The sequence below is a fragment of the Phyllobacterium sp. YR620 genome, from assembly GCF_900104165.1.
GTDB classification, from domain to species: Bacteria; Pseudomonadota; Alphaproteobacteria; order Rhizobiales; family Rhizobiaceae; genus Phyllobacterium; species Phyllobacterium pellucidum.
The window spans coordinates 1,255,226-1,367,667 of record NZ_FNJP01000001.1 but is presented as its reverse complement, the minus strand read 5'-3'; the positions used below and the strand labels follow the sequence as shown (position 1 = coordinate 1,367,667).

Annotated in this window: 116 protein-coding genes and 1 tRNA gene (1 of these 117 cut by a window edge); 36 read left to right on the top strand and 81 right to left on the bottom strand. The window is 58.4% G+C overall.

Translation table 11 applies throughout. The features are described from left to right. Window positions 1–1,377, top strand: partial view of an AMP-binding protein gene (locus BLR72_RS06485; RefSeq protein ID WP_091946199.1) — the 3' portion only. Its footprint begins 336 nt before the window's first position; only the last 1,377 of its 1,713 coding nucleotides appear in the window; its start codon lies off the left edge, out of view; its stop codon occupies window positions 1,375–1,377. On the opposite strand, the gene BLR72_RS06480 is transcribed toward BLR72_RS06485, so the two are convergent. The 3 genes from BLR72_RS06480 to BLR72_RS06470 all read right to left on the bottom strand — a co-directional run bounded on the left by BLR72_RS06480 (window position 1,378) and on the right by BLR72_RS06470 (window position 5,558). After that, the gene (locus tag BLR72_RS06480; protein ID WP_091946196.1) at window positions 1,378–2,223 is read right to left on the bottom strand and encodes an alpha/beta fold hydrolase; all 846 of its coding nucleotides are present in this window, start codon (window positions 2,221–2,223) and stop codon (window positions 1,378–1,380) included. It lies immediately after the preceding gene. A 133-nt stretch (window positions 2,224–2,356) separates the two neighbouring features. After that, on the bottom strand, window positions 2,357–2,728 hold the full coding sequence (locus BLR72_RS06475) for a COG4315 family predicted lipoprotein (protein WP_091946191.1): 372 nt from the start codon (window positions 2,726–2,728) through the stop codon (window positions 2,357–2,359). A gap of 259 nt (window positions 2,729–2,987) precedes the next feature. After that, a complete protein-coding gene (locus BLR72_RS06470) occupies window positions 2,988–5,558 on the bottom strand; it encodes an autotransporter family protein (protein ID WP_091946187.1) in 2,571 nt (856 codons plus the stop codon). A gap of 268 nt (window positions 5,559–5,826) precedes the next feature. On the opposite strand from BLR72_RS06470, the gene BLR72_RS06465 reads away from it, so the two are divergent. Then, window positions 5,827–6,072: a hypothetical protein gene (locus BLR72_RS06465; RefSeq protein WP_027233266.1), complete on the top strand. Its 246-nt coding sequence runs from the start codon at window positions 5,827–5,829 to the stop codon at window positions 6,070–6,072. Between the two features lie 6 nt (window positions 6,073–6,078). Here BLR72_RS06465 and BLR72_RS06460 read toward each other — a convergent pair whose 3' ends face one another. Next, window positions 6,079–6,546 (bottom strand): flavin reductase family protein, encoded by a 468-nt coding sequence (locus BLR72_RS06460; RefSeq protein ID WP_244506648.1) that lies wholly within the window; start codon window positions 6,544–6,546, stop codon window positions 6,079–6,081. Between the two features lie 431 nt (window positions 6,547–6,977). On the opposite strand from BLR72_RS06460, the gene BLR72_RS22400 reads away from it, so the two are divergent. The 3 genes from BLR72_RS22400 (at window position 6,978) to BLR72_RS22395 (ending at window position 8,587) form a co-directional block, all read left to right on the top strand. Then, the gene (locus BLR72_RS22400) at window positions 6,978–7,121 is read left to right on the top strand and encodes a hypothetical protein (protein ID WP_175492282.1); all 144 of its coding nucleotides are present in this window, start codon (window positions 6,978–6,980) and stop codon (window positions 7,119–7,121) included. Window positions 7,122–7,170: 49 nt separating this feature from the next. Beyond that, a complete protein-coding gene (locus BLR72_RS06455) occupies window positions 7,171–8,259 on the top strand; it encodes an alkene reductase (protein WP_091946184.1) in 1,089 nt (362 codons plus the stop codon). A gap of 169 nt (window positions 8,260–8,428) precedes the next feature. Further along, window positions 8,429–8,587 (top strand): hypothetical protein, encoded by a 159-nt coding sequence (locus BLR72_RS22395; protein ID WP_153667455.1) that lies wholly within the window; start codon window positions 8,429–8,431, stop codon window positions 8,585–8,587. Between the two features lie 260 nt (window positions 8,588–8,847). Here BLR72_RS22395 and BLR72_RS06450 read toward each other — a convergent pair whose 3' ends face one another. Then, on the bottom strand, window positions 8,848–9,324 hold the full coding sequence (locus tag BLR72_RS06450) for a host attachment family protein (RefSeq protein ID WP_244506626.1): 477 nt from the start codon (window positions 9,322–9,324) through the stop codon (window positions 8,848–8,850). A gap of 192 nt (window positions 9,325–9,516) precedes the next feature. Between BLR72_RS06450 and BLR72_RS06445 the strand changes: the two genes are divergently transcribed. The 7 genes from BLR72_RS06445 (at window position 9,517) to bfr (ending at window position 13,021) form a co-directional block, all read left to right on the top strand. Further along, a complete protein-coding gene (locus tag BLR72_RS06445; protein ID WP_091922863.1) occupies window positions 9,517–9,696 on the top strand; it encodes a hypothetical protein in 180 nt (59 codons plus the stop codon). A 100-nt stretch (window positions 9,697–9,796) separates the two neighbouring features. Next, a complete protein-coding gene (locus BLR72_RS06440; protein ID WP_091946694.1) occupies window positions 9,797–10,159 on the top strand; it encodes a putative quinol monooxygenase in 363 nt (120 codons plus the stop codon). A gap of 114 nt (window positions 10,160–10,273) precedes the next feature. After that, complete coding sequence (locus BLR72_RS06435) at window positions 10,274–10,504, top strand: hypothetical protein (protein ID WP_036815271.1); 231 nt, start codon at window positions 10,274–10,276, stop codon at window positions 10,502–10,504. Between the two features lie 298 nt (window positions 10,505–10,802). Beyond that, window positions 10,803–11,048, top strand: coding sequence for a hypothetical protein (locus BLR72_RS06430; protein ID WP_027233260.1), 246 nt, complete (start codon window positions 10,803–10,805; stop codon window positions 11,046–11,048). Between the two features lie 188 nt (window positions 11,049–11,236). Beyond that, window positions 11,237–11,698: an iron-responsive transcriptional regulator RirA gene (gene rirA / locus BLR72_RS06425; RefSeq protein WP_091946180.1), complete on the top strand. Its 462-nt coding sequence runs from the start codon at window positions 11,237–11,239 to the stop codon at window positions 11,696–11,698. 560 nt (window positions 11,699–12,258) lie between these two features. Continuing rightward, complete coding sequence (locus BLR72_RS06420; RefSeq protein ID WP_091946177.1) at window positions 12,259–12,570, top strand: (2Fe-2S)-binding protein; 312 nt, start codon at window positions 12,259–12,261, stop codon at window positions 12,568–12,570. Continuing rightward, entirely contained in the window at window positions 12,536–13,021 is a 486-nt protein-coding gene (gene bfr / locus BLR72_RS06415; protein ID WP_027233257.1) for a bacterioferritin, read from the top strand. Before BLR72_RS06420 ends, bfr begins: the two co-directional genes overlap by 35 nt. Before the next feature lie 63 nt (window positions 13,022–13,084). On the opposite strand, the gene BLR72_RS06410 is transcribed toward bfr, so the two are convergent. The 6 genes from BLR72_RS06410 to pcsA form a co-directional block, all read right to left on the bottom strand. Further along, window positions 13,085–14,149: a BMP family ABC transporter substrate-binding protein gene (locus BLR72_RS06410; RefSeq protein ID WP_091946175.1), complete on the bottom strand. Its 1,065-nt coding sequence runs from the start codon at window positions 14,147–14,149 to the stop codon at window positions 13,085–13,087. Between the two features lie 52 nt (window positions 14,150–14,201). Continuing rightward, on the bottom strand, window positions 14,202–15,122 hold the full coding sequence (locus BLR72_RS06405; RefSeq protein ID WP_175492281.1) for an ABC transporter permease: 921 nt from the start codon (window positions 15,120–15,122) through the stop codon (window positions 14,202–14,204). A 1-nt stretch (window position 15,123) separates the two neighbouring features. Then, window positions 15,124–16,215 carry an ABC transporter permease gene (locus BLR72_RS06400; RefSeq protein WP_091946688.1) on the bottom strand — a complete coding sequence of 364 codons (1,092 nt, stop codon included), beginning with the start codon at window positions 16,213–16,215 and terminating at the stop codon, window positions 15,124–15,126. Next, on the bottom strand, window positions 16,215–17,798 hold the full coding sequence (locus BLR72_RS06395) for an ABC transporter ATP-binding protein (RefSeq protein ID WP_091946172.1): 1,584 nt from the start codon (window positions 17,796–17,798) through the stop codon (window positions 16,215–16,217). The genes BLR72_RS06400 and BLR72_RS06395 overlap by 1 nt, the downstream gene beginning before the upstream one ends. Window positions 17,799–17,914: 116 nt before the next feature. Continuing rightward, the gene (locus BLR72_RS06390) at window positions 17,915–18,892 is read right to left on the bottom strand and encodes a quinone oxidoreductase family protein (RefSeq protein ID WP_091946169.1); all 978 of its coding nucleotides are present in this window, start codon (window positions 18,890–18,892) and stop codon (window positions 17,915–17,917) included. Further along, a complete protein-coding gene (pcsA, locus tag BLR72_RS06385; protein ID WP_036815269.1) occupies window positions 18,892–19,629 on the bottom strand; it encodes a phosphatidylcholine synthase in 738 nt (245 codons plus the stop codon). The genes BLR72_RS06390 and pcsA overlap by 1 nt, the downstream gene beginning before the upstream one ends. 180 nt (window positions 19,630–19,809) lie before the next feature. Here pcsA and BLR72_RS06380 point away from each other — a divergent pair, with 180 nt between their 5' ends. Continuing rightward, entirely contained in the window at window positions 19,810–21,012 is a 1,203-nt protein-coding gene (locus tag BLR72_RS06380) for a UbiH/UbiF family hydroxylase (RefSeq protein WP_091946167.1), read from the top strand. Here the strand turns inward: BLR72_RS06380 and BLR72_RS06375 are convergent. Both BLR72_RS06375 and BLR72_RS06370 read right to left on the bottom strand, forming a co-directional pair. Beyond that, the gene (locus BLR72_RS06375) at window positions 21,009–22,355 is read right to left on the bottom strand and encodes an Nramp family divalent metal transporter (protein ID WP_091946164.1); all 1,347 of its coding nucleotides are present in this window, start codon (window positions 22,353–22,355) and stop codon (window positions 21,009–21,011) included. The two genes, BLR72_RS06380 and BLR72_RS06375, sit on opposite strands and share 4 nt — an antisense overlap. 163 nt (window positions 22,356–22,518) lie before the next feature. After that, a complete protein-coding gene (locus BLR72_RS06370; protein ID WP_091946161.1) occupies window positions 22,519–23,463 on the bottom strand; it encodes an AEC family transporter in 945 nt (314 codons plus the stop codon). Between the two features lie 94 nt (window positions 23,464–23,557). Between BLR72_RS06370 and hspQ the strand changes: the two genes are divergently transcribed. Beyond that, entirely contained in the window at window positions 23,558–23,893 is a 336-nt protein-coding gene (gene hspQ / locus BLR72_RS06365) for a heat shock protein HspQ (RefSeq protein WP_091946685.1), read from the top strand. Window positions 23,894–23,964: 71 nt separating this feature from the next. On the opposite strand, the gene BLR72_RS06360 is transcribed toward hspQ, so the two are convergent. Further along, window positions 23,965–24,585: an invasion associated locus B family protein gene (locus BLR72_RS06360; RefSeq protein ID WP_027233247.1), complete on the bottom strand. Its 621-nt coding sequence runs from the start codon at window positions 24,583–24,585 to the stop codon at window positions 23,965–23,967. Window positions 24,586–24,954: 369 nt separating this feature from the next. Here BLR72_RS06360 and BLR72_RS06355 point away from each other — a divergent pair, with 369 nt between their 5' ends. Together BLR72_RS06355 and BLR72_RS06350 are read left to right on the top strand one after the other, a co-directional pair. Beyond that, window positions 24,955–26,679, top strand: a complete 1,725-nt coding sequence (locus BLR72_RS06355; protein WP_244506625.1) for an extracellular solute-binding protein — start codon at window positions 24,955–24,957, stop codon at window positions 26,677–26,679. Window positions 26,680–26,688: 9 nt separating this feature from the next. Then, the gene (locus BLR72_RS06350) at window positions 26,689–27,360 is read left to right on the top strand and encodes a DsbA family oxidoreductase (protein WP_091946156.1); all 672 of its coding nucleotides are present in this window, start codon (window positions 26,689–26,691) and stop codon (window positions 27,358–27,360) included. Here the strand turns inward: BLR72_RS06350 and mfd are convergent. The 3 genes from mfd to BLR72_RS06335 all read right to left on the bottom strand — a co-directional run bounded on the left by mfd (window position 27,357) and on the right by BLR72_RS06335 (window position 32,325). Next, a complete protein-coding gene (gene mfd, locus BLR72_RS06345) occupies window positions 27,357–30,857 on the bottom strand; it encodes a transcription-repair coupling factor (RefSeq protein ID WP_091946153.1) in 3,501 nt (1,166 codons plus the stop codon). The two genes, BLR72_RS06350 and mfd, sit on opposite strands and share 4 nt — an antisense overlap. Before the next feature lie 7 nt (window positions 30,858–30,864). Then, complete coding sequence (locus tag BLR72_RS06340; protein WP_091946682.1) at window positions 30,865–31,152, bottom strand: FAD assembly factor SdhE; 288 nt, start codon at window positions 31,150–31,152, stop codon at window positions 30,865–30,867. Window positions 31,153–31,653: 501 nt separating this feature from the next. Next, window positions 31,654–32,325: a hypothetical protein gene (locus tag BLR72_RS06335; RefSeq protein WP_139202504.1), complete on the bottom strand. Its 672-nt coding sequence runs from the start codon at window positions 32,323–32,325 to the stop codon at window positions 31,654–31,656. 163 nt (window positions 32,326–32,488) lie between these two features. On the opposite strand from BLR72_RS06335, the gene recG reads away from it, so the two are divergent. Then, a complete protein-coding gene (recG, locus tag BLR72_RS06330; RefSeq protein WP_091946147.1) occupies window positions 32,489–34,588 on the top strand; it encodes an ATP-dependent DNA helicase RecG in 2,100 nt (699 codons plus the stop codon). Here recG and glmS read toward each other — a convergent pair whose 3' ends face one another. The 3 genes from glmS to BLR72_RS06315 all read right to left on the bottom strand — a co-directional run bounded on the left by glmS (window position 34,589) and on the right by BLR72_RS06315 (window position 38,721). Next, a complete protein-coding gene (glmS, locus tag BLR72_RS06325) occupies window positions 34,589–36,412 on the bottom strand; it encodes a glutamine--fructose-6-phosphate transaminase (isomerizing) (RefSeq protein ID WP_091946144.1) in 1,824 nt (607 codons plus the stop codon). A gap of 109 nt (window positions 36,413–36,521) precedes the next feature. Continuing rightward, window positions 36,522–37,883, bottom strand: a complete 1,362-nt coding sequence (gene glmU, locus BLR72_RS06320; RefSeq protein WP_091946679.1) for a bifunctional UDP-N-acetylglucosamine diphosphorylase/glucosamine-1-phosphate N-acetyltransferase GlmU — start codon at window positions 37,881–37,883, stop codon at window positions 36,522–36,524. Between the two features lie 91 nt (window positions 37,884–37,974). Then, window positions 37,975–38,721, bottom strand: a complete 747-nt coding sequence (locus tag BLR72_RS06315) for a cytochrome c biogenesis CcdA family protein (RefSeq protein ID WP_091946676.1) — start codon at window positions 38,719–38,721, stop codon at window positions 37,975–37,977. A 272-nt stretch (window positions 38,722–38,993) separates the two neighbouring features. Here BLR72_RS06315 and BLR72_RS06310 point away from each other — a divergent pair. The 4 genes from BLR72_RS06310 to BLR72_RS06295 all read left to right on the top strand — a co-directional run bounded on the left by BLR72_RS06310 (window position 38,994) and on the right by BLR72_RS06295 (window position 41,452). Then, window positions 38,994–39,069 (top strand) — tRNA-Lys (locus BLR72_RS06310). 51 nt (window positions 39,070–39,120) lie between these two features. After that, the gene (locus BLR72_RS06305) at window positions 39,121–39,360 is read left to right on the top strand and encodes a hypothetical protein (RefSeq protein ID WP_139202503.1); all 240 of its coding nucleotides are present in this window, start codon (window positions 39,121–39,123) and stop codon (window positions 39,358–39,360) included. Window positions 39,361–39,463: 103 nt separating this feature from the next. Continuing rightward, window positions 39,464–41,035, top strand: a complete 1,572-nt coding sequence (locus BLR72_RS06300) for a S10 family peptidase (RefSeq protein WP_244506624.1) — start codon at window positions 39,464–39,466, stop codon at window positions 41,033–41,035. Between the two features lie 156 nt (window positions 41,036–41,191). Continuing rightward, window positions 41,192–41,452, top strand: a complete 261-nt coding sequence (locus BLR72_RS06295) for a hypothetical protein (RefSeq protein ID WP_036815265.1) — start codon at window positions 41,192–41,194, stop codon at window positions 41,450–41,452. 18 nt (window positions 41,453–41,470) lie between these two features. Here the strand turns inward: BLR72_RS06295 and BLR72_RS06290 are convergent, their stop codons facing one another. Together BLR72_RS06290 and BLR72_RS06285 are read right to left on the bottom strand one after the other, a co-directional pair. Then, on the bottom strand, window positions 41,471–42,880 hold the full coding sequence (locus tag BLR72_RS06290) for a sensor histidine kinase (protein WP_091946135.1): 1,410 nt from the start codon (window positions 42,878–42,880) through the stop codon (window positions 41,471–41,473). Beyond that, window positions 42,877–43,593, bottom strand: coding sequence for a response regulator (locus tag BLR72_RS06285; protein WP_091946132.1), 717 nt, complete (start codon window positions 43,591–43,593; stop codon window positions 42,877–42,879). Before BLR72_RS06285 ends, BLR72_RS06290 begins: the two co-directional genes overlap by 4 nt. Before the next feature lie 210 nt (window positions 43,594–43,803). On the opposite strand from BLR72_RS06285, the gene BLR72_RS06280 reads away from it, so the two are divergent. The 3 genes from BLR72_RS06280 (at window position 43,804) to BLR72_RS06270 (ending at window position 44,827) form a co-directional block, all read left to right on the top strand. Then, window positions 43,804–44,106, top strand: coding sequence for a hypothetical protein (locus BLR72_RS06280; RefSeq protein WP_051615372.1), 303 nt, complete (start codon window positions 43,804–43,806; stop codon window positions 44,104–44,106). A 39-nt stretch (window positions 44,107–44,145) separates the two neighbouring features. After that, window positions 44,146–44,358, top strand: a complete 213-nt coding sequence (locus BLR72_RS06275; RefSeq protein ID WP_027233234.1) for a hypothetical protein — start codon at window positions 44,146–44,148, stop codon at window positions 44,356–44,358. A gap of 214 nt (window positions 44,359–44,572) precedes the next feature. Then, window positions 44,573–44,827, top strand: coding sequence for a GlsB/YeaQ/YmgE family stress response membrane protein (locus BLR72_RS06270; protein ID WP_027233233.1), 255 nt, complete (start codon window positions 44,573–44,575; stop codon window positions 44,825–44,827). Window positions 44,828–44,898: 71 nt separating this feature from the next. Here the strand turns inward: BLR72_RS06270 and BLR72_RS06265 are convergent, their stop codons facing one another. Both BLR72_RS06265 and BLR72_RS06260 read right to left on the bottom strand, forming a co-directional pair. After that, entirely contained in the window at window positions 44,899–47,976 is a 3,078-nt protein-coding gene (locus BLR72_RS06265; RefSeq protein ID WP_027233232.1) for an efflux RND transporter permease subunit, read from the bottom strand. Continuing rightward, the gene (locus tag BLR72_RS06260; protein WP_091946129.1) at window positions 47,973–49,187 is read right to left on the bottom strand and encodes an efflux RND transporter periplasmic adaptor subunit; all 1,215 of its coding nucleotides are present in this window, start codon (window positions 49,185–49,187) and stop codon (window positions 47,973–47,975) included. The genes BLR72_RS06265 and BLR72_RS06260 overlap by 4 nt, the downstream gene beginning before the upstream one ends. A 164-nt stretch (window positions 49,188–49,351) precedes the next feature. On the opposite strand from BLR72_RS06260, the gene BLR72_RS06255 reads away from it, so the two are divergent. Further along, window positions 49,352–49,930, top strand: a complete 579-nt coding sequence (locus tag BLR72_RS06255; protein ID WP_027233230.1) for a TetR/AcrR family transcriptional regulator — start codon at window positions 49,352–49,354, stop codon at window positions 49,928–49,930. A gap of 6 nt (window positions 49,931–49,936) precedes the next feature. Here the strand turns inward: BLR72_RS06255 and tgt are convergent, their stop codons facing one another. Genes tgt through coaD form a run of 5 tightly spaced genes read right to left on the bottom strand, consistent with a single transcriptional unit; the run spans window position 49,937 to window position 53,807 of the window. Continuing rightward, the gene (gene tgt / locus BLR72_RS06250) at window positions 49,937–51,073 is read right to left on the bottom strand and encodes a tRNA guanosine(34) transglycosylase Tgt (RefSeq protein ID WP_027233229.1); all 1,137 of its coding nucleotides are present in this window, start codon (window positions 51,071–51,073) and stop codon (window positions 49,937–49,939) included. Then, window positions 51,070–52,146: a tRNA preQ1(34) S-adenosylmethionine ribosyltransferase-isomerase QueA gene (gene queA, locus BLR72_RS06245; protein ID WP_091946126.1), complete on the bottom strand. Its 1,077-nt coding sequence runs from the start codon at window positions 52,144–52,146 to the stop codon at window positions 51,070–51,072. The genes tgt and queA overlap by 4 nt, the downstream gene beginning before the upstream one ends. A 17-nt stretch (window positions 52,147–52,163) precedes the next feature. Further along, a complete protein-coding gene (locus BLR72_RS06240) occupies window positions 52,164–52,673 on the bottom strand; it encodes a peptidylprolyl isomerase (protein ID WP_091922911.1) in 510 nt (169 codons plus the stop codon). Between the two features lie 25 nt (window positions 52,674–52,698). Then, window positions 52,699–53,283, bottom strand: coding sequence for a peptidylprolyl isomerase (locus tag BLR72_RS06235; protein WP_091946123.1), 585 nt, complete (start codon window positions 53,281–53,283; stop codon window positions 52,699–52,701). A 29-nt stretch (window positions 53,284–53,312) separates the two neighbouring features. After that, complete coding sequence (gene coaD / locus BLR72_RS06230; protein WP_091946121.1) at window positions 53,313–53,807, bottom strand: pantetheine-phosphate adenylyltransferase; 495 nt, start codon at window positions 53,805–53,807, stop codon at window positions 53,313–53,315. A 185-nt stretch (window positions 53,808–53,992) separates the two neighbouring features. On the opposite strand from coaD, the gene BLR72_RS22390 reads away from it, so the two are divergent. Next, window positions 53,993–54,133, top strand: coding sequence for a hypothetical protein (locus BLR72_RS22390; RefSeq protein ID WP_175492279.1), 141 nt, complete (start codon window positions 53,993–53,995; stop codon window positions 54,131–54,133). 19 nt (window positions 54,134–54,152) lie between these two features. Here BLR72_RS22390 and gyrA read toward each other — a convergent pair whose 3' ends face one another. After that, complete coding sequence (gyrA, locus tag BLR72_RS06225; RefSeq protein WP_091946118.1) at window positions 54,153–56,957, bottom strand: DNA gyrase subunit A; 2,805 nt, start codon at window positions 56,955–56,957, stop codon at window positions 54,153–54,155. A 230-nt stretch (window positions 56,958–57,187) separates the two neighbouring features. On the opposite strand from gyrA, the gene BLR72_RS06220 reads away from it, so the two are divergent. Further along, complete coding sequence (locus tag BLR72_RS06220; protein WP_027233224.1) at window positions 57,188–57,817, top strand: MarC family protein; 630 nt, start codon at window positions 57,188–57,190, stop codon at window positions 57,815–57,817. 12 nt (window positions 57,818–57,829) lie between these two features. On the opposite strand, the gene BLR72_RS06215 is transcribed toward BLR72_RS06220, so the two are convergent. Continuing rightward, a complete protein-coding gene (locus tag BLR72_RS06215; RefSeq protein WP_091946115.1) occupies window positions 57,830–59,119 on the bottom strand; it encodes an NAD(P)/FAD-dependent oxidoreductase in 1,290 nt (429 codons plus the stop codon). Between the two features lie 58 nt (window positions 59,120–59,177). After that, a complete protein-coding gene (locus BLR72_RS06210; RefSeq protein WP_091946112.1) occupies window positions 59,178–60,041 on the bottom strand; it encodes an AraC family transcriptional regulator in 864 nt (287 codons plus the stop codon). A 35-nt stretch (window positions 60,042–60,076) separates the two neighbouring features. Here BLR72_RS06210 and BLR72_RS06205 point away from each other — a divergent pair, with 35 nt between their 5' ends. Further along, window positions 60,077–60,484: a DUF2000 family protein gene (locus BLR72_RS06205; RefSeq protein WP_091946109.1), complete on the top strand. Its 408-nt coding sequence runs from the start codon at window positions 60,077–60,079 to the stop codon at window positions 60,482–60,484. A gap of 19 nt (window positions 60,485–60,503) precedes the next feature. Here the strand turns inward: BLR72_RS06205 and BLR72_RS06200 are convergent, their stop codons facing one another. The 5 genes from BLR72_RS06200 to BLR72_RS06180 all read right to left on the bottom strand — a co-directional run bounded on the left by BLR72_RS06200 (window position 60,504) and on the right by BLR72_RS06180 (window position 64,994). Continuing rightward, entirely contained in the window at window positions 60,504–60,944 is a 441-nt protein-coding gene (locus tag BLR72_RS06200) for a YqaA family protein (RefSeq protein WP_091946107.1), read from the bottom strand. 113 nt (window positions 60,945–61,057) lie between these two features. Next, window positions 61,058–62,290 carry an HlyD family secretion protein gene (locus BLR72_RS06195; RefSeq protein WP_091922927.1) on the bottom strand — a complete coding sequence of 411 codons (1,233 nt, stop codon included), beginning with the start codon at window positions 62,288–62,290 and terminating at the stop codon, window positions 61,058–61,060. A 3-nt stretch (window positions 62,291–62,293) separates the two neighbouring features. After that, a complete protein-coding gene (locus tag BLR72_RS06190; RefSeq protein ID WP_091946104.1) occupies window positions 62,294–62,713 on the bottom strand; it encodes a hypothetical protein in 420 nt (139 codons plus the stop codon). 123 nt (window positions 62,714–62,836) lie between these two features. Beyond that, on the bottom strand, window positions 62,837–63,934 hold the full coding sequence (locus tag BLR72_RS06185) for a porin (protein WP_091946101.1): 1,098 nt from the start codon (window positions 63,932–63,934) through the stop codon (window positions 62,837–62,839). Window positions 63,935–64,478: 544 nt separating this feature from the next. Next, window positions 64,479–64,994, bottom strand: a complete 516-nt coding sequence (locus BLR72_RS06180; RefSeq protein ID WP_091922962.1) for a single-stranded DNA-binding protein — start codon at window positions 64,992–64,994, stop codon at window positions 64,479–64,481. Between the two features lie 416 nt (window positions 64,995–65,410). Here BLR72_RS06180 and uvrA point away from each other — a divergent pair, with 416 nt between their 5' ends. The 4 genes from uvrA to glnA all read left to right on the top strand — a co-directional run bounded on the left by uvrA (window position 65,411) and on the right by glnA (window position 71,260). After that, window positions 65,411–68,332: an excinuclease ABC subunit UvrA gene (gene uvrA / locus BLR72_RS06175; protein ID WP_091946099.1), complete on the top strand. Its 2,922-nt coding sequence runs from the start codon at window positions 65,411–65,413 to the stop codon at window positions 68,330–68,332. Between the two features lie 59 nt (window positions 68,333–68,391). After that, window positions 68,392–69,198: a DUF72 domain-containing protein gene (locus BLR72_RS06170; RefSeq protein ID WP_091946096.1), complete on the top strand. Its 807-nt coding sequence runs from the start codon at window positions 68,392–68,394 to the stop codon at window positions 69,196–69,198. Between the two features lie 242 nt (window positions 69,199–69,440). Then, window positions 69,441–69,779, top strand: coding sequence for a P-II family nitrogen regulator (locus BLR72_RS06165; RefSeq protein WP_027233194.1), 339 nt, complete (start codon window positions 69,441–69,443; stop codon window positions 69,777–69,779). 71 nt (window positions 69,780–69,850) lie between these two features. Further along, window positions 69,851–71,260 carry a type I glutamate--ammonia ligase gene (glnA, locus tag BLR72_RS06160; RefSeq protein ID WP_027233193.1) on the top strand — a complete coding sequence of 470 codons (1,410 nt, stop codon included), beginning with the start codon at window positions 69,851–69,853 and terminating at the stop codon, window positions 71,258–71,260. Between the two features lie 69 nt (window positions 71,261–71,329). On the opposite strand, the gene BLR72_RS06155 is transcribed toward glnA, so the two are convergent. Both BLR72_RS06155 and BLR72_RS06150 read right to left on the bottom strand, forming a co-directional pair. Next, window positions 71,330–72,121 carry an ATP12 family chaperone protein gene (locus tag BLR72_RS06155; protein WP_091946094.1) on the bottom strand — a complete coding sequence of 264 codons (792 nt, stop codon included), beginning with the start codon at window positions 72,119–72,121 and terminating at the stop codon, window positions 71,330–71,332. Between the two features lie 68 nt (window positions 72,122–72,189). After that, entirely contained in the window at window positions 72,190–73,176 is a 987-nt protein-coding gene (locus tag BLR72_RS06150; protein ID WP_027233191.1) for an RluA family pseudouridine synthase, read from the bottom strand. A 330-nt stretch (window positions 73,177–73,506) separates the two neighbouring features. Between BLR72_RS06150 and BLR72_RS06145 the strand changes: the two genes are divergently transcribed. After that, window positions 73,507–75,282 (top strand): glucan ABC transporter ATP-binding protein/ permease, encoded by a 1,776-nt coding sequence (locus BLR72_RS06145; RefSeq protein WP_091946091.1) that lies wholly within the window; start codon window positions 73,507–73,509, stop codon window positions 75,280–75,282. Window positions 75,283–75,334: 52 nt separating this feature from the next. Here BLR72_RS06145 and BLR72_RS06140 read toward each other — a convergent pair whose 3' ends face one another. Together BLR72_RS06140 and BLR72_RS06135 are read right to left on the bottom strand one after the other, a co-directional pair. Continuing rightward, a complete protein-coding gene (locus tag BLR72_RS06140; RefSeq protein ID WP_027233189.1) occupies window positions 75,335–76,648 on the bottom strand; it encodes a replication-associated recombination protein A in 1,314 nt (437 codons plus the stop codon). A 16-nt stretch (window positions 76,649–76,664) separates the two neighbouring features. Then, window positions 76,665–78,089, bottom strand: coding sequence for a DegQ family serine endoprotease (locus BLR72_RS06135; protein WP_091946088.1), 1,425 nt, complete (start codon window positions 78,087–78,089; stop codon window positions 76,665–76,667). 193 nt (window positions 78,090–78,282) lie between these two features. On the opposite strand from BLR72_RS06135, the gene BLR72_RS06130 reads away from it, so the two are divergent. Beyond that, the gene (locus BLR72_RS06130; RefSeq protein WP_091946085.1) at window positions 78,283–79,089 is read left to right on the top strand and encodes an AraC family transcriptional regulator; all 807 of its coding nucleotides are present in this window, start codon (window positions 78,283–78,285) and stop codon (window positions 79,087–79,089) included. 72 nt (window positions 79,090–79,161) lie between these two features. Continuing rightward, the gene (locus BLR72_RS06125) at window positions 79,162–79,773 is read left to right on the top strand and encodes a LysE family translocator (RefSeq protein ID WP_091946082.1); all 612 of its coding nucleotides are present in this window, start codon (window positions 79,162–79,164) and stop codon (window positions 79,771–79,773) included. Here BLR72_RS06125 and BLR72_RS06120 read toward each other — a convergent pair. From BLR72_RS06120 to rpsL, 33 genes are all read right to left on the bottom strand, one after another. Continuing rightward, a complete protein-coding gene (locus BLR72_RS06120; protein WP_175492278.1) occupies window positions 79,770–80,315 on the bottom strand; it encodes a hypothetical protein in 546 nt (181 codons plus the stop codon). The two genes, BLR72_RS06125 and BLR72_RS06120, sit on opposite strands and share 4 nt — an antisense overlap. A gap of 141 nt (window positions 80,316–80,456) precedes the next feature. Beyond that, a complete protein-coding gene (locus tag BLR72_RS22670) occupies window positions 80,457–80,864 on the bottom strand; it encodes a type II toxin-antitoxin system VapC family toxin (RefSeq protein ID WP_091946079.1) in 408 nt (135 codons plus the stop codon). Window positions 80,865–81,108: 244 nt separating this feature from the next. Then, the gene (gene rplQ, locus BLR72_RS06110) at window positions 81,109–81,537 is read right to left on the bottom strand and encodes a 50S ribosomal protein L17 (RefSeq protein WP_027233184.1); all 429 of its coding nucleotides are present in this window, start codon (window positions 81,535–81,537) and stop codon (window positions 81,109–81,111) included. A gap of 73 nt (window positions 81,538–81,610) precedes the next feature. Next, window positions 81,611–82,624 carry a DNA-directed RNA polymerase subunit alpha gene (locus BLR72_RS06105; RefSeq protein ID WP_027233183.1) on the bottom strand — a complete coding sequence of 338 codons (1,014 nt, stop codon included), beginning with the start codon at window positions 82,622–82,624 and terminating at the stop codon, window positions 81,611–81,613. Window positions 82,625–82,735: 111 nt separating this feature from the next. Next, complete coding sequence (gene rpsK, locus BLR72_RS06100; RefSeq protein ID WP_008124952.1) at window positions 82,736–83,125, bottom strand: 30S ribosomal protein S11; 390 nt, start codon at window positions 83,123–83,125, stop codon at window positions 82,736–82,738. A gap of 130 nt (window positions 83,126–83,255) precedes the next feature. Next, window positions 83,256–83,624: a 30S ribosomal protein S13 gene (gene rpsM / locus BLR72_RS06095; RefSeq protein ID WP_027233182.1), complete on the bottom strand. Its 369-nt coding sequence runs from the start codon at window positions 83,622–83,624 to the stop codon at window positions 83,256–83,258. 210 nt (window positions 83,625–83,834) lie between these two features. Beyond that, complete coding sequence (locus BLR72_RS06090; protein WP_091922980.1) at window positions 83,835–84,485, bottom strand: adenylate kinase; 651 nt, start codon at window positions 84,483–84,485, stop codon at window positions 83,835–83,837. Then, window positions 84,482–85,822: a preprotein translocase subunit SecY gene (secY, locus tag BLR72_RS06085; RefSeq protein WP_027233180.1), complete on the bottom strand. Its 1,341-nt coding sequence runs from the start codon at window positions 85,820–85,822 to the stop codon at window positions 84,482–84,484. Before secY ends, BLR72_RS06090 begins: the two co-directional genes overlap by 4 nt. A 129-nt stretch (window positions 85,823–85,951) precedes the next feature. Beyond that, window positions 85,952–86,428 carry a 50S ribosomal protein L15 gene (gene rplO / locus BLR72_RS06080; RefSeq protein ID WP_027233179.1) on the bottom strand — a complete coding sequence of 159 codons (477 nt, stop codon included), beginning with the start codon at window positions 86,426–86,428 and terminating at the stop codon, window positions 85,952–85,954. Between the two features lie 16 nt (window positions 86,429–86,444). Beyond that, a complete protein-coding gene (gene rpmD, locus BLR72_RS06075) occupies window positions 86,445–86,645 on the bottom strand; it encodes a 50S ribosomal protein L30 (protein ID WP_027233178.1) in 201 nt (66 codons plus the stop codon). A 65-nt stretch (window positions 86,646–86,710) separates the two neighbouring features. Continuing rightward, on the bottom strand, window positions 86,711–87,274 hold the full coding sequence (gene rpsE, locus BLR72_RS06070; protein ID WP_091922984.1) for a 30S ribosomal protein S5: 564 nt from the start codon (window positions 87,272–87,274) through the stop codon (window positions 86,711–86,713). A gap of 55 nt (window positions 87,275–87,329) precedes the next feature. After that, complete coding sequence (gene rplR, locus BLR72_RS06065) at window positions 87,330–87,692, bottom strand: 50S ribosomal protein L18 (protein ID WP_027233176.1); 363 nt, start codon at window positions 87,690–87,692, stop codon at window positions 87,330–87,332. Between the two features lie 12 nt (window positions 87,693–87,704). Then, the gene (gene rplF, locus BLR72_RS06060) at window positions 87,705–88,238 is read right to left on the bottom strand and encodes a 50S ribosomal protein L6 (RefSeq protein ID WP_027233175.1); all 534 of its coding nucleotides are present in this window, start codon (window positions 88,236–88,238) and stop codon (window positions 87,705–87,707) included. A 40-nt stretch (window positions 88,239–88,278) separates the two neighbouring features. Beyond that, complete coding sequence (rpsH, locus tag BLR72_RS06055; protein ID WP_027233174.1) at window positions 88,279–88,677, bottom strand: 30S ribosomal protein S8; 399 nt, start codon at window positions 88,675–88,677, stop codon at window positions 88,279–88,281. Window positions 88,678–88,689: 12 nt separating this feature from the next. Next, entirely contained in the window at window positions 88,690–88,995 is a 306-nt protein-coding gene (gene rpsN, locus BLR72_RS06050; RefSeq protein WP_027233173.1) for a 30S ribosomal protein S14, read from the bottom strand. A 25-nt stretch (window positions 88,996–89,020) separates the two neighbouring features. Next, window positions 89,021–89,578: a 50S ribosomal protein L5 gene (gene rplE / locus BLR72_RS06045; protein WP_027233172.1), complete on the bottom strand. Its 558-nt coding sequence runs from the start codon at window positions 89,576–89,578 to the stop codon at window positions 89,021–89,023. Further along, window positions 89,571–89,885, bottom strand: a complete 315-nt coding sequence (gene rplX / locus BLR72_RS06040; RefSeq protein ID WP_027233171.1) for a 50S ribosomal protein L24 — start codon at window positions 89,883–89,885, stop codon at window positions 89,571–89,573. The genes rplE and rplX overlap by 8 nt, the downstream gene beginning before the upstream one ends. A 10-nt stretch (window positions 89,886–89,895) precedes the next feature. After that, window positions 89,896–90,264 carry a 50S ribosomal protein L14 gene (gene rplN, locus BLR72_RS06035; RefSeq protein WP_027233170.1) on the bottom strand — a complete coding sequence of 123 codons (369 nt, stop codon included), beginning with the start codon at window positions 90,262–90,264 and terminating at the stop codon, window positions 89,896–89,898. A gap of 79 nt (window positions 90,265–90,343) precedes the next feature. Continuing rightward, window positions 90,344–90,586, bottom strand: coding sequence for a 30S ribosomal protein S17 (rpsQ, locus tag BLR72_RS06030; protein ID WP_027233169.1), 243 nt, complete (start codon window positions 90,584–90,586; stop codon window positions 90,344–90,346). An 11-nt stretch (window positions 90,587–90,597) separates the two neighbouring features. Then, on the bottom strand, window positions 90,598–90,798 hold the full coding sequence (gene rpmC, locus BLR72_RS06025) for a 50S ribosomal protein L29 (RefSeq protein ID WP_027233168.1): 201 nt from the start codon (window positions 90,796–90,798) through the stop codon (window positions 90,598–90,600). Window positions 90,799–90,810: 12 nt separating this feature from the next. Beyond that, window positions 90,811–91,224 (bottom strand): 50S ribosomal protein L16, encoded by a 414-nt coding sequence (rplP, locus tag BLR72_RS06020; RefSeq protein ID WP_027233167.1) that lies wholly within the window; start codon window positions 91,222–91,224, stop codon window positions 90,811–90,813. 40 nt (window positions 91,225–91,264) lie between these two features. Then, window positions 91,265–91,972 (bottom strand): 30S ribosomal protein S3, encoded by a 708-nt coding sequence (gene rpsC, locus BLR72_RS06015; protein WP_027233166.1) that lies wholly within the window; start codon window positions 91,970–91,972, stop codon window positions 91,265–91,267. Continuing rightward, the gene (rplV, locus tag BLR72_RS06010) at window positions 91,972–92,361 is read right to left on the bottom strand and encodes a 50S ribosomal protein L22 (RefSeq protein WP_027233165.1); all 390 of its coding nucleotides are present in this window, start codon (window positions 92,359–92,361) and stop codon (window positions 91,972–91,974) included. The genes rpsC and rplV overlap by 1 nt, the downstream gene beginning before the upstream one ends. A gap of 2 nt (window positions 92,362–92,363) precedes the next feature. Continuing rightward, window positions 92,364–92,642: a 30S ribosomal protein S19 gene (rpsS, locus tag BLR72_RS06005; protein ID WP_008124912.1), complete on the bottom strand. Its 279-nt coding sequence runs from the start codon at window positions 92,640–92,642 to the stop codon at window positions 92,364–92,366. A gap of 15 nt (window positions 92,643–92,657) precedes the next feature. After that, window positions 92,658–93,491, bottom strand: coding sequence for a 50S ribosomal protein L2 (rplB, locus tag BLR72_RS06000; RefSeq protein ID WP_027233164.1), 834 nt, complete (start codon window positions 93,489–93,491; stop codon window positions 92,658–92,660). A gap of 20 nt (window positions 93,492–93,511) precedes the next feature. Continuing rightward, window positions 93,512–93,805 carry a 50S ribosomal protein L23 gene (locus BLR72_RS05995; protein WP_027233163.1) on the bottom strand — a complete coding sequence of 98 codons (294 nt, stop codon included), beginning with the start codon at window positions 93,803–93,805 and terminating at the stop codon, window positions 93,512–93,514. Further along, window positions 93,802–94,422 carry a 50S ribosomal protein L4 gene (rplD, locus tag BLR72_RS05990; RefSeq protein WP_027233162.1) on the bottom strand — a complete coding sequence of 207 codons (621 nt, stop codon included), beginning with the start codon at window positions 94,420–94,422 and terminating at the stop codon, window positions 93,802–93,804. The genes BLR72_RS05995 and rplD overlap by 4 nt, the downstream gene beginning before the upstream one ends. Beyond that, window positions 94,422–95,159 carry a 50S ribosomal protein L3 gene (gene rplC / locus BLR72_RS05985; protein WP_027233161.1) on the bottom strand — a complete coding sequence of 246 codons (738 nt, stop codon included), beginning with the start codon at window positions 95,157–95,159 and terminating at the stop codon, window positions 94,422–94,424. The genes rplD and rplC overlap by 1 nt, the downstream gene beginning before the upstream one ends. Window positions 95,160–95,184: 25 nt before the next feature. Then, window positions 95,185–95,493 (bottom strand): 30S ribosomal protein S10, encoded by a 309-nt coding sequence (gene rpsJ, locus BLR72_RS05980; RefSeq protein WP_008124902.1) that lies wholly within the window; start codon window positions 95,491–95,493, stop codon window positions 95,185–95,187. Between the two features lie 63 nt (window positions 95,494–95,556). Then, complete coding sequence (gene tuf, locus BLR72_RS05975; protein WP_027231390.1) at window positions 95,557–96,732, bottom strand: elongation factor Tu; 1,176 nt, start codon at window positions 96,730–96,732, stop codon at window positions 95,557–95,559. Between the two features lie 62 nt (window positions 96,733–96,794). After that, the gene (gene fusA, locus BLR72_RS05970; protein WP_027229716.1) at window positions 96,795–98,882 is read right to left on the bottom strand and encodes an elongation factor G; all 2,088 of its coding nucleotides are present in this window, start codon (window positions 98,880–98,882) and stop codon (window positions 96,795–96,797) included. Window positions 98,883–98,915: 33 nt separating this feature from the next. Then, the gene (gene rpsG, locus BLR72_RS05965) at window positions 98,916–99,386 is read right to left on the bottom strand and encodes a 30S ribosomal protein S7 (RefSeq protein ID WP_027229717.1); all 471 of its coding nucleotides are present in this window, start codon (window positions 99,384–99,386) and stop codon (window positions 98,916–98,918) included. Window positions 99,387–99,444: 58 nt separating this feature from the next. After that, window positions 99,445–99,816 (bottom strand): 30S ribosomal protein S12, encoded by a 372-nt coding sequence (gene rpsL, locus BLR72_RS05960; RefSeq protein ID WP_027229718.1) that lies wholly within the window; start codon window positions 99,814–99,816, stop codon window positions 99,445–99,447. Window positions 99,817–100,277: 461 nt separating this feature from the next. On the opposite strand from rpsL, the gene BLR72_RS05955 reads away from it, so the two are divergent. Beyond that, a complete protein-coding gene (locus BLR72_RS05955) occupies window positions 100,278–100,553 on the top strand; it encodes a hypothetical protein (RefSeq protein ID WP_091925815.1) in 276 nt (91 codons plus the stop codon). 78 nt (window positions 100,554–100,631) lie between these two features. Here BLR72_RS05955 and rpoC read toward each other — a convergent pair whose 3' ends face one another. From rpoC to nusG, 7 genes are all read right to left on the bottom strand, one after another. Beyond that, on the bottom strand, window positions 100,632–104,843 hold the full coding sequence (gene rpoC / locus BLR72_RS05950) for a DNA-directed RNA polymerase subunit beta' (RefSeq protein ID WP_027229720.1): 4,212 nt from the start codon (window positions 104,841–104,843) through the stop codon (window positions 100,632–100,634). A gap of 141 nt (window positions 104,844–104,984) precedes the next feature. Further along, the gene (rpoB, locus tag BLR72_RS05945) at window positions 104,985–109,121 is read right to left on the bottom strand and encodes a DNA-directed RNA polymerase subunit beta (RefSeq protein WP_027229721.1); all 4,137 of its coding nucleotides are present in this window, start codon (window positions 109,119–109,121) and stop codon (window positions 104,985–104,987) included. 212 nt (window positions 109,122–109,333) lie between these two features. After that, window positions 109,334–109,711, bottom strand: a complete 378-nt coding sequence (gene rplL, locus BLR72_RS05940) for a 50S ribosomal protein L7/L12 (RefSeq protein WP_027229722.1) — start codon at window positions 109,709–109,711, stop codon at window positions 109,334–109,336. Window positions 109,712–109,757: 46 nt separating this feature from the next. After that, window positions 109,758–110,276 carry a 50S ribosomal protein L10 gene (gene rplJ / locus BLR72_RS05935; RefSeq protein WP_027229723.1) on the bottom strand — a complete coding sequence of 173 codons (519 nt, stop codon included), beginning with the start codon at window positions 110,274–110,276 and terminating at the stop codon, window positions 109,758–109,760. A 343-nt stretch (window positions 110,277–110,619) separates the two neighbouring features. Beyond that, a complete protein-coding gene (gene rplA, locus BLR72_RS05930) occupies window positions 110,620–111,318 on the bottom strand; it encodes a 50S ribosomal protein L1 (protein WP_091925812.1) in 699 nt (232 codons plus the stop codon). A 4-nt stretch (window positions 111,319–111,322) separates the two neighbouring features. Next, window positions 111,323–111,751, bottom strand: coding sequence for a 50S ribosomal protein L11 (rplK, locus tag BLR72_RS05925; protein ID WP_027229725.1), 429 nt, complete (start codon window positions 111,749–111,751; stop codon window positions 111,323–111,325). A 138-nt stretch (window positions 111,752–111,889) separates the two neighbouring features. Continuing rightward, window positions 111,890–112,420, bottom strand: a complete 531-nt coding sequence (nusG, locus tag BLR72_RS05920) for a transcription termination/antitermination protein NusG (protein ID WP_027229726.1) — start codon at window positions 112,418–112,420, stop codon at window positions 111,890–111,892. Between the last annotated feature and the right edge of the window lie 22 nt (window positions 112,421–112,442).

Genomic DNA, 112,442 nt, shown 5'->3' with positions numbered 1-112,442 from the left:
GCCTACCGCCTGTCGGAACTCGAATTCACGCTGAACAAGGTCGGCGTCAAGGCGCTTGTTGCTCCCGAGCGTTTCAAGACCAGCGAATATGCGGAAATGGTGGAAACGCTGGCACCGGAAATTCTTGCGGGACATACGATCGTTTCAAAGAAATTGCCGCATCTGCGGCACGTGATCAGGATCGGTGAAGGAAAGCGGCCGGGTTGGCTTGCCTTCGACGCCGTGCCCGCATTTGCAGAAAGAGAACACCACGTCGAACTGGAGCGTCGGCACAGGGCCATCAGTCCGAAGGACGCCGTCAATATCCAGTTCACCAGTGGAACCACAGGTCTGCCAAAGGGAGCGACGCTATCGCACCGCAATATTCTCAACAACGGGTTCTTTGTCGGCCGCAGCGTCGGTCTTCGCCCGGGCGACCGCCTCTGCATACCGGTGCCGCTTTATCACTGCTTCGGCATGGTCATGGCCAATCTTGGCTGCGTCGCTCATGGCGCAACCATGGTCTACCCTTCCGAGGGGTTCGATGCGCTCGCCGTGCTGCAGGCGGTTGAGACGGAGCGTTGCACCGCGCTTTACGGCGTGCCGACGATGTTCATCGCCGAACTCGGCCACCCGGAATTCGACAAATTCGACCTCTCCTCCTTGCGCACCGGTTGCATGGCAGGTTCGCCCTGCCCGATCGAGATCATGAAGCAAGTAATCGAGCGCATGCACATGAGCGACGTCACGATCGCCTACGGCATGACCGAAACGAGCCCGGTCAGCTTTCAGAGTTCGGCCGAAGACCCGGTGTCGCGCCGCGTTTCAACCATCGGGCGTGTCCAGCCGCATCTTGAATGCAAGGTAATCGATACGGAAGGCAACACCGTGCCGCGCGGCACCCCTGGCGAGCTCTGCACCCGGGGCTATTCGGTGATGATCGGTTATTGGGACGATGCGGAGAAAACCGCTGAAGCCATTGATGCGGATGGCTGGATGCACACCGGCGATCTCGCGACCATCGATGAAGAAGGCTACGGCAACATAGTCGGCCGCCAGAAGGACATGGTGGTCCGTGGCGGCGAGAACATCTATCCGCGCGAGGTCGAGGAATTCCTCTTCCGCCACGTAAAAGTGAAGGACGTGACCGTCGTCGGTGTTCCCGACCTGAAGTATGGCGAGGAACTATGTGCCTGGATTATCCTGAAAACCGGCGAGACAGGAACCGAGGAGGAAATCCGCATGTTCTGTCAAGGACAGATCGCGCATTACAAGGTGCCGCGCTATGTCCGTTTCGTTGAAGCGTTTCCGCTAACGGTGACCGGCAAGATCCAGAAATTCCTCATCCGCCGACAAATGGCGGATGAGCTTGGGGTCGAAGAACAGAAGACCGCTTGATCAATTGTCGATGAAATCACGGACTGCCTTGTTGTAGCCTTCCGGATCCTGGACCATGGCGAAGTGGCTGGCATTGTCGAGAATGATCAGCTTCGCGCCGGGTATGGTCTTGGCCATGTAGTCCGTATGCTCGCGGGTGATCGCCTCGTCGTGATCGCCAAGCACGATGGCAATAGGCGTTTTGATCTTTTTCAGATCGTCGTCGGTCCAGTTTGGCTGGCTTGCCCACATGCCGCTGATCTGCTCGACAAAGGCGTCGTACTGGTCCGGCGTCGGCGAAATCTTCTTATAGACCTGCCCCGCGTGATCTATGTAGCCGGCAAACGTTTTGTTCTGCATGACGTCCGGTTTCACACCGTCGACCTTCGTATTTGCCGCCTGGGCAAAGACCTTCGTCAGCTTCTCGGGATGCTTCATGGCGATATCGATACCGATGATACCGCCGTCGCTCCAGCCGACGATCGCCGCCTTGTCGACCTTGAGATAATCAAGAAGGGCGACGTAGTCGGAAGCCATGAGGTCGTAACTATAGGGATCGGCGGTGCGCGTCGAGCGTCCATGCCCGCGGCTTTCAGCAACGATAACCATATGGTCCTTGGAAAGATCGGCCACTTGCGCACCCCAGATATCGGCATAGCCGAGGCCACCATGGATGAGCAGGACCGGCGGTCCCTTGCCGTAAACGGCATAATACATCTCAATACCGTTTACGGGGGCTGTGCCGCTCTTGTCTGCCTTCGGCATAGGTTGCGGCTCGGGAAGCTGTTCCCACCGTTCCGCGGCGAAAACACCGGTGGCGAGAGCGAAAAGAACTGCAAGAGAGTAGATCAACGACTTGAAGTGCATGATTGTCCTCCTGATTGTCGTAACAATACTCCAGGTTGAAGATCAGCATGTTTACCATGCACTTGCAATCACAGCATGAAAAGCAAAAGGCGGCCCGTCAGAGCCGCCTTTCTCATTTGCAAAGAATTTGATCTTACTTTGCGACGTGCCAAACGCCACCGACGCCTTCGCCGCTCATATCGCCGGCTTTCTTGTCCTTGGCAAACATGTAGAGCGGCTTGCCATCATAGGCCCACATTTCCTTGCCGTCGGCGTCCTTGACGAGCGACCACTCGCCTTCCGCCTTTGCGCCGCTATCGGCATGGAAAGCCGGCCAGTTTTTCAGGCATTTCGCATCACAGTTGGATTTGCCCTTTGCATCCTTGTCGAACGTATAAAGCGTCATGCCCCTGGGGGTTGTCATTACCTTCCCCATCTTTGTATCCATCATCTTCACCGGTTCTGCAGCGAAGACAGACAGGCTCGTGGCTGCAAGTATTCCCATTGCTACGAGTATAGTCCGCATTTTATGTACTCCCTCTTCAGGGTTGCCGGCAGAATGTCGGCAGAGCCCGTTTTCTTGGCGAACCAAGCCGCTCGCCTCTGTTCAAACAATGCGCCAAATTCTGATCGGAATTGAGGCAGTTGACGCGCGGGATGGGTCACCTGCTATAACGCCTTGCGGCGGTCGGCCGTTCCTCCCACATGTCTTTGAACACGCGAGCCGGCGCTATTATTCAGAGGGCCTCGCGAAATAGCAGTACCCTAGACGAGCCGGAAATGGCTTACCACTTAACCCGCAGGCCGATATTGCCCTCGACGACCTCTTGATGTGGGCCATCGACGTCGAAAGTGTAATCGGCCACGGCGAAGGCGCTGACATTCTTGGTGAAATCGTGGGTTACGCCAGCGCCAAGTTCAAAAGACGTTGATTCGAGCTCGGTATTGATCGCGTCCGTGCCGAAAAGAACAGAATCTGTCCCGCTGAAATTGTGCCATAGATTGGCCTTCAGATAGGGCTGGAACAGGCCGGAGGCGGTCTCGTATTTGCCCTGCAGTCGGAACCCGACACGGCCGATATACCCATCGTCGGTGTCGAACGATACATCGGAAAAGGCATCGGACTGGTCGTCGAGCGACAAATGCTGCCAGATCAGTTGCGCTTCCGGCTCGAAATTCCAGTTCTGCGTGAGCGCGAATGGATAGCCGCCCTCGAGCGAGGCCGTGATGCCCGTTCCGTCGATATCGACTCCAATATCGCGCGACGACGTAGAATCCCCATTGAACCACGAGCCCATCAACACGGCATCGACATACCATCCAGACGGGCCAATATGGGTCCAATAGCCGCCAAAGCTGGTGGTATCGACATTCATCGAGCCGACCTGGAGATTTTTCCAGCCGACGGCTTCGCCCTTTATGTCGGCATCGAAGTTGGAATAGCCGAAGAACAGTCCGGCCATGTCATAATGCCCGCCATTGCTTTCATGGCCGAGAATATCGAGGCCGGCTTGAATACCGTAAAGATGTCCGTCAACAGATGGATTGACAGTGCCGTTCCAGCTTTGATCGGTCGATTGGCCAAAAGCCCTGCCCCAACCTGCGGAAAAATTCGAATTCGACGTAGCGATACTCTGTTCGCCGCGCCGTTCGTGGAAAGTTCCGAGCGTGGCGAGCGCGGTTTCTCGCACTGCCGGCGGGACGACCGAATAGGCCGGAACCTCGATGCGATAGAGCGGGATGGCCTCGGTTGGATCGTCGGCAACGATGGGCGTCGCGCCGGGCGTGGGCGGTTCAACTCCCGGCGCCGGCGGCAGGATAATTTCCTCTCCCGGTTCTTCGACGGCGGGATCGGGATCGATGGGCGGCGCCGGTGGTTCCGATCCGGGAATGAGCGCCGAGCGCAGGTACCAGTTTTCATCCGAACCTGCCGAAACGCCACCCTTAAAGAGCGCATACTCAAAGGCGCCGGCAGCCACCGCATTGCTTAGGCCGAACGCCGTGCCGGCCGTGGTCGCACCGTTGATCGCCTGCACGACCAGGATACCATCCTGCCGGGTTGCCGCACCCGGACCGTCGAGGTTGGTGACGGCGAGCCCTGTCGTCCCGCTTGCTGCGCCGCCCGAAATGACAAGTTTGTCTGCAGGCGAAGCGTCGTCCCCGAGGACCGTCTGCAGGCGAATGGCGCCGCCGCTGCCGGTATAATTGCCGATAACAGTGAAGGTATCCGTCGCTCCGCTGGTGCCATTGGTGAGATCGATGACGCCGGCATTGGTGAGCGAAACCCACCGGATACCATCGAAGGGCGCGATCGCTGCATTGACGCCGTTACCGGCAAGGAGCGTGCTGCTGTCATCTATCGAGAAACTGCCGGTGCCCGTGCCGCTATCGCCAAGAATGAACGTGCTGTCGAGCGTGAATACCGAGCCCGCAGTTAGAGCCACGTTTTCCCAGTTTACATAGCGTGCGGATGTGGTCGCGGTCGTGTTGGCGAATGTGAGGGTGTCGGTGCCAGCACCGCCGTTCAGCAACGGCGTTGAGGAAAGCACAGCGTCAGTCAGGTTTTGCAGGGTTCCAGTGTCATTGCCGCCGCCGAGGCTTATGGCACCGCCGATCGTGCCTGCTGTGGTCCAGGTGAACTGGTCGTTTCCCGTCCCGGTCGTCAACGTGCTGCCGATCGATCCACCCGAGACAAAGACGCGATTATCACCAATGCCGAGGTCTACGAAGGTACCAATCGAACCGCCTGACAATATCAAAAGGTCGCGCCCTTGCGCGGCGATCACAAACCGGTCGATCGTGCCTCCCGACATGCGCATTTCATTGTTGGCCTGTTCGAGATTGACCTCCCCGATCTGACCTCCGGTCATCGTAAAAAAGTCACCGGCAAAAAACTGCCCGATGATTCGTCCGCCAGAGACGACTGCCGTATCGAGTTCGCTGCCTTGCTCGACGCGCTGGACTGTGCCCCCGGTCATTTTGAACGTATCGACGCCGGCGCCCTGGGTTATCGTTCCGTTGACGAAGCCTCCCCTCAATTCGACGGTATCATTGCCTGCACCGGTGTCGAGGTTGCCCTGTATGGTGCCGGATTCGATGAAGACCGAGTCCGCGCCCGCGCCGAATACGACCGGACCGTTGATAAACCCCGTTCCGCGAGCCGGCATGATGAGGGTGTTGTTGCCGCCCGTATCGATCAGCGGTCCGCCGACACCGCTGTCGCACGTATAAGTATTGTTGCCGGGATTTGGGACGAGGACACAAGCCGCTTGGGCCGATTGGCCCGATAACAGAATGGTGGGAAGTGAAATGATGGAGGGCCAGAGAAGTCGTGCGCGTACACCATGAAACTTCATGCTTCCCCTCACCTGACAATAGTAGCTGGCATAGCTCGATTGCTATGCTGGCTCCTTGGAAGAACGCTCCAGACGCAACCTATATTTCACCAGCATGCTCTACAACCGCAGGTTTCAGTTCGCGCCGCGCTGTGACAAATATGGCGCAATTGTGCAACGCCAAAGCATATGGGTCACGTTTTGGCCTCCATCGATTGATTTGACTGACACACCATGTTTCGTTGTAATTGGAATGATCAGAATGCCGTTGAATGCTGGAGTACCGAAGATGGACCGCTACGAAACCTTCGCAACCTGGATCTTTATCGTCTTCGGGGCGTTGATCGTAGCCGGCCTGATGGCGTTCGCAATTGCGACCGGCGATAAGCCGGCCTTCCTGTTCGCACTGGCTTCGGGCTGCTCCGCCTTCTTCCTTGGCTTTGCGGTAATCTTCGACCAGCCACGCCTTTACGGGCTTATTCTTTTTGTCTCGGTCGCGCTCATCGGCTGTTCGATAACCGCAATCGTTACTTGACGCCTCTCATTTCCGGGACTGCGGCGCGATCTGACGATAGGCGCCATGCCAGTAGAGCAGCGGCTCGGCATTTGCGCGCAGTGTAACTGCTCTCACCCTGCCGATCAAAATGCCGTGCGAATGCCGTTCGATCGCGTCATCGAGTTCGCAATCGAGCACAGTCAGGGCATGAGCGAGCGCCAAGGTGCCCGTCGAAAGTTCCAGCCACTCGGCATCCTTGTAGCGGTCGATCCCCTTTCGCCCGCCGCGCCCGGAGAAACTCTCGGCCACGTGGCGTTGATCGTGGGCGAGAACGTTCACGCAAAACGTGCCGTGGCGCTGCAGCACCGGCCAGGAGGACGAATCGCGATTGAGACTGACGATCACGGAAGCGGGATCGACCGCCAGCGATGAAACCGATGTTGCGGTAAATCCGGTTCGGTCGTCGCCGCGACCGACGGTAACGACGCTCACGGCACCGGCGAGATGCCGCATGGAATCCTTGAACAGGTCTGGTTCAACGGAAAGCTCGCGGCGGGCCGCGCCCGCTCCCGAATAAAATACGGACATACTTTCCTCATCATAGTTTGGTCGCGGATCGCGAATGAAGGTCGTGCCGCAATTGCACCACACCAGGCACCCGGGCAGCCAGCTTTTCCTTTGCGCCCGATACAACCATTTGGCGATTTTGTTTTGCCTATCCCGACAGTTTGGAGAAATCCAATCTAGTGAGACGCTTTAGACGACTGTCGTTGTAGAGATATCCGCTTTTAGCTTGGAGGGTTCAGACGAAATTTAATCCTACTGAACACGGCCGGGGCGCAAAACCCTACCGGAGGACAGCCGCAAATCGTAATCTCTATCGTATTAATCGTGTAATCAATGCGTCAAGATAGGCACACGACCAAACGGAGAATCGGTTCCTCATGGCCTCCATCGACTTCGCCCAGCGCACAACCCTGGCCCGGCCCGCTCACCGATTTGTCCGGGAACGAGCGCCCGGTATCCTGCTTTTTGCAACAGCAGTCGCTTTCCACCTGGCGATCCTGTTCAACCTGCTGCCAGCCTGAGCATCCGCTCGAATTTTCCTTGCCTCTTTAATTCATTCCTGATGTGACAATGTCTGCTCCATGCCTGCTTGCGCCGATGACGTTCGGCGACCTTTCCCTCTCGAACCGCATCGTCATGGCTCCGATGACGCGCCGCCGTGCGCTGCACGGCAAGATCCCCAGCGAACTCAACGCCCTTTATTATCGCCAGCGTGCCGGCGCCGGACTGATCATTTCGGAATCGATCGAAGTCGATCCGTTCAGCACAATCGATGTTCCGACGAGGCCCGGGCTCACCAATTCAGCCCAGGAATCCGGCTGGCGCCTGGTGACTGATGCCGTTCACGGCGCCGGCGGAAAGATCTTCGCCCAATTGTCGCATATGGGACGCACGGCCCATCCTTCGCAATTGCTTGACGGCAGGCAACCGGTGGGACCATCGGCACTCGCCGCATCCGGGACTATCTACACGTCGACAGGTCCCGAGCCTTACGCCACACCGCGCGCGCTCGAAATCCCGGAAATAGGCACGATCGTCGCCGAGTTTGCGGCCGCCGCAAGACGGGCGCGATCAGCGGGTTTCGATGGTATCGAGATCCATGGCGCCAATGGCTATCTGATCGATCAGTTCTTGCGCGACGGCAGCAATATCCGGACCGATCGTTATGGCGGCTCGGTCAGTAACCGGACTCGCCTCCTCATCGAGATCATCGCTGCAACCCAGATGCATTGGCCGGCCGCCCGCGTTGGCGTCCGTCTATCCCCGACAAATACCTATCAGGGGATGAGCGACAGCGATCCTGTGGGCAATTTCGCCGGGATTGCCGCGTTGCTCGATCCGCTCGGACTGGCCTACCTTCACATCGTCGAGCCGATAGTGCAGTCGATTGGCCAGCCGCGGACATTGAAAGGCATTCGCGATGCATTCGGCGGAACGCTCATTGTTGCCGGTGGCTATGGGCGCGCTGACGCAGAAAACGTGCTGGCGTCGGGCGCTGCTGATCTCGTTGCCGTGGGCGAGGCCTTCATTGCCAACCCCGATCTGCCGGAACGGTGGCGACTGAGCGCGGGTCTTAGTGCAGCAGACAAATCCACCTTCTATACGTCCGGTGAACGAGGCTACACCGACTACCCGCCCCTGAGCGCAGTAACCGATTAGAAGATTTTTTAGAAAATTCCGGAACCAAGTTCGCGATCTCGCGTTTTAAATGTACTGGTTCCCCCAAACCAGCCCTTGGCTAACCCACAAGCCAATATGGCCCAATCCTCATGCCCCTTGAGGATTGGGCTTTCTGCATGTACCGTCCCCGGCTCAAGTGGAGGTAGAGATGTCGATTGAAAATGCCAGACATGCGATCGAAGCCGCGATCCATAGCGGTGATTTCAAAGGCATGGGCGTTGCTGTCTTTAAGGCAATCAATGCCTTGGAAGAACGAATTAAACATCTGGAAGAAGAAGTAGAGCGTCTAAAACGTTCATCGAAATAACGTTATCAGCATCTATTTCTTGAAATTTGCGATACTTGTGGTAACATTTACGCAAGTTGAGTGTAGCGGTGCCTTGAGCCTGAGCCGCACTGAAACGATGCGCGATATTTTTATCCAGAATCCAGTTTGCTAGAGCCAAATCAAGCCTCAACCCGCGAAACCCCTACCGTCAAGGCAGGGGTTTTGCTTGTGTAGGAAGAGCTGGATTGAAGGCGCATAAACCTTGCTTCCACTGCCGCTCTCCCCCCACGACAAGATACTTAATTCTCTTCTACGATGGCCTGAATATCTGTCGTCGAATGGTTCGTCAGGGTCTTGGGGATTTCGGCCACCACCCGGTCCGACACTTCCTTGTGGAACTCCTGACGCATCTCTCCCAGCATAAGCGGAGGCGCGACGATGACGAGTTTCTCAAACTCACCCTTGTGAGCGTGGGCATAGAGTGTGTCAGCGATTTCTTTGGCAAAGCGTTTTTTCGCCATTTCATGCCAATCGGTGTCGTCGACCGCCGCACGGCCAAGGCCGGGTCCGCTGGAAAATCGCCCGGGCTTGTCGGTGCCCTGCTCGCGTGTAGCCGGATTGGCCTGGCTCAACTGGTGAATGATGCCAAGCTGAACATTGTTCATATCGTTCTTGTTGCGCAGAAAAAGTGCCTTTTCTCCGTCGGCAACCAGGACCCAGGTCTGGCGGTTCAAAATGACCTTCACCATCGCGGACTCCGACTGATATGTTGTCATCTGGAATTCCTTTTTACTGGAGTTTCGTGTGGTTGGAAATGTGCACAATGACCAAGCGAGTTCTTTAGCTGATGCCTGGTGGTGGTGCGGCGAGGACGTTGGTCAACGGGTTGCGGCAGCGGAAAGTTCCTGCTTTTTTTCCGAAGTCGTTCTACTTGGCACCCCTAAGCATTTGAAAAGGAATGTAACGCAATGAAGATCGCCCTTTCGATCGTTTCGGTTCTCCTTGTGATCATGGGAGGTATCTGGGCGCTGCAGGGACTGAGCATCCTCGGCGGGAGCTTCATGGTGGGGCAGACGCGCTGGCTCTATATCGGTCTGTTGACCATGATCTTCGGAGGCGTCCTGTTTTTCGTCACGAGAAGACGCTGACGTCAGAAAAGCCGTTGGTTAATGCGGCTCCATTGGCCTTGCGTCTGGATTTGTTGAATAACGGCTGTTAGCCTCGAAATGCATGGGAGAGATCAATTTTATGACTGCACTTACTATTATCGTCGAATTCGAAACCAATGACGGCTGCGAAGAGGAATTTACTGCGATTATTCGTGAACATGCCCGCAGGACCCTCGAAGAGGAAGCGGGTTGCTTGCGATTTGAAGTGGTCAAGCCGATCGAACGCGACGGAACGCCGATCCCGAACAGGGTGATCGTCAACGAACTTTACGCAAACGAGGCGGCGGTTACGGCGCACGAGAACAATCCGCGCATGCCCAAGCTGCAGGCAATGAACGCACCGCTTCTCAAATCGCGCCGTTTGATACTGGCACAATCCCTCACTGCGCGGGCTGCCGAGGGGTTGAGGCCGCAAGAACTCAACGCCAGCAATGATGATTGAGTGGAAGCGCGCTCATTACCCGAAGGTCCAATTTCAGCCGCGTTCAAATTATGCGATGAGGGCGCGGATATTCTCGATTGCACGCGCTCTGACAACGCGTCGAAAGTACGAAACATGAAGAAACTGAGCCTGGCCCTCCTTTTGCCCTGCGCATTCGCGGTAACCAATTGCGGCGCCATGCGCTGGATGAGCCAGCCGCCCGCGCACAATTCGAGTTGCGCCGGCTGGAACAAGATCCGCCTCAAGCCTGAAACCGCGGTCTATCTTGCCAAGAACGACTTTGCTGCCGGGATTGATATCGATTCTCACAATCTCAACGGCCAGAACAATGGCTGCTGGAAATAAGCGGGCTGGCTTGCCCTTGTATATTGGCATTCGCTTACCTATCTAACTTCCAGAAATTCGCTTCTGCTTTTGACCACGGATGTACTGGCACTGGTATCGAGGCGAATTCGGAAAGGTCGGGAATTCCCGGCCTTTTTTGTTGCCTATCGCACACATGTTCACTGCAATCCGCGTCCGTCAGCGTATCCGATTGCCTTCGAGGGTGCGAACGGTCTATGAAGGTCTGGCTATCGGCCCGGCCGTCCGGTTTTGACGCCAGCGGGCCGTCTCGAGCTTGTATTGAGAGTGGGTTCCTTGAATGGACAATTTTGAGAAGTACGCTCTGGCCATCATGGTTGTGTTTGGCGCCTTGATTATCGGTGGCCTCATGGCTGTTCATATTGCCTGGGCCCACAAGGCAGGTTTTCTTTATGCCTTAGGCGCTGCGGTGGTGGCATGGTCCGCCGGCTTTGCGGTCCTGTTCGACAAGCCCCGTCTTTACGGATTGTTGCTGCTCGTCACGACCGCACTGATCACGGCCTCGGTCGTCGTACTCGTACGGTAACGCGCCCGATTCTCGGTTCGCGCATAATATGAAACCGGGCTTCATATTATCGTTTACTTTATCAAGAATAATTCTAAACTGCGGCTCAGATTCAAAGTGCATGCCTGAATCCGTGACGCTGCCAGCTGTCGGTTTTATGCGATAGTTCAGCACCGGTCCCTGGCTCAGGTTGAAAGAGAAGTAATCCGATGCGCCTGACAAGACAGACGAATTATGCAATCCGCATTCTCATGTATTGTGCTGCCAACGAGGGCAATCTGAGCCGGATCGGCGAGATCGCACAAGCATACACAGTCTCAGAACTCTTTCTTTTCAAGATCCTCCAGCCGCTGGTCGAGAACGGTTTCATCGAAACCGTACGCGGCCGCAATGGCGGCGTGAAGCTCGGCAAACCCGCGAAGGACATCACCCTCTTCGACGTGGTTCGGGTGACCGAAGAGAATTTCTCTATGGCGGAATGCTTCGACAATGATGCCGCAGACTGCCCATTGATCGACAGCTGTGGCCTTAATTCCGCGCTGCGCAAGGCGCTCAACGCGTTCTTCGAAGTCCTCGCTCAATATACGATCGAAGATATCGTGGACAAGCGCGACGTGCGCGCCCTCCTCGGTATCGACATCATCGAGAAGCGGCTGGCGGCGGCAAGCTAGCCGTACGGCTTTCTATCCAGCATTGCGTCTTTATGCGGGAGCGCACCGGTCGTGCGCCCGATCGACCAATTCTGCGTGAGCCCGACCCGGATTTTGGTTTCGCGGGGCATGCTGTGACGGACCTCCGACAGAGAAGAAGCCTATCATTAAGGCGCGTGAGACGTTTTGACACATAACCGGATTTCGAGGGGAATTTGCGGTGTAAATGACCACTGGTGGTTTAACCTGATTGAATTGGTTAGGTTATTTGTCTAGTTTAGAACTATTCTAACTGCTTGAAAACATGACATAATCTCACCACATAGATTTGACACTTATCGCGATAGCCGGTTTTATGTACCAAGCGTTACGGTGACGCATGACCTTTGATGTTTGGGCCTTGAACCCTTGCGATTGGAGGAACCATTGTCTGGTTCGATAGTATCCCCCGTTTTCGGGACAGTATTTTCAGGTCTCTGCGTACAAAACGCTTTTATTTCAATAGCTTATTTAAGCTTTGATACCAATTTGGTGTCGAAGGCCGGGGCCCTTTCTTCTCAAGAATACGGCGTCGACCCGAAATGCTAGTTTGCCATTGCAATATCATTACCGAGAAGGAAGTCGAGAATACTATCATTGAACTTCTCGACGCTGATCCGTGGCAACTCGTTGTTCCTGCAAAGGTTTACCATGCCATGAAGAAGCGGGGACGCTGCTGTGGCTGCTTCCCAAATGTCGTTGAAACCATCATAAAGGTGACGGAAGAATATCACCTCCGCCATGGTTCGGATGATTCTGTTGCAGTTTCATTCATCGACCGTGTTCGGGAATTGCGTCACCACTACGGGAGTTCACGACATGAAGGGCGACATAAAGGTCATCGAGCGGCTTAACGAAGCTTTGTTCCTCGAACTGGGGGCCGTGAATCAATATTGGCTTCACTATCGCCTGCTTGACGATTGGGGTTACACCAAGCTGGCCAAGAAAGAGCGTGAAGAATCCATCGAGGAAATGCATCACGCTGACAAGATCATCCAGCGCATCATTTTCCTCGAAGGCCATCCCAATCTGCAGTCTATCGGCGCCCTGCGCATTGGCCAGAACATCAAGGAAGTGCTCGAAGCCGATCTTGCCGGCGAATATGATGCGGTCAAATCCTACAAGAAATCGCGCGAAATCTGCGATCAGCTCGGCGACTATGTCTCCAAGGAGCTATTTGACGAACTCCTGAAGGATGAGGAAGGGCATGTCGACTTCCTCGAGACGCAGATCGATCTGTTGAACGCTATCGGCGTCGAGCGTTACGGCCAGCTCAACGCTGCTTCGGCCAACGACGTCGATTGAACCAGAATTTACCGGACACAAAAAAGGGCGCCAGCGGCGCCCTTTTCTTTTTTCGTTTAAGGCTCATTTCGGAAGCTGGTCATCAACGCCGGCAACGTAGAAATTCATGCTGAGGATGGACTTGTCGTCGGCGGTTTCACCTGCCTTCAGCCATTCGCTGCCGTCCTGCTTCTTGATCGGGCCAGTGAATGGCTTCAGTTCACCGGATGTGATCTTCGCCTGGGTTTCCTCGGCCAGCTTCTTCACGTCGTCAGGCATATTGGTGTAGGGCGCCATGACGACGAGGCCCTCATGCATGCCTTCGAAAACGTTGTGCGACTTCCAGGTGCCGTCGAGGACTGCCTTGGCGCGCTCGATGTAATATGGGCCCCAATTATCGACGATCGACGTGAGCTGTGTTTCCGGACCGAACTTTATCATGTCCGATGCCTGGCCAAACGCCTTGATCTTGCGCTCCGACGCAACCTGCATTGGCGCGGTCGAGTCCGTGTGCTGGGTAATGATATCGACGCCCTGATCGACCAGCGCCTTGGCGGCATCAGCCTCCTTGGCCGGATCGAACCAGGAATTGGCCCAGATCACCTTGATCTTGAAGTTCGGATTGACCGACTGTGCGCCAAGCATGAACGAATTGATGCCCTGCACGACTTCCGGAATTGGGAACGAGCCGATATAGCCGGCAACGCCCGTCTTCGACATCTTCGCGGCGATCACGCCTTGCACATATCGTCCCTCATAGAAGCGAGAATTGTAAACAGCGACGTTCTCGGCGGTCTTGTAGCCGGTTGCGTGCTCGAATTTCACCTTGGGGAATTTCTGCGCGACCTTGTTCGTTGCATCCATGTAGCCGAACGATGTCGTGAAGATAAGCTGATTGCCGGCGCGTGCGAGGCGCTCGATGGCACGCTCGGCATCCGCACCTTCCGGTACGTTTTCGAGGAAGGTCGTCTCGACCTTGTCGCCGAGTTCCTTTTCGAGTTGCTTGCGGCCCTGGTCGTGCTGGTAGGTCCATCCGAAATCACCGGGGGGTCCGATATAGATGAAACCGACTTTCAGTTTATCCTCGGCGTGCGCCGCACCCGCCAATGCAAAGCTGGCGACAGTCAGCGCCATCATCAATTTTTTCATTTAGGTTCACCTCTCTGTTAATGCGATATCGCGTTTCGTTTCCAGCGCCGCCCTAGCGGTCCGGTACGAAGGGTTTGCCGAGCGAAGTCGGGGTATTCATCAGCGTCAGCCGCTTGTTTCTGGAGATCAGCACGAGCACGAGGATTGTCGCAAGGTAAGGCAGCGACGACATGAACTGGGAGGGTATGCCGATACCCAGCGCCTGCGCATGCAACTGGCCGATGCTCACCGCGCCAAAAAGATAGGCGCCCGCCAGAATCCGCCATGGCCGCCACGACGCAAAGACAACGAGTGCAAGCGCGATCCAGCCCCGTCCCGCCGTCATGTTCTCCACCCATTGCGGCACATAAACCAGCGACAGCTGGCCGCCGGCGAGCCCCGCACAGGCGCCGCCAAAGAGAACCGCCAGGTAACGGATGCGGACAACGGGAACGCCAAGCGCATGCGCCGAGGTGTGATTGTCGCCGACAGCACGCAATGTAAGGCCTGCGCGGGTCCTGAACAGGAACCAGACGACGGCGATCGTCAAAAGGATTGAGATATAGAAGATCGGATCCTGGCCGAAGAGGAACTTGCCGACATAGGGAATATCGGTCAGCCCGGGAATATAGAGCGATTCCATCTTGACCCCGGGCAGGCCGACAAAGCTTTCGCCGATCATCGCCGAAGCGCCCAGGCCAAGCAGGGTCAGTGCGAGGCCGGTCGCGACCTGGTTGGTCACAAGGGTCAGCGTAAGAAACCCGAAGAGCAGCGAAAAGGCGGCGCCCGCCAAAATGGCCGCGCCCATGCCGAGCCAGGCGGATCCGGTCGTCTGGGCAACCGCAAAGCCGCAGACCGCGCCCATGATCATCATGCCTTCGACGCCGAGGTTAAGTACGCCGGAGCGTTCGACGACGAGTTCGCCGAGGGCGGCAATGAGGAGCGGCGTCGCCGCAGTCGCAACCGTTAGAAGAATGGCTTCGAACATGGACATCTCAGGCGCCCTTTGCCACGGCGTCGCCGAGACGCGTTACGAACCTTATGCGGTAGTAGATCAGCGTGTCGCTGGCCAACACGAAGAAAAGGATGATGCCCTGGAAAATGCGGGCTGACTTTTCCGATATACCGAGCGAGATCTGCGCCGCCTCGCCCCCGAGATAGGATAGTGCCAGAACCAGTCCCGCGGCAACGATGCCGAGCGGATTGAGCCGCCCGAGGAACGCGACGATGATCGCAGTGAAGCCATATCCGGGCGTAATCGTCGTCCGCAACTGGCCGACGGCGCCGGAGACTTCAGCAATGCCGGCGAGGCCCGCAAGCGCACCGGATACAAGGAAGGCAAAGAAGGTAAGCCGGCCCGCGCTGAAACCGGCAAAGCGCCCTGCCCGCGAACTGCGGCCGAGCACCTTGATCTCGAAGCCGTTGAGCGTGCGCGACAGCATGAACCAGACGACGACAGCTGCGATCAGCGCAATAATGAAGCCCCAATGCGCTCGACCCGAATCGGCCCAGATGGCCGGGAGGATAGCGCTGTCGTTGAACTGCACCGTCTCGGGAAAGTTGTAGCCTTGCGGGTTGCGCCACGGACCGCGTACCAGCCAATCGAGGAAAAGCTGCGCGACATAGACGAGCATGAGGCTCGTCAGGATCTCGTTGGTATTGAAACGTACCTTGAGATAGGCCGGGATCGTCGCATATGCCATTCCACCCGCCATGCTGAATAGCAGCATCAACGGCAGAACGTACCAGCCTTGAAAATCCGGAAACATTACCGGAAGGATCGATCCGGCTATCCCGCCTGCGATCAGCTGACCTTCGGCGCCGATGTTCCAGTTGTTCGAAAGGAAGCAGACCGACAAGCCGACTGCAATCAGGATAAGCGGCGCGGCTTTCACCAATAATTCGTGGATCGACCAGACCTCGGTGAGCGGCTCGACGAAATAGGAATAGAGCGCCGCAAATGGATTCTTGCCGAGCAACGAGAAAAGAATTGCTCCAGCAATGACCGTGAGAAACAGGGCGATGAAGGGCGACAGCGCACTGAAAAGCACCGAGTGTTGCGGGCGTCTGACGATTTCTATCCGCATCATGCTGCCCCTGCACTCGCCAGGGGTGCGGCGTGCTCGGCACCGCCCATCATCAAGCCGACGCGTTCGCGGTTCATGGCTTCGATAGGCACGGATTCAGAAAGCCGGCCATGCACCATCGCGGCGATGCGGTCGGAAATTTCGAAAAGCTCATCGAGGTCCTGGCTGATCACAATCACGGCCGAGCCGCTCCTGGCAAGGTCGACGAGCGCCTGGCGGATATGCGCGGCCGCGCCGGCGTCCACGCCCCATGTCGGCTGGTTGACGATCATCACTGAAGGGTTGCGATCAAGCTCGCGGCCGATCAGGAACTTCTGCAGGTTTCCGCCAGAAAGCGCTGACGCATCGGGGTTTTCTGCGCTTTTGCGGACGTCCATGCGGCCTATGATGCGCTTAGCCGCCGAGGCAAGACTGGACTCTGCGACGAGCTTGAGCGCGCCGCCGGTAAGAAATACCTTACGATCCGTCGCATGGCGCGAAAGAAGGAGATTGTTGGTCAGCGACATATCTGGCACAGCACCATGGCCGAGGCGCTCTTCCGGCACGAAAGCGGCACCAAGCTTGCGCCGGGCCGAAATACCGATCCTGCCAGCATCCTTGCCGCGAAGCCGGATTACGTCGGGCCGCTCCTGCAGAACCTCCCCGGAAATTGCCTCGAACAATTCGCCCTGCCCGTTTCCGGCGACACCTGCGATGCCGAGGATTTCGCCAGCCTGGACGGCAAGGCGGATATCGTGCAGCGAAACCGAAAAGGGGCCGCGCGGCCGCTGCGACAATCCGTTGACCTCGACAAGCGGCAGGCTCTGTTCAGCAGATTTTTGCACCGGACTACGCTCGATGACGTGGATGTCGCTGCCTACCATCATCCGCGCCAGAGATGCGGCTGTCTCGGCCCGGGGGTCGCATTGACCCACAACTTTGCCGTGCCGAAGAACGGTTGCCCGATCGCACAGGCGCCGGACCTCCTCCAGCCGGTGGCTGATATAGAGAATGGATTTTCCTTCAGAGCGAAGCCGTTCCAGTGTCACGAAAAGCAGGTCTGCTTCCTGTGGTGTCAGCACCGATGTCGGTTCGTCCAGAATGATAAGGTCAGGGTTTTGTAACAGGCAGCGAATGATCTCGATTCGCTGCCGCTCACCGACGGAAAGGTCGCCGACAAGCGCATAGGGATCGACCGGCAACCCATAGGCATCGCCGATTTCGCGAGCACGCGCGGCGATCGTATCGAGCGGCGTTTTTTCGTCGAGCGAAAGGGCGATATTCTCTGCTGCAGTCAGCGCATCAAAGAGCGAAAAATGCTGGAAAACCATACCGATACCGAGCGATCTTCCCATGGCTGGATTGGTCACCGTGACAGCGTTTCCCTTCCAGGAAATGCTGCCGGAACTTGGCTGCAATGCGCCAAACAGCATCTTCACCAGCGTCGATTTTCCAGCGCCGTTCTCGCCGAGCAGCGAGTGAATCTCGCCGGCGCTAATTCTCAGGTCGATTTCGTCGCAGGCTTTGAGTGTGCCGAAAATTTTGGTGAGCTTGTCAGCTTCCAGTAGCGCTGTTTCAGAGCCGTCTATTCTTTTTTGTGTCATCGTTCCCCGCGGCCAAGACCGTTCCTGATCCTATGCTACCCCGGCCAAACTTGGAAAGTGCAAAACGAGTGGTTGCGGCCATTTGCGCACATTAATCGTGCACGAACATCAGAGGCTTAAGGAATGAGCACGGTCGTGCCGGTCGTCTTACGGGCTTCAAGGTCGCGGTGAGCATTGGCGACATCCTTCAGCGGGTAGGTCCGGCCGACTTCAATACGGATGACGCCCTTTGCAACGAGGTCGAAAAGTTCGTTGGCACCGCTTTCGAGCGCCTCGCGCGCGGCGACGTAGACGAAGAGCGTCGGACGCGTAAGGTAGAGCGATCCCTTGCGCGAGAGAATGCCCAGGTCGAATGGCGGCACCGGTCCGGATGACTGACCAAAACACACGATCATTCCGCGCGGCCGCAGGCAATCCAGCGAGCCGTCGAACGTGTCCTTGCCGACGGAGTCGTAGACGACATCGACGCCTTTGCCGCCGGTCAGCTCTTTCACCCGCTCCACAAAATTCTCACTGCGGTAATTGATGACATGGTCGTAGCCATGATCGAGGGCGAGCTTCACCTTGTCTTCTGAACCGGCGGTGCCGATGACCGTCGCGCCAAGATGTCTTGCCCATTGTCCAGCGATGAGACCGACGCCGCCGGCAGCCGCGTGAAAGAGGATCGTGTCACCTTTTTTCACCGGGAAAGTCTGGCGCAAAAGGTACTGGGCCGTAAGGCCCTTAAGCATCATCGCTGCCGCTTGTTGCAGCGGAATTTCATCCGGGACTTTGACAAGGCGATCGGCCGGAATGAGCCGCTCTTGCGCATAAGCACCGATCGGACCGGTGTAGGCGACGCGGTCGCCGGGCTTCAGCCATCCGGCACCTTCGCCAACGGCAAGCACAACGCCGGCGCCCTCGTGGCCTGGAATCAGCGGCAGCGGAGTCGGCGACGGGTAGAGACCCGTTCGATAATAGACATCGAGAAAGTTAAGGCCGATCGCTTCATTTCGGATGCGCACCTCGCCCGGTCCTGGCGCCCCAACCGAAACATCTTCGTAAGTCAATGCTTCCGGCCCGCCGGTTTGATGAATACGAACAGCCTTGACCATCACGCTTTCTCCGTCCGCCCCAAATTGGGGAACAACTGCATTACGGCGCCGATGAAAAAAAGATAGATCCCCGTAACGGAAATGCCAATGCGCACCCAAAGCGGCGAATCAAGTTCTTGAAACAGCGAGAACGCCCCAAAGCCGCACCAGAGGAAAAATATCGTCAGATTGAGGTTGCGCAAACGCTGCACGCGCACCGGATGCAGGAAATAGATCGGCAGGAATGAAACGATTGCGGCAACGAGAACGATTGCAAAAGCCACCCATTCGCCGGGCCGCACGATGAACAAGGTGAAAACAATCATGTTCCAGACAACCGGGAACCCTTTGAAGAAGTTCTCCTTCGTCTTCATGCCTGTGTCAGCGTAGTAGATAGCGCTCGATACGACGATGATGGCCGCTGCGAGAAACGACAGGCCCTCGCCCATGAAGCCGCGCTGGTAGAGCGCGAAGGCGGGGATGAGCACATAGGTCATGTAGTCGATGATATTGTCGAGGAGCTCTCCCGACCAATTGGGCAGGACGTACTTGACTTCCAGCTTGCGGGCGATCGGACCATCGATGCCGTCAACGAACAAGGCAAGTCCGAGCCACCAGAACATGGCGGTCCAGCTTTCCTCGCTGGCGGCGACGACGGAAAGAAACGCCAGAAACGAACCGGACGCCGTCAACAGATGGACCGAGAAAGCCTTTGCTTGCGGCGCCGTCACTTTCTTGGGCTTGACGCCCTTGGGCATGGTAGGTTTTTTCAAGGGTCCGCGCCAATCTGCTGCATCACAATTAAACGCCTGCCGTTATATCTTGGCAACGACGAACGATTTGCGATCAGCTTTTCTTGAAATTGGCTGAAAGCGCAAGCAATGAAACTCATATAAACTGTTGAAAGCCCCGCACGGGCCCGCAAATGGGAGACAGATATGACCAGCACCAGAACCGATCCGATCGTCATTGCCGGAGCTGGGCACGTCGGGCTGATTGCGGCGATCGCCACGGCCCGCTCGTTCGACAATGTCGTCAGCCTCGGCGTCGTGCCTGAAGCCTCCGACAAGCGCACCACTGCGCTGATGATGCCAGCCATCAAGTTCCTGGAAAAGATCGGCCTGTGGGAAGCGATCGAACCGCACGCAGCCCCGATTACCACGATGCGCATCCTCGACGGCACGCAGCGTCTGATCCGCAGCCCTGCCGTCACGTTCGAGGCCAGCGAGATTGATGAACCGGCATTTGGTTACAATATTCCCAATGTGACACTGACGTCGGTCCTTGCTGACGCACTTAAGCATTCAGGCGCGAGGCACATTGCTGCCTCGGCCAGCCACTACCACCCGAGCGACGACGCAATTACGGTGGAAGCCAATGATGGCTCGAGCATTACTGCGAACATTGTGATTGCGGCGGATGGCCGGTCCTCACTTGCCCGCGAGGCGGCAGGCATTTCCGCCCGGACCTGGTCATACAACCAGACGGCCATCGTCTTGAGCTTCAGCCACACGCGCGACCACCACGACATTTCGACGGAGTTCCACACCGAGCACGGACCGTTCACGCAGGTCCCGCTCCAGGGGAAGCGGTCGAGCCTCGTATGGGTGACGACGCCGGCGCACGCGGTTGAACTGCTTGAACTCACCCGCGACCAGCTCGCAATGCGGGTGGAAGAGCGCATGCAGTCCATGCTCGGCGCAGTGACCATTGATGTCGATCCGCAAAGCTGGCCGCTCTCCGGCCTGGTTCCGACATCGTTCGCTCGAAATCGCGTGTTTCTCGCCGGCGAATCCGCTCATGTTTTCCCGCCCATAGGCGCGCAAGGTCTCAACCTCGGCGTAAGGGACGTCGAGACCCTGCTCGAGACCTTCCCGACCGACGGGGCCGATCTCGGCTCGTCACGGGTCATCTCGACCTATAACCGCAAGCGCAGCCCTGACATCTTTGCGCGGACGGGTGCGGTCGATGCACTGAACAGATCGCTCTTGTCTGATTTCCTTCCAGTGCAGATGGTCCGCAGTGGGGGCCTGGAGTTGTTGCGGGTGTTTTCGCCCCTGCGCGGCTTCGTCATGCGTGAAGGGCTTCGTCCGGGCAGCGGCTTCCGCTTTACGCGCAAGCACACTGCCCCTGAACATTAGGCAAGAACGAAGTCGTAAAGCAGCTTCACATTGAGTACGGCGATCACGATCGCAATGATGACGGCAAACGTGGTCAGCCAGCGCGGTGAGACCAAAGCGCCCATCTTGGCCTTGCTTGCCGTGAACATGACGAGTGGGAACACTGCAAATGACAGTTGCAGGCTGAGCACCACCTGGGTGAGTACGAGCAGCTTCGCCGTTCCGCTTTCGCCATACCAGATCGTCACGATCGCAGCTGGGATAATCGCAATCGCGCGGGTTATCAGCCTGCGCAACCATGGTGCGAGCTTGATGTGGAGAAAGCCCTCCATGACGATCTGACCAGCAAGCGTGGCTGTGACCGTCGAGTTGATGCCGCAGCACAAGAGCGCAATGCCGAACAGGGTGGGCGCGATCGCAAGACCGAGCAAGGGCGCAAGCAGGGAATGTGCTTCGCCAAGTTCCGCAACCTCCGTGCGGCCGGTCGTATGGAAGGTCGCTGCGGCGAGGATCAGGATCGAAGCGTTGATAAGAAGTGCAAACATCAGCGCCGCGGTCGAATCGATCGTAGCATATTTCAGCGCCTGCCGTTTCTCGGGCAGCGTATCGCCGTAGGCGCGCGTCTGCACGATCCCCGAATGCAGGTAGAGATTGTGCGGCATCACCGTGGCGCCGAGGATACCCAGTGCCAGATACAGCATTTCCGGATTGGTCACGATTTCAGTCGTCGGGGCAAAGCCCTTGATCACGGCGCCCCATTCAGGATCGGCAAGAAAAATCTGGATGCCGAAGCAGACAGCAATCACGCCAAGCAGCGTAATGATCAACGCTTCCACCCAGCGGAAGCCCAACTTCTGAAGGTACAGGATAAGGAAAACATCGAGCGCAGTGATGAGGACGCCGATTTCGAGTGGAATGCCAAAAATAAGATTGAGGCCGATCGCCGTGCCAATGACTTCCGCAATATCGGTTGCGATGATGGCGATTTCCGCAAGGAACCACAGCGTATAGGCAACGGGCTTTGGAAATGCATCCCGGCAAGCCTGCGCAAGGTCCCTGCCCGATCCGATCGCCAAACGCGCGCAGAGAGCCTGCAGAACGATCGCCATGATGTTGGAGATCAGCGCGACAACAAGCAGCGAATAGCCAAACTTCGAACCACCGGCGAGCGATGTCGCCCAATTGCCGGGATCCATGTAGCCGACCGCCACCAGATAGCCTGGCCCAACAAATGCCGCGGCACGCCGCCAGCCCGGTCCGGTCGAGCGCACAGCGACCGAACGATGAACGTCGGACAAAGATGCCTCGCCCCGGGCATGCCGCCATCCAGCGGCCGCCGGGGTGTGCTGCGCTAGCTGATCCATGAATTCTCCGAAACGCAATTGCAAATCATTCGCAACTATATAAACAGATGGACGCCACAGCCGCAAGGGGGTGGCGCACAAAACTTTAGAATTGATACAAACTAGCTAGCCGATAGCGAGCAGCCGGGCGCGAAGGGGACTACAGGTGCGGAGCTATGAAGGCTCAACCAACCAGTCCATGTGTCATGGCGTAGAGCCAAAGTGTCAATGTTACGATCGAAAATAGGGTGGTCGCGAGCACCGAACTCGACGCGCGCTCGACCCAGACCCCGTATTGCTGGGCTATGACGAAGACATTCGTCGCGGTTGGCAAGGCCGCCATGAGCATTGCCGTATAGACCCATACCGGTGGGAAATCGCCGGCCAGGTGCAAGACGCAGTAAATCAGTATGGGCTGGACGACGAGCTTCAGCGGAACAATCAGATAGAGTTCCTTCGGCACACGTCGCAAGGGACGCAGCGCCAGCGTCGCGCCCATGGCGAAGAGCGCGCAGGGCGCCGCCGCACGGGCGAGAAAATCGATCATACGGTCGACCGCCACAGGCGGCTCCAGTCCCGTGATGGCCGCGCCTACCCCGAAAATGGTGGCGATTATGAAAGGGTGGCCGAATATCTTCTTGAGCACCCCGACGGCGAGATCGCGCGGCGAGCGCTTGTCGTTGCCGGAAAGCGCCATCATCAACGGCGCCATCACGAAATGCAACGTGTTGTCAAAGCAGAAGATGAGTGCGACCGGGACAGCTGCCGGCGCACCGAAAGCAAGGATCGCCAGCGCCGGGCCCATGAAGCCAATATTGCCGTAGGCCGCCGCGAGCCCCTGAATGGTGCTCTCGTCAATGCGGCGTGTGCGCACGAAAGCGACCACATACATTGCCATGAAGATCAGGAAGGTCGATGCGGTGCAGCCAATGATAAAGCCCCACTGCGTCAATTCGGCCACCGGCGTCTTCGACAAAATCTGGAAAAACAGCGCCGGAAGCGCCACATAGACGATGAACGTATTCATCCACCCGAGCGCCTCGAGCGGCTGATGTTTTACCTTGGCCACGAAAAAGCCAAGAAAAATCAGCCCAAAGAAAGGTAAGACCAGGTTGAATACATCAAGCATAAGCAGGCTTTGAGGTTTGCCGCGCCGGAAACAAGAGCAAGGACGCTTTAGGCTCGCGGGATTGGACAGAAACGGATATCTATCCTGAATGACGATGATAAAACAGATACGGCATGCCAAATTTCAGATCGGTCAGGTCGTCAGCCACCGCATTTTTGCGTTTCGTGGCGTGATTTTCGACGTTGATCCCGAGTTCAGCAACACCGAAGAATGGTATCAGTCCATTCCCGAAGAGATCAGGCCGCATCGCGACCAGCCCTTCTACCATCTCTTCGCCGAGAACTCCGAGACAGAATACGTGGCCTATGTTTCGGAGCAAAACCTCGTTGCCGATACGACCGGAACACCTTTGCGCCACCCGCAGATCAAGAACGTGTTCGAAAAGATCGAGGGTGGCGTCTATCGGGTCAAGCGGCCGCATCTCAACTAACACCCCACACCGAATCCGGACAATAAAAAAGGGACGCGTCACCGCGTCCCTTTTTTGTGTGCGCTAACTGATCAGTTGCCGGCTTTCGCCTTTTCCTGTTCGGCCTTCATCTTGTCTTCAAATTCCTTCTGGCGCTTCTGAACTTCGCTCTGCAGCGTCTTCTGGCGCTGTTCGAGTTCGTTCTGCTGCAGGCCGGGGCCGTCATAGGCCTGGCTGAAGCCGGTCAGAGCGACATTGATCGGGTTAGGCTTGTTCTGGAAGTTGACCGAAGTCAGCGTCAACTGGTTGCCCTTCTTGAAGGAGTTGAGCAGATCGTCCGACAAGGCGACTTCCGAAATGCAACGATCCGGGAAGCAGATCGCGTACTCGATCTTCTGGGTCTTGCCGCCATTGATCTGGAGGCCGACGCCCGGAGGAATGAGACGGCCGGTCGGAACCGATACCTGGAAGATCTTGCGGTTGATCTTGCCCTTGATCTCGATGAGGTTGACCGCGGTCAGGAGCTGGCCGCTATCGGCAGTCACGATGTTCTGGGTGTTGCAGATATCGTTTTCTTCCTGCTTGGAGCAGACCTTGAACCAACCTTGCGGCGCTCTCTGCTGCTGGGCTGCTGCTGGTACTGCCGCGGCGGCGAGCAATGCGATGGCACCAGCGAATGATGCGGTTGCCGCGATGGACTTCGGGTTGGACATGGTCAACTGGTTCCTTTCAGCGCACTTATCCTAAGTGTATCTCGATCATCTTTATTTGCCTGTCTGGCTTTGGTTGCCAAATGCGGCAAGAGAGTGACCCTTTGAATATCGAAGGCCGTGTTACACTGCATGTTCTCTCAAATCCAGCCACCTTTTGGACTAGTTGGGGATTCCCCTCGAGGATTTACGGCGCACGCCGCAGAATCGTCGTCAAGTGGTAGTCTCTGTCACGAATCAGAATGAATTCCCGGCTTCCGGGAATGCTAGGTCGAGACGATGTTGAAGAAAACTACCCAGGCGCTGGCTATACTTGCCACGATTTGTTGTACCACAAGCGGCGCATTTGCCGAACCGAGGCATGGAATCGCCATGCACGGAGAACCGGCCCTGCCCGCGGACTACAAGCATTTCCCCTATGTCAATCCGGATGCCCCCAAGGAAGGCTCGATCACCTATGGTGTCGTCGGCACGTTTGACAGCCTCAACCCGTTCCTGGTCAAGAGCATGCGGACATACGCGCGTGGCCTGTTCAGCGACGGCGAGTTCGGCGATCTCGTCTATGAATCGCTGATGCAACGCAACGCCCATGAGCCGTTCACCATGTATGGCCTGCTCGCTGAAAAAGTCGAAACCGACGATGAGCGAACCTGGGTCGAATTTACGCTGAATCCCAAAGCAAAATGGTCTGATGGCGAGCCGGTTACGCCCGACGACGTGATATTCACCTTCGACCTGCTGACAAAAAAGGGCCGCCCACCCTTCAGCGGCCGGATGAAGCTCATTTCGAAGATCGAGCAGATTGGTGAGCGCGGCATTCGCTTTACGTTCAACGACCAGGCCAACCGGGAATTTCCGCTGATCCTCTCGTTAATGCCAGTTCTTCCCAAACATGCCATCAACATCGATACGTTCGACAGTTCGCCTCTCTCGATTCCTGTGGGCAGCGGACCCTATACGGTCTCACAGGTGCAGCCGGGTCAGCGCATCGTCTACAAGCGCAATCCGGATTATTGGGGGAAAGATGTGCCGAGCCGCATCGGCTTCAATAATTTCGACACGGTGACCGTTGAATATTTCCGCAACGACCAGGCGCAGTTCGAAGCCTTCAAGAAGGGCGTTTTCGATGTGTTCCTCGAGGGCGATCCCAACAAGTGGGCGACTTCATATGACTTCCCGGCCATACGCGATGGCCGGGTTATCAAGGATACATTCGAAAAACACTCGCCTGCCAACATGTTCGGGTTTCTTTTCAACACGCGCCGCCCGAAATTTCAGGATCGAGCGGTTCGTCAGGCGCTGGCACTGATGTTCGATTTCGAATGGGCGAACCGCAACCTCTATGCCGGACGTTACCGGCGGCTCGGCAGCTATTGGCAAGGATCGGAACTTTCGGCGCTGGGACGTCCTGCCGATGCTATGGAGCGCGAGTGGCTTGCGCCCTTTACGGATTCTCTCCAGCCGGACGTGATGGACGGTTCGTTCGTGCCGCCGCAAACAGACGGCACGGGGCGCGACCGCAAGGAAATGAAGCGTGCCTTCGATATCCTGACCGAGCGGGGCTACAGGATCGAAAACGAACGGATGCTCGATCCACACGGAACTCCCCTCACCTTCGAAATCATGACGCGATCCGTTGGCGAGGAACGCTTGGGTCTTGCCTATAAGCGCACCCTTGAGCGGCTTGGTATCGGCGTCACCATCAGGACCGTCGATGACGCCCAGTACCAGAAACGGCTGCAGACCTTCGATTATGACATGATACTCGGCGCCTATGCGAGTTCGCTGTCACCCGGCTATGAGCAATTTTACCGTTGGGGCAGCCAGTCGAAGGATGTCGAAGGCAGTTTCAATTATGCCGGCGTTGCCAATCCGGCCATCGATGCCCTCCTCGACAAGATGCTGGCGGTACGCGGACAGGAAGAGTTTACCAGCACGGTCCGCGCTCTCGACAGGCTTTTGATCTCTGGCCATTATATGATTCCGATCTATTATCAGCCGGAGCAATGGGTTGCGCGGTGGTCGCACCTGCAACATCCCGAAAAGACCTCCCTCGTGGGAAACCAGCTGAACACATGGTGGTCTGACAAACGATAGGTTGAAGATATGCCCGAAAAGAAATTCACCATCGACGTGGTGTCGGATGTCGTTTGCCCCTGGTGTTTCGTCGGGCGAAAGCGGCTCGAACAGGCGCTCGAGCTCAATCCAGACATCGATGTGTCGGTGAACTGGCGGCCGTTCCAGCTTGATCCGACGATTCCGCCGCAAGGCAAGGACCGCAAGCGTTACATGCAGGAAAAGTTCGGCAGCTCGGACCGGATCTTCGAGATCCATCAACAGCTTACTGAACTCGGCAAGGAGGTCGGCATTGAGTTCGACTTCGATTCGATCGAGATAAGCCCCAATACGCTCGACGCGCACCGCCTGATCCGCTGGGCATCGCAAGCTCAGCCGAATGTCCAGGACACGCTCGTCGGCATCCTGTTTTCCTACTATTTCGAGCAAGGCAAGGATATTGGCGACGCCGAGGTTCTGCTTCAAGCCGCTGAAGAGGCTGGCATGGATGTCGCCATCGTGGCGAGCCTCCTGCCAACGGATGCCGATGCGGTTGGTGTAAGGCAGGAGATCGATACGGCGAACCAGATCGGCGTGCGCGGTGTTCCCTGCTTCATCCTCGACCAGAAATATGCGGTGATGGGCGCGCAATCGGCCGAGACGTTGGCCGACGCAATCCGCCAGACGGCGGACGGTTTCGAGCCTGGAAGCGGAGCCGCCTAGGCGGCATCCACCAGTTTCGCAAGTTGCGTCATGACAACCGCAGCGCCGTTCAGGCGCTTTTCCGCCGTCGGCCAGTCGCGAACGAGCACGATGCTCTGATCCGGCCTGATCTTCGCCATTGAGCCCTGCTCGCCGATCATCTTGACGAGCGCTGCGGGATTGTTGAACGTCTTGTTGCGGAACTGGATCACCACACCCTTCGGGCCGGCGTCGAGCTTGTCGACATTGGCGCGGCGGCAGAGCGCCTTGATATAGACGATCTTCAGGAGGTGCTGCACTTCCTCGGGCAATGGGCCGAACCGGTCGATCAGTTCGGCGCCAAACCCGTCAATATCCTGCAGTTCCTCGAGATCTGCGAGACGGCGATAAAGGCCGAGGCGCAACTGCAGATCCGGCACATAGGCTTCGGGAATCATCACCGCCGTGCCAACGGATATCTGCGGCGACCAATGGCTGTCTTCTATTTCGCCCGTTCCCTTGATCTCGGCGACCGCTTCTTCGAGCATCTGCTGGTAAAGCTCGAACCCGACCTCACGGATATGGCCCGATTGTTCTTCGCCCAGAAGATTGCCGGCGCCGCGGATATCCATGTCGTGGCTGGCAAGCTGGAAGCCCGCGCCGAGCGTATCGAGCGACTGCAGCACCTTCAGGCGGCGCTCGGCCGTCTGCGTCAGCAATTTATGCGCGGGCAGCGTGAACAGCGCATAGGCCCGCTGCTTCGAGCGGCCGACGCGCCCACGCAGCTGATAAAGCTGCGACAGGCCGAACATGTCGGCGCGGTGGATGATCATCGTATTGGCCGTCGGGATATCGAGACCGGACTCGACGATCGTCGTTGACAGGAGCACATCATATTGGCCGTCGTAGAAGGCGTTCATGATATCGTCGAGTTCGCCCGGCGCCATCTGGCCGTGTGCGACGGCGACCTTCAGTTCCGGCACCTGCGCGTCGAGGAACTCCTTGATTTCGGCAAGATCCGATATGCGCGGACATACATAGAAGCTCTGGCCCCCACGATAGCGCTCGCGCAGCAACGTTTCGCGGATGACGAGCGGATCGAAGGGCGAAACAAAGGTGCGCACCGCCATGCGGTCGACAGGCGGCGTCGTGATAAGCGACAATTCGCGAACGCCGGTCAGCGCAAGCTGCAGCGTGCGCGGGATGGGCGTTGCCGAAAGGGTCAGCACATGCACGTCCGACTTCAGTTCCTTGAGCCGTTCCTTGTGCTTGACGCCGAAATGCTGCTCCTCGTCGATGATCAGCAAACCAAGGTTCTTGAACGTTATACCTTGTCCGAGCAGCGCGTGCGTACCGACCGCGATATCGACCTTTCCCTCGGCGATGCCCTTCTTGTTCTCCGCAAGCTCCTTGGAGCCGACCAGTCGCGATGCCTGCGCCACATTGACGGGGAGCCCCTGAAACCGGTTGGAAAATGTCTTGAAATGCTGGCGGGAAAGCAAAGTCGTCGGGACCACGACAGCCACTTGAACGCCGTTCAGCGCCGCTACGAAGGCGGCGCGCAGCGCTACTTCCGTTTTGCCGAAGCCGACATCACCGCATACGAGGCGATCCATCGGCTTGCCGAGGGCCAGATCATCGATAACTGCATCGATGGCGCGGTCCTGATCTTCAGTCTCGTCATAGGGGAACCGGGCAGCAAATTCGCCGTAGAGCCCATCCGGCGGCGTGAGGACAGGTGCGCCCCGCATCTGCCGTTCAGCGGCGATCTTGATGAGATGGCCAGCAATGTCGAGCAACCGCTTTTTGAGTTTTGCCTTGCGCGCCTGCCACGCACCACCGCCAAGCTTGTCGAGGATGGCGGTTGAGGATTCCGAGCCAAACCTCGACAACAGCTCGATATTTTCGACCGGAAGAAACAGCCGATCATCCCCGGCATAGTGCAATTCCAGGCAGTCGTGCGGGGCGCCGGCGGCAGTGATGGTGCGCAAGCCGATAAACCGGCCGATGCCGTGATCCACGTGCACGACGATATCGCCGGCATTGAGCGCGGATACTTCGCTGATGAAGTCGCGGTCGCGCTTGCGCCGCTTGGAATGTCGAATGAGCCGGTCGCCGAGTATGTCCTGTTCCGCAATAACGACGAGTTCGCCGGCGTCGAAACCGGTCTCCAGCGAAAGTACGCCGGCGGTGATCTTGTCGCGCGACAGAGCCTTGACCGTCCTCAGATCGTCGACAAGCTCGATCTTTTCGAGGCCATGTTCGTTAAGCACCTGGACGAGCCGGTCGCGCGTGCCCTCGCTCCAGGCCGCAAGCAGCACCTTCTTGCCCGCCGCGCGCTCGTCCGCGATATGTTTCACCACGCTGTCGAAGACATTGGTATCCTTGGCAGTCCGCTCCTCGACGAAAGTCCGCCCGCGATGGGCGCCGGCATGGACGATGGACCGGCCGCTGGCAAACGGCGCATCGAAGGGCGTGAAATCGATGCGCATGCCGGACGTCTGCGCCGCTACCTCCACCGCTTCCGGCGTCAGATAGAGCAGGCCCGGTGCGACAGGCTTGTAGGGCACCGCATCGCCAGGCTCCTTGCCGTCCGATTGACGCCTGCGCGCTTCAAAATGGTCCAGCACCATCTTGTGGCGCTCGGCCATTGATTCATGCGCAAGATGATCGAAGACGACCGGCATGTCGCCGGTGTGGTCGAAAACGGTCTCCAGATTGTCGTAGAACATCGGCAGCCAGTGTTCCATTCCGGCAAAACGGCGCCCTTCGGATATGGATTGGTAGAGTGCGTCGTCACGCGAAGGCGCACCGAACGTCTGTACATATTGCGAGCGGAAATGGCTGATCACTTCGGGCGAGAGCGTGATTTCGCTCATCGGCTGCATGGTGAACTCGGTCTTCTGGCTCAGTGTTCGCTGCGTTGCCGGATCGAAAGCACGGATCGTCTCCAGCGTATCGCCAAAGAAATCGAGCCTCAAAGGTGCTTCGGCGCCGGGCGCGAAGAGATCGAGAATGCCGCCCCGTACCGCGTATTCGCCAACGTCGCGAACCGTTGGAACGCGCTCGAACCCATTGTTTTCAAGACGCTGCACGAGCGCGTTCATGTCGATTCTATTACCGGGCCTGGCCATGAAAAGCTGCTGAGCCAGCACCTTGCGCGGCGGAAGCTTTTGCAGCATCGCATTGGCTGTGGCGAGGATGACCCCGGAATGCTTGTGTTCGCGCAAGGCGGCAAGACCTGCAAGGGCCGCAAGGCGGCGTGCCGATGTATCTGCGCCCGGAGAGACGCGGTCATAGGGCAAGCAGTCCCAGGCCGGCAATTGCAGCACAGGGAGCTCGGGCGCGACAAAACTCAGGACCTGTTCAAGATCGGCAACGCGCTGGCCATCGCGGGCGATAAAAAGCACCGGGCCGCCTGCCCCTGCCTCGGCAACGACCTTGGCCAGCGCAAATGCCTCATAGCCATCGACGACACCATCGACAACGACATGGCCCGCTGTACCGGGCCTCAATCCAAGCTTGGAAAACGCAGTCATTGAATTTTCAGAATTTCATCTCTTTGCGGGACGCGACGATCTTGTGGAAGATGTGCGTATCGAATTCGGCAGGAACATCGGCTTCGCCCGTGACCCATTTCAAAAGATCGCGATCCAAAGCTTCCATGAGTGCTTCATATTGGTCAAGTTCGTGTTCTGACAAGGTCTCGATATGGACGTCGGCGAATTGCCCTAGGATCAGGTCCATTTCGCGCATGCCCCTGTGCCACGACCGGAACAACAGCTTGCGCTGTCGCAGCGGCAGGTCGGCGGTGGTGCGACTGCTTCCTGTCATGATCGGCTCCGTGTTCAGACCAATGCGCGCATTTTGGCGAGGGTATAGCCGCATCCGGCGGCCGTGTCAGCCTTGCTCGTGCAATGTGCTGCCAATAATCCGGTGCGGTCGCCCGTTCCGTGGGACTTTCAAGTTCCACGCGAATGGATCCTCGGAGATGGCCCTGAGGATGACGGCAGTGGTAAGGAGGCGGTGCCAATGGACCTACCGCGGCACCACGTCGCGATCCTATTTCCCACTGGCTGAAACGCCAGCTACCGCGGAGGAGGGTATTTTTCGTAATTCCCGCCCACCGCCGTCATCTCTCGGAGTCTCCCACCTACGGCTGCGCCACTGTCCTCATCCTCGAGGCTCTTGTCCCGAGGATCCATCTTCCATGCGGAGGTGTCGGTGGTTCAAGCTACGGTGTGGGGGGATTCTCGGGACCAGAGCCCGAGAACGATGGTTAGCCGGAGCGAGCTGAGGACCATCTCGGCCAGAATTAAGACAATGGTAATAGCCTCATGGTTTTGGACCACAGGCCATATTCAGGCATTTATTTGCGAAGTCGTCCCAATTCAGTGATAGCTCTATCAGATCGGGTTTCTTAATATAATGAAACTCTATCGCATTAACATCTATTATAAATATCTCCAATGGCTCATCCTTAATCACATTCCAACCTATGCCAATAATTATGTACGTTGCAGCAGTGCTTTCCGCAGCGTACTTCTTGTACTTCTTGATTTGCCCATAGTGACCAGCAATGTCGATGGCGATATCTCCTTCGAGATCGTCAACCCATCTAGCCCTCCATTTGCACTCAACAGCGATTTTTATACCAGTCGGAAGAATGTACTCCAAATCGGGCTGCGAGTTAGACTCCGGTCCATATTTAATATCATTAATGTATTTATCGCTTCGCCAATCGGTAAATCTAATATTCTTCCCCACCACACTGTGAATTTTTCGAACGATGTATTCCTCAAAACGATCACCTTTTTTCTTCGAGAGAAGACCCGCCTGCGAGTGGCCTGGGGGTTCGGGGATAGCCATCTCTTCCCCCTGCGCGGAATCCTCTGGAGATACGAGCGGCTCATTGATCTTCCCTTTGTAAAAATCGGAGAATCTAATACCACGAATAGCCGCCGTATACCCCACGGCAAAAGTAATAATAAGCAACAATGTGTTCATTAATCACCTAATCGTAAATGTATATGTTAAGTTAAAGATGCTTTTAATATTCGCATACCTGAATATAAGCATCATTATACCATACCATCGCCCCTACCGAAAGCCGTCGATTAGAATTTGGCGCAGACCTTGCAACGCGCGGTCAACAGGTTAAACCTTTGCCATGCGCCCATCCCTGCTCGATCCCCTCTTTGCTTCGGTTCGCACACTTTCCGGCATCGGCCCGAAGGTAACCGGCTTGCTCGCAACCCTGCTCGGCACGCCGCCGGGTCAGGATCCGCGCGTCGCCAATCTTGTCTATCTTCCACCCCACAGCGTCATCGACCGGCGCCACCGGCCCGGCATAGCCCATGCGCCCGAGGGGGCCATCGTTACTCTTGAAGTGCGTATCGACCGCCACTTGCCTGGCGGGCGGAGTAATGCGCCTTACCGGGTTTATGCGCATGACGATACGGGGGAGATCGGGCTGACATTCTTTCACGCCAAGCAGGCCTGGCTCGAAAAGGCGATGCCTGTCGGGGAAACGGTGATCGTGTCGGGCAAGATGGAGTGGTTCAACGGACGGCCGACAATGGTCCATCCCGACCATATCGCCCGCCTCGACGATGCCGCTTCGCTGCCGCTCGTTGAACCTGTCTATCCCTTGACCGCCGGCCTCTCGCCCAAAGTTCTGGCGCGCGGCGTAGAGGATGCCCTGACCAAAGTGCCGGAGCTGCCGGAATGGATCGACGCGCCGGTTCTTGCCGCCCATGGGCTCCCGTTACATCGCGAAGCGCTGCGGATCATGCACGGGCCGGCCGATCCGGCAGACATCGCGCTCGACAGCCCTGCCCGCCAGCGTCTCGCCTATGATGAGTTTCTCGCGGGCCAGCTGGCGCTCGCGCTTGTGCGGCTAAGAGCAAAGCGCCTTTCTGGCCGCAAGCTCGAGGGCAACGGCGAAATCAAGGCGCGGATCATTGCCGCATTGCCCTATTCGCTGACCAATAGCCAATCTGAGGCTATCAAGGAAATCATTGCGGATCTGCGCCAGCCCGATCGCATGTTGCGCCTGTTGCAAGGCGATGTCGGCTCCGGCAAAACGGTCGTAGGCCTGCTGGCAATGGCGCATGCCGCGGAAGCCGGAGGCCAGTCGGCCCTAATGGTGCCGACCGAAGTTCTGGCACGCCAGCATTATGCCACGATAGCGCCCCTCGCCGAAAAGGCCGGGCTGCGCGTTGCTCTTCTCACGGGGCGCGAAAAGGGCCGCGAGCGCGAGGACGTTCTCGAAGGACTGCGTTCCGGGGCGATCAATATCGTTGTCGGCACGCATGCCCTCTTCCAGGAAAAAGTCTCGTACCGCGACCTTGTCCTCGTCATTGTCGACGAGCAGCACCGGTTTGGCGTTCATCAACGTCTGCTCCTCACCTCCAAGGGTGACGCGCCGGACATGCTGGTGATGACTGCAACCCCCATACCCCGCACCCTCGTCCTCACCGCGTTCGGCGATATGGACGTATCGAAACTCACGGAAAAGCCGGCGGGCCGGCGGCCGCTCACCACTGCGATCCTGCCGATGGACCGGTTGAGCGACCTTGTCGAGCGCATGCGGAGTGCCATTGCCGACGGCCAGAAGATCTACTGGATCTGTCCGCTCGTCGAAGAATCGGAGATCGTCGACCTTGTCTCGGCCGAAGAGCGGTTCGAATCGCTGAAGCCCCTTCTTGGCAGCAGGATCGGCCTGGTGCACGGCCGGATGAGCGGTCCGGAAAAAGACGCTGCCATGCTGGCGTTCAAGAATGGCGATACCCGGCTTCTCGTCGCCACAACGGTGATCGAGGTCGGCGTCGATGTGCCGGACGCCACCATCATTGTCATCGAGCATGCCGAACGCTTCGGCCTTGCCCAGCTGCACCAGTTGCGCGGCCGGGTCGGCCGTGGCGACAAGCCCTCGACCTGCCTCCTGCTCTACAAGGGGCCGCTCGGCGAAGTGGCGCAGGCGCGGCTCAAGATCATGCGCGAAACGGAAGACGGATTTCGCATTGCCGAGGAAGATCTGAAGCTGCGTGGTGAAGGCGAGCTTCTCGGCACGCGCCAATCCGGTTCGCCCGGCTTCCGCCTCGCCAGCATCGAGGCGCATCAGGAGTTCCTGGAGATCGCCCGTAAGGATGCGCGCTATATTCTTGCGCGCGATCCCGAATTGCAAAGCGAGCGGGGCAAGGCGCTGCGCATACTGCTTTATCTCTTCGAGCGCGACGAGGCTGTCAGGCTTTTGCGCGCCGGCTAACTATTCGACCGTCACGGATTTTGCAAGGTTGCGTGGCTGGTCGACATCGGTGCCCATGAACACCGCCGTATGATATGCCAGCATCTGGATCGGCAATGCATAAATGATCGGGGCGATGATCTCCGGCATGTCAGGCAACACGATCGTGTGCATCGTATTCAATGTGCTCGCCGCCGCGCCCTTCTCATCGGTGATCAGGATGATCTTGCCGCCGCGCGCCGCGACCTCCTGCATGTTCGAAACCGTCTTCTCGAACCAATGGTCATACGGCGCAATGACGATGACCGGCATCGATTCGTCGATCAGTGCGATAGGCCCGTGCTTCAATTCACCCGCCGCATAGCCTTCTGCATGGATGTAGGAAATTTCCTTGAGCTTCAGCGCGCCTTCGAGCGCAAGCGGGTAGCTGGTGCCACGGCCTAGGTAAAGCACGTGCTTGACCTGGCTGAGGTCACGGCTGATCGTCTCCATCTGTTCTTCGAGGCGCAGCGCGTGATTGGCATAGCGCGGAATTTCCGAAAGCTCGCGCACGAGCTGGCGTTCTTCCTGCTCGTCAATCGTGCCACGCATCTTGGCGGCGGCAACGGCGAGGGATGCCAGAACGGCCAATTGGCAGGTGAAAGCCTTGGTCGATGCGACGCCGACCTCAGGACCGGCGAGCGTCGGGAACACGGTGTTCGATTCGCGCGCCATCGTCGATTCACGAACATTGACGATCGTACCGATCTTCAGCCCTTGCTGCTTGCAGTAGCGCAGCGAGGCGAGCGTATCGGCGGTCTCGCCCGATTGCGAGACGAAGAGCGCAAGGCTGTCCTTCGACAACGGCATCTCGCGATAGCGGAACTCGGAAGCGACATCGATATCGACCGGGAGCCGCGCGATGCGTTCGAACCAGTATTTGCCGATAAGGCCGGCATAAAATGCGGTACCGCAGGCAGATGCCGCGATGCGGTCCACCTTGCTGAAATCGAGGGGCGTTGCATCGGTGCGAACGGTTCCCTTGGCGAAATCGAGATAATTGGCAAGGGTGTGCGAAATCACCTCCGGCTGTTCATGGATTTCCTTTTCCATGAAATGTCGGTGATTGCCCTTGCTGACCAGAAACGCGGTCCCCGCCGATTTCTGAACCGGGCGTTCGACCTCCATGCCCGTCTCATCGTAGATCACGACGCCTTCTCGCGTCAGGACGGCCCAATCGCCATCTTCGAGATAGGAGAGATTGTCGGTGAACGGGGCAAGCGCGATCGCGTCGGAGCCCAGGTACATTTCACCGTCGCCATACCCCACCGCAAGCGGCGGGCCATTGCGGGCGGCAACCAGAAGGTCCTCCTCGCCCTTGAACATGATGGCGATGGCAAAGGCGCCGCGCAGCTGCGGCAAGGTCTGGCGTACTGCATCGATGGGCGAAAGCCCGCGGTCGAGCGCGCGCGTCACCATATGCGCGACGGTTTCCGTATCGGTCTCGGTCTCAAACTTATAGCCGTCGGATTCGAGCATGGTCCGCAGTTCGGCAAAGTTCTCGATGATGCCGTTATGGATGACTGCGAGGCGCGGCGTCGTATGCGGGTGCGCATTGCGCACGGTCGGCGCACCATGGGTCGCCCAGCGGGTGTGTCCGAGGCCGATCGTGCCGGCGAGCGGTTGCTCTTTCAGGAGCTTGTCGAGATTGGCGAGCTTGCCCTCGGCGCGGCGGCGGTCGAGGACACCATTATTGAGGGTCGCGACACCGGCAGAATCATATCCGCGATATTCAAGCCGCTTCAGCGCGTCCACGAGCAGCGGCGCAACCTGCTCCCGGCCGATAATTCCAACGATCCCGCACATGCAAAACTCCGATGCCCCAAGCTTTTTTATGTTCCTGCCTTAGGGCGGAATCGCCCTGGCCGGAAGTCAATTTCCGTTGCGCAATCTTGCACGAACAATGGAATGCGATCTAGTCAGCCTTCTTGGCTAATTTCGCGGCGGCATAGCGGGCACGCAGTTCGATCGCGCGTCCTTCCTTGATTTCCTGGCGCGCGCGCCCAAATGCGAGGGCATCTGCCGGCACATTTGCCGTAATCACGCTGCCCGATGCGACATAAGCATTATCGCCGATCTTGACCGGTGCCACCAATGAGGTATTGGACCCGACGAAGACGTTGGCCCCGATCTCCGTCAAATGTTTATTGTAGCCGTCATAGTTGCAGGTAATCGCCCCCGCGCCGATATTGGCCGCTGCGCCGATCGTCGCATCGCCGATGTAAGTCAGATGATTGACCTTGGCGCCGATGCCGACCATGGCATTCTTCACCTCGACGAAATTGCCAACCTTGGATTTTTCCGCAAGATCGGCACCAGGGCGCAGCCGTGCGAAGGGACCGACATTGGCATTCGCGCCGATTTTCGCGCCCTCGAAATAGCAGAACGCATGGATAACCGCGCCCCGCGCCACAGTTACCCCGGGCCCGAAAACGATGTTGGGTTCAAGGATGGCGTCGGACTCGACCAGCGTGTCGTGCGAGAAGAACACTGTTTCCGGCGCATGCATTGTCACCCCCGCCATCAACATGTCGCGGCGCTTGCGGTTCTGCCAGATGGCTTCGGCCTCCGCGAGTTCGGCACGCGTATTGATGCCGATGACATTGTCCGGAGAAATCTCGATGGCAACGACGCTCTGGCCGCCGGCATTGGCGATCTCGACCACATCGGTCAGATAGTATTCGCCATTGGCATTGTTGTTGGTGATCCGGTCCAGCAGGCTGAGCGCGCTCTTGCCGCGCAGCGCCATCAGCCCGCCATTGCACAGGCCGATCTGCTTTTCCTCGGCGCTCGCGTCCTTCTCCTCGCGAATCGCCACGAGATGGCCATCCTTCTCGATGAGCCGGCCATAGCCGTTCGGTACAGCCGGACGGAAACCCATGACGACCACATCGGCGCCGTCGGCAAGCCTGGCCCGCGCCTGCGCCAAAGCCGCCGTTTCGATGAGCGGCGTATCGCCGAAGACGACAAGCACATCATCGTAGCCGCGTGCAATCGCGTCGCGCGCCGCCAGAACTGCATGGGCGGTGCCGAGCCGCTCGGTCTGCTCGTGCACGGTGACATTCGGCGCTATCGCGCGCACCGCAGCTTCCACCTTTTCGGCGCCCTTGCCGACGACGAGCGCAATGTCGCTGCCGCCGGCCCCCGTGACCGCCTTGGCTACATGCGCCACGATTGGCAGCCCCGCAATCATGTGCAGGACCTTCGGCAGCTCCGATTTCATGCGGGTGCCCTCGCCGGCAGCGAGAATGACGGTGAGGCAGGAGCGTGATGTCATGTCGGACTTCCAGATCAGGTTTTGGCCGGGCATTCTCATGCCTGCTCTGGCACGGGCCCTATCGCCATTTGAATGAACATTTGAAGCACCTTTAGCCGAGTTGGCCGAGGATGGGAAATGTTTCAAGCAGCCAGAACGAGAAAGTCTGCAATCCTCCGGTCAGGAACAGAATGCCCGTGACGACGAGAAGCCCGCCCATCACCTTTTCGACCTTGCCGAGATGCATGCGAAAGCGGGCGAGAAACCGCATGAACAGGCCCGAAAACAGCGCGGCGACGATAAATGGAATGCCGAGGCCGAGCGAGTAGACGGCAAGCAGAATTGCGCCGTCGGCGACCGTATCGCGCGCGCCGGCAAGCGCGAGGATCGGCCCCAGCACCGGACCGATGCAAGGTGTCCAGCCGAAGGCAAAAGCGAGGCCCATGACATAGGCCGAAAGCGGATTGGCGGGCTTGCCCTGCGTCTGGAATCGCGCCTCGCGCGAAAGGAAAGCAAGCTTGAAGACCCCGAGGAAATTCAGCCCCATCAGGATGATGACGATGCCGGCGGCGATGGCGATCTCCTGCTGCCACATGCGCAAAAAACCGCCGATCGTCGAAGCGCCGGCTCCGAGCAGAACGAACACGGTAGTAAAGCCGAGGACGAAGGCCAGCGAAGACATGAGCAGTGCCTGCCGCACCGGCGAGATGCGCGCCTGCGGCGAATCGGAACGGAAATCTTCAACCGTCACGCCCGCCATGTAGCAAAGATAGGGCGGGACGAGTGGCAGCACGCAGGGCGAAAGGAAAGACAGGGCGCCGGCGCCGACGGCCGTCAGGTAGGAAACATCAAGCGCCATGCGCGCTCCTTGAAAATGGCATTTCGTTGGGCGCGGATTATGCCGAATCCCCTGCGAAGGCCAATCACCTTTTCGCCAGTTTCGCCATGATTGGGGAGCGGCCGCGGTTTCGCTCGCGGGTTCAAAGATCACAGCGCGCCGGAAAAGCAGCGAATCGCGCAAAATCAAGGCTTTTTTCCGCAAATTATCTGCATGTTAGTTGTTGACCGATGGCTGTCCCGCCCCTATGTTCCGCCGCACTTCCCGAGGCGATTGAACGCGCCTCGTTTTGGGAGCGCGTAGCTCAGCCGGTAGAGCAACTGACTTTTAATCAGTAGGTCCAGGGTTCGAATCCCTGCGCGCTCACCAACATCGAATTCCCTTAACCCTTCATTTACCCCTTTTCGCCACCCTCGCCGCATGAAAGCCAACGCTATCATGCTTGCGCTGCTCGGTGCCTTTGCTCTCACGGGTTGCGCGAGCCGGCCGCCGCTGGAGCAAATGTCCTATGGGCAGTTGGGGCAGCTTGCCGGCGCGGTGGAGCGCAAATGCCTCGCCCAGGGCTTCGGGCTCGATACGCCGGAATACAAGGCCTGCACCGTGCAGGAGATCACCCAGGAGCAATATAGCCGCGAGTTTGGCAGCGAAAGTTTGCTGTAGCGAACTGGCGCCATCTGGCCGGGATCAATTTAGTTTGAGTTTCCTCCTGCCGATCAACAGCAATACACTCGCCCTATATTTCTGTTTTCAAAGGACGAAGCCATTGTATCAAAAACGTTTTCTTTTGTGCCTTGCACTTGCGTCGATGTTTCTGGCAACGCCCGCCGCCCCGCAGGACCATGCGCCCCATGGCACCCAGACCGATATTTCCAGCAACGCCGATACTTCCCCGGATGTAGGCACTGCCGCGGCCGGTTCAGGCATCCTCGGCCTGCTTCCGGCAAATTCAGTAACCGAGCACGTCCTGAAAACCTCGACGGGCGACCTGCCCTATACAGCGACCGCGGGTACGCTTGTCCTTTATGGGCAGGATGGCAAGCCGATGGCGAAGATGTTCTACACCGCCTATGCCGCGCGCGACCGCACGCCGGGCCGGCCAATCACTTTTGCCTTCAATGGCGGACCGGGCGCAGCTTCCGCATACCTTCATCTTGGATTGGTCGGACCGCGCATTCTGGAGTTCGGGCCGCATGGCGAAGGCGGCACCAGTCCGGCTCTTACCGACAATCCGGACAGTTGGCTCGCCTTCACCGATCTCGTCCTGATCGATCCGGTGGGAACCGGATGGAGCCGCGCCACCAACGACAAGATCGCCTCGGACTTCTACGGGATTGGCGAAGACGCCGACAGTATCGCCAAGGCGATCGCGCTTTACGTTGCGCAGAATGATCGCATGGCCGCGCCGAAATTCATACTTGGCGAAAGCTATGGCGGTTTTCGCGCCGCAAAGGTCGCGACGCGGCTGAAGGACAGTCAGGGCATACTGGTATCAGGCATCGTAATGCTGTCGCCGCTCATCGAGGGAAATCTCCTCTTCGGCGATCGGCGCTATCCGCTATGGGCGGCGCTGCAATTGCCCTCCCTTGCCGCCGGCGAGCTTGAGCGCAAGAACGCCTTCGATCCGGCCGCTGTTGCAGAGGCCGAAAAATTTGCAATGACCGACTATCTCGTCGCCCTTTCCGGACCGGAACCCTCGGGCGATGCCGCAAAAAACCTCTATGCCCGAATCGCGCAGATGACCGGCATACCCGAAGCGGTGGTGACGCGCGCCCGCGGCTTTCTCACCGACGTCTATGTCAAAAACTCGAAAAGCGCCTCGTCCGAAGTCGTCAGCCGCTATGATGCGTCGCTCGCAGCGCCGGACCCTTATCCTGAATCCGACTCCGAAGAGGGGGGTGACCCGGTTCTCGATGGTTTTACCCGCGCCTATGGCGCAGCCTTCGCAAGCTACGCCCGCAACGAACTCGGCTTCGAGACTGAGCTCACCTACAATCTGCTTGCCAACAACGTCAACGAAAAGTGGAAATGGAGCCAGAACGAGAACGGCGGCGGCCGCACGCGGGCAAGCGCGGCAGGCGACATACGCGAACTTCTGTCGGTCATCCCGTCGTTTCGCCTGCTCGTGGCCCACGGCTACAGCGATGCGCTCACGCCTTACGGGATCAACAAATACGTCATAGATCACCTGCCGGCGACGCTGAGCGCAGGAAGGGTGGAGCTCAAGCTCTACCGCGGCGGCCACATGTTCTACACGCGCACCGGTTCAAGGCAGGCGCTGAGCGCCGATGCGCGGGCATTCTACTCATCAAGCCTCGAAAAGGTGCAAGGGGAGTAGTGACGATCTAAATCGCGCGCCTCCCCCGGCCGTTTTCCTACGCGGTGTATTTATAGCGGCGACTACGCGTTGCCGGGCACTACTTAATCCAATCGAACAGGACCTACCACTTTCTGCCGGATTGCCTGTCGCCGATTCGCCTTTACTATCAGCGCCATGACTATTTCGCCGCCCAAAAGAACCGACGATCCGTTGAGCCAGGCTGCCGAATGCAAGGCAGCGCTCCGTGCCGGATTTGAGGATCTTGTAAGCCAGGCCCTAAGCGCCGGCTGGGACCAGTATGATGTCGCCCTCGCGCTCTCCGAACTTGGAGAACAACTCGTCGAGACGACGGCGGAAAATGCAGGCTCGGAAGCCGACATTGCCATCGCCAAGGCGCTGTTCGAGATCCGCAAGGCCTTCATGACATCGCATTGACGGATTTGCGCCGTCGCTTCAGGCAGCGCGAGGAATACGCAACTCCGCGCGCAGACCCCCGGCAGGATCATTTGCAAGCGTAATGTCACCGCCGCTGCGTCGCGCGATATTGCGCGCTATGGTCAGCCCGAGACCAAATCCGCCTGTCTGGCGATTGCGGGACGTCTCGACCCTGCGAAATGGCTGGAACACCTCGTCGAGTTTCTCCGCCGGGATACCGGGGCCTTCATCCCGGATCGTGAGGACGATGTCGCCATCCCGCTGCGCTAGATCAAGGTGCGCCTTGCTGCCGTAGGTCACCGCATTGTCGATGAGATTGGTCACGCATCGGCGCAACGCCATGGGACGCCCCGAACAGACAAAGGCGCGTGAGACCGACGTTTCGAACGAGACTTGCGAATAATTGTCGGCAATCGCATCGACGAGGGACCAGAAGTCGATTTTTTCCGGCGCCTCGTCAACGATCTCATAGCTGGCAAAGTCGATGACCGACCGGGCTATCCCTTCGATATCATTGAGATCATGGGCAATCTGCTGGCGAACCGGCGCGTTACGCAGCAGTTCGAGCCGCAGCCGGATGCGGGTCAAGGGCGTGCGCAGGTCATGGGCAAGCGCCGCCGCAAGCTGCTCCCGGTCCGCTACATAGGCGCGCAACTGGGCCTGCATGGTGTTGACCGCCCTCGCCGCTGATTTGTATTCGCTGCTGCCGATAACCGGCAGCGGCGGCGCCTTCACATCCTCTCCAATGCGCTTCACGGCCCGCTCAAGGGCACGGTAGGGTGCAGTGAGCCGCCGCGTCGCCCATATCGACATGCCGATGACCGCCGCGGCAACGCCGCCGAAGAGCGGCAATGACTGACCCGAAAATATCGGATGGGGCGGCGTAATGGGCGTGACGAAGTTCAGCCATTGACCATCGTTGAAACGTATCGATGCGGCGAGGCCGTCGCTCTGGCTCAAGTCCTCGGCAATATCCGAGAGTTGACGCTCGATAAGGCCGGCGTCGGGATCGTCCGGCGCGTTGGTATTGACAAGTTGTCCAGCCGGAACCTGTGCGAGCACACGGCCGATGCGGGCATCGGTCACGCCGAACTCCTGGAGCTGCGCGACAAGAACGTCTTCCAGTTCCGCCAGGCTGTCGTCGGCGGCAATGGCCGACTTGACGACCGGCTCGGCGGACAGGCTCATCGTATTGGCTGAATTCGAAAAGGCGGTGACAAGCTGCTTGCGCTGCGCCCCCGGCACTGCGGAAAACACTTTAGCCAGCGTATGAGCCCGTTCGTTCAGCCGGAAAAACTCAAGGATTTCAGTATTTTCTGCTCGGTCGCGCGCAACGATAGAAAGGGTTGCCACTTGCGACGTCAAAAGGCCGGCGATCAGGACAAGGAGTAGCCAGCTTGGCAGTGACTGGGGCAGATAGCGGTTCATTCTGCCGTGACTTCCGGCACGAATTGATAACCGCCGCCCCGGATCGTCAAGATCAGCTTTGGCGATCGCGAATCGTCTTCCATCTTGCGCCTTAGCCGGCTGATAAGAATATCGACGCTGCGATCATAGCCATAGGCAGTGCTGCTTCCGGCGAGTTCCTGCAACTGGTCGCGGCTGAGCATGCGCTGCGAACTCTTCACCAGCGCCTCAAGGAGATTGAACTCGCCTGTCGTAAGTTCCACCCTCACCTCATCTGGCGAAACGAGGCGCCGGCGCGAACAATCCATGCTCCAGCCAGCGAACCTGTAAATCTTGGGTTCCGCGCGACGGTCTGCTCCGGGCGTCTCGAGGCGGCGCAGCACTGCCCGAACCCGCGCCAGCAATTCTCGTGGATCGAATGGCTTGGAGACATAATCGTCGGCACCCATCTCCAGCCCGACAACGCGATCGGTGGTTTCGGCAATGGCCGTCAGCATGATGATCGGCACACGCGAATGCATCCTGATCTCGCGGCAGATTTCCATACCGCTTTTGCCGGGCAGCATCACGTCGAGGATAAGGATATCGATGGGAGTGCGCGCCATGACCGCCTGCATTTCCTCGCCGTCACGAGCGACCGAGACCTGCATGCCGCGCTTCTTGAGGAACTCATGCAGGAGATCGCGGATCGCATCGTCGTCATCGACAATCAGTATGTGCGGCTCGGATTTCATATTCTATTCCCAAAGTCCTTCCCACCTGACATTGCACTTCGAGTCTTACGCGCGGTTGCGGCCGAAAAGCCACGCAAATTTTCGGGATTGTGGCTTCAGAAACATTCCAGAAACAAAACACCACGGTCGAGAAAAAGCAGGGCAACAGTGCTGCCCGATAAAGGGTGCGTCGGTTTCAACTGTTTGCAGAATGGATGCTGGAATACCGCAATGGCTTTCTTCAACTCCTTCACTGCCATTTCGACCGCCATCCTCGCCGGGGGGATCGTCCTCTCCGCCTCGGCCGGACAGTCGAACGCCGATGAGACACTTACCCGCACAGAGTTGTGCGGCAAACTTCAGCTACAGACTCAACACGCACTCACCGAACATGCCGAGGCCAAACGGGCGGCCAAGGCGAAAGCACTTCAAAAGCAGGCGGCTAGTTTCTGCGCGAGCAACAAGCAGGCGCAGGGAATTAGAGATTACGCCCAGGCGTTGAAGCTGCTTGGGGTGCGGCCGGTCGATGATTGACCGCATCCACGAAGCCCGCTTCAAAAGGAAACTGATGCCATGAAAAAGTCCCTCTACACCGCTCTCGGTCTCGCTGTCGCCCTCGCCGTCTCGGCTCCCGTCCTCAGCTCTGGCGCTTATGCAGCCGCCGCAGCCAGCACAACCGCCTCGACCTCCACGCAGAAGGTCATGCCAAAGCATCATGTGAAGAAGGTTCACAAGACCACCACGAAGAAGGTACCTGCCAAGCCGGCTGCAACGACCGTTCAGTAAGAACGCTTGCAAATTTGAGAACATACCGGCCGCGGCAGCCCGCGGCCGGTATTTTTGCGTGCCGCTGGTGCCGGTTACCACGTTGGCAAGATTCGTTGTGCAAAGATCGATTGCCGTCGTAGCATCGGGCAGGTGATTCTCCTGCCAAGCATGGACTGAAGCATCCAGGGGCTGGCGAACCATCATAACGAAACCGGTTCATGGAGATTCCAAGATGGGTGCAGAAGGTCTTCTTATCTTTCTTCTGGTGGGCTTGATTGCTGGCTGGCTCGCGAGCCAGCTTGTCCGGGGCGGCGGCTTCGGCCTCGTTGGCGACCTCGTCGTCGGCGTGATCGGCGCCTTTATTGCCGGCTACCTGTTTCCCGCGCTCAACATTTCCCTTGGCGGCGGCATTCTCGGCGCCATAATCGCAGCCGCCATCGGCGCAATCATTCTTCTCGTCATATTGCGCGCTTTCAAACGCGCCTGACCGAAGCGATCAAAAGAAAAGGCCCCCGACGCTGCCGTTCGGGGGCCTTTTCTTTTACAAGTGCCGGTCAGTCAGGCCCGGCCGAATTCAGGCTGGGCGTCCGGCGTTTTCTCGGATTCGACGGCCACGTCCTTGCGCGAGATGAACGTATAGAACATCGGCACGACGAAGAGCGTGAAGATCGTTCCGACGATGATGCCGGAGAAGATCACGAGACCGATCGAGTAACGCGCCGCGGCACCAGCGCCTGTTGCCGTGATCAGCGGAATAACACCAAGCGCCATCGCCGCCGTCGTCATCAGAATGGGACGAAGTCGTGTCTTCGCCGCAAGGATGATGGCGTCATGACGCGATATGCCGTGCAGTTCGCGCTGCTGGTTGGCGAACTCGACCATGAGAATGCCGTGCTTGGTTATGAGCCCGACAAGCGTGATCAGCCCGACCTGCGTATAGATGTTGAGCGTTCCGAGCCCGAGATTGAGCGGGACGATCGCGCCGAAAATCGACAACGGCACTGACATCATGATGATGAACGGGTCGCGGAAGCTTTCGAACTGCGCCGCAAGGACGAGGTAGATAACCACCACGGCGAGAACAAACGCGATCAGGATCGTGCTGCCCTGCTCGATTTCAAGTCGTGATTGACCCGAATAGTCCATGAAGAACCCATCCGGCATCAACGGGCGAGCCGTATCGATGATCGTCTGCAATCCCTGGCCTGTCGTGACGCCAGGCATTGGCAGCGCGGAAATCGTCGCCGAATTCAGCTGGTTGAACTGTTCGATCGCCGCCGGTGACGCATTCTCGGTGATCTTGATCACCGCGGACAACGGCACCATTTCGCCCGACGCGCTCTTGACGAAGTACTGGCCGAGGCTTTCCGGATTGGCCCGGTAATCCTGCGGCACTTGAGGAATAATGTCATAGCTGTTGGAATCGCGGTCAAACTTCGAGATCTTGCCGCCACCGACGAGCAGGCCGAGCGTCTGGCCAATATCGCTGACGGGTACGCCAAGGGCCGAAGCACGGTCGCGATCGATCGTGACTGTCACCTGCGGCGCATTGAACGACAGCGAGTTCTGGACGATGATGAACTGACCCGATGCCTGTGCCTGCTTCTTGATCTCCTCGGCCACCTCGTAGACCTTGTCGGCCGGTCCGGTAGACTGAATGACGACCGAGATCGGCAGACCACCGCCCGTACCGGGCAATGTCGGCGGCGCGAAGATGAAGGCTTCGGCACCTGCAATCGGGCTGATCATCCCCTGCAGTTCCTGCTGAAGCTGCTTTTGCGACTTTTCGCGCTGGGTCCAGTCCTTGAACACCCAGATAGCGAAGGCCGAATTCGTCGTGCCTAGACCGAGGATGTTGAACCGGGCCTTGAGTTCCGGCAGGTCCTTGGTCAGCGCGTCGATCTGATCCGCATAGAGCTTAGTGTAGTCCGAAGTCGCATATTGTGGTGCGTTGACGATCGCAAACAGGGCGCCCGAATCCTCTTCGGGAGCAAGCTCCGATGAGGTCTTGGTAAAGAGGAAGCCTGTCAGCGAGACCAGTGCGATGACGATGAACAGCGTCAGGAAGCGGAAATTCAGCGACCCGGCCACGCGGCGTTCATAGGCGCGCTCTAGCCAACCGAAAGTATTATCGACAATCCGCTGGAAACGGCTGTGATTGCCCGGCTTCAACAGAAGCGCGCACATCATCGGCGAAACGGTCAAGGCTGCAACACCAGAGATGATAACGGCACCGGCGAGCGTGAAAGCGAACTCGCGGAAAAGCGCACCCGTCAAACCGCCGGTAAAGCCGAGCGGCGCAAACACCGCGGCGAGCGTGATGGTCATCGCCACGATCGGACCCGTGATCTCCTTCATGCCCTTCAGTGCGGCATCGACCGGCCGCAGCCCCTCCTCGATGTGGCGGTGGATATTCTCCAGCACCACGATCGCGTCGTCGACGACGAGGCCGATCGCGAGAACCATTGCGAGCAGTGAAAGAAGGTTGATCGAATAGCCTAGGATGAACAGGAAGAAACACACGCCGACAAGCGAGATCGGAATGGTGACGACCGGGATGATGACCGACCTAAACGAGCCGAGGAACAGAAGGATCACCAGGACGACGATAAGAACCGCCTCGCCGATGGTCTTGAACACCTCGTGGATGGAGGAACTGATCTGTTCCGTCGCGTCATAAAGCAGGACGATCGACATCCCATCAGGCAGGGTTGCCTGGATCGATGGCAGTTCGGCGCGGACCGCTGCTGTCATATCGATCGGATTTGCGGCGGGCGTCGGGAAGACGCCAAGGAAGGTGCCGCTGGACCCGTTGAAGGTCACAATCGTATCCTTGTTGACGGCACCAAGCTCGATGCGCGCCACATCCCTGAGGCGCACAATATTGTCGCCGTCGGATTTGATCGGCATTGCGCCGAAGGCTTCCGGCGTCTGCAACGTCGTCTTCAACGTGATCGGTGAGGCCGTATAGAGGTTTTCGACCTTGCCCGGCGCCGACAGGAAGTTCGACTGGTTGATCGCCGTCAGCACTTCCGATGCCGTCGTCTTGCGAGCCGCGAGCTTGATCGGGTCGATCCAGACGCGCATAGAGAACACCTGGCCGCCGAGGATCTGCGCATCGGCCACGCCCTGAATCGTCGACATGCGCGGCTGGATAACGCGCTCCAGATATTCGGTAATCTGCTCGCTGGTCATGTTCGGATTCTGTACCGCGAGGTACATCGTCGCGAAGTCCTGGCCAGTGCCCTTGGTGATGACCGGGTCGTCAGCCTCGGCCGGCAGATCGCCGCGCACCTGGTTTACCTTCGAGATAACTTCGGTGAGCGCAGCATCCGGATCGGCGCCCAGTTTCATCTGTACGGTAACCGTACTCGATGACGGACCCGACGAGGACGTTACGTAGTCGATGTTTTCCGTCGTGGTCACGGCCTTGGCGATCGGCGCCGAAATGAAGCCCTGCATAAGGTCGGCACTGGCACCCGCATAGGCGGTTTTGATCGTGATAACCGTTTCCTCGACCTTCGGATATTCGCGAACCGAAAGGTTCACGAGCCCCTGCGCGCCGAGCAGAATGATCATCAGAGCAACGACCGTCGAAAGGACCGGACGGCGAATGAAGATTTCTGAGAAGTTCATTTTGTGGGCAGCCCTGCGTCTTTGGTGTTGGCGGGATTGACATCGTTGGCAATCTTGACGGCAGCACCGGGGTTCAGGCGGTTCTGGCCGGCGGTGACGACGATGTCGCCGGGCTTAAGACCCTTGGTGATCTCGACATTCAGGCCGGATCGGCGTCCGGGCGTCACGAATACCTGAGCGACAACAAGCTTCGGCTCTTCCTTTGCCTTTTCGTCGGCTGGCTTTGCCGTCTCGGCGGATGCGGCGCCGGGCTGCTGCTGTTCGGTCGGCTTCTTTTCCTCGGGCTTCTGTTCGGCCGGACGGACAACGAACACGTAGTCGCCGTAAAGACTGGAAACGAGCGCCGTCTGCGGCAAGGTCAGAACATCGTCTTCCTTCGGCAGTCCGACGCGGACCTGTGCGAACTGGCCGGGGCGCAGCTTGCCTTCGGAGTTATCGACCTTGGCGCGAACCGAAACAAGACGCGTCGCGGGATCGATGCGCGGCTCAATGGCCGTGATTTCACCCTTGATGTTGATGTCACCATCGGTCAGGCCGAGCCGGATTGGCTGGCCGACCTTGAGCTGGCTCAAGGTCTGCTCGGGAACGGTGAAATCGACGCGCATCGTCGAAAGGTCCTGCAAGCTCACGACTACAGTGCCAGGTGCGAGATACTGACCAAGCTCGATGCGCGGAATACCGACTGTGCCGGTGAACGGCGCCTTGATGAGCTTCTGATCCATGACGGCCTGCAGCTTGGCGATCTCGGCCTTTTTCGCGAGCGATGCCGCCTGGGCCTCGTCGACGTTGGACACGGCACCAACACCACGTGTGTTCAGCGTGCGGGCGCGCTCGAGCGTCTGGTCCATAAGCACATTCTGTGCCTGTGCAGCAACGATATCGGCCTTTTCGATCGCGTCATCGAGCTGGAGCAGCGGGGCGCCCTTCTGGATGACCTGATTCGCCGTGAACGGGATATCCTTGACGATGCCGGCAACCTCGACGGAGAGTTCGACGCCCTGGATAGCGCTCACCGTGCCGATTGCCTCGATTTCCGGCGTCCACGATGTCGGCTCGACCGTGTAGGTCGAAACCGGCGCAGCCGGCTGCTGCATCGTCGCAAAGAAATCCTTGATTGCCTTGTCACGGAACAGATTGAATCCGACCAGCCCGACGCCCAGCAATACGACCAGGACGAGGATGATAACGGGAAGTAGGAACCGCTTGATCATGAGGAGACTGCTCCGAAACAAAACAATGGCCAGCAAATATGTCTGCCAGCCTTTCTTACGGGGATTGATTTACGCGGACTTGATTACCGCGGGCGAAGTACTGTACCGTCTGGACGGTAATGTCAATATTGTTTTGGCAACAACCCTACGACGAAAGTTTCAGAATGGTGGCGGACATCCCAACGACAAGAGACAAGATCCTGCAGGCGGCAGCGGAGATCACCAAGGAGGTGGGACCGGTGAATCTTTCACTCGATGCTGTGGCCAAACGAGCGGGACTTTCGAAGGGTGGACTGCTTTATACATTTCCAACCAAGGCCAAATTGCTCGAAGGTCTGGTAGAGCAGCACGTCTCGGAATTTGACCAATCACTTCGCCGTGAAGAGGCTTCCCGCAACTTCGGCCCGAACAGCGTCGTCCTTGCCGTCATCGCTGTCTACCGTGCCGAATTTGTCTGCAACGAGCCCGAGCCTTCGGGTATTCTTGCGGCTATCGCCAACGATCCGGGCTTTCTCGAGCCGATCCGCCGCTACAACAAGCAATTGCTGCAACGCATGCGTGAAAACGCAGCTGACCCAATGCTGGCGATGATGGTTTTCCTGACCATCGAGGGTCTGCGCAGCCTCAAGCTTTTCGAGATGAACGTTCTCGATCGGGCTGAACAGATCGCCGCGATCGACCGCCTGAAAAATCTCTTCGAACCTGCCGACCCCGCGCCGGTGGAAACGCCGGCCGTCGCCTGATCTCGACTATGGGTAAGCGGGGAGATCCCCCTTCGCCCATTCGGCCTGCGTCTCTTCACAGAACGGGACATATGTTCCAGTCTCTATCGCGCCGCGTATACCTTGCATGAGTTGCTGGTAATAGGCGAGATTGTTCCATGTCAGCAGCATGCCGCCAAGCGCCTCACCAGATTTGACGAGGTGATGAAGATAGGCTCGGCTGTAGTCACGTGCCGCAGGACAGGATGATTCTTCGTCGAGCGGCCGCGGATCGTCCGCATGCCGGGCATTGCGCAGATTGACCTTGCCGCGACGGGTAAAGGCGAGACCGTGCCGGCCTGCCCGCGTCGGCATCACGCAATCGAACATATCAATGCCGCGCGCCACCGACTTCAGGATATCGTCAGGCGTGCCGACGCCCATCAGATAGCGCGGCTTTTCCGCCGGCAGTTCCGGGCAGGTAATGTCGAGCATGTCGAGCATGACCTCTTGCGGCTCGCCGACGGCAAGCCCGCCCACGGCATAGCCCTTGAGGTCCATGGCCTTGAGGGCCTGCGCCGAACGAACACGCAGATCCGCCACATCACCGCCCTGCACGATCCCGAACATGGCTTTTCCTGGCTGGTTGCCGAATGCGGTCTTGCATCGCTCGGCCCAGCGCAGTGACAGTTCCATGGCCCGCTCGATGTCCTTCGGCGTCGAAGGCAACGCAACGCATTCATCGAGTTGCATCTGGATATCGGAATCGAGCAGACCCTGAATTTCGATCGAGCGCTCCGGGCTCATCTCGTGGGCGCTGCCATCGATATGCGAGCGGAAGGTGACGCCGTTTTCGGTGAGCTTGCGCAACTGCGCCAGCGACATCACCTGAAACCCGCCGGAATCCGTCAGGATCGGTCCCGGCCATCTGGCGAACTCGTGCAGCCCGCCGAGCCGCGCAACGCGTTCGGCGGTCGGGCGCAGCATCAGGTGATAGGTGTTGCCAAGAATGATGTCGGCGCCAAGCTCGCGCACCTGGTCCATATACATTGCCTTGACGGTGCCGCCGGTACCCACCGGCATGAATGCAGGGGTGCGGATCGTGCCCCGCGGCATGGTGATCGCGCCGCGTCGCGCCTTGCCATCGCTGGCAATCAGTTTGAATTCAAAATTGGTGCTGGTCATTCTGATCGCCATAACAGGCTTGCATCGCCATAGGAATAGAAGCGGTAGTGATTTCCGATGGCATATTCATAGGCTGCCCGCATGCGATCCATGCCGCTGAACGCCGAAACGAGCATGAACAGCGTCGAGCGCGGCAGGTGAAAATTGGTCATGAGCATGTCGACGGCCCGGAACCTGTAGCCTGGCGTAATGAATATGTCGGTCGCTCCTGACCATGCGCGAACGATCCCGTCTTCGCCCGTTGCGCTTTCGAGAAGCCGCAGCGACGTCGTACCGACGCTGACGATCCGCCCTCCGCGCGCCCTGACCGCATTGAGCGCATCGGCAGTGGCCTGGTCGACATGGCCGATTTCGGCATGCATCTTGTGTTCGGCGGTATCGTCGGCCTTTACGGGAAGAAACGTCCCTGCCCCGACATGCAGCGTCACGAAATGTTCCTCGATGCCGCGTTGCTTCAAATCGTCAAGGAGACCGGGTGTAAAATGCAGACCGGCCGTCGGGGCGGCAACAGCGCCTTCCTCGCGGGCATAGACGGTCTGGTAATCGTCGCGGTCGCGGCTGTCGTCCGCCCGCTTCGAGGCGATATAGGGCGGCAGCGGGATATGGCCGACAGCGGCGATGGCCTGGTCCAAATCCGCTCCGCTGAAATCGAACACGAGCAGGGCTTCGCCCGCCTCGCCCTTCTCGGCCACCGTTGCCTGCAGCGAGCCGAGCAGGCACGCATTATTGCCATGGCCGAAATCGATCCGCTCACCTTCCTTGATACGCTTTGCCGGGCGCAAAAACGCCTTCCAGCGGTCGGGGCCGGTGCGCATATGCAAGGTTGCACCGACCTGCGCGCGCGCCCCCTCACGCTCGCGAAAGCCTTCAAGTTGAGCCGGTATCACCTTGGTATCATTGAAAACGAGCGCATCGCCTTCACGCAGATAATTGCCAAGATTAAGCACCGTATCGTCGCCAAGATCCGAGCCATCCGCCTTTACAAGCAAAAGCCGCGCTGAATCGCGCGGCTCTGCTGGTCTCAATGCGATGTTCTCTTCCGGCAGATCGAAATCGAAAAGATCAACACGCATGATGCTACGAAACGATCTTACTCAACGTCCGCAGCAACGCGCATCGAAACGATCGAATCCGGGTCCTGCACGGGTTCGCCGCGCTTGATCTTGTCGACATTGTCCATGCCTTCGATGACCTGGCCCCAAACCGTGTACTGACGGTTCAGGAAGCCGGCATCGTCAAAGCAGATAAAGAACTGCGAGTTGGCGGAATTCGGGTTTTGCGCACGCGCCATCGAGCATGCGCCGCGACCGTGGTTGGCGTTGGAAAATTCAGCCTTGAGATCCGGCTTGTCCGAACCGCCCATGCCGGCGCGCGAAGGATTGAACGAAGCGCCACCCTTCTTGCCGAACTTGACGTCACCGGTCTGCGCCATGAAGCCGTCGATCACGCGGTGGAAGACGACGCCGTCATAAGCGCCTTCGCGCGCGAGTTCCTTGATGCGGTTGACGTGTTCCGGCGCGAGGTCCGGGTAGAGCTCGATGACGACATTGCCTTTGGTCGTTTCGAGCAGGATCGTGTTTTCGGGATCTTTATAAGCCATTTTCGCCAATCTCCTGTGATATGAATTATTTGCCGGCGCCGACGGTAACTTTGATCATCCTGTCGGGATTCTCTACGGCGCCATTGTTTGCTTCCGAGCCCTTCTTGATCTTGTCGACATATTCCATGCCGCTCGTGACCTTGCCGACGACTGTATACTGCCCGTTCAGCGAGGGGTAATCGGTGAACATGATGAAGAACTGCGAATTTGCAGAGTTGGGGTTCTGGGACCGCGCCATACCGACGACGCCGCGCACGAAAGGTTCCTTGGAGAACTCTGCGGGAAGGTCGGGCCGCGTCGAGCCACCGGTGCCGGCGGCCTGCGCATTGAAGCCCTTTTCGGCATTGCCGTACTGAACGTCGCCGGTCTGGGCCATGAATCCTGGAATGACGCGGTGGAATACGACATTGTCATAGGCGCCTTCCTTGGCCAGCGCCTTGATCTGCTCGACATGCTTCGGTGCGAGCTTGGGCAACAGCTCGACCTTGACGTCGCCATCCTTGAGCTTGATCGTCATCGTATTGGCGTCATCGGCAAAGCTGGGGTTCAGCGTCGCAAACGTAAGTGATGAAACTGCAGCCGCGATGAGGGCTCTACGAGTAAAGGTCATGAAAAATCTCTCCGGGATCAGTGACTTGGTCAGGGTTTGAATTTGGTCGCAAGCGCATCAGCGACAAGCGCGGGAACGAAGTGCCGGACGTCGCCGCCCATCGCTGCAATCTGGCGAACCAATGTGGCGGTAATGGTGCGCACCGCCGGGTCTGCCGGAAGAAACACGGTCTGCAATTCAGGCGCCATCTTGCCGTTCATGCCCGCCATCTGCATTTCGTAATCGAGGTCGGTGCCATCGCGCAATCCGCGAACGAGCAGCGATGCGCCTAATTTGCGTGCCGCGTCGATCACCAGACCGTCAAACGAAATGACTTCGATCCGCTCGCCGTCCTTGCCGAACACCTCGACCGAGACACGCTTGACGAGGTCCATCCGCTCGTCGAACGAAAACAGAGGTGCCTTCCCCGGATGAACACCGATCGCGACATAGACCTTGTCCGCAAGCCGCAGCGAGCCCTGCAGGACATCCATGTGGCCATTGGTGATCGGATCGAAGGATCCGGCATAGATCGCGATTGTCATGACCGGTTCCTATCGGTTTTGCTTGGAGCTTTCAATGGCTCGCACGATCCAGATGAACGATAGATGAACACATAAATCAGCAAGCATTCATCCGCGTTCAACTATGCGTGAGACGCTCGCATGAAACCATTTCGAAGTCAGCACGTTACTATCCATAAGTTGGCCAGGAGCAAAGGGACAGATTGATGTTTATTCTTCTCAGCATTGCCATGATGGTTGCAATGGCCGTTTCGGCGATTGTCATGATCGTGGAAGAAAGCAAAAAGCGGGAAGCTCCTGTCAGAACCACCCGCTTTGGTGTTTATCATCATCGCCGGGACATTTAAGTCGTGACCTGCCTGAGCCTTAGTTAGGCTCGGCGCCGTCCGGGGCCTCCGGTACTGAGACATTGCCTTCCGCAGCCGCTTCAGTCTCGACTTCGTCGGTCTCCGTCTCGGAAATCCGCTCGACCGACACCACCTTCTCACCATCCGCTGTATTGAATATCGTGACGCCCTTTGTCGAGCGTCCGGCAATGCGGATACCGTTGACCGGCACGCGGATGAGCTGGCCGCCATCGGAAACGAGCAAGATCTGATCCGAAGACTCCACCGGGAACAACGAGACCAGCTTGCCGATTTCGTCAGTCTTGGACGTGTCGGTGGCGCGGATGCCCTTGCCGCCGCGACCCGAAACACGGAATTCATAGGACGACGATCGTTTGCCGTAGCCAAATTCACTCACGGTGAGAACGGTTTGCTCGCGTTCGCGCAGTTCGGCGTAGCGCTCGGGCGCGAGGTCGGCAATGTCTGTCGCCTCTTCGCCGACGAGATTGATCTCCTCGACATCATCGGCGCCCTGCGCACGGCGTTCCGCCGCTGCCTGCTTGAGATAGGCCGAGCGTTCTGCCGGGCTCGCATCGACATGGCCGAGGATCGACATGGAGATGATCTTGTCGCCATTGGCCAGATTCATGCCGCGCACGCCGATGGAGTTGCGGCCGGCGAAAACCCGCACGTCCGTAACCGGGAAGCGAATACACTGACCACCGGCGGCAGTGAGCAGCACGTCGTCGAACTCGTCGCATGTATCGACGCTGAGGATTTCATCACCCTCTTCGTCGAGCTTCATTGCGATCTTGCCGTTGCGGTTGACCTGGATGAAATCCGACAGCTTGTTGCGGCGAACCGTGCCGCGTGTGGTTGCGAACATCACATCGAGGTTGGCCCAGCTGGATTCGTCTTCCGGCAGCGGCATGATCGTCGTTATGCGCTCACCCTGTTCAAGCGGCAGCATGTTGATCAGGGCCTTGCCGCGCGATTGCGGCGTGCCGATCGGCAAGCGCCAGACCTTTTCCTTGTAGACGATGCCGCGCGACGAGAAGAACAGGACCGGCGTGTGCGTGTTGGCCACGAACAGGCGCGTAACCGAATCCTCATCCTTCATGGTGACGCCCGAGCGCCCCTTGCCGCCGCGGCGCTGCGCGCGATAGGTCGCAAGCGGCACACGCTTGATATAGCCGGCATGGCTGACAGTGACGACCATGTCTTCACGGGCGATGAGATCCTCATCGTCCATGTCGGCGCCACCTTCGGTAAGTTCGGTGCGTCGAGGGGTACCGAATTCGTCGCGGATCGCGGCGAGCTCGTCTTTAACAATGCCCATGATCCGCAGACGCGAGGCCAGGATCTCGAGATAATCCTTGATTTCGACGCCGATCTTGTTGAGTTCGTCAGCGATTTCGTCACGACCGAGCGCCGTCAGGCGCTGCAGGCGCAGATCGAGAATGGCACGCGCCTGCTCTTCAGAGAGGTTGTAGGTGTTGTCGTCATTAAGCTTGTGGCGTGGATCGGCAATGAGCAGGATCAGCGGCGCGACGTCGCTTGCAGGCCAGCGGCGCTCCATCAACTGGTCACGGGCCGTGGCCGGGTCCGGAGCGCGGCGGATCAGCGCTATGATCTCATCTATGTTCGCGACGGCAATCGCAAGACCCACCAAGACGTGCGCCCGGTCACGCGCCTTGCGCAGCAGATACTTGGTACGGCGGCTGACGACTTCCTCGCGGAAGCTGACGAATGCGCGCAGAATATCGAGCAGGTTGAGCAGGCCGGGCTTGCCGCCATTGAGCGCCACCATATTGGCGCCAAACGAGGTCTGCAGCGGCGTGAAGCGATAAAGCTGGTTGAGGATGACATCCGCCACCGCATCGCGTTTCAATTCGACAACGACACGGTAGCCGTCGCGGTCGGATTCGTCGCGAATGTCGGAAATGCCCTCGATGCGCTTTTCGCGCACCAGATCGGCCATCTTCTCGATCATTGCGGCCTTGTTCACCTGATAGGGAACCTCGGTGATGATGATCGCCTCGCGGTCACCGCGCATGCTTTCGATGGCAACCCTGCCGCGCATCAGGATCGAGCCGCGGCCAGTGCTGTAAGCCGAATAAATGCCGGAACGGCCAAGGACAAGGCCGCCGGTCGGGAAATCCGGACCTGGAATAATTTCCATCAGTTCCGGCAATTCGATCGCCGGATTGTCGATAAGCGCTATACAGCCGTTGATTACCTCGGAAAGGTTGTGCGGCGGCACGTTCGTCGCCATGCCGACGGCGATACCGCCGGAACCATTGACCAGAAGATTGGGGAAGCGCGCCGGCAGTACCGTCGGCTCCTGCTCGCGGCCGTCATAATTGTCCTGGAAATCGACCGTCTCCTTGTCGATGTCCTCGAGTAGCGATTCCGTGACCTTTTCGAGGCGGCATTCGGTGTATCGCATAGCCGCCGGTGAATCGCCGTCGATCGAGCCGAAATTGCCCTGGCCGTCGACGAGCGGGTCGCGCAGCGACCAATCCTGCGCCATGCGGACGAGTGCGTCATAGATCGAGGCGTCACCGTGCGGATGGAACTTACCCATCACCTCACCGACGACACCGGCCGACTTGCGGTACGACCTGTTCCAGGACAGGCCCATCTCGTTCATCGCGTGGAGGATACGCCTGTGCACCGGCTTCAGACCATCGCGAACATCTGGCAAGGCGCGGCTGACGATCACGCTCATGGCGTAATCGAGATAGGAACGCTGCATTTCCTCGATGATGGAAATCGGCTCGATACCGGAACTGGGCCCGGATTTATCGTCTTCAGGTCCGGATGGTGGAGTTAGGTCAGACACGAGGCACTCATCTTTCGTATGGAATCAATCTTTGATCTTATAGCGGCTTTCATTGCGAAAAGCCAACAAACGGGGTCAGAATTCACAGCAGAAAACCATTTGATATCAAATGGATAGAAGAGATTTTCTCATGCGGTGAAATTGTTGGGCGTGAAATTGCATGTTTCTCGACGTTGGATATCGAATCCGGTAGGTTGGCTGGGCTCTTAACCGAGAAGAAAAGCAAAATCGTGGCGTTCTACGACACCATTCTCAATGCCCTCGTCACCCTGATGGTGACCATCGATCCTCCGGGGCTGGCGCCGCTGTTTCTGGCGCTGACGCGCGGCATGAACCGCAGTGAGCGCAGCCAGGTCGGATTGAGAGCAAGCATCATTGCCTTCGGTATCCTCACCATATTCGCCGTCGCCGGCGCGCAGATACTCGCGCTGTTCGGCATCACGCTTGGCGCCTTCCGTGTGGCCGGTGGTCTGCTGCTGTTCTGGATCGCCTTCGAAATGATCTTCGAGCGGCGCACCGAGCGCAAGGAAAAGAGCGCCGAGGTTGCCATCACCAAGGATCACATCCGCAATGTTGCCGCCTTCCCGCTGGCGATCCCGCTCATTGCCGGTCCCGGCGCCATCTCGGCGACCATCCTGCTTGCCGGCACGCTTTCCGAACCAACGTCGCGCGTTGCCCTCATCGGCATTATTCTGGTCTGTATTGCCGCCTGTTACGTGGTCTTTCTGCTCGCCGAGCGGGTCGACCGCTTCCTTGGCGAAACCGGCCGCTCGATCCTGACCCGCCTGCTCGGCGTCATCCTGGCCGCCCTCGCGGTCCAGTTCGTGGCCGATGGGATACGGACGCTCGTCCAAGGCTGACCTTGGCTCAAGCTACGCTGACTTGTCTTCCCCCGCGGCATCGCGCTGGGTGATCAGCCTGGCGCTGCGCACGCCGCTCACCGATATCCACAGCCAGCTCAGCGCCACGGCCAGGCGATTGCGCACACCGATCAGGTAGTAGATGTGGGCGAGGCCCCATAGCCACCAGGCGAGATAGCCCTTGAGCTTGAACCAGCCGAAATCGGTCACCGCGGCGCGCTTGCCGATGGTCGCGAGATCGCCGGCGTGATGGTAGACGAAGGGCTTCGGCACATTGTCGCCCGCAAGCCTCGCCTTGATTGTCTTTGCTATGTGCTTGCCTTGTTGCTTGGCGGCAGGTGCGATGCCCGGCACCGTGCCCTTGTCGCCATTCGCCACGGTTGCGGTATCGCCGATCACGAAAATCTCAGCGTGGCCCGGCACGGTTAGATCTGGATTGACGACGACCCGTCCGGCGCGATCGGCCGGAACGCCCAGCCATTTGGCAGCGGGCGATGCCTGCACGCCCGCCGCCCAGATAATCGTGCGGGCACGCAGTGTCTGGCCGGCGAATTCGACCCCGTCTGCATGGCACGCGGTGACCGGATTGCCGAGATGGACGGTTACGCCGAGCTTTTCCAGCGCCATCTTGGCATAGGCGGACATGTCTTCCTTGAAGGCGCCAAGCACGCGGCTCCCGCCTTCAATCAGCACGACCCGCGCGCTGGCGGGGTCGATCTCCCTGAAATCACCCTTCAGCGTGTCGCGGGCAAGGTCAGCAATCGTCCCGGCAATTTCGACGCCGGTCGGTCCGCCGCCGATGATGACGAACGTCAAATATTGTGCCCGTTTTTGCGGATCAGGCTCGCGCTCGGCCATCTCGAAAGCCGTGAGAATGCGCCGCCGGATCGTGGTGGCGTCCTCCAGCGTCTTCAGGCCGGGCGCGAATGGCTCCCAGTCGTCATGGCCGAAATAGGCATGGCGGGCGCCGGTAGCGAGCACGAGCGTGTCATAGGGAATAACGTCGCCATCCGCCGTAATCACCGTCTTGGCGGCCGTATCCACGGCTTCCACGGTGCCAAGCAGCGTCAAGACATTCTTGTAGCGCCGCAACAGATGCCGGATCGGCCAGGCGATCTCGGATGTTGCGAGGGTCGACGTTGCCACCTGATAGAGCAAGGGCTGGAAAAGATGGTGGTTGCGCTGGTCTACGACAGTGATAGCAACTTCGACACCGCGAAGATTGTAGACGGTCTCGAGCCCGCCAAAACCACCGCCGACAACGACGATACGGTGCTGCACTGGAGTCTGATCTTCCGTCATCGTTGGCTCCGCTGGACAAACCGCATGCCTGTCTAGCAGAGGGCCCGGCGAACTACAATTATGCGTTCGAACCAACCAGCGCCGCCCAGCGGCCGGGTGTTACTCCGAACGCCTTCTTGAACTGCCGGTTGAGGTGGCTCTGGTCGCTGAAGCCAGTATCGACGGCGATCTCCGCAAGAGGCTCGCCCATCCGGATCATGTCGCGGGCACGTTGCAGACGACGCATGAGCAGGAACCGATGCGGGCTGGTCGCGTACACCGCCCTGAATTGCCTCGATAAAGCATAGCGATCAAGGCCACTTATTGCCTCCAGTTCATCCGATTTCACAAGACGCAGGGCATGCGCCTCGAGATAATCGCGAACGCGTGCCACCTGCCTTAGCGCGGGCTTGTCGGTCGGCTTGGGCGATTGGCGGGCGACCCGCGACAGTCCCTGCGCCAACCGCGAGATGACATCATCGACAAGAAGCTCGTCCAATTCCTCATCGAGATTGTCCAGCGCTGCCGAAAGCGCCGCCGCGATCATCGGATCGCTAAGCACCGGATCGCGCACGAATGGCAGCGAACCGGCAGGACCAAGCGAATCCAGTGCCAATGAGGGTTCCAGATAGAGCATACGATACCGCAGGCCGACCTCGGTCCCCGCCCCGCCATCATGCATCTCATCCGGATGCAGGACGATGACGTTGCCGGGAAGGCTGCATCGGCGCTCACCGCGATACCAGAAGGATTGCACGCCGTGCAGCGTCAGGCCGATCGCATAGGTATCATGCCGATGCAGTTCATAGGCATTGGCGGCAAAGCGCGCTTCGATCCTTTCGAGCCCCGGATTGGAAGGCGCCGCAACGATCGCGTCCTTCAGCGATGGTCCGCACAAACGTCCAAGACTCTCTGCGGCCTCTTCCCCTAGAACATTGTTCATCCGCTCAACCCGAACCTGCAAAGGCTAGTATATTTATGTTCGACACGAAAATTGCAATTGTTCTGCGCGATGACCTTGCCCCTTGGCAGACGCTGAATGTCACGGCTTTCCTGATGAGCGGCATCGTTGCAGAGACGCCAAACGTGATCGGCGAGCCCTATCGCGACCGCGACGGCAATATCTACAATCCCTTATCCATTCAGCCCGTCATCGTCCTTGCGGCCGACCAGGCAACGATCTCCACGATCCATCGTCGCTCGCTCGAACGCGATGTCCGCACCTGCCTCTATGTCGAGGAAATGTTCTCGACCGGTCATGACGCAGCAAATCGCGCCATCTTTGCGAAATTCGCGCCTTCGGATGCAAAGGTCGTGGGAATTGCCATGCGCGCCGACAAGAAGCTGGTCGACAAGATCACCAAGGGCGCCCGCATGCACCCGTGATCCGCAGGCAAATGCCGGCCTATGACAATCCGGTCGTCAGGCCAAAGACGGCCAGGTAGCGGCCAATTTTTGCTATCGCCACCAGGATGATGAAACTGGCAAGGGGTTCGCGCAGAACACCGGCAACGACCGTCAGCGGATCGCCAACGATCGGCATCCAGCTCAAAAGCAGCGTCCAGCGCCCAAAGCGTCGATACCACGACGCGGCGCGGTCGAGCTGCGCGCTGTTCGCCGGAAACCACTTGCGGTCGCGAAAGCGATCGATAGCGCGCCCAAGACCCCAGTTGACGACCGAGCCCAAAATATTTCCGGCACTCGCTACCGAAATCAGAACGGAGGACGGAAAGGCATTGCTGAGTAGGAGTCCAGCCAGTGCCGCCTCCGACTGCATTGGCAGGATGGTTGCGGCCGCAAAAGCAATGGCGAACAGTCCGGCATAGACCGCGAAATCTGCTGGCATCGCTATGCGCGCGGCTCGACCAGCCACAGCCGGGGATTTGATTTAAGCGTGCAGAACATCGGGACCGTTTTCACGAGAAGCTCGGCACCTCGTTCCATACGTCATGGGCCGCGTCAATGTCCCGAGAACACCAATACCTGAACCGGCAGCAATATGGCTTGAATCCGCAGGATCGCCGCATGCACAAGCCCGACCGCATCGACGCCATGCAGGAAAAAGCGATGCAGCGTGCCGAGATCCTTTGATTCGAGAGCTGCGTGATTGCTGGTGTAGGCATTGGCGATGCAACTGCTTCCGGGAGGAATGCCTTCCAGGGCACCCGCAAATATCGGTTCGAGAAAGACGGTCAAAGTTCCTGGCTGGGCGATCTGCTGCACGTCGATCAGTTGATCGGTCGGACGCAACTGGCCGGCGGCAATCACGTCCTGCACCTGGGTGACCACCATGGGAATGATGGTGAAGGGCTTGCCGATGCAGGTCGCCTCGGCGATCATCCCGGGCTTCATGACTTGCGCTTCGATCTGGTTGAAACCGGCAATGAGAGCAACACGGCCGGCCTCGGTTGGCACGAGGATCCCGGCCGGACGCAGGAGCGAATTGACGAAATCTCCGGGGCGCAATGTGAACTGGTGGACGGTCCCCGCGACGCCGGCGCGCACAATCATCTTGTCGAGCTCGACCTGCGCCTGTGCCAACGCAGCCTCGGCACTCGATCTTTGCGCGGGCAGCAGCGCGGCGATGCGCGCCTGCAGCGTCTCCTTGTTGGCGACAGCGGCATCGACGGCGCCCTTGCGGCCATCCACGACGACCTGCAGACGCTCGATCTCTCGCGGGGCGACCACATTGGCGTTGCGCCGCATGATCTCTTGCTTCGTATTGAGTTCGTCGATGGCCTGCTGGAGCGCGCCTTGCGCTTGCTGGATCATGCCGTCCGCGCCCGCAAGTTCGGTTTTGGCCACCGCAGAGGCCGCGTCAACCTCGGCAATGCCTCGTTGCGCTGTTTCCTTGGCGGCTTCCTGCTCCGAGCTGTCGAGCCGAAACAGCGGCGCACCGGCCGCTACCGTCTCATTGTTGGTTACATAGACTTCGGCGACGCGCCCACTGGTCTCGGGCAGGATCGTGACGGTGCGGAAAATGGCGGTGACGTTGTTCGTTGTCGGATGAAAGTAGAAAATCGTCGTAATCAGGAGGACCGTCAGCAGCAGGCAGGCGGTTATGCCCCAGCGCAGTTCATACCACATCGTATAAAGCGTAATCTCGCGGCCGATGCGCTTGCCCTGAACATAGCGGCGAAAAAGGTAGTCGGGAAACACGGTGAGCATCGAGCAGAGCAGCAACTCGAACATGGCTCAGATCCCCTCGCCTTTGCCGGCGATTTTCTCGGCGTCGGTAGCAGCAGCATCTTCGTCGGTAAGCGCCGAACTCTCACGGCTCGAGATGCGCTCCAGCGATTGGGCGATTGAACTCATCGGCGTCGAAAAGTCGGGAAACTCGATCATCGCGAGCAGCAGGCCAATGATCCAGTAGATGTGATTGTGGGTAAACAGCGAAATCAACGCCAATACCGCGACAATCTCGATCTGTACCTTGCTCGTGCGGTGCGCCATGCGCTCCGGCACTGCGTGAAGCTGAAAATAGAGATTGCCGACGACCAGCACCACGATGAGCAGAAAGACAACGACGGCGTTGAAGAGCCAGTCGCTGTGTCCAGGCACAGGAATAAACGACGGCAGATGGTCAACCACCGCGGGGTTCATCTTTTCGGCCATAACGGCCTCCTCCCACATGCAGAAAGTTCGGGCCCCAAGCGTGCAAGCACATACACGCAAGCTACAACCTACACGTTGGATCGGCTAAAAAAAGTACGTTACGGTAACTTTCCGTAGGCGGATCTAGAAGTTACGCTGGAAGCGGACAATACCGCCGATCGCGTCATCGTCGCCGAACTCGCTCTCCGCCTGTTCCTTGCGGGCCCCGCCAAACTTGGTGTAGTCGATTTCAGGCCTGATGATGAAGCCGGGCACAAGTTCGTAGTTGACGTTGAGGGCAAGAGCCCAGGTGCCCTGCTCTTCATAGGCCGCCTGGCCGTTGATGGTCGCCTTCTCGGTGACTTTTACGGCGAACCCGCCCCACCCGGCCCAATCACCCTCCCACAGACCGTACCAATTGCGGTTCTGGTTCGTGTTGAAGGAATCCGAATCGTAGTCGGATTGATACCCCGCCATGATCCATGCGGATATGGAGTCGGTAAGGCTGACGTCCAGGCGAGCCTTCACCCCGACATCCTCCTGCACGGAATCATAGCCAACGACGGCGCCGATCTGGCCCCAGCCCTGCTGGAGCTTCACGCCGGCGAGCACATGCGGCATGTAATCGTCGATGACGTAATCGTAGCCGTTGAATTCCTCGCCCTGCTCGGCGGCGACAATTGCGGAAAAACCATTGCCTCCCTTGAACGTATAGCTGACCTGATTGCTGGAAAGGCTGTCGGAGCCATATTGGATCACGTCATCCTGAATGATCGCCTCGCCCGCATAGCCTAGCCAGGAGCCGAAAAGGACGTCATTCACGCCGATCTGGAAGCCGCCCAGCTCGATATAGCCCTGGTGCAGCGAGGCGCCGCCGTCACTGCCGTTGGTAAATTGGAAGCGGGTATCGGCAAAGGAACGCAGCGTGCCAAGCTCGGTTTCGGAACGGGCGTCGAAGCGAATTTCGGCGCGCGTGCGCGCATACCAGGTGTCGTCGTCGCCCCCGATGTGGCCGCCGGTATAGGGATCATCGCCGCCGGCGACATCAACGCGCAGATAGCCGTTCACCTTCAGGCAGGTCTCCGTGCCTGGAAGATAGAAGAAACCCTTGCCGTAGGCATCGCATACGCGGACATATTCGACGGGCTCAGGCTCAGCGACGACCACCGCATCGGCTGCATATGCCGCCGATGTCGTTATAATCGCTGCGACTGAAGAGAAAAGAAGCGTTCGAACAGCCATGAGGTCCCCCAGGGTGTACCGGCAACATTCAAACGAAAATCGGGAAAACTGCGACGCCCCCGAATGTTGCGCTAATCCCAACTACATCGAACAATCTATACCACGCATGGAAAGCCAATACTGTCGCGATGCCGCCACACCTCAGGGCTTTCCAGTAGGCTCCAGGCAACCTAGCATTGCAACTTGTCAGTGATACGACGGGCCGAGGGCCGGTGACATCGGTTGGGACTAAGGTCGGTCACTCCCGGGCCCTTGGTCGTAGTTCGATTTACCGAGCACTCGATCTATTTCTATCTCGCGGAAATCATTGCAGAATTTGTCCGTGCACATTTCCCCGTAATGGCACGAGGCTCGGATCAATACCGAGCCTCTTTTTTTAAGCTCTACAGACCTCGAAGCAGCAAATGTCACTTTCGGGGCCAAAGGGAAAGCCCAAGCGGCCAAAGATAGTGAAAAAAGCTCAGTCGTTTGCAGTCTGCACAGTCGTTTAGGACCTAAGACTTCATCCTGAACTGTGTTCCCCCGCTGCGGACCGATGCGTTCCTCAAAACGGGATTTCGTCGTCGAGATCGCGCGAGAAATTCCCGCCAGAACTGGAGGAACTGCTCGAAGACGATGCGTTGGAACGGCCGAAGTCGGAGCCATAGTCATTGTCGGAAACCTGCCCGCGCGCCGAATTGTTGTCGAAGGACCGGCCACCGCCCTCGCCGCGTGAATCCAGCATCTGGAGTTCGCCGCGGAACTTCTGCAGCACGACCTCGGTCGAGTAGCGGTCATTGCCGGTCTGGTCCTGCCATTTGCGTGTCTGCAGGGCGCCTTCGAGATAGACCTTCATGCCCTTCTTCAAATACTGCTCGGCGACCTTGGCGAGATTGTCGTTGAAGATCACGACGCTGTGCCACTCGGTTTTTTCCTTGCGCTCGCCGCTGTTCTTGTCGCGCCAGCTTTCCGAGGTGGCGATCCGCAGATTGACGACAGGATCGCCCGAACCGAGCCGCCGCACTTCCGGGTCAGCGCCAAGATTGCCTACCAGAATGACCTTGTTGACACTGCCTGCCATGATATGAACTCCATCAACCCTGTTCTAAAAATTTCGGCCATCATACAGAACGAGCATGGACGGCGGGCAATTCATTACCGCTATCCACAATATACAGCCCGCGCATTTCCCGCTTCGCCGTCCAGCTGACAGGCTCCTGCCAAATCTGTCAGGAGGTTTGGCATATGATTGTTGTGCAACCTGTCGCCAGGATGCCGGCAATACACTTTCATCGCGAAGCGCTTTGCGCCGATCGGCAAGTCTCTTGCCCTTTGTTCTATTTTTGTTCTATCACTTGCCCAAGCAATGTCAACATGGCTATGGTGATTCCGATTGGGTTTGATCTCGTAAATCGCCAAAGACTTTCTAAATAAGGGAAAGTCTCTCGCCTGAGAGCAATCCCTCCTTCCAAACGGCGTGCCTCAAAGGCAAGACTCATGAGCGATCAGAAGTATATTTCCATTCGCGGTGCTCGCGAACACAACTTGAAGAATATTGACCTCGATCTGCCGCGCGACAAGCTGATTGTCATGACGGGGCTGTCCGGATCGGGGAAGTCGTCGCTGGCCTTCGACACGATCTATGCTGAGGGACAGCGTCGCTATGTCGAGAGCCTTTCGGCCTATGCGCGGCAATTCCTTGAAATGATGCAGAAGCCGGACGTCGACCAGATCGATGGCCTGTCGCCGGCAATCTCGATCGAGCAGAAGACAACCAGCCGCAATCCGCGTTCCACGGTCGGGACAGTTACGGAAATCTATGATTATCTGCGCCTGCTGTTTGCGCGCGTCGGTATTCCCTACTCGCCGGCAACGGGGCTGCCGATTGAAAGCCAGACGGTCAGCCAGATGGTCGATCGCGTCCTGGCGCTTGAGGAAGGCGCGCGCCTTTTCATTCTCGCGCCGATTGTCCGCGGCCGTAAGGGTGAGTACCGCAAGGAACTGGCGGACCTACAGAAACGCGGCTTCCAGCGCGTCAAGGTGGACGGCATCTTTTATGAAATCGCCGATGTCCCTGCCCTCGACAAGAAGTACAAGCACGATATCGACGTTGTGGTCGATCGTATCATCGTGCGCCCGGACATGTCGGCGCGCCTTGCCGACAGTCTCGAGACCTGCCTGAAACTCGCCGACGGCATCGCCATCGCGGAATTTGCCGACAAGCCGTTGCCGGCTGACGAGACGGCGAGTGAATCCGCCAACAAGTCGAAGAACGAGACCCATGAACGGCTCATGTTCTCGGAAAAATTTGCCTGCCCGGTTTCGGGATTTACCATTCCCGAGATTGAGCCGCGACTGTTTTCGTTCAACAATCCGTTCGGCGCCTGCCCGACCTGCGATGGACTTGGCACGCAAAAGGCCATCGATCCGACCATGATCGTGCCTGATGAGAATGTGACCCTCAAGAACGGAGCCATCGCCCCGTGGTCGAAGTCGAGCTCGCCCTACTACAACCAGACGCTGGACGCGCTCGGCGCAGCCTATGGCTTCAAGCTTGGCGACCGTTGGAGCGATTTGAGCGAAGAGGCCCAAAAAGCCATCCTCTATGGCACCGGGAACCGCGAAGTCCAGTTCGCCTATGATGACGGTCTGCGGTCGTACCGCACGACCAAGCCTTTCGAGGGCGTCATTCCGAACCTCGAGCGTCGCTGGAAGGAAACGGATTCCGCCTGGTCGCGTGAGGAAATCGAACGCTTCATGTCCGGCACCCCCTGCCCGGCCTGCAACGGCTACCGGCTGAAGCCCGAGGCGCTGGCCGTCAAGATCGGCGGATTGCACATCGGCGAGGTCACCGAGAAGTCCATCCGCCATGCCGACGCCTGGTTCCGCGACATCGACAAGACGTTCAATGACAAGCAGACTGAGATTGCCGCGCGCGTTCTCAAGGAGATCCGCGAACGCCTACGCTTTCTAAACGATGTCGGCCTCGATTATCTCGCGCTGTCACGCAATTCCGGCACCTTGTCGGGCGGCGAGAGCCAGCGTATCCGGCTCGCCTCGCAAATCGGCTCCGGCCTGACGGGCGTGCTTTACGTCCTCGATGAGCCGTCCATTGGCCTGCACCAGCGAGACAACGAGCAACTATTGAAGACGCTGCGTCACCTGCGGGATCTCGGTAACACGGTGATCGTCGTCGAACATGATGAAGACGCCATCCTGACGGCTGATTATGTCGTCGACATCGGACCGGCGGCTGGCATCCATGGCGGCGAAATCATCGCCCAGGGAACGCCCGCCGACATCATGGCGAGCCCAAAATCGCTGACCGGTAAATACCTTTCCGGCGCGATCGAAGTAGCCGTGCCATCAGAGCGGCGCAAGCTGAACAAGAAGCGCATCAAGGTCGTCGGCGCACGCGGCAACAATCTCAAGAATGTTTCGGCGGAAATCCCGCTTGGCACCTTTACGGCGGTGACGGGCGTGTCGGGCGGCGGCAAGTCGACCTTCCTCATCGAAACACTTTTCAAGGCTGCGTCGCGGCGCATCATGGGTTCGCGAGAGCACCCGGCGGAGCACGATCGCATCGACGGGCTCGAATATCTCGACAAGGTGATCGATATCGACCAGTCTCCCATCGGTCGCACGCCGCGCTCCAATCCGGCGACCTATACCGGTGCGTTCACGCCGATCCGCGACTGGTTTGCCGGGCTTCCCGAGGCGAAAGCCCGCGGCTACCAGCCCGGCCGCTTTTCCTTCAACGTCAAGGGCGGACGCTGCGAAGCCTGCCAGGGCGATGGCGTCATCAAGATCGAAATGCACTTCCTGCCCGACGTCTATGTCACCTGCGACGTCTGTCACGGCAAGCGCTACAATCGCGAAACGCTTGAAGTATTGTTCAAGGGCAAGTCGATCGCCGACGTGCTCGATATGACGGTCGAGGAAGGCGCGGAGTTCTTCGCCGCCGTTCCGGCCGTTCGCGACAAGTTGCAAACCCTGGCCAAGGTCGGCCTCGGTTATATTCATGTGGGACAGCAAGCCAACACGCTTTCCGGCGGCGAGGCGCAACGCATCAAGCTCGCCAAGGAACTGTCGCGCAAGGCTACCGGCCGCACGCTCTACATCCTCGACGAGCCAACGACGGGACTGCACTTCCACGACGTGGCGAAGCTCCTTGAAGTGTTGCACGAACTGGTCGACCAGGGCAACACGGTGGTGGTCATCGAGCACAACCTTGAAGTAATCAAGACTGCGGACTGGGTGATCGATCTCGGGCCGCATGGCGGCGACGGCGGCGGCGAGATCGTAGCGGTCGGACGTCCCGAGGACATTATCGAGGTCGACCGCTCCTATACCGGTCATTTCCTCAAGGAACTTCTGAACCGGCGGCCCGGCCACAAGGCCCAGGCCGCCGCCGAGTGATCAAGAACCCGCCACGGCCGTGGCGGGTTTTTCGTATTGGCATAGCGGGAGGAGAATAAATGACCGACAGCGGCACCGTGCGCACCGGCATCGGCGGATGGATATTTGAACCCTGGCGCGGCACCTTCTATCCGAAGGGCCTGTCGAAGACCAAGGAACTGGAATATGCCGGCCAGCACCTCCAGACCATCGAGATCAACAGCACCTACTACAGCACGCAAAAGCCGGCGACTTTCGCCAAATGGGCCTCGCAGGTGCCGGATGGTTTTATCTTCTCGGTCAAGGGCCATCGCTTCGTCACCAATCGGCGGGTGTTGGCGGAAGCCGGTGAATCCATCGAATTTTTCTGCAAGTCCGGAGTGGTCGAACTTGGTGACAGGCTCGGCCCGCTCGTCTGGCAATTCGCGCCGACGAAGAAATTCAACGCCGAGGATTTCGGCGCGTTTCTCGATCTTCTGCCGGAGAAGGAGGCCGGTCACGCGTTGCGCCATGCCGTGGAAGTCCGCAACCCCTCCTTCGTCGATCCGGAGTTCATTGCGCTTGCCCGCAAGAAGAACGTTGCGGTGGTGTATGCCGAGCACTTCGAATATCCCGAAATCGCTGACGTGACCGCGGATTTCGTCTATGCGCGTTTGCAGAAAGGTGACGATGCGGTCGAAACCGCCTATCCGACGGAAGCGCTAGACAAATGGGCCGACCGCGCCAAGGACTGGTCAAAGGGCGACGTGCCCGAGGATCTGCCGCTTGCCGCTCCCGACGAGAAGGCGCAGAAGCGCCAACGCGACGTGTTTGTCTATTTCATCCACGAAGGCAAAGTGCGCGCTCCGCAGGCAGCTCAGGCGCTCGCACAGCGGATCAAGCAGTAAGCCGGCACTCGCACTCGGATTACCGCATAATTTTTATGCAGTTTGCTTATTTTTTAATCTGCATCCTCAGTCATTTTTCGAGGCAGTCATACCTTGGAACAAGGCGGCGGGGACAAATGCGCCGCCCGCTACGCGGTAACGTCGATATTTGTGACTACGCCGCCGAATTGGCATAGTTCCTGCTTTTGTTGAGGCAAGCGGGCAAGAGGCTCGTTTTGTGTACATAGGGAGATTATTCTCTGATGAAGAAAATCGAAGCCATCATCAAACCATTCAAGCTGGATGAGGTGAAAGAGGCACTGCAGGAAGTGGGGCTTCAAGGCATTACCGTTACCGAAGCAAAGGGCTTCGGCCGCCAGAAGGGGCATACGGAACTCTATCGCGGCGCCGAGTACGTGGTGGATTTCCTGCCGAAAGTGAAGGTCGAGATCGTTCTTGGCGACGACTCCGTCGAGGCCGCCATCGAGGCGATCCGCAAGGCCGCGCAAACCGGCCGCATCGGCGATGGCAAGATATTCGTCTCCAACATCGAGGAAGTCGTGCGTATCCGGACAGGCGAGTCCGGCATCGACGCAATCTAAAGCTAACTCTCCCATCTGCTGGCACGTTCGGGCCGGCAAACCCAATCATCGTCACCGAGTGAGGAAAAAACATGACCACCGCCAAAGATATCCTGAAACAGATCAAGGACAACGATGTAAAGTTCCTTGACCTTCGTTTCACCGACCCCAAGGGCAAGCTGCAGCACGTGACGATGGATATTGCAGAAGTCGATGAAGACATGTTCGCCGATGGCGTCATGTTCGACGGTTCCTCGATTGCCGGCTGGAAGGCCATCAATGAGTCCGACATGGTACTGATGCCCGACACTGACACGGTTCACATGGACCCGTTCTTCGCCCAGTCGACAATGGTCATCCTGTGCGACATCCTCGACCCGATTTCCGGCGAAGCCTATAATCGCGACCCGCGCGGCACCGCCAAGAAGGCCGAAGCCTACATGAAGGCACAGGGCGTCGGCGATACGATCTTCGTCGGCCCGGAAGCCGAATTCTTCGTCTTTGACGACGTCAAGTACAAGGCCGATCCCTACAACACAGGGTTCAAGCTCGACTCGACCGAACTGCCGTCCAACGACGACACCGACTACGAGACCGGCAATCTCGGCCACCGCCCGCGCATCAAGGGCGGCTATTTCCCGGTCCCGCCGATCGATTCCTGTCAGGACATGCGCTCGGAAATGCTGACTGTCCTCACCGAAATGGGCGTGCGCGTCGAAAAGCACCACCACGAAGTGGCGGCTGCCCAGCACGAGCTCGGCGTCAAGTTCGATGCGCTGACCCGCAACGCCGATAAGATGCTGATCTATAAGTATGTCGTGCATCAGGTTGCCAATGCCTACGGCAAGACCGCGACCTTCATGCCGAAGCCGGTTTTCGGCGACAATGGCTCGGGCATGCACGTCCACATGTCGATCTGGAGGGACGGCAAGCCGACATTCGCCGGCAATGAATATGCCGGTCTTTCCGAGAACTGCCTGTTCTTCATCGGCGGCATCATCAAGCATGCCAAGGCAATCAACGCTTTCACCAACCCGTCGACCAACTCGTACAAGCGCCTGGTACCGGGCTACGAAGCGCCGGTTCTGCTGGCCTACTCCGCCCGCAACCGTTCGGCTTCCTGCCGCATCCCCTTCGGCTCGTCGCCGAAGTCGAAGCGCGTGGAAATCCGTTTCCCCGATCCTTCGGCCAATCCTTACCTCGCTTTCAGCGCGATGCTGATGGCTGGTCTCGACGGCATCAAGAACAAGATCCATCCCGGCCAGCCGATGGACAAGGATCTCTATGACTTGCCGGCCAAGGAACTGAAGAAGATCCCGACTGTTTGCGGCAGCCTGCGCGAGGCCCTGCAGAGCCTCGACAAGGATCGCGGCTTCCTCAAGGCCGGCGGCGTCTTCGACGACGATCAGATCGATTCGTTCATCGAACTGAAGATGGCCGAGGTCATGCGCTTTGAAATGACCCCGCATCCGGTCGAGTACGACATGTACTACTCGGTGTAAGCACCTCATATGACAATGAAAAACCCCGGCTTTCGCCGGGGTTTTTTTTATTGCCCTGTCTTGGACCAATCAGCTTCCGACAGCTTCCAGCATTTGGACGGCCGCCATCATTTCCCGCTCGCGGATCGCCCGGCGCTCGCTCGCTTCCGCGTCCTCGCCCCAATGCTCGATCGTCCAGTCCTCGTCAACATGGGCAAGTTTCCAGGCATCGGCACCTGAGATTTCGCCCTTGGCGACGGCGAGCGCGAGAATGGCAGAGCCAGTCAGCGTCGTGATCGTGTGGAGGGCGGCGATAGCGAAGGGATCGTTGAACTGCCCGAGATGCACGCTGAAAGCGGCGAGTGCCTCGCGCGGCTGTTCGATATGCATTACCCCTTCGGCGAGCATAAAGCGCGCGCCGAGGCTGGCCCCGGCCCAGTCGACCAGCGGATCCCAAAGTTCGGTCTGACGCGCCACCAGCCGCTCGGGCGAACCAGCGCGATAGCACACCATGTCTGACGCAGCAAAGCGCAGCACATCCTCGAGCACCGCCTGCGGATCGTGCACGATACCATCGATCGCCGTGTTGGCGATGCGCGTTGCCGGCATCCGCGCTGGATCGATTTCCTTTTCCTGCGCCGCAAACTCGTATGCTACCATTTGCGCAGCGGCCTGCGTCGGCAGTGCCAGGTCTTGGCGCGCCGGCGTCTTGACCCTGCGGCCGTCGAGTTCGACGACGAACCTGCCGTCGCGTTCAGCGACCTGCGCTTCCTTATAGAACCGCTTCGGCAGTGGCAGTTTCGACTGTATCTGGGCGCGCCGAACCGGATCTGGGTCGGAGAGTCCCTCTCTCGCATCGAGGTTGAAGAGGTCGTTGCGCATATCGTTACCTATTGATGTTCAATTCGTTGCGGCGGATATAGGCGCGAGAGAATGCGCCGGCAAGCCGATCACATCTCTTCGTCCGCATCAGCCTCGTCAAAGCCGAGCAGGTTCCAGGATTGCACCATGTGCGGCGGCAAGGGCGCTGTGACATCGATTATCCCACCCGATGGATTGGGAACGCGGATGCGCCGCGCATGAAGATGCAGGCGATTTTGAATCCCGCCCGGGAACGACCAGTTGGTATCCGCTTCGAAATACTTCGGATCCCCGATGATCGGGCAGCCGATATGGGCGGCGTGAACGCGCAACTGGTGGGTTCGTCCCGTATATGGCTCCATCTCGAGCCAGGTCAGCACCTGCCCCGCCGATTCAATGACGCGGTAGTAGGAAACGGCATGGTCGGAATCCGGCTCGCCATGCTTGGCGATACGCATTCGGTCGCCATCGGCTGTCGCCTCCTTCACCAGCCAGGTGGTGATCTTGTCCTCGCGCTTGCGCGGCACGCCCTTCACCAATGCCCAATAGGTCTTCTTGGTGTCGCGCTCGCGGAACGCCGCGGTGAGTGCCTGCGCGGCGCCGCGGGTCCTTGCAACGACGAGAACACCGGAGGTATCCCGATCCAGGCGATGCACGAGACGCGGCTTTTCGCCCTTCTTGTTGCGCCAGGCTTCGAGCATGTCGTCCACATGGCGATTGACGCCGGAGCCACCCTGTACCGCGAGCCCGGCTGGTTTGTTGAACACGAATACCTTGGGGTCTTCGTATAGCAACATTTGCGACAGGACGTCGCCATCCTCACGGCCGCGTATGCTCTTGCCGGTGAGATTGCCCTCGGCCTTTGAATCGACTGGCAGCGGCGGAATTCGCACGCTCTGACCCGCCTGCAGGCGGGTGTCCGACTTTGCCCGCGACCCGTCGACCCTGATCTGCCCCGACCGTAGCAATTTTTGCAAATGGCCGAAGCCGAGCCCCGGATAATGCACCTTGAACCATCGGTCGAGGCGCATCTCCGCCTCACCTGTATCGACTGTTTTTTGTTCTACAACTGCCATAAACCTGACCTTTCAGGCATGCGCATAACACTATGCGGCAACTCTTGCGAGCCATAATGCGAGGCTCGTGCGATTACCCGCCGAACAGCGGGCCACACGCTTCCTAAACCACAAGTATAATTTCGTTCATATTACATTCAGGCGCGCTTCTTTATTTTGCAAACTCAAATGGTTGAATCTTCACGGGACGTTACGCGACGTAGAAAATTGTTCCTGCCTGGAGCTTGAAACTACGAAGACTTTCAGGTGTTGAATATTGCGGTGCACAAGAGTCTGATGCAGAGTCAAATCTGCGCGCGAGTAGCGTCCCCAAGCAAGCGGAGTGGCAAAGTGTCATTGTTAGGTATCTATTGGAAATCGCTCCAATATCTTGGCGAAGAGAAAGGCGCGACATTATTCATTTGTGTCGTCAACATCGCCTTGGCCTTAACCATGCTGATCGAGCCTGTTCTTGTAGGCCGCGTCATCTATGCAATCTCTATGAAAGCGGACGTTTTGTTTCCGCTGACGCAGCTAGCCGCCGTCGGCCTGTTCCATATCGGCGCAAACGTACTGGTGTCCCGCGAGGCAGATCGCTTGGCGCATCGGCGCAAGCTTGCTGTGTTGACCGAATCCTATAACCGCGTCATCAGCATGCCGCTGTCCTGGCATCATCAGCGCGGCACGTCTAATTCCATGCACACGCTGTTGCGCGCCATCGAGACGCTGTTTGGTCTGTGGCTCGAATTCATGCGCACGCACCTTGCAACGATGGTCGCCCTGGTTGGCCTCATACCTCTGGCTTTGGCCCAGGATTGGCGTCTTGCTTCGGTTCTCGCCGTGCTCGGCGTCGTCTATGTCATCGTCAGCCGCGTCGTCACCGCCAAGACCAAGGATGGTCAGGCCCAGGTTGAGCGTCATCACATCAAGGCGTTCAGCCACGTGACCGACTCGATGGGCAATATTTCCGTGTTGCAGAGCTATAACCGCATAGACGAGGAGACCCGTGCGCTCCAGACCTACGCGAAGCAGCTCCTCGACTCGCAGTATCCGGTCCTCAACTGGTGGGCGCTTGCCAGCGGCATCAACCGCATGGCCGCTACGATTTCGATGATCGTCGTTTTGTTTCTCGGCTCCTACTTCGTCGCCCATGGCGAGATGAATGTCGGCCAGGTCGTTGCCTTTACCGGCTTCGCCGCCCTCCTCATTGGCCGCCTCGACCAATTGAGCGCCTTCGTCAACCAGATCTTTGCGGCACGCGCCAAGCTCGAAGACTTCTTCGAGATGGAAGCTTCAGCAGCATATGAAGTCGAGTCCAAGTCGGCGCATGACATCGACAATGTTAAGGGCGATGTAGAGTTCGAGGATGTTTCCTTCGCCTTCGCCAATTCGACACAGGGTCTGAAGCACGTCTCGTTCAAGGCCAGGGCGGGTCAGACAGTTGCCATCGTCGGCCCGACCGGCGCCGGCAAGACGACCCTGATCAACCTCCTGCAGCGGGTCTACGATCCGAAGGAAGGCCGCATTCTCGTCGACAATATCGATACGAGAACGATCAGCCGTCGCTCGCTGCGCAATGCCATCGCGACGGTGTTCCAGGATGCCGGCATGTTCAATCGCTCGATCGAGGACAATATCCGCGTCGGCCGGCCGAAGGCGAGCGACGAAGACGTTCTGGCCGCAGCGGAAGCAGCCGATGCTAGCGATTTCATCCTCTCCAAGTCGGCGGGTTACGGCACCGTCGTCGGCGAACGCGGTTCGCAGCTTTCCGGTGGTGAGCGCCAGCGTGTCGCTATCGCCCGCGCCATCCTCAAGGATGCGCCGATACTCGTCCTTGACGAGGCGACAAGTGCGCTCGACGTCGAGACCGAGGCCCGCGTCAAGGTTGCAGTCGACAAGCTTTGCCAGAACCGCACCACCTTCATCATCGCTCACCGTCTTTCGACGGTCCGTGATGCGGACCTCGTGCTCTTCATGGATCAGGGTGAAGTCGTCGAAAAGGGCAGCTTCGACGAGCTTGCACGTCAGAATGGCCGCTTTACCTCGCTGCTCAAGGCCGGTGGCCTGAAGCTCGACGACGATACCGCAAATGTCACGCCCTTCCCGCGCAAGCCGGAAGCCGCTTGAAAAGACTGACATGAAATGATCAAGGGCCGCTGAAGAGCGGCCCTTTTTGTATTCACTCCTCACCGCGTTCCTTGCGCAGCTTGTTCCAATAATCGATGCGCTTGCGCAACTCCCGTTCGAACCCGCGCTCCGGCGGGTCGTAAAAGGTCTGGCGGCCAAGGGCTTCGGGGAAATAGTTCTGGCCCGAAAAGGCGTCGGGCTGATCGTGGTCATAGGCATAGCCCTTGCCGTAGCCCTCGCCCTTCATCAGTTTCGTCGGCGCGTTGAGGATATGCTTGGGCGGCACGAGGGAGCCATGTTGCTTTGCCGCCTGCATCGCCGCCTTGTAGGCGGTGTAGACGGCGTTGGATTTCGGCGCGGTCGCCAGATAGACACAGGCCTCGGCAAGCGCCAGTTCGCCCTCGGGTGAGCCGAGATAGTCATAAGCGTCCTTGGCTGCATTGCAGATCGCCAGCGCCTGCGGGTCTGCAAGCCCGATATCCTCGCTCGCCATCCGCACCAGCCGGCGGCCGATATAGAGCGGATCTTCCCCGGCATCGAACATACGGCAGAGATAATAGAGAGCGGCATCCGGATCGGAGCCCCGCACCGATTTGTGCAGCGCGGAGATCAGATTGTAATGGCCGTCCTGCCCCTTGTCATAGACGGGCGCACGCCGCTGCACGATCTGTTGGACCCGTTCCGCATCGAAGGTTTCGCCGTCGCGCGCCGCCCGCCACACTTCCTCGGCAAGTGTGAGGATTGCCCGGCCATCGCCATCGGCCATGCGCACCAGGCTGGCGCGCGCTTCCTTGGTCAGCGGAAGCTCGCGGCCCTCATGAATCTCCGCCCGCTCCATCAGGGCGTTGAGGCTTGCCTCATCATGCGGGTGAAATACCAGCACGCGGGCACGCGACAGGAGAGCGGCGTTAAGCTCGAACGACGGGTTCTCGGTGGTCGCGCCGACAAGCACGATGGTCCCATCCTCCATGACAGGCAGAAAGGAATCCTGCTGTGCGCGGTTGAAACGATGAATTTCGTCGACGAAAAGCAGTGTGCGCCGTCCCGACATCTTACGCGCACGTGCCGCGTCGAAGACTTTCTTCAGGTCGGCGACGCCTGAGAATATCGCGGAAATCTGCTCGAACGCCAGATCGGTTTCATTGGCGAGGAGCCGCGCCACCGTCGTCTTGCCCGTCCCCGGTGGCCCCCAGAAGATCATCGAGCCGAGCGAACCGGATTCGATCATGCGCGTCAACGCGCCCTCCGGCCCGGTAAGATGTTCCTGGCCGGTTACTTCCTGCAATGTTTTCGGCCGCAAGCGATCCGCAAGCGGCCGACTTTTGTCCAATGCCGGATCCTCGCCGACTGAAAAGAGATCCGCCATGTTTCCTTTTTCCGTATCAGCGAATGACCTGGCGGATTATGGCACCGCCGCGCTCGAAATCGAAGCGCCAAAGCGTCGGCTTCGCTGACATCGCCTTGCTGAGGTCGGAGACGCTCGCAATCTCCGCGCCGTTAACACCGCGAACAATATCGCCGGGTTGCAGCCCGATGCGCGCGGCCGGCGTGTTTGGAAACACCTTATCGATTGCCACACCCTCCGTATCCGACGGAAGGTCGAGACGCGACGCACTGCTGGGCGAGAGTTTGATCACATGCGCGCCGGAAAGGGGATTGCGTCCCTGAATAAGCATTTGATTGTCGGCAGAATCCGGCCGCGGCTTTTCTAGCGCGACGGTGACGGTCTTTTCCTTCGCGCGGCTGAGCACGTCGAACTTTACACTCTTGCCGATACCCGCCGTCGTCAGGCGATAGCCGAGACCGTCCGGATTCTCGATGCGCACGCCATCGACGGAGAGGACGACGTCACCGACCAGCAGTCCACCCTTTTCGGCCGGGCTATCCTTGGTCACCGCAGTCACAAGCGCGCCATAGGGCTGCTTCATGCCGAGGCTCTCGGCGACATCCGGCGTCACGTTCTGGAAGGCAGCACCGATATAGGGCCGCTCGAACCTATCCGCGCCGCCCTTGGCCGTCTCAACAACGGCGCGTACCATATTGGAAGGAATAGCAAATCCGATGCCGATCGAACCACCTGAGCGTGAGAAGATCGCGGTGTTGATGCCGATAAGCTTGCCGCTCATGTCGATGAGTGCGCCGCCGGAATTACCCGGATTAATCGCGGCGTCGGTCTGGATAAAGAAGTCGAAATCGGAAATGCCGACGCGCGTCCGCGCCTGCGCCGAGACGATGCCGCTGGTTACGGTCTGGCCGACACCGAAGGGATTGCCGATCGCAAGAACGAGGTCACCGACCTCCACCTTGTTGGAATCGGCCAGCTGAAGCGATGGCAATGCTTCGCCCGCTTCAATCTTGAGGATGGCAAGATCTGTTGATTCATCCTTCAGCAGCACCTTGGAGTCGAATTCGCGGCCGTCCGACAGCGCAACCTTCACTGTATCGGCATCGCGGATCACGTGGTTGTTGGTCACGATGATGCCGGAAGCATCGGCAATGACGCCAGAACCGAGCGCGGACTGGACGCGCGGCGACCCATTGAACTGACCGCCGAAAAACTGCTCGAAAAATGGATCGCCTGCGAAAGGCGAGCGGCTTTGAACGGCGTGGGCGGCATAAACATTCACCACAGCGCCCGCCGTCTGCTTGACCAAAGGCGCGAAGGAAAGCTGCATGTCACTTCGCGTCGCCGGAAGCTGCCTGGTCGTGTCTGCCGCCGTCTGTGCGAAAACGGGCGCTACAGTGCCAGAAAGCAGTGCTGTGCAGAGAATGAGGGTCCGCGCCGAGGCGGCAACCTTGGAACTCATGGCGATCTCCTGAAGTGATGAATCAGTCAAACTCTCGACCAATGTGGCGCTTTTAGAGCCGAATACCAGCGAAGAAACAAAGCAAATTTGAGACGCAAGCGTGCGCTTGCCCTGCGCAAATTGCCGCTTCTGCAGATCGGCGATTTGGCGTAAAAGATGCGGGCGTGACACCGGCGCTCAAAGCGAGACAAGCATGGCAAAGGGCGAGTTCCATATCTACCCCAGTCATATTGCCGGGGTTGAAGCCGTTGCTGCTTCAACGGCCCATGCCTTTCCGCGTCACTTTCACGAGCAATACGGTTTTGGCCTTATCGAGCAAGGCGCACAGAAATCCGCTAGCGGCCGCGGCATGGTGGAAGCTGAGGCCGGCAACATGATCACGGTCAATCCCGGTGAGATCCATGACGGAATGCCGATCGGCGATGCCGGGCGCAGCTGGCGCATGCTCTATTTTGATCCGGCCGTCATTGCCGAAGCCACAAGCGAGCTCGACGGGGATGTGGATGGTAATTTTGAGTTCACGCTTCCGGTGATCGATGATGCGCGATTTGCTGTGCCGTTCGTCAGCCTGTTCAAAGCCCTTACTGCGACCGGCGACCGGACCAGCAAGCTGTTATGCGACGAACTGCTCGTGCACATTCTCAAGGGTATGAGTCATGAGCGCAGAAGGGGCCGGGACGGCTTCCCTGCCCCGGTCCTGCGCGCCATGGCGAAGATCGATGACGATCCTGCGGGACATATCAGCCTTGCCGATCTCGCCGACATCTGTGGCATCAGCCGCTTTCAGGTGTTGCGCGGGTTCGTCAAGGCCACTGGTCTTTCACCGCATGCCTATTTGATGCAACGCCGGCTCGACCTCGCGCGGCACCTTATTGCGCAGCGCACCAGCCTTGCGGAAGCCGCAGCGGCCAGCGGCTTCGCTGACCAGAGCCACATGACCCGCCTCTTTATTCGCAAATTCGGGGTCTCTCCGGGTGCCTACGCGGCGTCCTACGCCTGACCTTGCAATCTCATTCAAGACGCCAGGTTCGGCTTGCTCCAGTTTCAGCCGAGACACAAAAGGAGCACACAAGTGGGTCTCGAATTCCTCATTACATCATTCATCATCGTCGTTTCGCCGGGCACGGGCGTGGTCTATACGCTGGCAACCGGCCTTTCCCGCGGCGCCTGGGCGAGTGTCGCTGCCGCATTCGGCTGCACGATCGGCATTGTACCGCATATGGCGGCCGCAATCGGCGGATTGGCGGCCATCCTGCACACCAGCGCCGTCGCGTTTCACACGTTCAAGTATCTGGGCGTCGCCTATCTGCTCTATATGGCGTGGAACGCGCTGCGCGAGAACGGTACACTCAAGATCGATGCCGATGGCGGTCAGAGTTCGATGGCGGGAATTACGCTGAAGGCGATCCTGATCAACATCCTCAACCCGAAACTGTCGATCTTCTTCCTCGCCTTCCTGCCGCAATTCGTCAGCGCGAACGAGCCGCATCCGCTGCTGCGCATGCTTTGGCTGGGCAGCGTGTTCATGTTGATGACGTTCGTCGTCTTCGTGCTCTATGGACTATTCGCGGCATCGGTACGCAATCAGGTCATCGCCAGGCCACGCATATTGACCTGGCTGCGCCGGAGTTTCGCCGGCGCATTCGTCGTGCTGGGGATGAAGCTTGCGCTGGCCGACCGTTAGCGGGCGCTCAGCACCTTCTGGCATCCGGGCGAAAGCCGCGCCATGTTCTCGCGCAGACAGGCAATTCCCCGACCACCACCGAGCGCCACCGATCGACAGAATGCACGAAAGTCGGGTCCGCATTCCTGCCGGGCGATCGCCATTTCCTCGCGCGGCGTAAAGGCCTTGGCAGCGGGCGCTGCCGCAGCAGGCGCGGTCGCAGCGGGCGCGGGTGTCGTCGCTCCTGCCGCGGGAGCACTTGATCCGCCGATCGCTGCAACCGCACTCTTGCAGGCAGATGAAAGTGATGAACTATGCTGTTGCAGACATGAGAGGGCGGCCTGCCCTCCAGGCTGCACGCCCGAACATTGCGCCATGAAATCGTTGCGGCAGTTGGACTTGATGGCATTTTGCTGGGCCGCTGTCGGCTGCTGCGCATATGCGGTTCCGACAAGAAGCGTCAGCAACAGCATACCAGCCGCCACGAACGCACCCAATGCAGCCGCGCTGCGTTGCAAATGCCTGATTGTTACTTGAAATGCTGCTTCCCGGTCGTCGTTCATCGAACCCTCCCTCGGAATAGACCGAGGGCAGATTGCCGGTCGGGGTCCCTCAACACAAGTACGTAAAAGGGTTACCCGAGCCGGGCACACGATCGCGAAAGAGCCTTGCACGACGGTGGGCTGCGGTCGTTCCTACAATGATCAGTCGGGTGCGTTGAGGAGGTCTTCTATTGACGCCACCGGTATGATGGCCTGTGCTGTTTGCGCAAGATCACGGTCGAGCGTGATGAAGGCATCGGCCTGAAGGCGGGTCAAGGCGAGATATTCTGCCTGATAAGTGTCAGGCCAATCCAGTTGCTGGGCAATGTCCCAAGCAACGCGCTGTAGGACCCGATCACCGAGCAAACGGAGCTTCAGCGACCGAAGATAGTCAAGTTTTGCATTGGCGCCCTTGCGATCGATATCCCCACGTCTAACGGCTTCATAAAGCAGCGCCAGAACTTGCGACCTTAAAAGCGTTGGCGCGAGCAGCTGATGTTTCGCAGGGATTGCCGCGTCGATCTCCGCAAGATGCAAGGCAACGTCAGGGCCAATTACAAAGCGTGCCATAACCAAGGAACTCCCTGATCGGGATCATATCGCGCCCGACTTCTGCAACGTGTGGAACGGACGATGCAAGTTTGACAACGAGCCGGACGTTGTAAAGCGATTTCCGACAAGCGCCAGAGTCGCCAGCCTTTGTACTCCATCGCCCGTCGTGGAGCGGGTCGCGGTGCCTTCACCCGCCAGCACCTCAAACGTGAAAAGGGGGCACGAGGCCCCCAAATCAACTGCTATAGCTAGTAAGTGGTGCTTACGCTGCTTCGGCTTCGTTGGCCTGCTCGGCAGCAACGCGAGCCAGGTCCTTGGAGCCCTTGGCGCTGGTGTCGCGATCGACGAATTCGACAACTGCGAGCGGTGCATTGTCACCGGTGCGGAAGCCTGCCTTCATAATGCGGATGTAACCACCGTTGCGCTGGCCATAGCGCGGTGCAAGCGTATCGAACAGCTTGGCAACGAGCTTGGCATCGCGGATAGCCGAGATGGCCTGACGACGAGCGTGCAGGTCACCGCGCTTGCCGAGCGTGACAAGCTTTTCAACGATGGGACGAATTTCCTTGGCCTTGGGCAGCGTTGTCACGATCTGCTCATGCTCGATCAACGATGCGGCCATATTGGCAAACATCGCCTTGCGGTGGCTGGCAGTCCGGTTAAGCTTGCGGCCTGAATTACCGTGGCGCATGAGCCTTCTCCTTAGTTTCTTTGTTCGGGCTCACTGCCCGGGCTTTATACTGTCGGGCGATCTGCCCGGGTTCTTAATACTGGTCTTCGTAGCGCTTCGCGAGATCTTCGATGTTTTCCGGCGGCCACGACGGTACTTCCATGCCAAGATGGAGACCCATGGAAGCCAGAACTTCCTTGATTTCGTTCAGCGACTTGCGGCCGAAGTTCGGGGTGCGCAGCATTTCTGCTTCTGTCTTCTGAATGAGATCGCCAATGTAGACGATGTTATCATTCTTGAGGCAGTTTGCCGAACGGACCGAAAGCTCGAGTTCATCGACCTTCTTGAGAAGGGCCGGATTGAACGCCAGTTCGGTAACCTGTTCCTGCTGAACTTCCTTCTGCGGCTCGTCGAAGTTGACGAAGATCGCAAGCTGGTCCTGCAGAATGCGCGCTGCATAGGCAACCGCATCTTCACCGGAGATCGAGCCATCGGTTTCGATCGAAAGGATCAGCTTGTCATAGTCGAGAACCTGACCTTCACGGGTGTTCTCGATCTTGTACGAAACCTTGCGTACCGGCGAATAGAGGCTGTCGACCGGGATGAGCCCGATCGGCGCGTCTTCAGCGCGGTTACGGTCGGCAGGCACGTAACCCTTGCCGGTGTTGACGGTGAATTCCATGCGGATTTCAGCGCCTTCGTCGAGCGTGCAGATGACGTGTTCCGGGTTGAGGATCTCGATGTCGCCAACGGTCTGGATGTCACCGGCCGTAACGACGCCAGGACCTTCCTTGCGCACGACCATGCGCTTCGGACCATCGCTCTCCATGTGGATTGCGATTTCCTTGATGTTGAGGACGATATCCGTGACATCCTCGCGAACGCCCGGAATCGACGAGAATTCATGCAGAACGCCGTCGATCTGTACCGCCGTCACGGCAGCGCCGCGCAGCGAGGACAAAAGCACGCGGCGCAGGGCATTGCCGAGCGTCAGGCCATAACCGCGCTCGAGCGGTTCGGCGACGACCGTTGCCTTGGTCTTCGAGCCGGAGGTCTGAAACTCGACCTTGTTCGGCTTGATAAGTTCTTGCCAGTTCTTCTGGATCATTTAGCTTTTCCCTATCCTAGCCTTTACCACCATCCAATCGTGGCATTGAGGCGTGGAAACCGCAGAGGAGCTGGAAACCCAGCTCATGCGGTCAAAATCCTGTCGCGAAGATTAGACGCGGCGACGCTTGCGCGGACGGCAGCCATTGTGCGGGATCGGCGTTACGTCGCGGATCGACGTAATCGTGAAACCGGCAGCCTGGAGCGCGCGCAGAGCCGATTCACGGCCGGAACCAGGTCCGCAGACCTCGACTTCGAGCGAACGCATGCCATGTTCCTGTGCCTTCTTGGCACAATCTTCAGCGGCCATCTGTGCAGCGAAGGGGGTCGACTTGCGCGAACCCTTGAAACCCTGCGCACCTGCGGAAGACCAGGCAATCGCATTGCCCTGTGCGTCCGTGATGGTGATCATCGTATTGTTGAATGTCGAATTGACGTGGGCAACGCCCGACGAAATATTCTTGCGCTCGCGGCGGCGAACGCGCGTGGCTTCCTTGGCCATGGTAGTCCTTTCAGTTGATCTCGACGCCTCCGTATTTCCAGAGGCTCCACCGTGGTTTCATTTAAAGTGCGAAACCAGCACTGCATCTGCCAAAGGCAGAGCCGGCGCGAGCAATCGCGCCGGCATGAACTTACTTCTTCTTGCCGGCGATTGCCTTGGCAGGACCCTTGCGGGTACGCGCATTGGTATGCGTGCGCTGGCCACGAACCGGCAGCGAGCGGCGATGACGCAGACCGCGGTAGCAGCCCAGATCCATCAGACGCTTGATGTTCATCGAAACTTCACGACGCAGATCACCTTCAACCTGGTAATCGCGGTCGATCGTTTCGCGAATCTGCAAAACTTCCGCATCGGTCAACTGGTTGACGCGACGCTCTGCAGGAATGCCGACTTTCTCGACGATTTCCTGAGCAAACTTTTGACCAATCCCGTGAATGTACTGAAGCGCAATTACAACGCGCTTGTTCGTCGGGATGTTGACGCCAGCGATACGTGCCACGTCTATTCTCCTTGTTGACCGGCAGAGCTGGAGTGCCAACACGGCAGCCAGATGGCGGGATGAAAACTTATATCCGGGACAAACACAAACGATCAGCCCCGAACCTGCTTTACCGGATCGGCGCCGACCGCTTCATATCCAAGCGAATTTGCGCCGTACTTGAAGGAATCGCCGCAAAAAGTCAACTCCTTCGATGAAATTATGTCAGATCTATAAATCCGACAGAATTTTTTCGATAGACGCGGTGACATCTTCCATGTCGGCCATGCCATCGACCTTCTTCAACTTGCCCTTGGCATAGTAGTAGCCAATCAATGGCGAGGTCTGCTTGTAGTATGCTTCGAGGCGCGTGCGCACCGTCTCGGCATTGTCGTCCGGCCGGCGCTTGAACTCGGTCGATCCGCACTTGTCGCAGACGCCGGCAACATGCGGCTTCTTGTTGGTGTCGTGATAACCGGTCCCGCACTTGGCGCAGGAGTATCTTCCGGAAATACGCTCGACGAGAACATTGTCGTCCACTTCAAGCTCGATCACGCAGTCCAGCTCGAGCCCCTTGGCCGCAAGCATGTCCTCAACCGCATCCGCCTGTACCAGCGTGCGCGGATAGCCGTCGAGGATGAACCCCTTGACCGCATCCGGCTGGTCGATGCGTTCGGAGACGATCGCATTGACGATCTCGTCGGAAACGAGGTTCCCGGCATCCATCACCGCTTTGGCCTTCAGGCCAACTTCCGTTCCGGCTTTCACCGCCTCGCGCAGCATGTCGCCCGTCGAGAGCTGTGGAATCCCTAGTTTTTCTACCAAGCGCTGAGACTGAGTTCCCTTACCTGCCCCCGGTGGTCCGAGAAGTATTAATCTCATCTGTTGCGTTTCCCCCCACGGAGCTTCGACTTCTTGATCAGCCCTTCATACTGATGCGCAATCAGGTGACCCTGGATCTGTGCAACCGTATCGAGCGTCACGCTCACGACAATCAACAGCGACGTACCGCCGAGATAGAAAGGAACACCCGCCCACGAAATCAGGAATTCTGGCAGCATGCAGATGATGACAAGATAGATAGCGCCAAGAACTGTAATACGCGTCAGGACGTAATCGATGTATTCAGCCGTACGCTCGCCGGGGCGAATGCCGGGAATGAAACCGGAATGCTTCTTCAACTGGTCGGCGGTGTCCTTCGGATTGAAGACGAGCGCCGTATAGAAGAAGGCAAAGAACACGATCATCGCTGCATAGAGCGCCATGTACATCGGCTGGCCATGGCCGAGCGACGACAGCACCGTCGTTGCCCATGCCGGCAGATTGTGGCTCTGCGCGAAGCCGGCGATCGTTGCAGGCAGAAGCAGCAGCGACGAGGCAAAGATCGGCGGAATGACGCCGGCCGTATTCAGCTTCAGCGGCAGATGCGACGTGTCGCCCTGGAACATGCGGTTGCCGACCTGGCGCTTCGGATACTGGATCAGCAGGCGGCGCTGTGCGCGCTCGACGAAGACGATGATGCCGATGACGGCAATCGTCAGGACGATGATCGCAAGGATAACCGTAGTCGACAGAGCGCCGGTACGGCCGAGTTCCAGCGTTCCGGAGATTGCCTGCGGCAGGTTGGCGACGATGCCCGAGAAAATGATCAGCGAAATGCCGTTACCGATGCCGCGGGCAGTGATCTGTTCGCCCAGCCACATCAGGAACATGGTGCCGCCGACGAGAGTGATGACGGTCGAGAACAGGAAGAACGGACCCGGATTGGTCACAATTCCCTGGCTGCCCTGCAGGCCGACTGCGATCGCATAGGCCTGGACCGTTGCGAGCAGCACCGTGCCGTAGCGGGTATACTGGTTGATGACCTTGCGGCCCTGCTCGCCATCCTTCTTCAGCTGCTCCAGCGCCGGTACGACCGACGTCATCAGCTGCACGATGATCGAGGCGGAAATATAAGGCATGATGCCGAGCGCAAAGATCGCCATACGGGCGACGGCACCACCGGCGAACATGTTGAACATCCCGAGGATGCCCTGTGCCTGGTGATTGAATGCCTGTGCGTAAGCGGCAAGATTGATGCCCGGCAGCGGAATGTAGGTACCGAGACGGTAGACCAGCAATGCGCCAAGAGTAAACCAAATGCGCTTCTTGAGCTCTTCAGCCTTCGAGAAAGCAGAGAAATTAAGATTTGACGCGAGCTGTTCTGCGGCTGAAGCCATTATAGTCTCCGGTCTGTGCCCGACGGGGCCTCGCCACCCGAACGGGAATCGGCGGCTCTACCCAGATATGTGCCCTTGATAAAAGGTACAAGCGGCGATCAGGGAGATCGCCGCTCGAATAGTCAGATTTTATTCTGCAGCAGCAGGGGCTGCCGGAAGCTTGACGGTACCGCCAGCCTTTTCGATCTTTTCGATCGCAGCCTTGGAGGCGCCGGCCACTTCAAGCGTTACCGCCGTCTTGATGTCACCATCGGCCAGCAGGCGAACGCCATCCTTGGCGCGGCGGATGACGCCGGCAGCCTTGAGAGCTTCGAGGGTGATCGACGCCTTCGCATCGAGCTTCTTGGCATCGATGGCAGCCTGGATACGGCCAACCGAAACGACGTTGAAGCTCTTGGCGAAGATGTTGGTGAAACCGCGCTTCGGCAAGCGGCGATAGATTGGCATCTGGCCGCCTTCGAAACCGTTGATGGCAACGCCCGAACGCGACTTCTGACCCTTCACACCGCGACCGGCAGTCTTGCCGGAACCGGAGCCGATACCGCGGCCAACGCGCTTGCGAGCCTTGGTGGCGCCTGTGTTTTCACTCAGTTCATTGAGTTTCATCTGAATATCTCCGGTATCAAGCCTCGTCCACGACGCGGACGAGATGTTGAACCTTGGCAATCATGCCACGCACCGAAGGCGTATCTTCAAGCGTGCTGCGGCGATGCATCTTATTGAGGCCCAGGCCGACGAGCGTTGCGCGCTGTTCAACCGGACGGCGGATAGGGCTACCGATCTGTTCGACCGTAACCGTCTTACCCTTCTTTTTCTCAACCATGACTTTGTCCTTTGTCTACAGTGGGCGGAGCCAACGGCCCCTGCCCCGCTGCGCCAGTTCCTGGCCTATTCTTCCGAACCGACCACGTCGCGGCGGCGAGCCTGCAGTGTCGAATACTTGATACCGCGCTGTGCAGCGATGTCCTTCGGATGCATCTGATGCTTGAGGGCATCAAACGTCGCGCGAACCATGTTGTAGGGGTTCGACGAACCGAGCGACTTGGCGACAACGTCCTGAACGCCGAGCGTTTCGAAGACGGCGCGCATCGGACCACCGGCGATGATGCCGGTACCTGCCGTTGCTGCACGCAGCAGAACCTTGCCGGCGCCATGACGGCCTTCGACATCGTGATGCAGCGTACGGCCCGAACGAAGCGGTACGAAGATCATCTCACGCTTTGCGGACTCGGTTGCCTTGCGGATGGCTTCCGGCACTTCGCGTGCCTTGCCATGACCGAAGCCTACGCGGCCCTTCTGGTCGCCAACGACGACGAGAGCAGCAAAACCGAAACGCCGGCCGCCCTTGACGACCTTGGCAACACGGTTGATATGGACCAGCTTGTCAACGAATTCGCTATCGCGCTCTTCGTTGCGGCCGCGATCTTCGCGGCTTCTCTTTTCCTGTGCCATGCTCCTAATTCCTTTTTCTTTTCCGGTAGCACGAATGGTTTTTTAAAGTCTGCCCTTAGAAGCTAAGGCCAGCTTCGCGAGCAGCTTCGGCAAGCGCCTTCACGCGGCCGTGGTAAATATAGGCGCCACGGTCGAAGACGACTTCCTTGATGCCAGCCTTGACGGCGCGCTCGGCGACGAGCTTGCCGATGAGGGCTGCTGCATCCGAATCTGCACCGGTCTTCAGCTTGCCCTTGAGGTCAGCTTCGAGGGTAGATGCGGATGCAATCGTATGTCCACGCGCGTCGTCGATGACCTGCGCATAGATATTCTTTGAAGAACGGTGGACGCTGAGCCGCGGACGGTCACCGGCAACCGCCTTGAGCTGGCGGCGAACACGCGCAGCGCGACGCTGAATGATTTCTTTCGGCGATGCCATGACACGAATTCCTTACTTCTTCTTGCCTTCTTTGCGAACGATCTTCTCGCCCGCGTACTTGACGCCCTTGCCCTTGTAGGGTTCCGGACCACGATATTCGCGGATCTCGGCAGCGACCTGGCCGACCTGCTGCTTGTCGATACCGGTCACGACGATTTCCGTCGGCTTCGGTACGGCAACAGTGATGCCGGCTGGCACTTCGTAGACCACTTCATGACTGAAGCCGAGCGACAGCTGCAGGTTCTTGCCCTGCATTGCCGCACGATAGCCGACGCCGCTAATCTCGAGACGCTTTTCGAAGCCGTCCTTAACACCCGTGAAGATGTTGACGACCATCGTGCGGCTCATGCCCCACTTCGAGCGTGCGAGCTTCGTATTGTCACGAGGATTGACGCTTACCGCGCCATCCTCAAACTTGACCACAATGTCGTCATTGGCGACGAAGGAGAGTTCCCCCTTCGGGCCCTTGGCCTTGATGGTCTGGCCGTCTACGCTGGCTGTTACGCCCTGCGGGACTGCCACGGGTTTTTTACCGATACGAGACATTTTTCAACCTGTCCGTTTCTTCCTGTTTACAGCCCACGCATTAGAATATGCGGCAGAGCAACTCGCCACCAACATTCTGTTCACGTGCCTCGTGATCCGCCATCACGCCCTTCGGCGTCGACAGGATCGAAATACCAAGGCCGTTTGCAACCTGCGGGATCGACTTGACCGAAACGTAAACGCGACGGCCGGGCTTCGAAATACGGGTAATCTCGCGAATTACCGGTACGTTCTCAAAATACTTCAGCTCGATTTCGATCTCGGACTTGCCGTTTTCGAAATCAACCTGGCTGTATCCGCGGATATAGCCTTCGGACTGAAGAACATCCAGAACGCGGGCGCGAAGCTTGGAGGCAGGGGTCGAAACCTTGCCCTTCTTGCGCATCGTCGCGTTACGGATGCGCGTCAGCATATCGCCGAGAGGATCATTTACAGACATCTGTTTGCTCCCTTACCAGCTCGACTTCACGACGCCGGGCACCTGGCCGGACGAACCCAGCTGGCGCAATGCGATACGCGACATTTTAAGCTTGCGGTAGTAACCGCGCGGACGGCCCGAAACTTCGCAACGATTGCGGATACGGACCTTGGTGGAATTGCGTGGCAGTTCTGCCAGCTGAATGGTGGCGCGGAAGCGCTCATCCAGCGGCAGCGACTGGTTCATCACGATAGCCTTCAGGCGCGCGCGCTTTGCAGCGAAACGCTTCACCAGAAGACCACGGCGCTTGTTCTTTTCGACTGCGCTCGTCTTAGCCATTTCTAATACCTCGCTACGCTTGCCGTTACTGCCGGAAGGGGAAGTTGAAGGCGCGCAGCAATGCGCGTGCTTCATCATCCGTCTTTGCAGTCGTACAAACGATGATGTCCATGCCCCAGATCTGATCAACCTTGTCGTAGTTGATTTCCGGGAACACAATGTGCTCCTTGATGCCCATGGCGAAATTGCCACGACCGTCAAAGCTCTTTGGATTCAGACCGCGGAAATCTCGAACGCGCGGCAGCGCGATCGTGATCAGGCGATCCAGGAATTCATACATGCGCTCTTTGCGAAGGGTGACCTTCGTTCCGATCGGCATATTCTCACGAACCTTGAAGGTAGCGATCGAATTGCGCGCACGCGTAATAACCGGCTTCTGACCGGCAATCAATGCCAGATCTTCAGCTGCGACAGTTGGCTTCTTGGAGTCAGCAGTAGCTTCACCAACGCCCATGTTGAGAACAACCTTGGTGATGCGCGGGATCTGCATCTCGTTGTCATATTTGAACTGCTCGAGAAGAGCCTTGCGTACCACATCCTGGTACTGCTTCTTCAAGCGGGGTTCGATTTTTGCATCAGCCATCGATCAGATCTCCTGAACGCTTTGCTACACGTACCTTCTTGCCGTCTTCGAGGACCTTGAAGCCAACACGGGTCGGCTTTCCATCCTTGGGGTCGGCGATCGCGAGGTTCGACAGATGGAGCGGCGCTTCTTTCGAAATGATGCCGGCTTCCTGGTTCTGTGTCTGCTTCTGGTGACGCTTGACAACATTGACGCCGCGAACGAGCGCCTGCTCATCCTTCGGCAAAACTTTGATTACTTCGCCGGTACGGCCCTTGTCCTTACCAGCCAGAACGACAACGCGGTCGCCTTTACGGATCTTCTGCATCGTCTGCTCCTTACAAAACTTCTGGAGCCAGCGAGATGATCTTCATGTGGCTTTTTGCGCGAAGTTCGCGCGGAACCGGTCCGAAGATACGTGTGCCGATAGGCTCTTTCTTGTTGTCGATCAAAACGGCTGCGTTCTTGTCGAAACGAATAACGCTACCGTCCGGGCGGCGGATGTCCTTGGCAGTGCGAACAACCACTGCCTTCATCACGTCACCTTTTTTAACGCGGCCGCGCGGAATTGCTTCCTTGATCGAAACGACAATGATGTCGCCGACCGAAGCATATTTCCGCTTCGAACCGCCCAGCACCTTGATGCACATGACACGACGTGCGCCGGAATTATCCGCCACGTCGAGGTTTGTTTGCATCTGAATCATGACTAGCCGCCTTCTTCTTGTTCAACCGGACTGGGCTTTCCTTGCCCCTCGCGATTGTTGCGTACTTACATACAGATAATTAGCTCGCCGGGGCGTCCGTTACGACAACCCAACGCTTGTCTTTCGAAATCGGCTTGGATTCCTCGATGGAAACCGCGTCGCCGACCTTGAACTGGTTATTCTCGTCATGCGCCTTGTACTTCTTCGACTGGCGCACAGTCTTCTGGAGGAGCGGGTGCGAATAGCGCCGCTCGACCTTGACCACAACGGTCTTGTCGTTTTTGTCGCTCACGACAACGCCCTGCAGAATGCGTTTAGGCATGGTTTTCTTCCTTAAGCCTTGCTCTCGACCGCTTTCTGGCGGGCGACAGTCTTGATGCGCGCAATATCACGGCGGATCTGCCGGACGCGAGCGGTTTTTTCCAACTGGCCGGTTGCCTTCTGGAAGCGCAGGTTGAACTGCTCTTTCTTCAGGGAACCCAATTCTTCATTCAACTGATCGAGGCTCATCGCCCGGACTTCTGCGGATTTCATAACATCCACCCCTTATTCTGCGATGCGCTGAATAAAGCGCGTCTTGACCGAAAGCTTGGCCGCGCCGAGACGCAGCGCCTCACGGGCAAGCTCTTCCGAAACGCCGTCGAGCTCGAACATGACGCGGCCTGGTGCGACGCGGGCTGCCCAATAATCGACCGAACCCTTGCCCTTACCCATACGGACTTCGGTAGGCTTCGATGTGACCGGAACATCCGGGAATACCCGGATCCAAACACGACCGGCACGCTTCATGTGACGGGTAATTGCACGGCGAGCGGCTTCGATCTCACGCGCCGTAACGCGGTTCGGCTCGAGGGCCTTCAGGCCGAAAGCACCAAAATTAAGATCCGTACCGCCCTTCGACGCGCCGTGGATACGGCCCTTGAACTGCTTGCGGAACTTTGTGCGCTTAGGCTGCAGCATTGTTCTCTACTCCAAAATTCACGATCCGGAAAGACGCTAATTAAGCGTTTTCGCGGCGACGGTTCGAACCCTGATGGCTATCACCCTCGACAGCACGGCGCTCGGAAGCCATGGGATCGTGCTCAAGGATTTCGCCCTTGAAGACCCAGACCTTGACGCCGCAAATGCCATAAGCAGTGTGAGCTTCAGCAGTTCCGTAATCGATATCGGCACGAAGGGTGTGCAAAGGCACGCGGCCTTCACGGTACCATTCCATACGCGCAATTTCCGCGCCGCCGAGGCGACCCGAGCAATTGATACGAATGCCTTCAGCACCAAGACGCATGGCCGACTGAACGGCGCGCTTCATGGCACGGCGGAATGCAACGCGGCGCTCGAGCTGCTGAGCGATCGACTGGGCAACGAGCGTTGCGTCAGTCTCCGGCTTGCGGACTTCGACGATATTGAGCGCGGCATCGGCATTGGTCATTTCTGACAGCTTGCGACGCAGCTTCTCGATATCGGCGCCCTTCTTGCCGATGATCAGGCCCGGACGGGCGGCATGGATCGTTACGCGGCATTTCTTGTGCGGACGCTCGATCACAACCTTGGAGATCGCAGCCTGCTTCAGTTCGTCCATCAGATACTTGCGGATCTTCAGGTCTTCATGCAGCAGCTTGCCGTATTCACCCGTATTCGCATACCAACGCGAATCCCAGGTCCGATTGATACCGAGGCGGAAGCCAACCGGATTAATCTTCTGGCCCATTATGCGGCCTCCCCTTTTTCCTGTGCTTCGCGAACGACGATCGTCAGATGCGAGAACGGCTTCTCGATCCGGCTTGCACGACCGCGACCACGAACATGGAAGCGCTTCATCACGATTGACTTGCCTACATAGGCTTCGGCGACAACCAGAGCATCAACATCCAGGTCATGGTTGTTTTCCGCGTTGGCGATAGCCGATTCGAGAGTCTTTTTCACCGTGCCTGCAATCCGCTTGCGCGAAAATTCCAGATCGGCAAGAGCGGCATTGACCTTCTTGCCGCGGATCATTGCAGCCACCAGATTAAGCTTCTGAGGGCTGATGCGGAGCGTGCGGGCAACGGCTTTCGCCTCGTTGTCCTTAAGCTGGCGCGGAGCCTTAGCCTTGCCCATCGTTATTTCCTCTTCGCCTTCTTGTCCGCGCCGTGACCGTAGTAGGTCCGCGTCGGAGCGAATTCACCAAACTTGTGTCCGATCATCTCTTCGTTGACCGAAACGGGAACATGCTTGTTACCGTTGTAGACGCCGAACGTCAGACCGACGAACTGCGGCAGGATCGTGGAGCGACGGCTCCAGATCTTGATAACTTCGCTGCGACCGCCCTCACGTACCTTCTCAGCCTTCTTGAGAAGATAGCCATCGATGAACGGGCCTTTCCAAACTGAACGAGCCATTTCAGACTACCTCTCTTACTTCTTGCGCTGATGACGCGAACGAGCGATGAACTTGTCCGTCGACTTGTTGGAGCGCGTCTTCTTGCCCTTCGTGGGCTTGCCCCACGGAGAAACCGGATGACGACCACCGGACGTACGACCTTCACCACCACCGTGCGGGTGATCGACAGGGTTCATGGCGACGCCGCGAACGTGCGGGCGCTTGCCGAGCCAACGGCTGCGACCTGCCTTGCCGAGGCTGATATTGCCATGGTCCGGGTTCGAAACCGCACCGACCGTTGCAAAGCACGAGCCGTGAACGAGGCGCTGTTCACCCGAGTTCAGGCGAAGGATCGCCATGCCCTGGTCGCGGCCGACGAGCTGTGCATAGGTGCCAGCCGAACGGGCGATCTGGCCACCCTTGCCCGGCTTCATCTCCACATTGTGGATGATGGTGCCGACCGGGATTGCCGACAGGGGCATTGCATTGCCCGGCTTGACGTCGGTCTGTGCACCGGCGATGACGCTGTCGCCAACGGCCAGGCGCTGCGGCGCCAAGATGTAGCTCAGCTCGCCATCTTCGTAACGGATGAGCGCGATGAATGCGGTCCGGTTCGGATCGTATTCAAGCCGTTCAACCTTGGCAGCGACATCATGCTTGCGACGCTTGAAGTCGACGAAGCGATAGGTGCGCTTGTGCCCGCCACCCTGGTAGCGTGCAGTGACGCGACCCGTGTTGTTGCGACCACCCTTCGATACGAGACCTTCGGTCAGAGCCTTGACAGGCTTGCCCTTGTAGAGCTCCGAACGGTCCACGATCACCAGCTGACGCTGGCTTGGTGTGGTTGGATTATAATTCTTGAGTGCCATTGTCTTTACTCCACGGCCCCTCAGAGACCAGTCGAAACATCGATCGACTGCCCTTCGGCGAGCGTCACGACTGCTTTCTTGACATCACTCTGGCGCCCGACGATGCCGCGGAACCGCTTCACCTTGCCTTTGCGCACAGCTGTATTGACTGCAGTGACCTTCACGCGGAACAGCGCTTCGACTGCGGCCTTGATTTCCGGCTTCGTTGCCTTGCGGGCTACGTTGAAGACGACCTGGTTGTTTTCAGAAACCAGGGTCGACTTCTCGGTGATGACCGGGCTGACGATCACGTCGTAATGGCGAAGATCAGTCATTTGAAACGCTCCTCGAGAGCTTCAACCGCTGCCTTGGAAAGCACGAGCTTGCCGCGGCGCAGGATGTCGTAAACATTGATGCCCTGGATCGGCAGGACGTCGATGTTCGGAATGTTCGAAGCAGCGCGACGGAAATTCGCATCGATCTCGGCACCGCCGATGAGAAGCGCATTTTCGAGGCCAAGCTTGGCGAACTGCGAAACAAGAACCTTGGTCTTGCCTTCGGCTGCGGCCAGATCATCGACGATGATCAGGTCGGAAGCCTTGACCTTGGCAGACAGGGCATGACGAAGCGCAAGGGCGCGGACCTTCTTCGGCAGGGCATGTTCGTGGCTGTGAACAACCGGACCATGAGCCTTGCCGCCGCCGCGGAACTGCGGTGCACGTGCCGAATGGTGACGGGCGCGGCCCGTACCCTTCTGCTTGTACATCTTGGCGCCGGTGCGTGCGATTTCCGAACGACCCTTTGCCTTATGCGTTCCCTGCTGCTTCTTGGCGAGCTGGTAGCGGACCATGCGCTGAAGGATGTCGTCGCGCGGTTCAAGGCCGAAAATCTCCTCGGAGAGTTCCACCTTGCCGGCGTCCTTGCCTTCAAGTGTTGTAATCGAAAGGTCCATTATTCGGCTCCCTCAGTTGTCTGCGCCACTTCTGCATCAGACACAGCGGCTGTCGCGTTTGCTGCCTGGCGGAGACCAGCCGGCTTCGGAGCGTTGTCCGGCAGCGCTACCTTGACGGCATCGCGTACCAGGATCCAAGCACCCTTCGAACCCGGAACCGCACCACGAACCAGAATGAGCCCGCGATCGAGATCGGTCGAAACGACTTCGATATTCTGCGTCGTCACGCGGGTCTGACCCATGTGACCGGCCATCTTCTTGCCCTTGAACACCTTGCCCGGATCCTGGCGCTGACCAGTTGAACCGTGTGCGCGGTGGGTAACGGAGTTACCGTGCGAAGCGCGGTGACCGCCGAAGTTGTGCCGCTTCATCGAACCGGCAAAACCCTTGCCGATCGAAGTACCGGTCACGTCGACCTTCTGGCCGGCAACGTAATGCTCCGCAGTGATCTCGACGCCGACATCAAGAAGATTATCGGCAGAGACGCGGAACTCCGCGACCTTGGCCTTCGGCTCGACCGAGGCAGTCGCGAAATGGCCGCGCAGGCCCTTCGTCGTATTCTTAACCTTGGCCAGACCAACACCGAGCTGAACGGCCGTGTAGCCATTCTTCTCGACTGTACGCTGAGCCACAACCTGACAATTCTCCATCCGGAGTACTGTCACCGGCACATGCTCACCTGCGTCGTTATAGACGCGAGTCATGCCCAGCTTCTGTGCAATTACACCTGAACGCATCGGTTCGTCCTTCCGTCCTCAAGCCTTACAGCTTGATCTCGACATCAACACCAGCGGAGAGATCGAGCTTCATCAGCGCGTCTACGGTCTGCGGCGTTGGGTCTACGATATCGAGAAGACGCTTATGAGTGCGCATCTCGAACTGTTCGCGGCTCTTCTTGTCGATGTGCGGCGACCGGTTAACAGTGAACTTCTCGATCCGTGTAGGAAGCGGGATCGGTCCGCGCACGTTGGCACCGGTACGCTTGGCAGTCGACACGATTTCCCGCGTCGAATCGTCAAGGATCCGATGATCAAACGCCTTGAGGCGAATGCGGATGTTTTGACCGTTCATTTCATCTTTTCCTTGTTTAGCGGAGACGCCATGTAGCAGGCGCCTCTGCATAAAACCTTAATTTTACTCAATGATCGACGAGACGATGCCTGCACCAACGGTGCGGCCGCCTTCACGGATAGCGAAGCGGAGCTTCTCTTCCATGGCGATCGGCACGATCAGCGTCACATCGACTGCGATGTTGTCGCCGGGCATGACCATTTCCGTGCCTTCCGGCAGCGTCACAACACCCGTCACGTCGGTCGTGCGGAAGTAGAACTGCGGACGGTAGTTGGAGAAGAACGGCGTATGACGGCCACCTTCGTCCTTGGTCAGGATATAGGCTTCCGCCTTGAACTTGGTGTGCGGCTTCACGGAACCGGGCTTGGCCAGAATCTGGCCGCGCTCGACGTCCTCACGGCCAACGCCGCGGATCAGCGCACCGATGTTGTCGCCGGCCTGGCCCTGGTCGAGCAGCTTGCGGAACATTTCAACGCCCGTCACCGTCGTCTTCGAGGTCGGACGGATGCCGATGATCTCGACTTCCTCGCCAACCTTGACGATACCGCGCTCGACGCGGCCCGTCACAACCGTGCCGCGGCCCGAGATCGAGAACACGTCTTCGATCGGCATCAGGAACGGCTGGTCGATCGGACGCTCCGGCGTCGGAATGTACTTGTCGACTTCCGCCATCAGCGCGCGAACCGCGTCTTCGCCAATTTCCTTGTTGCTGTCTTCAAGCGCGGCAAGCGCCGAACCCTTGACGATCGGAATGTCGTCGCCCGGGAAGTCGTACTTCGACAGAAGCTCGCGCACTTCGAGTTCGACGAGCTCGAGGAGCTCGGCGTCATCGACCTGGTCGACCTTGTTCAGGAACACGACGATCGCCGGAACGCCAACCTGACGGGCCAAGAGGATGTGCTCGCGGGTCTGCGGCATCGGGCCGTCGGCAGCCGAAACGACGAGGATCGCGCCGTCCATCTGCGCAGCGCCAGTGATCATGTTCTTCACATAGTCGGCGTGGCCGGGGCAGTCGACGTGGGCATAGTGACGGTTGGCCGTCTCGTACTCGACGTGCGCCGTCGAGATCGTGATGCCGCGCGCCTTTTCTTCCGGCGCTGCGTCGATCTGGTCGTACGCCTTGTACTCACCAAAATACTTCGTAATCGCTGCCGTCAACGACGTCTTGCCATGGTCAACGTGACCAATCGTGCCAATGTTGACGTGCGGCTTGTTACGTTCAAACTTGCTCTTAGCCATCTGAGCTCTCCGTTATATGTTCGCCTGCTCAGGCTTCTCAACTGTCACGCGCAACCTTATGGTTACGCAAACTTCTTCTGGATTTCCTGCGCGACTGCCGTCGGAACAGGCTCGTAGTGATCGAACTGCATCGTGTACTGCGCACGACCCTGGCTCATCGAACGCAGGTTGCTCACATAGCCAAACATGTTGGCCAGCGGCACGTTTGCATTGACGACGGTCGCGATACCACGAGCTTCCGTACCCGAAATCTGACCACGACGTGAGTTCAGATCGCCAATCACGTCACCGACGTAATCTTCAGGAGTTACGACCTCGACCTTCATGATCGGTTCGAGCAGCTGGGCACCGGCCTTCTGCGCACCTTCGCGGAATGCAGCGCGGGCTGCGATTTCGAAGGCGAGAACCGAGGAGTCCACATCATGGTAGGCACCGTCGATCAGCGTGGCTTTCACGCCGAGCATCGGGAAGCCTGCGAGCGGACCCGCACCCATAACGCTCAGGATACCCTTTTCAACACCAGGGATGTATTCCTTCGGGATCGCACCGCCGACGATCTTCGATTCGAAGATGAACTCGTCGCCGTCATGCGGCTCGAAGACGACCTTGATGCGGGCGAACTGACCCGAACCACCGGACTGCTTCTTGTGCGTGTAGTCGATTTCAGCCTTGCGGGTGATCGATTCACGATAGGCAACCTGCGGATTGCCGACATTCGCCTCGACCTTGAACTCGCGACGCATGCGGTCAACGAGGATGTCGAGATGAAGCTCGCCCATGCCGGAAATGATCGTCTGGCCGGATTCTTCGTCCGACTTGACGCGGAATGAAGGATCTTCAGCAGCAAGGCGATTAAGCGCGAGGCCCATCTTTTCCTGGTCGGCCTTGGTCTTCGGCTCGATCGCGATCGAGATAACCGGTTCCGGAAACACCATGCGTTCCAGAATGACCGGCTTCAGCGGATCGCAGAGCGTGTCGCCCGTCGTCGTTTCCTTGAGGCCTGCCAGGGCAACGATGTCGCCGGCAAATGCTTCTTCGATATCTTCACGCGAATTGGAGTGCATCTGCAGCATGCGGCCGATGCGTTCACGCTTGAGCTTCACCGTGTTGTCGAGCGAGATTCCCTTGGTAAGCTTGCCCGAGTAGATGCGGCAGAACGTGAGCGAACCGACGAACGGGTCGTTCATGATCTTGAATGCGAGCATCGAAAGCGGCTCTTCATCAGAAGACTTGCGAACCGTTTCCGCATCGGTCTTGGGATCGATGCCCTTGATCGCAGGAACGTCGACCGGCGAAGGCAAGAATTCTACGACACCATCGAGCAGCGGCTGAACGCCCTTGTTCTTGAACGCCGAGCCGCAGAATACCGGGTGGAATTCGACGCGGCAGGTGCCGACGCGGATGAGCGCGCGCAGCTTGTCATTGTCAGGCATATTGCCTTCGAGATAGGCTTCCATGGCAGCTTCCTCGACCTCAACAGCGGTCTCGATGAGCTTCTCACGGAATTCTTCAGCCTTGTCCTTAAGGTCGGCCGGAATCTCGACGACGTCCCACTGGGCGCCGAGCTGTTCGTCGCGCCAGACAAGAGCCTTCATCTCGATGAGGTCGATAACACCCTTGAACTCGTTCTCGGCACCGATCGGCAGCTGCATGACGAGCGCCTTCGCGCCAAGACGGCTCTTGACCATGTCGACGCAGCGATAGAAATCGGCGCCGGTCTTGTCCATCTTGTTGACGAAGATCATGCGCGGGACATGATACTTCTCAGCCTGACGCCAGACGGTTTCTGTCTGCGGCTCGACACCGGCATTGGCGTCGAGGAGAGCAATCGCACCGTCGAGAACGCGCAGCGAGCGTTCGACTTCAATCGTGAAGTCAACGTGGCCAGGCGTATCGATGATGTTGAAACGGCGCATCTTGCCGTCACGGCCCTTCCAGAACGTGGTGGTCGCGGCAGAGGTGATCGTGATGCCACGCTCCTGCTCCTGCTCCATCCAGTCCATGGTTGCGGCGCCATCGTGGACTTCACCGATCTTGTGCGACTTACCGGTGTAGTAAAGGATACGCTCGGTGGTCGTGGTCTTGCCGGCGTCGATGTGCGCCATGATACCGAAATTACGGTAGTCTTCGATTTTATATTCGCGGGCCATGATAGGTTGCCTTCAAGAATAGGGTTTCGACGATTACCAGCGGTAATGCGAGAATGCGCGGTTGGCTTCTGCCATGCGATGCGTGTCTTCACGCTTCTTCACAGCCGAGCCGCGGTTGTTTGCAGCATCCAGCAGTTCACCGGACAGGCGATCGACCATGGTCGACTCGTTGCGGCCACGGGCTGCATTGATGAGCCAACGGATGGCAAGAGCCTGACGGCGCTCGGGACGAACGTCGACCGGAACCTGGTACGTTGCACCACCAACGCGGCGCGAGCGCACTTCGACGTGCGGCGCAACATTGTCGAGAGCCTGATGGAACAGGGCAACCGGCTCCTGCTTGCTCTTGGTTTCGACGGACTCAAGCGCACCGTAAACGATGCGCTCCGCAACGGACTTCTTGCCATGAAGCATGACTGCATTCATGAACTTGGTCAGAACGAGATCACCGAACTTCGGATCCGGGTTGATCTCACGCTTTTCTGCACTATGGCGTCTGGACATATTCTCTGTCTCTTCGCTTCGTCAGGCTCGCCGCACATGGCTTGAGCCCGGGTAAATCTTACTTCGGACGCTTCGCACCGTACTTCGAACGGCGCTGCTTGCGGTTCTTAACGCCCTGGGTATCCAGAACACCACGGATGATGTGGTAACGAACACCCGGCAAGTCCTTTACACGGCCGCCGCGGATCATCACGACGGAGTGTTCCTGAAGGTTATGCCCCTCACCCGGAATATATCCGATGACTTCAAATCCGTTCGTCAGACGCACCTTGGCGACCTTACGCAGAGCCGAGTTCGGCTTCTTCGGGGTCGTCGTGTAGACGCGAGTGCAAACGCCGCGCTTCTGCGGGTTTTCCTGCAGAGCAGGGACTTTATTGCGCTTTACCGGCGCAACGCGCGGCTTGCGGATCAGCTGGTTTACGGTAGGCATTCAACCTTCCCTCTTTCACAAATCTCGTATCTTCGCCCGTCAGGGCCGTTTCAGCGCCATGCTCATGCACGAATTCGGGCAACAGAACCACCGGTTGGTGGCTTGCCCGAATAAAAGCAGAGGAGACCATAAGGCCTCGTGCGAGCGGCAATTGCATATCGATCGTAAAACGAACCCTGTTTGAGATGAACTCCAGAGCGAGTCGCTCCGAAAAAGCCAATCTCACATCGGCTCAGATGGCGTGCTGATACTTGGTCATTGCGTTACAGTCAAGCCTGAACGCCAAGATTTATTAAGGTTTGCGCGCTTTAGCGGCGCAGCACCGGCCCATTGAAAGATAGTTTCGCCGAACAGGCGTTATTTCAAGCAAAATTTCACGTATTCCACGACGACGTCGCCACCGTTCGTGTTAGGACACGTTCAAATCCATCATCAGCATTATTTGCCAAGGGAATCATCGAATGGCTGAAGACTCACCAAAACCGGTCAATCTCATCGTCGCCGACGTCTGGAAGGAGAAGGACGAGGACCCGAGGCAAGTCCATCTGCTGCTCATCACCGACGACACAGAAAATCTGGTGAACATCGCTCTGCAGATTCTCGCCAACGAAGGCTATGACGAAGCCGAACTTCTCGAAATCGGCACGATCACCGAAGAGCCGGATGAGGAACCGCACCGCTCTGCCTGGCAGAATGCGCTTACCGGCCAGGCGGCGCTCATCGAGTTCAACGAATAGCAACCCGATCAACGTGCTCGAATAGACAAGGCCGCCGCGATCAACTCGCGGCGGCCTCTTCATTTGGTTCAACCAGCCTTATTCGGCGGCGGACTGGTCCGTCATGTCCGCGAGCATCGGGCTTGCCTTGGCAGCCGTTGCCCCGGACTCCTTGCGGCGCTCGTCGATGATAAGCTCGTCGCGAGCCACGGCAATGCGGCGGATCTGCTTGACCGTACCGCCGGTACCTGCCGGAATCAGACGTCCAACGATGACGTTTTCCTTCAGGCCCTGCAGAGCATCCATCTTGCCGGCAACAGCCGCTTCGGTGAGGACGCGGGTCGTTTCCTGGAAGGATGCCGCCGAGATGAACGACGGGGTCTGCAGCGAGGCCTTGGTGATGCCGAGAAGAACCGGAACACCGTAGCCCGGCTTCTTGCCATCTTCCTCAAGACGCTCGTTGATCTCGTCGAGCTCGATACGATCGACATGATCGCCGGGGATAAAGCCGGTATCGCCGGATTCGGTGATCTCGACCTTCTGCAGCATCTGACGGACAATCACTTCGATGTGCTTGTCGTTGATCAGAACGCCCTGCAACCGGTAGACTTCCTGGATTTCGTTGACGAGGTAGGAAGCAAGTGCTTCCACGCCCTTGATCGCCAGGATGTCGTGCGGCGCCGGATTGCCGTCGAGGATGTAATCGCCCTTTTCGATGGCGTCACCGTCCTGAAGATGGAACGGCTTGCCCTTGGGGATCAGATACTCGACAGGCTCGAGCGTCTCGTCGTTCGGTTCGATGACGATGCGACGCTTGTTCTTATAGTCACGGCCGAAACGAACCGTACCATCGATCTCAGCGATGATCGCATGGTCCTTCGGACGACGTGCCTCGAACAGTTCGGCAACACGCGGCAGACCACCAGTGATGTCCTTGGTCTTGGCGCTTTCCATCGGAATACGGGCAAGAACGTCACCCGCCTTCACATGCGAACCCGGCTCGACCGAAAGGATCGACTCGACCGACAACTGGAAGCGTGCATCGCCGCCCTTTGCCAGTTTCATCACCTTGCCGGCCTTGTCCTTGACGACGATGGCAGGCTTCAGATCGGAACCGCGCGGGGTCGAACGCCAGTCGATGACGACGCGCTTGGTGATGCCCGTCGACTCGTCCGTCGTTTCCGCGACCGAAAGACCGTCGACCATGTCTTCGAATTCGACATGACCTTCGACTTCCGTCATGACCGGACGGGTATATGGATCCCACTCGGCAATGCGCTGGCCGCGCTTCACGTTGTCACCATCATCGACATAAATGCGCGAACCGTAGGTGACGCGGTGCGTGGCGCGTTCCTTGCCGTTGGCATCGAGAATGACGACAGCCATGTTGCGGCCCATGACGACCAGATGGCCGTCCGAGTTGCGCACTACGTTGCGGTTGCGGATCTGGACCGTACCCTCGTAGCTTGCTTCGAGGAACGACTGATCGACAACCTGTGCCGTACCACCAAGGTGGAACGTGCGCATCGTCAGCTGCGTGCCCGGCTCACCGATCGACTGCGCGGCAATAACGCCGACAGCTTCACCCTGGTTGACCGGCGTACCACGGGCCAGATCGCGGCCATAGCACTTGGCGCAGATACCGCCGCGCGTCTCGCAAGTGAGCGCCGAACGGATGCGAATCGACTGAACGCCAGCCTTTTCGATCGCGTCGACATCGAACTCGTCGATGATCTTGCCGCCGGCGACGAGAACGTCGCTGGAGACCGGATGCACGATATCTTCGAGCGCCGTACGGCCGAGGACACGCTGGCCGAGGGTCGCAACGACCTGACCGGCATCGACGATCGGCTGCATGGTAAGACCGGTGGTCGTACCGCAATCGGTCGAGATGACGATGCAATCCTGCGCGACGTCAACAAGACGGCGTGTCAGGTAACCGGAGTTGGCCGTCTTCAAGGCGGTGTCGGCGAGACCCTTGCGGGCACCGTGGGTCGAGTTGAAGTACTCGTTAACGGTCAGACCTTCCTTGAAGTTCGAAATGATCGGCGTCTCGATGATCTCGCCCGAGGGCTTGGCCATCAGGCCGCGCATGCCGCCTAGCTGACGCATCTGGTTCGGCGAACCACGAGCACCCGAGTGCGACATCATGTAGATCGAGTTCATCTGCTTCTGGCGGCCAGTAACAGGATCGAACTCGACGGCCTTGATGCGTGCCATCATCTCGTCGGCGACCTTCTCGGTGCACTTGCCCCAAGCGTCGACAACCTTGTTGTACTTCTCGCCCTGAGTGATCAGGCCGTCATTGTACTGCTGCTCGTATTCCGTCGCCAAAGCTTCTGTCTCGGCAACGAGCTTCGCCTTGGTTTCCGGAATGACCATGTCGTCCTTGCCGAACGAAATGCCGGCGCGGCAGGCATGGGCGAAGCCGAGCTGCATGATGCGATCGCAGAAAATGACCGTCTCTTTCTGACCGCAATGGCGATAGACCGTGTCGATCATCTTGGAGATGTTCTTTTTGGTCATTTCCTGGTTGCAGATGTCGAAAGGCACGTTGTGGTGCTTCGGCAGCAGTTCGCCGATGATCATGCGGCCAGGCGTGGTCTCATAGATCTTCGAGGTCGGCTTGCCGTCCGCATCGATGCTCTTGAAGCGGCCCTTGATCTTGGTGTGCAGGGTAACCGCACCACTGCCGATGGCGTGATGAAGCTCGCCCATATCGGCGAACGCCATACCCTCGCCCGGCTCCTTGGCCGCGACGATCGACAGGTAATAGAGACCGAGAACCATGTCCTGCGACGGAACGATAACCGGCAGACCGTTGGCGGGATGCAGGATGTTGTTCGTCGACATCATCAGGACGCGGGCTTCGAGCTGGGCTTCCAGCGAAAGCGGCACGTGAACAGCCATCTGGTCGCCGTCGAAGTCCGCGTTGAAAGCGGTACACACGAGCGGATGCAGCTGGATAGCCTTGCCTTCGATCAGCGTGGGCTCGAAGGCCTGGATGCCAAGACGGTGCAGCGTCGGCGCGCGGTTCAGGAGAACCGGGTGCTCGCGGATGACCTCGTCGAGAATATCCCAGACTTCCGGCTTTTCCTTTTCAACCAGCTTCTTCGCCTGCTTGACGGTCGAGGAGTAACCCTTGGCGTCGAGACGGGCGTAGATGAACGGCTTGAACAGTTCGAGCGCCATCTTCTTTGGCAGGCCGCACTGGTGAAGCTTCAACTCAGGACCGGTCACGATAACCGAACGGCCGGAATAGTCGACGCGCTTGCCGAGCAGATTCTGACGGAAGCGGCCCTGCTTGCCCTTGAGCATGTCGGACAGCGACTTCAGCGGGCGCTTGTTGGCGCCGGTGATGACGCGGCCGCGACGGCCGTTGTCGAACAGAGCATCAACCGACTCCTGAAGCATGCGCTTCTCGTTGCGGATGATGATGCCGGGCGCGCGCAGTTCGATCAGGCGCTTCAGGCGGTTGTTACGGTTGATGACGCGGCGATAAAGATCGTTGAGATCGGACGTCGCGAAACGGCCGCCATCGAGCGGCACGAGCGGGCGCAGATCCGGCGGAATGACCGGAACGATCTTCATGATCATCCATTCCGGACGGTTGCCCGATTCCAGGAAGTTTTCGACGATCTTCAGACGCTTCATCAGCTTCTTCTGCTTCAGATCCGAGGTCGTCTCGGCAAGTTCCGCCCGCAGGTCGCCGGCGATCTTTTCGAGATCCATCGAAGCCAGAAGTTCATGAATGGCTTCGGCGCCGATGAGCGCCGTGAAGGCGTCCTCACCGTATTCGTCGACGGCGATCATGTACTCTTCTTCAGAAAGAAGCTGATGTTCCTTGAGAGCTGTCAGGCCCGGCTCGGTCACGATGTAGTTCTCGAAATAGAGAACGCGCTCGATGCCCTTGAGGGTCATGTCGAGCAACGTGCCGATACGGCTCGGAAGCGACTTCAGGAACCAGATATGCGCAACCGGAGCCGCGAGTTCGATATGGCCCATGCGCTCACGGCGAACGCGCGACAGCGTGACTTCGACGCCGCACTTTTCGCAGATGATGCCCTTGTATTTCATGCGCTTGTACTTGCCGCACAAGCATTCATAGTCCTTGATCGGCCCGAAGATCCGCGCGCAGAAGAGACCATCCCGCTCCGGCTTGAAGGTGCGGTAGTTGATCGTCTCCGGCTTCTTGATCTCACCGTATGACCAGGACAGAATCTTCTCAGGGCTGGCGATCGATATCCGGATGGAATCGAATGCCTGCACAGGCACCTGAGGATTGAAAAGATTCATGACCTCTTGGTTCATGCCGTTTCTCCATGGGGCAAAGCCTGCCCTCTACTTGCGATGGATAGCCGCCGCCGCGGGTCCATCTGGATCAAATGCCGCTTCTGCAGCGGCTCGAACATACTGGTCGGGTGCGCAGCGAAACTGCGCACCCTTCCCTTCTTATTCAGCAGCGTCTGGAAGCGCCTGCTGTTGTTCCTGCTGTCGCGTATCGTCCAGTTCGACATTCAGTCCGAGCGAACGCATTTCCTTAACGAGAACGTTGAAGCTCTCCGGAATGCCGGCCTCGAACGTATCGTCGCCGCGGACGATCGCCTCGTAGACCTTGGTACGACCGGCAACGTCGTCAGACTTGACCGTCAGCATTTCCTGCAGCGTGTATGCCGCACCGTATGCTTCAAGGGCCCAGACCTCCATTTCACCGAAGCGCTGGCCACCGAACTGCGCCTTGCCACCCAGCGGCTGCTGCGTGACGAGCGAGTAAGGTCCGATCGAACGGGCGTGGATCTTGTCGTCGACCAGGTGGTGCAGCTTCAGCATATAGATGTAGCCGACTGTAACCTGGCGATCGAACGTTTCACCCGTACGTCCGTCATAGAGCGTCGACTGACCCGAGGACTTCAGGCCCGCCTGTTCCAGCATCACGTTGATGTCTGGCTCATGCGCACCGTCGAAGACCGGCGTTGCAATCGATACACCGCGCTTCATCTGCTCGCCGAGACGAACGATACTCTCGTCGTCATAGTTGCGAACCGGCTCATTGCGGTCGTTGTCCGGAATGATCGACTCGATCGTGGTCCGGAGCGGCGCAATGTCGCCCTGTGCCTTGTAGGCTTCGATCAGCTCGCCGATCTTCTTGCCCATGCCGGCGCAGGCCCAGCCGAGATGCGTCTCGAGGATCTGACCGACATTCATGCGGCTCGGCACGCCAAGCGGATTGAGCACGATATCGACATGCGTTCCGTCTTCAAGGAACGGCATATCCTCAACAGCGGCGATACGCGAAACGACGCCCTTATTGCCGTGACGGCCGGCCATCTTGTCGCCTGGCTGGATCTTGCGCTTCACAGCAACGAAGACCTTGACCATCTTCATGACGCCAGGAGGCATCTCGTCGCCGCGCTGGACCTTCTCGACCTTGTCCATGAAGCGCTGTTCGAGCAGCTTCTTGGAATCGTCGTACTGGTTGCGCAGAGCTTCGATTTCGCCCTGTACTTTCTCGTCCTCGACGGCAAACTGCCACCACTGGGAGCGCGGGTATTCACCCATGACTGCCTGGGTAACGGTCGTGCCCTTCTTGAACGCCTTAGGTCCGGCAACGGCTACCTTGCCGTTGAGAACATCGACCAGGCGGCCATAGACGTTGCGGTCGAGAATCGCCTGCTCGTCGTCACGGTCCTTGGCGAGACGCTCGATTTCCTCGCGCTCGATTGCCATGGCGCGTTCGTCCTTCTCAACGCCGTGGCGATTGAAGACGCGAACTTCCACAACCGTACCGTAGGTCCCGGGCGGCATGCGCATCGAGGTATCGCGGACGTCCGAAGCCTTTTCACCGAAGATGGCGCGCAGAAGCTTTTCTTCCGGCGTCATCGGGCTTTCGCCCTTCGGAGTGATCTTGCCGACGAGAATATCGCCCGGCTGAACTTCGGCGCCGATATAGACGATGCCGGCTTCGTCGAGGTTCTTCAGCGCTTCTTCCGAAACGTTCGGAATGTCCCGTGTGATTTCCTCAGGTCCGAGCTTCGTGTCGCGGGCCATGACTTCGAACTCCTCGATATGGATCGAGGTGAAGACGTCGTCCGAAACGATCTTCTCGGAAAGCAGGATCGAGTCTTCGTAATTGTAGCCATTCCACGGCATGAACGCGACGAGCACGTTGCGGCCGAGCGCCAGATCGCCAAGATCGGTCGAAGGACCGTCAGCGATGATGTCGCCCTTCTCGATCCGGTCACCCACACGCACCAGCGGACGCTGGTTGATACAGGTGTTCTGGTTCGAGCGCTGGAACTTCATCAGGCGATAGATATCGACGCCCGACTTGCCCGGCACGAGGTCTTCCGTCGCACGGATAACGATACGGGTCGCATCTACCTGGTCAACGATACCCGTACGGCGTGCACCGATAGCGGCGCCCGAGTCGCGCGCAACGATCGGTTCCATGCCCGTGCCGACGAACGGAGCCTCGGCGCGAACCAGAGGAACGGCCTGACGCTGCATGTTCGAACCCATCAGGGCGCGGTTGGCGTCATCGTTCTCGAGGAACGGAATGAGCGCCGCGGCGACCGAAACGAGCTGCTTGGGCGAAACGTCCATCAGGTCCACGTTTTCACGCGGCGCCATCAGAACTTCACCGGCATGGCGGCAGACGACGAATTCGTCGGTGAATCCGCCGGTGGCGTCCAGTTCCACATTGGCCTGCGCCACGTGATACTTGGCTTCTTCCATGGCTGACAGATAGACGACTTCGTCCGTGACCTTGCCGTCAACGATCTTGCGGTACGGGCTCTCGATGAAGCCGTACTTGTTGACGCGGGCGAAGGTTGCGAGCGAGTTGATCAGACCGATATTCGGGCCTTCCGGCGTTTCGATCGGGCAGATACGGCCGTAATGCGTCGGATGAACGTCGCGAACTTCGAAGCCGGCGCGCTCGCGGGTCAGACCGCCCGGTCCAAGTGCCGAAAGACGACGCTTGTGCGTGATCTCGGACAAGGGGTTGGTCTGGTCCATGAACTGCGACAGCTGCGAGGAACCGAAGAACTCGCGAACGGCTGCGGCAGCCGGCTTCGCGTTGATCAGATCCTGCGGCATCACGGTGTCGATTTCGATCGAGGACATGCGTTCCTTGATGGCGCGCTCCATGCGAAGCAAGCCAACACGGTACTGGTTCTCCATCAATTCGCCGACCGACCGGACACGGCGGTTGCCGAGATTGTCGATGTCGTCGATTTCACCACGGCCATCGCGCAGGTCGACAAGCATCTTGACCACGGCAAGGATGTCTTCCTTGCGCAGAACACGAACGGTGTCTTCTGCGTTGAGGTCGAGGCGCATGTTCATCTTCACGCGGCCGACAGCCGACAGATCATAACGTTCGCTATCGAAGAACAGCGACTTGAACATGGCTTCCGCCGAGTCGATCGTTGGCGGCTCACCCGGACGCATCACGCGGTAGATGTCGAACAGCGCATCCTGGCGGCTTTCGTTCTTGTCCACGGCCAGCGTGTTGCGGATATACGGTCCGATATTGACATGGTCGATATCAAGAACATTGATCTCTTCCGTGCCGGTATCGAGCAATACCTTGAGGGTCTTCTCGTCAAGTTCGTCGCCGGCTTCGAGGTAAACCTCACCGGTCTCGAAGTTGACGATGTCCTCGGCAAGATACGAGCCGAACAGGTCGTCCTCGGTGGCCTTGATGAACTTGAGGCCCTTTTCGGCAAGCTGCTTGGCACTGCGTGCCGTCAGCTTCTTGCCGGATTCGAGCACGACTTCGCCGGTGTCGGCGTCGATGACGTCGGAGGTGGCCTTGAAGCCCTTGAAGCGGTCGACCGAATAAGGAATGCGCCAGCCTTCCCCGTCACGGCTGAACGTGATGGAGTTGTAGAAGGTCGACAGAATCTCTTCCGAGTCCATGCCAAGCGCCATGAGCAGCGACGTCACCGGAATCTTGCGGCGGCGATCGATACGCGCATAGACGACATCCTTGGCATCGAACTCGATGTCGAGCCAGGAACCGCGGTATGGAATGACGCGGGCAGCGAAAAGAAGCTTGCCCGACGAATGCGTCTTGCCCTTGTCGTGATCGAAGAACACTCCCGGCGAACGGTGCATCTGCGATACGATAACGCGCTCGGTGCCGTTCACAATGAACGTGCCGTTGTCCGTCATGAGCGGCATATCGCCCATGTAGACGTCCTGTTCCTTGATGTCCTTGATCGACTTCGCGCCGGTATCCTCGTCGATATCGAACACGATGAGGCGCAGCGTCACCTTCAGCGGCGCTGCATAGGTCAGATCGCGCTGCCGGCATTCATCCACGTCGAACTTGGGAGCTTCGAACTCGTACTTGACGAATTCGAGCATGGAAGCGCCCGAGAAATCCGAAATCGGAAATACAGACTTGAAGACAGCCTGCAGACCTTCATCCAGTCGCCCGCCCTTGGGCTCTTCCACCATCAGAAACTGATCGTAGGAAGCTTTTTGAACCTCGATGAGGTTCGGCATCTCTGCGACTTCCGGAATCTTACCGAAAAACTTGCGTACGCGCCTACGACCATTGAAAGAATGGGTCTGAGCCATCGTCGCTCCTCGTCTTTATGCCAGAAACTGGCCTGTTTCTTAAAACCGCATTTGCGGCCCCGTGAACGGGACAAAACCCGTTTCCTGAAAGCATCAATCTTGCCGTCAGGAAAAGGGTTCAGTACCGGACCCTCCAACGTGGAGGGGAATTCTGCATCACCCGCAGCGCGGGAGTGGCGGGCAGGTTGCCCTGCCCGCCCAAAACGCAAGACTTACTTGAGTTCGACCTTGGCGCCAGCAGCTTCGAGCTGTGCCTTGATCTTGTCAGCTTCGTCCTTGGTCGCGGCTTCCTTGACCGGCTTCGGAGCTGCTTCAACGAGGTCCTTGGCTTCCTTGAGGCCGAGACCGGTGATTGCGCGGACTTCCTTGATCACGTTGATCTTGTTAGCGCCGGCTTCGGTCAGAACGACGTCGAATTCAGTCTTTTCCTCAACTGCGGCAGCAGCTGCACCGCCGCCAGCGGCAGCAGCAACAGCAACCGGAGCAGCAGCGGAAACGCCCCACTTCTCTTCAAGAAGCTTCGAAAGTTCAGCAGCTTCGAGAACGGTCAGGTTGGACAGGTCTTCTACGATCTTTGCGAGATCAGTCATTGTAATATTCCTTTACAAGGTTCGATAATTGACAGCGAGAACGGCCTTATGCCGCTTCGTCCTTCCGGGCATAGGCGCCGAAAACGCGGGCAAGCTGACCTGCCGGTGCGTTGACGATCTGAGCAATGCGCGTGGCCGGGGTCTGGATCATGCCAACCAGCTTTGCGCGCAACTCGTCGAGTGACGGAAGTGCGGCCAGGGCCTTTACACCTTCCGGGTCGAGAGTCGTTGCTCCCATCGAGCCACCGAGGATGACGAGCTTTTCGTTACCCTTGGCAAATTCGATGGCGATCTTTGGTGCCGTAATCGGATCGTTGGAATAGGCAACGAGTGTCTGGCCTGTGAACAGGTCAGCGATGCCTTCCGAATCCGTACCCTGAAGAGCGATTTTGGCGAGGCGGTTCTTCGCGACTTTAACGGTGCCACCCGCATCACGCATCTTGGAGCGAAGATCGCCCAGCTGCGCCACGGTGAGACCGGTATAGTGGGCCACGACAACTGAGCCAGAGTCCTTGAAGACCCCGTTCAGCCACGCGACGAATTCGCGCTTTTCCGCTTTTTCCACTGTCTCTCTCCATTTGGCAGAAACGCTTGATTGCGTCCCTGCCGGGTTGCCTTTTGCTGCAAGGGGCCAGTTAGAAAACTGGATCCACGCAACACCTGAGGATCCTGTCCCCCTTGCTTGCCGAAACCGGCAATAGCGAAAGGCAACTACGGTTCGAACCTTGTTCTTCGGGCTTTCGCCCTCAAACCTGGTTGTTCCACGTCTCATGCGGGTTCATACGAATTAAGGCGAACCACCCACAATCTCGGACAGGATAACCGGACTTTCATCCGGTTATCCAGGCCCCGAAGGGCCTGGAATTCTTTTCATCTCAAACGCTTGGGCTTGAGAATTGATGCAATGGTTACGCTACGCGAACCGTTGCGGGATCGATCTTGACGCCAGCGCCCATCGTCGACGAGATCGCGACGCGCTTGACGTATTCACCCTTGGCGCCGGCCGGCTTTGCCTTGGTGACGGCATCGGCGAATGCCTTGATGTTCTCTTCGAGCGCCTTGGCATCGAACGAAGCCTTGCCAACGCCCGCATGAACGATACCGGCCTTCTCGACGCGGAACTCTACGGCGCCGCCCTTGGAAGCCTTGACGGCAGCGGTGACGTCAGCCGTAACCGTACCGACCTTCGGGTTTGGCATCATGCCGCGCGGGCCGAGAACCTTACCGAGACGGCCGACGAGCGGCATCATGTCCGGGGTCGCAATGCAGCGATCGAAATCGATCTTGCCGCCATTGACGATCTCGAACAGGTCTTCGGCGCCAACGATGTCGGCACCAGCCTTTTTGGCCTCTTCGGCCTTGTCGCCGCGGGCGAAAACAGCCACGCGAACCGTGCGGCCCGTGCCATTCGGCAGGTTGACGACGCCGCGGACCATCTGGTCGGCATGGCGGGGATCAACGCCGAGATTCATTGCGACTTCGATCGTTTCGTCGAACTTGGCAACGGCACGCTCCTTGACCATGGCAATCGCCGAGGTCAGGTCATAGAGCTTGTTGCGGTCCACGCCTTCGCGAACCTTCGCTACACGCTTTGCAAGTTTTGCCATCGTCTTAGCCCACCACTTCCAGGCCCATCGAACGGGCAGAACCTTCGACCATGCGCATTGCGGCTTCGACGTCCGCTGCGTTCAGGTCTTTCATCTTCGCTTCGGCGATTTCACGGACCTTGTCGCGCGAGATCTTGCCGGCAACCGTCTTGCCTGGCTCCTTGGAGCCCGACTTCAGGTTTGCGGCCTTCTTCAGGAAGTAAGACACCGGCGGCGTCTTCATCACAAAAGTGAAGGACTTGTCCTGATAATAGGTAATGACGACCGGAATGGGCGAACCCTTTTCCAGTTCCTGCGTCTGCGCGTTGAACGCCTTGCAGAATTCCATGATGTTGATGCCGCGCTGACCAAGTGCCGGTCCGATCGGCGGGGACGGCGTTGCCGATCCTGCCGAAACCTGCAGCTTGAGCTGGCCTGCTACTTTCTTAGCCATAACTTCTTCTGCCTTTTCATTATGCCGGAAAACCGGCGGTTGCAGTTTGGTGGTGCGGGTCGGGGATCCGGCTTCAGATCGCCTCACCTCCCACCATGTTCGCCGCTTGCGCGGCACGCGACCCTAAAGCCGCAATGATCAGACCTTCTCGACCTGACCAAATTCGAGATCGACCGGCGTAGCGCGGCCGAAAATCGAAACTTCCACCTTGAGGCGCGAGCGCTCTTCGTCGACTTCCTGCACGGTACCGTTGAACGAAGCGAACGGACCATCGGCAACGCGAACGCTTTCGCCGATCTCGAACGAGATCGAAGCCTTCGGACGCTCGACGCCTTCCTGGACCTGGGTCAGGATGCGCTCGGCTTCCTTGTCGGAGATCGCGATCGGCTTGTTGTCGGAACCGAGGAACCCGGTTACCTTCGGCGTGTTCTTGATCAGATGATAAGCATCATCCGTCAGATCGGCACGAACCAGGACATAGCCCGGGAAGAACTTGCGCTCGGCGTCGACCTTGCGGCCACGACGCACCTCGACCACTTTCTCGGTTGGCACGAGGATCTTCTCGAAAAGATGCGACAGACCCTTCTGCCTCGCCTTTTCTTCGATCGACTCAGCGACCTTTTTTTCAAAATTCGAATAGGCGTGAACGATGTACCAGCGCGCGGTCATTACTTATTCCCAATCCCGATTT

Bases quoted from the DNA above. Each gene is read 5' to 3' on its own strand.
- BLR72_RS06480 (WP_091946196.1), bottom strand. From the start codon at position 2,223: ATGCACTTCAAGTCGTTGATCTACTCTCTTGCAGTTCTTTTCGCTCTC.
- BLR72_RS06475 (WP_091946191.1), bottom strand. From the start codon at position 2,728: ATGCGGACTATACTCGTAGCAATGGGAATACTTGCAGCCACGAGCCTG.
- BLR72_RS06470 (WP_091946187.1), bottom strand. From the start codon at position 5,558: ATGAAGTTTCATGGTGTACGCGCACGACTTCTCTGGCCCTCCATCATT.
- BLR72_RS06465 (WP_027233266.1), top strand. From the start codon at position 5,827: ATGGACCGCTACGAAACCTTCGCAACCTGGATCTTTATCGTCTTCGGG.
- BLR72_RS06460 (WP_244506648.1), bottom strand. From the start codon at position 6,546: ATGCGGCATCTCGCCGGTGCCGTGAGCGTCGTTACCGTCGGTCGCGGC.
- BLR72_RS22400 (WP_175492282.1), top strand. From the start codon at position 6,978: ATGGCCTCCATCGACTTCGCCCAGCGCACAACCCTGGCCCGGCCCGCT.
- BLR72_RS06455 (WP_091946184.1), top strand. From the start codon at position 7,171: ATGTCTGCTCCATGCCTGCTTGCGCCGATGACGTTCGGCGACCTTTCC.
- BLR72_RS22395 (WP_153667455.1), top strand. From the start codon at position 8,429: ATGTCGATTGAAAATGCCAGACATGCGATCGAAGCCGCGATCCATAGC.
- BLR72_RS06450 (WP_244506626.1), bottom strand. From the start codon at position 9,324: ATGACAACATATCAGTCGGAGTCCGCGATGGTGAAGGTCATTTTGAAC.
- BLR72_RS06445 (WP_091922863.1), top strand. From the start codon at position 9,517: ATGAAGATCGCCCTTTCGATCGTTTCGGTTCTCCTTGTGATCATGGGA.
- BLR72_RS06440 (WP_091946694.1), top strand. From the start codon at position 9,797: ATGACTGCACTTACTATTATCGTCGAATTCGAAACCAATGACGGCTGC.
- BLR72_RS06435 (WP_036815271.1), top strand. From the start codon at position 10,274: ATGAAGAAACTGAGCCTGGCCCTCCTTTTGCCCTGCGCATTCGCGGTA.
- BLR72_RS06430 (WP_027233260.1), top strand. From the start codon at position 10,803: ATGGACAATTTTGAGAAGTACGCTCTGGCCATCATGGTTGTGTTTGGC.
- rirA (WP_091946180.1), top strand. From the start codon at position 11,237: ATGCGCCTGACAAGACAGACGAATTATGCAATCCGCATTCTCATGTAT.
- BLR72_RS06420 (WP_091946177.1), top strand. From the start codon at position 12,259: ATGCTAGTTTGCCATTGCAATATCATTACCGAGAAGGAAGTCGAGAAT.
- bfr (WP_027233257.1), top strand. From the start codon at position 12,536: ATGAAGGGCGACATAAAGGTCATCGAGCGGCTTAACGAAGCTTTGTTC.
- BLR72_RS06410 (WP_091946175.1), bottom strand. From the start codon at position 14,149: ATGAAAAAATTGATGATGGCGCTGACTGTCGCCAGCTTTGCATTGGCG.
- BLR72_RS06405 (WP_175492281.1), bottom strand. From the start codon at position 15,122: ATGTCCATGTTCGAAGCCATTCTTCTAACGGTTGCGACTGCGGCGACG.
- BLR72_RS06400 (WP_091946688.1), bottom strand. From the start codon at position 16,215: ATGCGGATAGAAATCGTCAGACGCCCGCAACACTCGGTGCTTTTCAGT.
- BLR72_RS06395 (WP_091946172.1), bottom strand. From the start codon at position 17,798: ATGACACAAAAAAGAATAGACGGCTCTGAAACAGCGCTACTGGAAGCT.
- BLR72_RS06390 (WP_091946169.1), bottom strand. From the start codon at position 18,892: ATGGTCAAGGCTGTTCGTATTCATCAAACCGGCGGGCCGGAAGCATTG.
- pcsA (WP_036815269.1), bottom strand. From the start codon at position 19,629: ATGCCCAAGGGCGTCAAGCCCAAGAAAGTGACGGCGCCGCAAGCAAAG.
- BLR72_RS06380 (WP_091946167.1), top strand. From the start codon at position 19,810: ATGACCAGCACCAGAACCGATCCGATCGTCATTGCCGGAGCTGGGCAC.
- BLR72_RS06375 (WP_091946164.1), bottom strand. From the start codon at position 22,355: ATGGATCAGCTAGCGCAGCACACCCCGGCGGCCGCTGGATGGCGGCAT.
- BLR72_RS06370 (WP_091946161.1), bottom strand. From the start codon at position 23,463: ATGCTTGATGTATTCAACCTGGTCTTACCTTTCTTTGGGCTGATTTTT.
- hspQ (WP_091946685.1), top strand. From the start codon at position 23,558: ATGATAAAACAGATACGGCATGCCAAATTTCAGATCGGTCAGGTCGTC.
- BLR72_RS06360 (WP_027233247.1), bottom strand. From the start codon at position 24,585: ATGTCCAACCCGAAGTCCATCGCGGCAACCGCATCATTCGCTGGTGCC.
- BLR72_RS06355 (WP_244506625.1), top strand. From the start codon at position 24,955: ATGCACGGAGAACCGGCCCTGCCCGCGGACTACAAGCATTTCCCCTAT.
- BLR72_RS06350 (WP_091946156.1), top strand. From the start codon at position 26,689: ATGCCCGAAAAGAAATTCACCATCGACGTGGTGTCGGATGTCGTTTGC.
- mfd (WP_091946153.1), bottom strand. From the start codon at position 30,857: ATGACTGCGTTTTCCAAGCTTGGATTGAGGCCCGGTACAGCGGGCCAT.
- BLR72_RS06340 (WP_091946682.1), bottom strand. From the start codon at position 31,152: ATGACAGGAAGCAGTCGCACCACCGCCGACCTGCCGCTGCGACAGCGC.
- BLR72_RS06335 (WP_139202504.1), bottom strand. From the start codon at position 32,325: ATGAACACATTGTTGCTTATTATTACTTTTGCCGTGGGGTATACGGCG.
- recG (WP_091946147.1), top strand. From the start codon at position 32,489: ATGCGCCCATCCCTGCTCGATCCCCTCTTTGCTTCGGTTCGCACACTT.
- glmS (WP_091946144.1), bottom strand. From the start codon at position 36,412: ATGTGCGGGATCGTTGGAATTATCGGCCGGGAGCAGGTTGCGCCGCTG.
- glmU (WP_091946679.1), bottom strand. From the start codon at position 37,883: ATGACATCACGCTCCTGCCTCACCGTCATTCTCGCTGCCGGCGAGGGC.
- BLR72_RS06315 (WP_091946676.1), bottom strand. From the start codon at position 38,721: ATGGCGCTTGATGTTTCCTACCTGACGGCCGTCGGCGCCGGCGCCCTG.
- BLR72_RS06305 (WP_139202503.1), top strand. From the start codon at position 39,121: ATGAAAGCCAACGCTATCATGCTTGCGCTGCTCGGTGCCTTTGCTCTC.
- BLR72_RS06295 (WP_036815265.1), top strand. From the start codon at position 41,192: ATGACTATTTCGCCGCCCAAAAGAACCGACGATCCGTTGAGCCAGGCT.
- BLR72_RS06290 (WP_091946135.1), bottom strand. From the start codon at position 42,880: ATGAACCGCTATCTGCCCCAGTCACTGCCAAGCTGGCTACTCCTTGTC.
- BLR72_RS06285 (WP_091946132.1), bottom strand. From the start codon at position 43,593: ATGAAATCCGAGCCGCACATACTGATTGTCGATGACGACGATGCGATC.
- BLR72_RS06280 (WP_051615372.1), top strand. From the start codon at position 43,804: ATGGCTTTCTTCAACTCCTTCACTGCCATTTCGACCGCCATCCTCGCC.
- BLR72_RS06275 (WP_027233234.1), top strand. From the start codon at position 44,146: ATGAAAAAGTCCCTCTACACCGCTCTCGGTCTCGCTGTCGCCCTCGCC.
- BLR72_RS06270 (WP_027233233.1), top strand. From the start codon at position 44,573: ATGGGTGCAGAAGGTCTTCTTATCTTTCTTCTGGTGGGCTTGATTGCT.
- BLR72_RS06265 (WP_027233232.1), bottom strand. From the start codon at position 47,976: ATGAACTTCTCAGAAATCTTCATTCGCCGTCCGGTCCTTTCGACGGTC.
- BLR72_RS06260 (WP_091946129.1), bottom strand. From the start codon at position 49,187: ATGATCAAGCGGTTCCTACTTCCCGTTATCATCCTCGTCCTGGTCGTA.
- BLR72_RS06255 (WP_027233230.1), top strand. From the start codon at position 49,352: ATGGTGGCGGACATCCCAACGACAAGAGACAAGATCCTGCAGGCGGCA.
- tgt (WP_027233229.1), bottom strand. From the start codon at position 51,073: ATGACCAGCACCAATTTTGAATTCAAACTGATTGCCAGCGATGGCAAG.
- queA (WP_091946126.1), bottom strand. From the start codon at position 52,146: ATGCGTGTTGATCTTTTCGATTTCGATCTGCCGGAAGAGAACATCGCA.
- BLR72_RS06240 (WP_091922911.1), bottom strand. From the start codon at position 52,673: ATGGCTTATAAAGATCCCGAAAACACGATCCTGCTCGAAACGACCAAA.
- BLR72_RS06235 (WP_091946123.1), bottom strand. From the start codon at position 53,283: ATGACCTTTACTCGTAGAGCCCTCATCGCGGCTGCAGTTTCATCACTT.
- coaD (WP_091946121.1), bottom strand. From the start codon at position 53,807: ATGACAATCGCGATCTATGCCGGATCCTTCGATCCGATCACCAATGGC.
- BLR72_RS22390 (WP_175492279.1), top strand. From the start codon at position 53,993: ATGTTTATTCTTCTCAGCATTGCCATGATGGTTGCAATGGCCGTTTCG.
- BLR72_RS06215 (WP_091946115.1), bottom strand. From the start codon at position 59,119: ATGACGGAAGATCAGACTCCAGTGCAGCACCGTATCGTCGTTGTCGGC.
- BLR72_RS06210 (WP_091946112.1), bottom strand. From the start codon at position 60,041: ATGAACAATGTTCTAGGGGAAGAGGCCGCAGAGAGTCTTGGACGTTTG.
- BLR72_RS06205 (WP_091946109.1), top strand. From the start codon at position 60,077: ATGTTCGACACGAAAATTGCAATTGTTCTGCGCGATGACCTTGCCCCT.
- BLR72_RS06200 (WP_091946107.1), bottom strand. From the start codon at position 60,944: ATGCCAGCAGATTTCGCGGTCTATGCCGGACTGTTCGCCATTGCTTTT.
- BLR72_RS06195 (WP_091922927.1), bottom strand. From the start codon at position 62,290: ATGTTCGAGTTGCTGCTCTGCTCGATGCTCACCGTGTTTCCCGACTAC.
- BLR72_RS06190 (WP_091946104.1), bottom strand. From the start codon at position 62,713: ATGGCCGAAAAGATGAACCCCGCGGTGGTTGACCATCTGCCGTCGTTT.
- BLR72_RS06185 (WP_091946101.1), bottom strand. From the start codon at position 63,934: ATGGCTGTTCGAACGCTTCTTTTCTCTTCAGTCGCAGCGATTATAACG.
- BLR72_RS06180 (WP_091922962.1), bottom strand. From the start codon at position 64,994: ATGGCAGGCAGTGTCAACAAGGTCATTCTGGTAGGCAATCTTGGCGCT.
- uvrA (WP_091946099.1), top strand. From the start codon at position 65,411: ATGAGCGATCAGAAGTATATTTCCATTCGCGGTGCTCGCGAACACAAC.
- BLR72_RS06170 (WP_091946096.1), top strand. From the start codon at position 68,392: ATGACCGACAGCGGCACCGTGCGCACCGGCATCGGCGGATGGATATTT.
- BLR72_RS06165 (WP_027233194.1), top strand. From the start codon at position 69,441: ATGAAGAAAATCGAAGCCATCATCAAACCATTCAAGCTGGATGAGGTG.
- glnA (WP_027233193.1), top strand. From the start codon at position 69,851: ATGACCACCGCCAAAGATATCCTGAAACAGATCAAGGACAACGATGTA.
- BLR72_RS06155 (WP_091946094.1), bottom strand. From the start codon at position 72,121: ATGCGCAACGACCTCTTCAACCTCGATGCGAGAGAGGGACTCTCCGAC.
- BLR72_RS06150 (WP_027233191.1), bottom strand. From the start codon at position 73,176: ATGGCAGTTGTAGAACAAAAAACAGTCGATACAGGTGAGGCGGAGATG.
- BLR72_RS06140 (WP_027233189.1), bottom strand. From the start codon at position 76,648: ATGGCGGATCTCTTTTCAGTCGGCGAGGATCCGGCATTGGACAAAAGT.
- BLR72_RS06135 (WP_091946088.1), bottom strand. From the start codon at position 78,089: ATGAGTTCCAAGGTTGCCGCCTCGGCGCGGACCCTCATTCTCTGCACA.
- BLR72_RS06130 (WP_091946085.1), top strand. From the start codon at position 78,283: ATGGCAAAGGGCGAGTTCCATATCTACCCCAGTCATATTGCCGGGGTT.
- BLR72_RS06120 (WP_175492278.1), bottom strand. From the start codon at position 80,315: ATGAACGACGACCGGGAAGCAGCATTTCAAGTAACAATCAGGCATTTG.
- BLR72_RS22670 (WP_091946079.1), bottom strand. From the start codon at position 80,864: ATGGCACGCTTTGTAATTGGCCCTGACGTTGCCTTGCATCTTGCGGAG.
- rplQ (WP_027233184.1), bottom strand. From the start codon at position 81,537: ATGCGCCACGGTAATTCAGGCCGCAAGCTTAACCGGACTGCCAGCCAC.
- BLR72_RS06105 (WP_027233183.1), bottom strand. From the start codon at position 82,624: ATGATCCAGAAGAACTGGCAAGAACTTATCAAGCCGAACAAGGTCGAG.
- rpsK (WP_008124952.1), bottom strand. From the start codon at position 83,125: ATGGCCAAGGAAGCCACGCGCGTTCGCCGCCGCGAGCGCAAGAATATT.
- BLR72_RS06090 (WP_091922980.1), bottom strand. From the start codon at position 84,485: ATGAGATTAATACTTCTCGGACCACCGGGGGCAGGTAAGGGAACTCAG.
- secY (WP_027233180.1), bottom strand. From the start codon at position 85,822: ATGGCTTCAGCCGCAGAACAGCTCGCGTCAAATCTTAATTTCTCTGCT.
- rplO (WP_027233179.1), bottom strand. From the start codon at position 86,428: ATGAAACTCAATGAACTGAGTGAAAACACAGGCGCCACCAAGGCTCGC.
- rpmD (WP_027233178.1), bottom strand. From the start codon at position 86,645: ATGGTTGAGAAAAAGAAGGGTAAGACGGTTACGGTCGAACAGATCGGT.
- rpsE (WP_091922984.1), bottom strand. From the start codon at position 87,274: ATGGCACAGGAAAAGAGAAGCCGCGAAGATCGCGGCCGCAACGAAGAG.
- rplR (WP_027233176.1), bottom strand. From the start codon at position 87,692: ATGGCATCGCCGAAAGAAATCATTCAGCGTCGCGCTGCGCGTGTTCGC.
- rplF (WP_027233175.1), bottom strand. From the start codon at position 88,238: ATGTCTCGTATCGGTAAAAAACCCGTGGCAGTCCCGCAGGGCGTAACA.
- rpsH (WP_027233174.1), bottom strand. From the start codon at position 88,677: ATGTCTGTAAATGATCCTCTCGGCGATATGCTGACGCGCATCCGTAAC.
- rpsN (WP_027233173.1), bottom strand. From the start codon at position 88,995: ATGGCTAAGACGAGCGCAGTCGAAAAGAACAAGCGCCGTGGTCTTCTG.
- rplE (WP_027233172.1), bottom strand. From the start codon at position 89,578: ATGGCTGATGCAAAAATCGAACCCCGCTTGAAGAAGCAGTACCAGGAT.
- rplX (WP_027233171.1), bottom strand. From the start codon at position 89,885: ATGCAGAAGATCCGTAAAGGCGACCGCGTTGTCGTTCTGGCTGGTAAG.
- rplN (WP_027233170.1), bottom strand. From the start codon at position 90,264: ATGATTCAGATGCAAACAAACCTCGACGTGGCGGATAATTCCGGCGCA.
- rpsQ (WP_027233169.1), bottom strand. From the start codon at position 90,586: ATGCCTAAACGCATTCTGCAGGGCGTTGTCGTGAGCGACAAAAACGAC.
- rpmC (WP_027233168.1), bottom strand. From the start codon at position 90,798: ATGAAATCCGCAGAAGTCCGGGCGATGAGCCTCGATCAGTTGAATGAA.
- rplP (WP_027233167.1), bottom strand. From the start codon at position 91,224: ATGCTGCAGCCTAAGCGCACAAAGTTCCGCAAGCAGTTCAAGGGCCGT.
- rpsC (WP_027233166.1), bottom strand. From the start codon at position 91,972: ATGGGCCAGAAGATTAATCCGGTTGGCTTCCGCCTCGGTATCAATCGG.
- rplV (WP_027233165.1), bottom strand. From the start codon at position 92,361: ATGGGCAAGGCTAAGGCTCCGCGCCAGCTTAAGGACAACGAGGCGAAA.
- rpsS (WP_008124912.1), bottom strand. From the start codon at position 92,642: ATGGCTCGTTCAGTTTGGAAAGGCCCGTTCATCGATGGCTATCTTCTC.
- rplB (WP_027233164.1), bottom strand. From the start codon at position 93,491: ATGGCACTCAAGAATTATAATCCAACCACACCAAGCCAGCGTCAGCTG.
- BLR72_RS05995 (WP_027233163.1), bottom strand. From the start codon at position 93,805: ATGACTGATCTTCGCCATTACGACGTGATCGTCAGCCCGGTCATCACC.
- rplD (WP_027233162.1), bottom strand. From the start codon at position 94,422: ATGGACCTTTCGATTACAACACTTGAAGGCAAGGACGCCGGCAAGGTG.
- rplC (WP_027233161.1), bottom strand. From the start codon at position 95,159: ATGCGTTCAGGTGTAATTGCACAGAAGCTGGGCATGACTCGCGTCTAT.
- rpsJ (WP_008124902.1), bottom strand. From the start codon at position 95,493: ATGAACGGTCAAAACATCCGCATTCGCCTCAAGGCGTTTGATCATCGG.
- tuf (WP_027231390.1), bottom strand. From the start codon at position 96,732: ATGGCTAAGAGCAAGTTTGAACGTAACAAGCCGCACGTCAACATTGGC.
- fusA (WP_027229716.1), bottom strand. From the start codon at position 98,882: ATGGCCCGCGAATATAAAATCGAAGACTACCGTAATTTCGGTATCATG.
- rpsG (WP_027229717.1), bottom strand. From the start codon at position 99,386: ATGTCCAGACGCCATAGTGCAGAAAAGCGTGAGATCAACCCGGATCCG.
- rpsL (WP_027229718.1), bottom strand. From the start codon at position 99,816: ATGCCTACCGTAAACCAGCTGATCCGCAAGCCGCGCGTTGCGCCGGTA.
- BLR72_RS05955 (WP_091925815.1), top strand. From the start codon at position 100,278: ATGGCTGAAGACTCACCAAAACCGGTCAATCTCATCGTCGCCGACGTC.
- rpoC (WP_027229720.1), bottom strand. From the start codon at position 104,843: ATGAACCAAGAGGTCATGAATCTTTTCAATCCTCAGGTGCCTGTGCAG.
- rpoB (WP_027229721.1), bottom strand. From the start codon at position 109,121: ATGGCTCAGACCCATTCTTTCAATGGTCGTAGGCGCGTACGCAAGTTT.
- rplL (WP_027229722.1), bottom strand. From the start codon at position 109,711: ATGACTGATCTCGCAAAGATCGTAGAAGACCTGTCCAACCTGACCGTT.
- rplA (WP_091925812.1), bottom strand. From the start codon at position 111,318: ATGGCAAAACTTGCAAAGCGTGTAGCGAAGGTTCGCGAAGGCGTGGAC.
- rplK (WP_027229725.1), bottom strand. From the start codon at position 111,751: ATGGCTAAGAAAGTAGCAGGCCAGCTCAAGCTGCAGGTTTCGGCAGGA.
- nusG (WP_027229726.1), bottom strand. From the start codon at position 112,420: ATGACCGCGCGCTGGTACATCGTTCACGCCTATTCGAATTTTGAAAAA.